The sequence below is a fragment of the Stenotrophomonas sp. pho genome, from assembly GCF_006228405.1.
GTDB classification, from domain to species: Bacteria; Pseudomonadota; Gammaproteobacteria; order Xanthomonadales; family Xanthomonadaceae; genus Stenotrophomonas; species Stenotrophomonas sepilia.
This window is the reverse complement of record NZ_CP029759.1, coordinates 3,336,393-3,450,538: the sequence shown is the minus strand read 5'-3', so window position 1 is coordinate 3,450,538 and position 114,146 is coordinate 3,336,393. Positions and strand designations below refer to the sequence as shown.

Here is a 114,146-nt window from a genome sequence, read left to right as displayed (position 1 = left end):
CCAACCGCGGCATGCCGATCTGGCGCGACAAGCTGTTCGCGCTGATGCACCGGAACGCCGCGCCGGCCACGGGCTTCTTCCGCATTCCCGGCAACCGCCTGGTCGAACTCGGGGCCCAGGTCGAGATCTGAGGTCTGGTAGTGCCGGCCGCTGGCCGGCATCCGCCGCACCACCGGTGTTCATGGGGTTGCCGGCCAGCGGCCGGCACTACCGTGCTTCCGGCCCCGGAATGCAACCATTTACCGCATAATCACGGTATGACCGACGACCGCATCATCGGCGCCGGCGCCACCCGCGAGGATGACGCCGCCGACGCCAGCATCCGCCCCAAGCGCCTGGCCGACTATCTCGGCCAGGCCCCGGTGCGCGAGCAGATGGAGATCTACATCGAAGCGGCCAAGGGGCGTGGCGACGCGCTCGACCACGTGCTGATCTTCGGGCCGCCCGGCCTGGGCAAGACCACGCTCAGCCACGTCATCGCCAACGAACTGGGCGTGGCCCTGCGGGTGACCTCCGGCCCGGTGATCGAGAAGGCCGGCGACCTCGCCGCACTGCTGACCAACCTGCAGCCGCACGACGTGCTGTTCGTGGACGAGATCCACCGCCTGTCGCCAGTGGTCGAGGAAGTGCTGTACCCGGCGATGGAAGACTTCCAGATCGACATCATGATCGGTGAGGGCCCCGCGGCCCGTTCGATCAAGATCGACCTGCCGCCGTTCACCCTGATCGGTGCCACCACCCGCGCCGGCCTGCTGACCGCGCCGCTGCGCGACCGCTTCGGCATCGTCCAGCGGCTGGAGTTCTACAGCGTCGAAGAGCTGACCCGGATCGTGCGCCGCTCGGCCACCATCCTCGGCATCGACTGCACCGCCGATGGCGCCGGCGAGATCGCGCGCCGCGCGCGCGGCACCCCGCGTATCGCCAACCGCCTGCTGCGCCGCGTGCGCGATTATGCGCAGGTGAAGGCGGGCGGCCACATCGACGAGGCCGTGGCACAGGCCGCGATGAAAATGCTCAAGGTTGATCCGGAGGGCTTCGACGAGCTCGACCGGCGCCTGCTCAAGACCCTGGTCGACTACTTCGACGGCGGCCCGGTCGGCATCGAATCGCTGGCCGCGGCGCTGTCCGAAGAGCGCGGCACGCTGGAAGACGTGGTCGAGCCGTACCTGATCCAGCAGGGCTTCCTGGTGCGCACCGCGCGCGGCCGCATGGCCACCCACAAGGCCTACCGGCACATGGGCCTGAAGCCGAAGAACCCGCCGCAGGACCTGTTCGCGGAGGTTCCCGATGTCGGTTGAGCCACTATTCAGTTGGCCGACACGCATTTACTGGGAAGATACCGACGCAGGCGGCGTGGTCTACCACGCCCGCTACGTCGCCTTCATGGAACGGGCACGGACCGAATGGATGCGTGCGCTCGGCTACGGCCAGGAGCGCATGCGCGCCGAGCACGGGATGGTCTTCGCAGTGCGTTCGATGCAGATGGATTTCATCAGGCCGGCACGGCTGGATGACACCCTGCAGGTGAGCGCCCGCTTGGTCCAGCTGAAGAAGGCCAGCATGGTCTTCGACCAGCAGATCCTGCGCGACGGCGAGCTGCTGCTGTCGGCCCAGGTCCGCATCGCCGCACTGGAAGCGGCCAGTTTCCGCCCGCGTGGCATGGACGAGGCCGTCCTTGCCATGCTGCAACCCCACCTCCACCCCGAATCCGAACACTGAGGAACAACGGATGATCGCAACGCTCCTGGCCCTGCAGGCCACGGTCACCGAGGCACTGCCGGCCGACGTCAGCAACGCCGCGACACAGACCCTTGCCCAGGCCACCACCGGCGGCGGCATCAACTACCTCGAGCTGATGGCCAAGGCCAGCCTGCCGGTGAAGATCATCGTGCTGCTGCTGCTGGTCGGCTCGTTCGTCAGCTGGGTGATCATTTTCCGCAAGGCCCGCGTGTTCAAGCAGGCCACCCGCGAAGCCGACGAGTTCGAGAACCGCTTCTGGTCCGGCGCCGACCTGGGCAAGCTGTACAGCGCCGCCACCGACCGCAGCCGCAGCGTGACCGGCCTGGAAGCCATCTTCGAAGCCGGTTTCCGCGAGTACACCCGCCTGCGCGACAAGCGCCGCCTGGATGGCCGTGCGCAGCTGGAAGGCGCGCAGCGTGCCATGCGCACCACCTACACCCGCGAAGTGGACCAGCTTGAGCGCAACCTGGAACTGCTGGCCAACATCGGTTCGACTGCCCCGTACGTGGGCCTGGTCGGTACCGTGTTCGGCATCATGGTGACCATGCACGACATGATCAGCAGCGGTGCGCAGGCCGGTATCGCCGCCGTCGCGCCAGGTATCTCCGAAGCCCTGTTCGCCACCGCCATCGGCCTGTTCGTGGCGATCCCGGCGGTGTGGGCCTACAACCGCTTCACCACCCGCGTGGAGCGCATGTCGGTGCGGTTCGAGACCTTCGCCGAAGAGTTCAGCTCCATCCTGCAGCGCCAGAGCGCTGGCGACGAGTAAGCGCCTGACCCGGGAGTCCAAGCCATGTCCGCTGCCATCGGTCGCCGCAAGCGCCGCAAGCTGAAATCGGAAATCAACGTCGTTCCCTACATCGACGTCATGCTGGTGCTGCTGATCATCTTCATGGTCACCGCGCCGCTGCTCACCCTGAGCTTCGACGTCGACCTGCCGCAATCCAACGCCAAGGCGCTGGAAAGCAAGCAGGACCCGGTGATCGTCTCGGTGCGCCAGGACGGCCAGCTCAGCCTGAAGCTGCCCGACGCCAAGGAGCCGACCGCCGTGTCGGCCGAGGAACTGGAAGGCCGCCTGGCCGGCATCGCCGCCCAGGACAAGGGCGTGCGCGTGATTGTCGCCGCCGACCGTACCGTGGCCTATGAAAAGGTCATCGCCGCGATGGATGTGATCAAGCGCGCCAAGGTAGACAAGGTAGGCCTGGCCACCGATGCACGCTGACGCCCTGCCACCTCCACAGCAGCGCGAGCCCGGCTGGGGCCTGCCCCTGGCGCTGGCGTTGCTGGTGCACCTGCTGGTCGCGCTGGTCTTCATCGTGGCCTGGTTCTGGTCGCCCGAGCGCAACACCGACGCCGCCGCCGGTGATCCGTCGGTGGAGGCCAGCCTGGCGCTGTCCGCGTCCGAGGCGTCCGCCGCCCGCCAGGCCCTGCGTCAGTCCGAAAAGCTGGAGGACCTGCCGCCGCCGGTGGCCGAGCCGATCCCGGTGCCGGAAGACACCGTTCCGCCGCCGCAGCCGATTCCCGAGCCGCGCCCACAGGACGCCCCCACGCCGCAGCAGCAACAGGCGCAGGAGCGCGTCGCGCAGCCGGATACCAAGGACCAGGAAGCAGTGAGCGCGCTGGCCATCTCGCAGGAGAAGGCGAAACAGGAACAGGAAGCCAAGCGCCGCCAGGAACAGATCGACCTGACCGAACGCAAGCGCCAGGAAGAAGCGGAACAGAAGCTGCGCCTGGCCAAGCAGCAGGAAGAAGACGCGAAGAAGAAGCTGGCCGATCAGGCGCGCCAGGCCGCGGACAAGGCCGAGGCCGAGAAGCAGAAGAAGATCGCCGAGATCCGTGCCCGCCGTGAACAGGCCGAAAAGGAAGCCAAGCTGGCCGAGCAGAAGCTGCGCCAGGTCGCCGCCGCGCGCAATGCCGCGGGCAGTGCCGCCGCCGGAGCCAGCGGTGCGTCCCAGCCGGCCGCCGGTGGCGGTGGCAACAGCGATGATCTTTCGGCCAAGTACGCCGCGGCGATCCAGGCCAAGGTGCTGTCGCAGTGGGTGCGCCCGGATACGGTGCCGCTGGGCCAGCGCTGCCAGATCACCATCACCCAGATTCCGGGTGGCACGGTGATGCAGGCCAAGGTCAGCCCGAACTGCCCCTACGACGAGGCCGGCAAGCGTTCGATCGAGGCCGCCGTGCTCAACGCGCAGCCCCTGCCGTACCGTGGCTTCGAGTCCGTGTTCGCACGCACGCTCAACTTCACCTTTACCGCCCAGGATCGCTGAGGCGGGCAGGGCAGGGGGGCTCGGGCCACTCCTGCCCACGGTTGTCGCGCTTGCCTCTGGTGTGCTCGGTTTCGACCGGGCAGGCTGTGGGCTGCTGTCGAACGCCGTCCTCCGGGGCGGCGTGACCAGGGCAGACGGTGCGATGTTAGCCACGACGTTAACGGTGCGTGAGAAGACGGGCTGGAACTGACCCGGAATTCACGTACCCTTGGTTCATGATTGCGAAGCGGTTCACTCCCGCTTTGTTATCCCTCGTTCCGGTTTCCCCTTATTGAGCGCTCCATGAAAAAGATGCCTCGCTGGCTTGCCGTGTTTGCGGCCCTGTTGCTGCCCTTTGCTGCCGTCGCGCAGCAGAAGGGGCTGGATATCGACATCATCGGCGGCAATGCCTCCGCGCTGCCGATCACCATCGTGCCGATGCCCTATCAGGGTTCGTCGGCCGCTCCGCAGACCGACGTCGCCGGCGTGGTCCGTGCCGACCTGGAGCGTTCGGGCCAGTTCCGCACGCTGCCGGAAGCGCAGATCGTCGAGAAGCCCGTGCGGGGAGGGGATATCCAGTTCGCGACCTGGCGCGCGCTGAAGCAGAACTACATCGTGGTCGGCCGCGTGCTTGATGCCGGTGCCGGTGCCTACCGCGTCGAGTACGAACTGTTCGACGTGCCCAAGGGCGAGCGCCTGCTGGGCCTGGCGATGACCGCCCGTGGCAATGCCATGCGCGACGTTGCCCACCAGATGGCCGACGCCATCTACGAAAAGATCACCGGCGTGCGCGGCGCCTTCTGGACCCGCATCGCCTACGTGACCGCCAGTGGCAAGGGCGACGCCATGCGCTACGCGCTGATGGTGGCCGATTCCGATGGCTTCAACCCGCAGACCATCGTGCGCTCGGCCGAGCCGCTGCTGTCGCCGTCGTGGAGTCCGGATGGCAGCAAGCTGGCCTACGTCAGCTTCGAGCGTGGCAATTCGGCCATCTACATCCAGAACATCGGTACCGGTGCGCGCGAGCTGGTCACCAGCTTCCGCGGCATCAACAGCGCCCCGGCGTTCTCGCCGGACGGCCGCAAGCTGGCCCTGACCCTGTCGCGCTCCGGTAACCCGGAAATCTACGTGATGGACCTGGGCAGCAAGCAGCTGACCCAGCTGACCAACCACTTCGCCATCGATACCGAGCCGACCTGGGCACCGGACGGCAGCGCGGTGTACTTCACCTCCGATCGCGGCGGCCGTCCGCAGGTCTACAAGGTCGGTGCCGGCGGCGGCAGCGCCGAGCGCGTGACCTTCCAGGGCAACTACAATGCCAAGCCGTCGGTGTCCTACGATGGCAAGAAGATCGCCGTCGCCCAGGGCTCGGGCAACAGCTACAAGATCGCGATGATGGACAGCTCGCTGGGCTCGCCGCGCTGGAGCACGCTGTCCCCGGGTTCGCTGGATGAATCGCCGAGCTTTGCGCCCAACGCAAGCATGGTGCTGTACGCCGCCCGCGAAGGTGGCCGTGGTGTGTTGTATGCCGTTTCGGCCGATGCGCGGGTTCGCCAGCGCCTGGTCCTGGCTGACGGTGATGTGCGCGAACCGGCATGGTCCCCATACCGTACCCAGCGCTAAAAGAGTGTTAATATTTTCGTTGTCTTGAACCCCTCATCGGCTTAGGAGCCACAAAGGTATCGCCATGAACAAGTCCACCCGCGTTCTGCTTGTTTCCCTGCTGTCTGTGGCCGTCCTGGCCGGTTGCTCGAAGAAGGTGAAGGAAGAGCCGGCAGCCCCGGTCGACACCGGCACCTCGACCACCACCCCGACCGGTCCGTCGACCTCCGGCCTGTACGGCCCGGGCGACCTGGACACCGACGCCTGCCTGCGCCAGCGCGTTGTCTACTTCGACCTGGACAAGGAAGACGTGAAGCCGGAATTCCAGGCCATCATGGCGTGCCACGCCAAGTACCTGCGTGACCGTCCGTCCTCGCGCATCACCCTGCAGGGCCACACCGACGAGCGCGGTTCGCGCGCGTACAACCAGGCCCTGGGCGAGCGTCGTGGCAACGGCGTCAGCTCGGCCCTGCAGGCCAACGGTGGTTCGGCTTCGCAGCTGACCGTCGTGTCCTACGGTGAAGAGCGTCCGGTCTGCACCGAGTCGAACGAGTCGTGCTGGTCGCAGAACCGTCGCGTCGAAATCGTCTACACCGCGCAGTAATCCATGCGCATTGGCATCAAACTGATGCTGGTCGTTGCGGCAGCCCTCGTGGCTGCCGCACCGGCGCACGCACAGCGACAGAGCCTGGCTGACCGTGTCGGCGCGCTCGAGCAGCAGATGTACAACAACAGTGCCAACCAGGACCTGTTGAACCAGATCAATCAGCTGCGGCAGCAGGTCACCAGCCTGCAGGCCTCGATCGAGCAGTTGCAGCATGACAACGCCCAGCTCAAGCAGTCCGCCCAGGACCAGTACCTGGATCTGGACAGCCGCCTGAACCGGTTGGAAGGGGGCAACGCCGCCCCGGCCCTGCCGCCCGTTCCGGCGAGCGCGCCGAAGGCCGCACCGGCCCCGGCAAAACCCGCAGCGGCGGCCACTTCCGAGCGGCCGCCTTCCGTCCATGGTGATGCTGGCAGCCTTGCCGCCACCGGCGACGAGCGCACCTCCTACAACGTTGCCTTCGATGCGTTGAAGGCCGGCAGGTACGACGATTCGGCGCAGCTGTTCCTGAGCTTCCTGGAGTTGTACCCGAACGGCGTCTACGCGCCGAACGCGCTGTACTGGCTGGGCGAGAGCTACTACGCCACCCGCAATTTCCCGATGGCCGAGGCCCAGTTCCGAGAGCTGCTCTCGCGCTATCCGACCCACGACAAGGCCGCGGGCGGCCTGCTCAAGATCGGCCTGTCGCAGTACGGCGAGGGAAAGGTCGACCAGGCCCAGCAGACGCTGGAGACCGTCGTGGCGCAGTACCCCGGCTCGGACGCCGCGCGCACCGCGCAGGACCGTCTGCAGTCCATCCGCCTGGGCAAGCAGATCCGCTGACCGGGCGTACAATACGCACCGTGGCGCTGGGCTGATGCCCGGCAGCCTCCTGTAGAGCCGAGCCCATGCTCGGCTGCTTTCGTTTCCGGCGCCGTGAATCGGCTGCCCGTCCCATGAAGAACTTTCCGCCATGACCGCCGTTACCCCGTCCAACGCCGTCGCCACCCCCAGCGACATCGTGCAGTCGCCGCTGCCGCGCCTGAAGATCACCGAGATCTTCACCTCGCTGCAGGGCGAAGCCGATACCGCCGGCTGGCCGACCGTGTTCGTGCGCCTGACCGGCTGCCCGCTGCGCTGCCAGTACTGCGACACCGCCTATGCCTTCCACGGCGGCACCTGGTGGGACATCGACGACATCGTGGCCGAGGTGCTGGCCCAGGGCGTCCGCCACGTCTGCGTGACCGGCGGCGAGCCGCTGGCGCAGAAGCGCTGCCTGGTGCTGCTGCAGAAGCTGTGCGATGCGGGCATGGATGTCTCGCTGGAAACCTCCGGCGCGCTGGATGTCAGTGCAGTGGACCCGCGCGTGTCGCGCGTGGTCGACATCAAGACGCCGGGCTCGGCCGAGGCCGTCCGCAATCGCCTGGAAAACCTGCCGCTGCTGACCGTCCGCGACCAGATCAAGTTCGTCATCTGCAACCGCGAGGACTACGACTGGGCCAAGGCCATGGTCGCCGAGCACGGCCTGGTGAAGCGTTGCACCGTGTTCTTCTCGCCGAGCAAGGGCGAGATCAGCGCGCGGCAGTTGGCCGACTGGATCGTCGAAGACCGGCTGCCGGTGCGCTTCCAGATGCAGTTGCATAAAATCCTGTGGAACGACGAGCCGGGCCGATGAGCCGGCGCAGCGTTCCCTGATGTAGCTCCGGCGCGGGACAGCGTGCTGGCTTTCCCCTCCCAACCGGAAGATTTTCCATGAAGAAGGCAGTCGTGCTTCTCTCCGGCGGCATGGATTCAGCCGCCGTCATCGCCATGGCCCAGGAACAGGGCTTTGCCGTGCATGCCCTGAGCGTGCGCTACGGCCAGCGCCATACCTCCGAACTGGATGCCGCCGCCCGCGTGGCCAAGGCCCAGGGCGTGGTCGCGCACAAGACCGTGGACGTGGACCTGCGCAGCATCGGTGGCTCGGCGCTGACCGATGACATCGACGTACCGGAGGCGGGCGGTGCCGGCATTCCGGTCACCTACGTGCCGGCGCGCAATACCATCATGCTGTCGCTGGCCCTGGGCTGGGCCGAAGTGCTCGGCGCCAACGACATCTTCTGCGGCGTCAACGCCGTCGACTACTCCGGCTACCCGGACTGCCGCCCCGAGTTCGTGGCCGCGTTCCAGGCGCTGGCCAACCTCGCCACCAAGTCGGGTGTGGAGGGCGCGGGCATCAAGGTGCACGCGCCGCTGCAGTTCCTCAGCAAGGGCCAGATCGTCAGCGAAGGCGTGCGCCTGGGCGTGGACTTCGGCCTGACGGTGTCCTGCTACAACGCCGACGCCAACGGCGCCGCCTGCGGTCATTGCGATGCCTGCCGCCTGCGCGCGCAGGGCTTTGCCGAGGCCGGCGTCGCCGACCCGACGCTGTACGCCTGACCGCTTCCGGTAGAGCCGGCCGCTGGCCGGCTTCACCGGTGGGGCAATCACTCCCTCGGTGGGTGCCAAGCGCTTGTCCGCACTCCCTGATCTACCGGGGCTGCAACCATCCCGATGCCTCGATGAAGGCCCGCACCGCAGCCGGATCGGCATAGTCCAACTCGATCATCCGCGCGACAGCAGTCCTCTCGTCGGTCTGCCGGCGCATGTACTCCTGCGCAATGCGGTAGCCGGCGTAGTAGCCCAGGTCACTCACCCCGAACGGATTGCGCGCGCTGTTGTACAGCCAATTGTCCAGGTTGTCCCCGTGCATCTCCGTGCGGAAGCGCGCGCGGATTTCCGCTTCGTGCGCTGGCCCATAGGTGTACAGCGGCAACGCCGGGCGGCGCCCGCTGATGCGCTCTGCCACGTATTCGGCCACGCCTTCGCGTACCGCGTACTGGGCCAGGCTGCCGGTGGTCTCGCGCTGCTGGGTGTGCACGTATTCGTGCAGGTTGTTCTGCGCGTTGTTCGCACCCGGCCGGCTGTCGTAGAAGATCCGCAGGCGGTCGCGCATCTTCGCCGGCAGCTCGCTCACGTCCACGCGCTCATCGCCCAGCGCCATCTCCGCGCCGATCAGTACCTTGTCATCCAGCGTGGTGCCACCGGTGCGCAGCACGCCCACCGCATAGGTGATGGTGGCCGGGCGCAGGGCAGGGTAGAGCGCACGGAAGGCGACAAGATCGCGCTCCAGCGTGGCACTGGCCTGCTGCGCGTTGGCGGTGAGCGGTCGTACTGAGGTCCAGAAGCGCGGCCAGGCCTGCATGGCCTCGGCGTATTCGCGGGCGGTGTAGTTGCGCACCTGCATCAGCGCATGCAGGCCGGGGCTGCCCGGATCGATGTAGCGTTGCTGGACCAGCGCCACCCGGCGTTCGGCATCAGGCTCGGCGCGCACCGCATCATAGGTGGCCCAGAAGCGGGCGATGTCGTCAGTGACGACCTGGGATGGGGTCGCCAGTGCCGTACAGGGCAGCAGCAGGGCGGCAACGAGGCAGAGGGGCAGGCGCATCCGTGGCTCCGGGCAGGACTCACAGCTTGGATGCGCGTGAGGCCCGGAAGGTTTAAGCGGGTTCGCCAGATCGGGTAGTGCCGGCCGCTGGCCGGCAACCTCGACACGCTGGGGTTTCACCCGGCCCGCCAAAGTAGGGTAGAATGCCCACCCCGCCGAAAGGCTGGGGCAGTGCAATGGGCCGTTAGCTCAGTCGGTAGAGCAGAAGACTTTTAATCTTTTGGTCGAAGGTTCGAATCCTTCACGGCCCACCAATTGCATCAACGACTTAGGCGCCCTTTTGGGCGCCTTTTTCTTTTGCTCCTGAAAACCCTACCGAACACTTCGGGAGAGATGCAGGTTTCACGACAGGCAAGCGATGATCGTATCTATCGCGCATGGCGGCGCTCTTGTGCCCCCGACGTCCCTCAGGTTTTGAGTAGCACGGCGATTTGGAGTTCAATCCCCGACAAGCCGGAGATTGGACATGAAGAAGCGCTTTTCCGAAGAACAGATCATCGGCTTCCCACGCGAGGCAGAGGCCGGCATGGCGGTGAAGGACCTGTGCCGTCGACATGGCTTCAGCGAGGCCTCGTACCAACTGTGGCGCAGCAAGTTCGGTGGCATGAGCGTGCCCGACGCCAAGCGGTTGAAGGACCTGGAAGCCGAGAACGTCCGGCTGAAGAAGTTGCTGGCCGAGCAGCTGTTCGAGAACGATCTGATCAAGGACGCGCTGCGAAAAAAGTAGCGGACCCGCCGGTGCGGCGTGCGCTGGTGCGGCGGTGGGTGCAGCGCGGGGCAAGCGAGCGCCGTGCCCTGGCGATCATCGGGATGAGTGCCAGCGCGCTGCGCTATGTCCGGCGCGAGGATCGCAACGTTGAATTGAGCGAGCGCATCCTGGCCTTGGCGTATCGGCACAAGCGCTACGGCGTCGGAATGATCTACCTGAAGCTGCCGCAGGAAGGACGCATCGTGAACTACAAGCGCATGGAATGGCTGTATCAGGCGCAGCAGCTGCAGGTCAGGCGGCGCAAGCGCAAAAAGGTGGCGGTCGGCGAGCGGCAGCCACTGCTGCGCCCGGCCCGGCCCAACCATGTGTGGTCGATGAACTTCGTGTTCGACCGTACGGCCGAAGGCCGGGTCATCAAGTGCTTGGTGATCGTCGATGACGCCACATACCAAGTCGTGGCAATCGAGGTGGAACGTGCGATTTCCGGGCACGGCGTCTCGCGTGTGCTGGACCAGCTGGCCTCGCTGCGCGGCTTGCCGCAGGTGATCGGTACCGACAACGGCAAGGAATTCTGCGGCAGGTGATAGTGAGCTGGGCCCACGCACGTGGCGTGAAGCTTCGCCTGATCCAGCCCTGCAAGCCGAACCAGAACGCCTATGTGAAATCGTTCAACGGTCGCCTGCACGACGAATGCCTCAACGAGCACTGGTTCCCAACGCTGCTACACGCCCGCACCGAGATCGAGCGATGGCGTCGAGAATACAACGAGGAACGCCCCAAGGACGCCATCGGCGGCATGATACCGGCCGCCTACGCCAAACATCTGGCCAACATCGATATCATCAACCCCGGACTCTAAACCCGACCACTACTCACGGCGGGGGGCGTCGCCCGGCGATCAAATTATTCACGCCAATTTCGGTACAGGCCCAGGACGAATACCCGCCTTACGCCGGAGGCGTCTTACTCATCCAACTGAACTTGAGCGGCGATCTGATGCGCGAGTACCAACTTCTTAAAGGTAAGCGCGTCAGTATGACTGGAACGCTTTACCATTCGCATACTGGGCGGCACCAGACGCCTGTATTGATCACTGCCACTGGTATTGCTGAGTCGGAATAAGGGCTGGTGGACCGGGCGCGTTCACTCAAGCAATTAAAAATCGATCTCAGATTTCCGGCTGAGCATGCTGGCTTTGCATCCTCAGCCGGACGTTTCGTTGGAGCGACTAACCGCCTGCCTCCAGCCCTAATGCGCTGACTGCGCCCCAGGGCATCGCGGAGACTCCCTTGCAGCTTCCGTCTTTCAGGCTTGCCTTAGCGACAATGACGTATCCATTGTCTCCGAAGAAGATAGCGGCACCGCTATCTCCAAATCCGCACGCCAGTGACGATCCTTCGATGCGTATCCAAGCGTCCGCGCATGGAAGGTTTCCGGTTGGACCGCATGCGAGCTCGGGGCTGTGCTTGATGCTCACGACAGTTCCGCAGGTGTATTGGCTGGTGACGCCTCTGAAGCACATGCTCTGGCCTTGAGTAGCGTTGGTCCACATGTACATGATGCGGCGCCTACTGTAATCCGAAGTTGAGGTGGAATACACCTCCCGGAGCGGTGTGTGTGACCCCACCGTATGCCACTGAACGTCGTGGCTCGCATCATTGATCTGGTCCACGAACGTCAGCGGCACGGTGTACTTCCCTGCGCCGGTTGCGTAGTTTCCATAGATCAGATTGTCGGGGCAATGCGCCGCAGTGGTGATACCCCTTCGTCCAGTGGCCTTATGAATAACCGGAAATCCTGAGGTGCAGTAGCTATTGTTGGATTGGAGGGGGGCGCCGCCAACAACATACTCCGCGTTGACTGACTTCGGCATGTTGGGGCGGACTTCAATCTTGAGACCGGTGACTCTTTCAAGCTTCTTGATTGTATCCTTCAACTCTTCTGCTTGGCGGCTGTCGCCGTTTATGTCAATCAGCACCCGTTCTTCGCCTGGGAACCCAGTCGTCCCCGTGATGCCTGGTATGGCGCTGTGAAGAAGAGGTCTGTGCTTAGCAAGGAGCGCGTAAAACTCGTCCTGGGTGTACTTGTGACCAACCTCGAACACCACGCGGGTCGTCCCGCTCTCGGTGTTGATCGTTCGATCCGCGACTGGATCTGGCCCCTTGAGCTGCACCAGGATGTGTTGATCTGGCGCGTCTTTGATCGACAGTTCCGTTAGACGATCTGCGAACTCGATACGCAACGCTTCAATATCCGACATCACCTCACCTTGAACCGCTAGGCGCGTGATTGCTTCGTCTATCGAGACCGTAGGGTGTTCACTCATGTAGCTGTGAATTTGAATCTGCATCTCCTTGCCTTCCTGCGTGTCAGCGTCAGGCACCTGCGCCAAAGCACAGGTGGATACAAGAAGTGCTGCGGAGCATCCTAGAACCTTCCGTTTCATGCGACATCTCCAGAGTCTGTAACAAATCATCGAGGCGTTGACATGCCTCGATGCGCGAGCCTGGCACTGTCTCCCCTCGGGCACTGAGACGTAACTCACAAGCTTCATTGGAATGATTGTGCACCCTGATGTCTGTACTGTGGGGGTGTTCGTATACGCGTCTTTAGATGTGCTGAAGCACTTCATAGATTAGGCGATCGGTCCCTTGCCTAAGAATTTCGTACACACCCAGCCGCTCCTGCTGCTCGCGAAACAAGTCAATCATTCGCTCCACTTCATTCCGGCTGTATGAGTTGTACTTCCTCATAGTGTCCAGCTGCATGAAGTCGTCGGCGTGCAGGTTGTCGATAGTGGCGACTTCGATGACGGCATCCTTGCCGCCGAAGATTATATCCACGGTCTTTCTTGCCATTGGCTGGCTACCAATGTGGATTTGATAGTTGCGAAGCATCCGCATGAAATGAAGAAGTGGACTTGCGCTGCTCGTAATCCTATAGGCGTGTCCTGCGTTCTTCATTGCTTCTTCTATGCCCACGAATTCGGTCAGCGCGGCCCGCACATGCATTGCTACGTGGAGGGCGGCTGGCACCCCGTCGCGAATTGGGATATCTGAGCCGCCCGAAACAAAGAGCATATAAAGGGCGGATGTCGCCCTCTCGTAGAGCTGAGGCACTTGTTGCAGTGCGCTTGGCGGTGGTCGCCAAAATATGTCGCCCTCAGTAATGTCCGGATAGTCGTTGAAATCCAATTGAGCCTTCATGCGTCCATTGCCTTGACGATTTGCATGGTGATATCGACCACTCCCGGTTCGTTCAATAGCGAGCGGCGAACGTGAAGCGTGTGAGCGTTTGTGTGCGAGTTGTAGCGGCTAACCCTTTTCACTACGTCCAATGGAATAAGGGCGGCGTATTCAACTTTCAAAGAGCTGTTGTAGACCACGGCTGCGAGGTGGTCGAATGGATCAGACGCCAAGTTCCGCAACGCGCTCAACTGTGTGCTGCGGTTGGTTGCGGTTAGTCGCCTGCCTTTGATCTGATACCGCGTCCCGTCCTGGCCAACTGCATCAAAACCGGCCTGGGAGCCCACGGCCAATTTTGCGTTGAGGGCACGCGCCACCAATGTTTCCGTGTAGTCCGCCACGGGATTGTTTGATGAGCGCACGACGCCTCTTTGTCGAAGCGCTTCCATGACCAGACAGTGGAGGTCCAGCAGCTGCCTATCCGTAAATTCATCCGTATCCATCGCGCACTCCGTGTCCACCACGCCCGCCCTGTTGGGATTGTCATCATATCCGCCTGAGCGTGGCTTCCACCCATTGACCCGCTAGACTGGGCTACTAACGAAAGGGGGTTCTATGGCTGGTATCGTGGGGGTGCTCGTTCTGCTGCTTGTGCTCGCAGTTTTGTTCAACATTGCGTCATCCAGAGAGAAAGTGATCCGTGAGCTGGGTGAGCAGTCGGCCCAGCAGGGCAGGGACATTGCAGCGCTGCGTCAGGTGATGGACGCGGTTGCGGATCGCGTGCTATTGAGCCGAGAGCAGCGACGGGTGAAGTGGTTTGATGAACTGCCGCCATTCGTCCTGGATGACTTCAAAGCCCTCAGCGCCGGTTCCGAGCGCGAGTTGATCATGGCTTGTGGTGGCGGTGACGACGCCGAGGTCATGGGTTTGCACTATCGGCACGAGCGGCTTGAGTTTTGCACCGATGGCGAAAAGGACGCGGTTGCCTACGGCGTTGCTCGCCCTTGGGCAACGATCGAGGATCGTCCGGTGAAGATCTATCTCAATCAGTACGCGCTCACATCAAAAATTGTCGGCTTGGATCAGGACGGTTTCGTCAAGCTCGCCCCCTATAAGGCACGGTTGCCCGAGTGAGAGGATTTGCTTCCGCATCGCCTTGAAAGGGCTCTTCCATGCAGCGGGCAGTAGCCGCGCCAGTCAACACCGATTTTGGGTTGCAACAGGCCCTGCATTGCAGGGCTTTTTGCTTTCTTACGCGGCCTGTTCAAACGTGTGTTCGTAGTAGGGGCGCTGCGTACCGTCCATCGCCATTTGCAGTTCATCCATATGTTTAGGGTCGGGAGTTGAGCCAGGTGTCCAACCATTCGCTCTTGAGGTTGATGACGCTGCGATCGTGGCCCACCTCAGCCACTTCCGGCATTGGGTCATCGGTCACGGCGGGGGCGTCGGGACGTCGCCAAGATTCTGGAATGGCAGGAGAGGGTCCGGGGCAACCGGCTGGCCAAGGCCGACCAGGATCCGTCATTCGGGGGATGGGGTAGGCTTTGTTGAGGCAACTGGAGGGGGAGGAAATCCGTTCCGCAAAATTCCTGCGCCCGTTGTGGCTCAAGGCTTACAAGCGCCCGCTTTAAAGATTGAAGTGGAACGAGTGGCGGCGTAACCCATTGAAAGTAATGAAATTACCCAGTTACTCTTAATCTTTTGGTCGAAGGTTCGAATCCTTCGCGGCCCACCATTGCATCCCATGACCCAGGTCATTCAGAAAGGCATCGCAATGCGGTGCCTTCTTTGTTGCCTGGTCCAGGGCCTCTACTTCGTCCGCATTCCCTTGGCTTTCGCGGCCGCCGCGTCGGCAGCTTCTTGTGCAGCCGTCGCTGCCGCATTCGCGGAACGCACGGCTTCCGCTTGAGCCGCGTCAAAGTCAGCCCGGCGCTGCGCGCTGATCCGGCGTTCCAGTTCTGAATATGCGACGTAGCTCTCCGGATGCTTCGCGACGCAGGCCTGCTGCAGCAGCGGGATCGCGTGGTCGGACAATCCCGGTTGGAGGTGGGCGAGCAGGCAGTCCGCATATGCTGCGGATGCTGGCGGAGTGCTGCTGGCCTGAGGTGATGCGGCGGCAAGGGCGGTGGCGGTCAATACACTCAACATGGGAACCTCCTTGTGGATATGAGCGTGGCGGTGACCAGTCCGTGAGCCATGGTGCGCGTTGCATGACCATCACCGACTCCATGGTGCTCCAGTTCCGGTCGATCGGCAAAGTGCCGCGAACGACAGTGCCTCCGGCGGTCTATGCTCAGCGCTTTCCCAATATGGACCGCCCCATGCGTCTGATCGTGCTGTCGCTGTTGTTGTCCGCTGTCTCCGCCGCGCCGCTGATGGCTGCAGAAACCGCGCCGCCCGCTGCCGCCTCGCCTTTGGTCATCGGCGAGACCTTCACCATCGAGTCGAAGGCGCTGGGCGAAACCCGCCGCATCAATGTCTACCGCCCGCAGCCGTGGGGCCTGGATCCGAAGGCGCCGCTGCCGGTGCTGTACATGGCCGATGGCGGCATCGGTGAGGACTTCCTGCATGTGGCCGGGCTGGTGCAGGTGCTGACCGGCAACGGCAGCATGCGTCCGTTCCTGCTGGTTGGCATCGAGAACACCGAGCGCCGCCGCGACATGACCGGCCCCAGCAACGACCCGCAGGACCGGAAGATCGCGCCGCGCATTGGTGGTTCGGCGGCCTACCGCGCGTTCCTGCGCGAAGAGCTGATGCCGCAGGTGCGCCAGCGCTACCCGACCACCGACGAGCGCGCGCTGATCGGTGAATCGCTGGCCGGCCTGTTCGTGGTCGAGACGCTGCTGCAGGAGCCAACGTTGTTCAACAGCTACATCGCGCTGGACCCCAGCCTGTGGTGGAACCGTGGCGCAATGCTGGCCGGCGCAGCCAAACAGCTGCCGGCGGTGACGCGTGCGCAGCCGCGCGTATTCCTGGCCAGCAGTGGGCAGCTGGAGCTGGCCGCATCCACTGCACGACTGGCCGAGTTGCTGCAGCAGGCTTCGCCGTCGCCGCTGGTGAAGTACCTGCCGTTGCCGGAAGAAACCCACGCTACGATCTATCATCCGGCCGCATTGCAGGCGCTGCGCACACTGTTCCCGGCGCCGTCGGCCTCGCCCTGACCGCACTGGCAGTGGATTGCGCACCATGCAAGGATGCGGCAGCGGTGCCATGCGGTGCGCCGCCCGCAACGGGAGCGTGTGGATGCAGCGTGTGCGTGGATGGAGTGTGGCGGCCTGCCTGGCCGTGAGTGGCTGTGCGATGTCGATGGCGCCACCGGCAACGCAGAATGAAGCGAAGGAAAGAGCGGCCACCGCTGCGCCGGGCGTGGTGCTGCCGGATACCGAAGCGCTGCGCGTGCACGAACCGGTGGGCCGCGATTACCCGATCTGGGTAGCGCTGCCGGCTGACTACGCTGCGCATCCGGAGAAACGCTACCCGGTGCTGTATGTGACCGACGCGCTGTACAGCTTCCCGCTGGTGCGCAGCGTGCGCAACATGGTGGGGCAGAAGGGCGTCAACATCGAGGATTTCATCCTGGTCGGGCTGCCGCCGCAGGAAGGCCTGACGTCCAAGCAGAGCCGCTCGCGCGATTACACGCCCAGCGATCCGGTGCGCACCGATCCGCGTGACTACAGCGACGACGTCAGCTACGGCGGCGCGGCACATTACCGCGATTTCCTCGCCGAGCGCGTACTGCCGCTGATCGATGCACGCTACCGCACCGATCCGTCGCGGCGTGCCTATGCCGGTCATTCCTATGGCGGACTGTTTGGCGCCTACGTGCTGACCACGCGCCCGGACATGTTCCACAGCTACATCCTGTCAAGCCCGTCGCTGTGGTTCGACAACCATCGGGTGCCGCGCATGCAGGCCGAGGCCAAGGCGCCCACGCAGCCGACCACGGTGGTGCTGTCGATCGGCAGCTTCGAAACGGTGAAGCCGGAACCGCGCTATTTCACCCGCAACGACATGCTGCGCCACAACGCCGAGTTCGCCGAGCAGCTGCGCGCCAGCGGGCATTCGTTGAAGGTGGAGAACATGGTGATCGACGACGAGGACCACTTCACCGTGTATCCGGACATGATCACCCGCGCGCTGCTGAAGGTGTTCCGGGTACCGGACCGTACAGCAGCGGTTGAAGGTGGGCGCCATCCACGCATGGCGTCGATCTACTGCAAGAACCCGGTAGATCCACGCCATGTGTGGATCAACGCCTCACGCTGCCTGCGCATCCGGCCCGATCAATACGCCCACATCGGCGTGCCGGAAGCACAGGCGGATGGCGTCGAGCAGCTCGCTCATGTTGTAGGGCTTGGGCAGGAAATGAATGCCGTCGCGCAGCTGCGGCAGCACCTGGTGCTGGTCCATGCCCGACGTCACCAGGATCGGCAGCTGGGGATACAGGCCGCGGACCCGGTTGGCAGCTTCAATGCCGCTGATCGGGCCCAGGTTGACGTCGGTGAACAGCAGGTCGAAACGCTCACCTGCGGCCAGCAGGCCCAATGCTGCTTCGGCAGAGCTCACGCCCACCACGTGGCAGGCCTGGCTTTCCAGCGCAAGACGGCTCAGCTCGCGGGTTTCCTCTGCGTCCTCGATCAGCAGGACGCGGGGTTCAACGTGGCGCTTGGACAGCAACATGGCGCTACAGCTCCGGAAAGCAGCAATGAAAAGGCGCGCAAGTATGCGCAAGCCGGGGGTGATCCCGGCGTGCACGGCAGGCTAAGTGAGCGTTACAGCAGGCGCGGGCGTCGCTGGCGTACCTGCCAGGCCAGCACCGCCACCGCCAGCAGCGCGGCGCCGATACGCAGGCTGGTGGCCTGCCAGCCCAGCGCGACGGCGTTGTCGAGGTTGAACACGTTCCACGCCATGTTCATCGATACATGCAGCACCAGGCCGCACCACAGGGTGTCGCCGTCCAGATGGTCAAGCCAAGCGAAGATGAAGCCGCCCAGTGCGATGACCGCGCCGACGAACAGGGCAGTGCCGCCGCCGTCGAAGCCGCCGAAGCCCAGCCAGTGCACCCAACCGAACAGCAGCGCCTGCGGCAGCGCAAGCAGGGACCATGGGCCACGCATGAGCTTCACCAGCAGCACGAAGCCGAGGCCACGGAACAGCACTTCCTCGGCCAGTGGGAACAGCACGGCGAGCATCGTCGCATCGAGTGCGGTCAGTGCGGTGTTGGGCGTGCCCAGCACCGCCAGGCCCAGCCAGCAGGGCAGGCTGGCCAGCAGCACCCAAAACGGGCCGCGCCAGCCGTTCCCGTGCAGCCCCAGGCTGGCCATCAGGCCCACCCCACGCGGGCGCAGCAGTGCGGCCAGGAGCAGCGCCAGCAGGACGGCCAGTGCGTTGTCCAGCAGGCTGCCGCCGTAGGGCATAGGCAAGGCGGGAATCGGCGCGCCTGCGGCCGCAGCGACATCGCGCAGATTCAGGCCAACGCCGACGCCGAGCAGCACCAGCAGCAGGCGCGCGGCGTTGGGCAGGCGGGACAGGACGGTCATGCACGCACTCCCTGCGGAACCAGCGTGGAGTGTGGAAGGCGGCCGGGACGCTGGCACGCGCCGGAAGTCTGTGTGCCATCGGTCATGTGTTGCCGCACAGTCATCGGTGGGCAGGTAGAGTCGTTGCCAGACCTTCAGGAGCCATGCCCATGCTGTGCCCCGTGTGCAAGACCCAGACCCTGCAGATGGCCGAGCGCCATGGCATCGAGATCGATTACTGCCCCGGCTGCCGTGGCGTGTGGCTGGACCGTGGCGAGCTGGACAAGATCATCGAACGCGCCGGCGCTGCGCTGCCGCCGCCGGCACCTGTGCAGGCGCAGCCGGCGACCACGCCGCCGCCGGTGATGCATCGTGATACCCGCCACTTGGGCCAGCGCTACGAGGACAACCGGGGCCACGGATACAAGAAAAAGAAAAAGGACAGCTTCCTGTCTGAGTTGTTCGATTTCTAGTTTGTAGCGTCGAGCCATGCTCGACTGGATGTTGCCGCCTATAGTCGAGCAAGCTCGACTCTACATGGAGCGCGTGATCACGTCCGCCGCAGGATGAACTCGCGGTCGCGCGTATCCCCGACGATGAAGTCGTACTCGCCGACCTTGCTGCAGCCATAGCGCGCGTAGAAGCGCTGCGCGCCGAAGTTCTCCTCCCAGACGCCCACCCACAGGGTGCGGCGGTGCGGTTGGTCCAGCCAGGCCATGAACGCGTCCATCAGGCGTGCACCATGGCCGCCGTTCTGGTGTGCGGCCAGGATGTAGAACCGCTTCAGTTCGATGTCGCCTTCGCGGGCCTCGGCATGCGGCAGGGTGTTGGCACCAGCAGCCAGGTAGCCGACCACGTTGTTGCCGTCCACCAGCAGCCAGATCGCGCTGCGCGGGTCGGACAGTTCGGCGCGCTGCGGTTCGCTGCTGTAGTGCGCCTGCAGGAAATCCTGCAGCTCCTGCGCCGGGTACGAGTCGCCCCAGGTTTCGTTGTAGGTGGCAATCGCGATGGCCGACAGGGCGTCGATATCGGCAAGGGTGGCGCGGCGGATCTGCAGCGACATGGCGGAGCCTGCATTGGAACGTGGCGCAGTGTAGCCGGCCCCGGCGGCTGCCGGGGCTGGCCAATGCTCACGAACCGCTGCTCAGAACCACATGCGCACGCCCGCCACCCAGCGCGTGTCGCGTGCGTGGTCGCCAGCATGATCGGCGGTGTCGCCAAACGTGCGCTCGTGGCTGATGCCGATGTACGGCGCGAAACGACGGCTGAACTCATAACGCAGGCGCAGCCCGGCTTCAACCTTGTTCAGTCCGCGACCGATGCCGTACTCCGGCTCATCCTTGGCTGCGACGGTGGCTTCCAGCAGCGGCTGCAGGATCAGGCGGTTGGTCAGCAGCACGTCGTACTCGACCTCGGCCTTGGCCAGCACCTGACCACCGGAACCCATGTACAGCGTCGCCGAGCTTTCGAACTTGTACGGCGCCAGGCCCTGGATGCCGATGGCCGCCCAGGTGCGCGAGTCGGCCGGCCGGAAGTCCTGGCGCACGCCGATCAGCACGTCCCACCACGGCGATACGCTGCGACCATACAGTGCTTCCAGTGACGACGATTCCGTGCTGCCGCGGCTGCGTTCGCCATCGGTGCGCAACCACAGGCGGTTGATGTTGCCACCGATCCAGCCGGTGGCCTCCCAGGCCTGGCCGGTGCTGTTTTTGCCGTCCCAGTGTTCGAGGCGATCGATCAGCAGCAGGCTGTTGATCTGTGGTGCATGCTCCATCGCACCATGCGCGATCGGAGGGAAGGCGGCAGCGCGGTCGGCATCGGTGGGAACCGGGATCGGCTCGCGCGGTTCGATCGGTGCGGGCGTGCCGTGACCCATGGCGGCGTGATCCATCGTGGAATGGTCCATCGCCGCTGGCTGCATCGCGCCATGGTCCATCTTCGAGTGGTCCATCGTGGAGTGGTCCATGCCGGCCTGACCCGCCGCACCCATGTTCATCTTCGAATGATCCATCTTCGAATGATCGACCGGTTCGGCCGGGGTCTTCGCGGTCTTCGGCGGCGGGTCCATCGTGCCCATGTCATGCCCGGCATGCGACTGCGCGAACACCGGCAATGCGGTGGCCAGGCCCAGGGCCAGCAGGCTGGGGGAAAGCAGTGAGCGGCTCATTCTTCGATCCTCACTTCGCGCATCATGCCCGCTTCCATGTGGTACAGCAGATGGCAGTGGTAGGCCCAGCGACCGAGCGCATCGGCACGCACGCGGTAACTGCGGCGGGTGCCGGGTGGCATGTCGATGGTGTGCTTGCGCAGCTGGAATTCGCCCTGCGCGTTCTCCAGATCACTCCACACGCCGTGCAGGTGGATCGGGTGCTGCATCATGGTGTCGTTGACCAATACGATGCGCATGCGCTCGCCGTAGTTCAGTCGCAGCGGCTCGGCGCTGGCGAAAGGAATGCCATCGAATGACCAGGAGAACTTCTCCATGTGGCCGGTCAGGTGCAGCTCGATCTCGCGGCTCGGCTCGCGGCCATCGGGGTCCTCGAACAGGCTGCGCATCGCGCCGTAGGTGAGTACCTGGCGACCGTTGTCGCGCAGGCCGATGCCGGGATCGTCCAGCTTCGGTTCGGTGGCCGAGCTCTGCATGTCCACCAGCGGGTTGTTGCGCTCACTGGCCGGGTGCTTCGGTGCCCTGCTGGCGGTATCGCCGTCGTGGCCCATGCTGGCGCCGCAGCCGCCTTCCATGCCCTTCATCGCGGCCATGTCATGGCCACCATGGCCACCACTACCCATGTCGTGCCCCATGTCGCTCATCGTCAGCAACGGGCGTGGGTCGGGCGCGGGAATCGGTGCCTGCAGGCCATGGCGGACTGCCAGCGTTCCGGCGGCAAAGCCGGTACGGCCCATGTCCTGGCAGAAGATGGTGAACGCGTCCTGCCCGGTCGGTTCCACCAGCACGTCGTAGGTTTCGGCCGGCGCGATGCGGAACTCGTCGATGCTGACCGGATGGATGTACTGGCCGTCGGCGGCGACCACGGTCATTTTCAGGCCGGGAATGCGCACGTCGAAGTAGGTCATCGAGGCGCCGTTGATGAAGCGCAGCAGCACTTTCTCGCCGCTGCGGAACAGCCCGGTCCAGTTGCCGGCCGGCGCGGTGCCATTCATCAGGTAGGTGTAGGTGTGCGCATTGATGTCGGAGATGTCGGTGGGCGTCATCCGCATCCGCCCCCACATGCCACGGTCGGACAACGCGGCCGACCAACCGTCGCGCTTCACGTCACGCAGGAAGTCGGGCAGGGTGCGCTTGTAGTAGTTGTCATGCTCGGCGAGCTTCTTCATGCGCCGGAACAGCGCGCCGGGGTCCATGTCGGTCCAGTCGGACAGCAGGATCACGTGCTCGCGGTCGTGGTGGTAGGGCGCCGGCTCGGCCGGGTCGATGATCAGCGCTCCGTACAGGCCGGCCTGCTCCTGGAACATCGAGTGGCTGTGGTACCAGTAGGTACCCGACTGCTTCAGTTCGAAGTGGTAGTGGTAGGTCTCACCGGGGCCGATGCCATTGAAGCTCAGTCCCGGCACACCGTCCATGTTCGCAGGCAGCAGGATGCCGTGCCAATGGATCGAGGTCGGGTGGCGTTCCAGGGTGTTGCGCACGAACAGGTCCACGGTCTGGCCTTCGCGCCAGCGCAGGATCGGTGCCGGCAGCGATCCATTGACGGTGATCGCAGGACGGGTGCGGCCAGTGAAGTTGGCCAGCGATTCGCCGATGGCCAGTTCGATGCGGGTGTCGCTGAGCACGGCGGGGGCGCCGGCCAGGCGTGGGGCGGCAGTGGCGGCGGCGAGCGCGCGCTGCGGCACGCCGACAGCGGCGATGCCGGCAACCACGCCACCGGCGGCCAGGCCCTGCACGAACAGGCGGCGCGACGGCATGGGCACAGCGCCCGGACCGGGGGGAATGCGGGTATTCATGGTGGTGACTCCAGACACGTAAAGACGCCGGCAGGTAGCCGGCTGCGGTGCGCAGGGCGCACGGTGCGTGTGGAATCAGCCGATGGGAGGGCGTGAGATCGGCGGCAGCGGCGGCGCCGGCCGGCCGGTGGCCGGCATCGGCTGCGGGGCCAGCGACAGCGCCGGTCCGGCCATGAACGGCAACGGCTGCACCACCAGCAGCGGGTGCTGGGCGCAGCTGCGCACGCAGTCCTTGATCTGGCAGTGGGCGTCGTGGGCCGGGGCGTTGGCCTGCGGGGCCGCGTCGGCCTGCATGCCCGCGTGGTGGTGGCAGTCGGCAGTGCCGCCATCAACAGCCGCGGCTGCGGCGTGAGCCATTCGCCCCATTTCTTCGTGACCACGGGCCAGGGCCGCGTTCAGCCCGTTGAGCAACAGGCTGAGCATGAGCACGACGCGGAGCAGGGTCGAGGCCAGGGACATGACGCTAATCTAGCCGCAAGCGGACGCGGATGCACTTCCGGCTGAATGGCCGGTTCAAGATTGGACCTGCACCAGCGTAGAGCCGAGCCCACGCTCGGCTGCTGTTCGCGCAGAGGCAGCCGAGCGTGGGCTCGGCTCTACAGGGGCGCCCGCGCGCCGTTGGGGCCATGCCCGGCGGCCGCGCAGCGCGGCAACGCGATACCGTCAGCCCTCTTCACGCACGATCTCGACCAGGCGCGGGCCGTAGCGGCTCAGTTTGGTGCCGCCGATGCCGCCGACCCGGGCCAGTTCATCCAGGCTGGTCGGGCGCTGCTCGGCGATGTTGCGCAGGGTGCTGTCGTGGAAGATCACGAACGCCGGTACGTTCTGTTCCCGGGCCAGTTCGGCGCGCAGGCCGCGCAGCGCGTTGAACAGGGCCAGGTCCTGCGGCAGCACCGACAGGCCGGTGCGCTGCGCGCTGCGCTCGCGTCCGCTGGTGCTGCTGGCCGGGTCGCGGCGCATGCTGATCTGGCGGCGGCCGGTCAACACGTCGCGGCTGGCATCGGTCAGGCGCAGGCCACCGTGACCCTCGCTGTCCACTTCCAGCAGGCTGGCCGCGACCAGCTGGCGGAACACGCTGCGCCAGGTGCGTGCATCGAGGTCGCGGCCGATGGCATAAGTGCTCAGCTTGTCGTGGCCCTGCTGCCTCACCTTCTCGTTCTCGCTGCCGCGCAGGATGTCGATCAGGTGGCCGACACCGAAGCGCTGGCCGCTTCGATAGACGCAGCTCAGCGCCTTCTGTGCCGGTATGGTCGCGTCCCACGAGGCCGGTGGCGTCAGGCAGTTGTCGCAGTTGCCGCAAGGCTGGGGTAGGTCTCGCCGAAGCCGGCCAGCAGCACCTGGCGGCGGCACTGCATCGATTCGCAGTAGCCCAGCAGATGGTCGAGCTTGGCCCGCTCCAGCTGCTTGCGCTCTTCGCCCGCCTCGGACTGCTCGATCATCTGCTTGAGCAGTACCACATCACCCAGGCCGTAGCACAGCCAGGCCTCGGCGGCTTCGCCATCGCGGCCTGCGCGTCCGGTTTCCTGGTAGTAGCCCTCCATCGACTTGGGCAGGTCGGTATGCGCGACGAAGCGCACGTCCGGCTTGTCGATGCCCATGCCGAAGGCGATGGTGGCACACATCACGATGCCGTCCTCGCGCAGGAAGCGGCGCTGGTTGCCGGCGCGCACTTCCGGCGGCAGGCCGGCGTGGTAAGGCAGAGCGTTGAAGCCCTGGCCGCAGAGGAATTCAGCGGTCTCCTCGACCTTGCGCCGCGACATGCAGTAGACGATGCCGGCCTCGCCACGGTGGCCGCGCAGGAAGTCGGTCAGCTGCTTGCGGGCGTTGTCCTTCTGCACCACGGTGTAGCGGATGTTGGGACGGTCGAAGGAACTGACAAAATGGCGCGCTTCCTGCAGATCGAGGCGCTCGGCGATCTCGCGCTGGGTCGGCGGATCGGCGGTGGCGGTCAGCGCGATCCGCGGGATCTGCGGCCAACGCTCGTGCAGCACGGTCAACTGGCGATATTCGGGGCGGAAGTCATGGCCCCACTGCGACACGCAGTGTGCTTCGTCGATGGCGAACAGGGCGATCTGGCTGCGCGACAGCAGCGACAGGAAACGCCCGGTCAGCAGCCGCTCAGGGGCGACATACAGCATGTCCAGTTCGCCGGCGAGCAGCTCGCGCTCGACGCGGCCGGCGGTCTCGGCATCCAGGGTTGAATTCAGGTACTCGGCGCGCACGCCGAGCTGGCGCAGGGCTTCGACCTGGTCCTGCATCAGTGCGATCAGCGGCGAGATGACGATGCCGCAACCGTCACGCAGCAGGGCCGGGACCTGATAGCACAGCGATTTGCCGCCGCCGGTGGGCATCAGCACCAGGGCGTCGTGACCGGCAGCCACATGCTCCACGATGTCCTGCTGCGGACCACGGAAATCGTCGTAACCAAAGACGCGTTGAAGCAGGTCGTGCGCGGGACGGGAAGCCATCGCGCTAGTTTACCTCCCGGAGGCGGCGGCAGGGCTGCGCCTTGGGAACGCGCCATTGCATGCGCGCTGCCGCTCCCACGCTTCGCTGCGCGAAACGCGGGCCCCACTTACCAGCTCCCAGACCCCCGCCGCTTCGCGTCTGCCCCCTGACTCAGGGGGCTCTCCCCCAGACTTGGCCCGGTGGCGGGTAGATCCACGCCATGCGTGGATGAAATCTGTCAGATATCGACAATCAAAATGGGGTCAGATCCGTTTTCCTGCGGAAAACGGATCTGACCCCAAGCAATGCCCTGGCAGATCACGGAAATCTGTCGAAGGCGGGGTGGGTCCGGTTGAGGGGGTGTGAGCGGCATGGATGCCGCGACCAAGCCCCCATGGACGGGTTTACGGCGCCCCCTCAACCGGACCCACCCCGCCAACCTTCAGGAAACTGGCTTTTGCTCTGGCTCTGGCTCTGGCTTGAAGGCTTCGGCGGGTGCAGGGCTGCAAGCCCTGCCGAACACCCCCAACCCTTACTGCAACAGCGAGCGCAGCATCCAGGCGTACTTCTCGTGGGTCTGCAGGCGCTGGGTCATCAGATCCTCGGTCGGGGCATCGTCACCCTTGGCCGCCACATCCAGCACTTCACGCGCCGTACGGCATACCGCTTCGTTGGCGACCACCAACTGGCGTACCATTTCACGCCAGTCCGCACTGTCGGTGAGGCCCGGTTCCTCGACGATCGAGGTCAGCGCAGCGAATTCCCGGTAGGAGCCCGGGGCATTGAAGCCCAGCGCGCGGATGCGCTCGGCCACGTCGTCCAGTGCCGCCCACTGCTCGGTGTACTGCGTCTCGAACATGGTGTGCAGCGAGTTGAACATCGACCCGGTCACGTTCCAGTGGAAGTTGTGCGTCTTCAGGTAGAGCGTGAACGCATCGGCCTGGAAGCGCGACAGACCGTCGGCGATCTTCTTGCGGTCGCCCTGGGTGATCCCGATATCGATGTTCGGCGCCGACGGTGCCGCCGCTGCAAGCTTCTGCTTGCCGGTCTTGGCCTTGGTCGTGCTTTTGGTCTTCACCATGAGGTTCCTCCTTATGGAATCGTTGGCCTTCACAATAAACCGGTCGTGATGACTGGTCGCTTTCAAAGTTTTGAACGAACCGATTGATGAACTCTATCGATAAAAATCCATCGCCCCGCCTGCGCCAACAGCGCGCCGCCATCGACGGCGCCATGAGCCGCGACCGGGGCCGTTTGCTGGGAATGCTCTCGCGTTGCCAGGCCAAGCCGCAGGATGCGGCACTGGCCGCTACTTTCGAGCAGGCCTTGCAGGCGTCGGTGCAGCGTCGGCAGGTACGGGCGCAACAGCAGCCGTCCATTACTCTGGACCCGCAGCTGCCGATTGCGCGTGAAGCCGACGCGATCATCAAACTGATCCGCGACCACCAGGTGGTGGTGATCGCCGGTGAAACCGGTTCGGGCAAGACCACCCAGCTGCCGAAACTGTGCCTGGCCGCAGGCCGTGGCCAGGCCGGCATGATCGGCTGCACCCAGCCGCGACGGATCGCCGCACGTGCGGTCGCCAGCCGCGTGGCGCAGGAACTGCAGAGCGAACTGGGCCAGCTGGTGGGCTACCAGGTACGCTTCAATGACAAGGTCAGCGACGACAGCCGCATCAAGTTCATGACCGACGGCATCCTGCTGGCGGAGATCGCCAGCGACCGCTGGTTGTCGAACTACGACACGATCATCGTCGACGAGGCACACGAACGCAGCCTCAACATCGACTTCCTGCTGGGCTACCTGAAGCAGCTGCTGCGCAAGCGCCCGGACCTGAAGCTGATCGTCACGTCGGCCACCATCGACACCGAACGCTTCGCCCAGCATTTCGACAATGCACCGGTGATCAGCGTCGAAGGCCGCACCTACCCGGTGGAAGTGCGCTACCGCGCGCTCGAAGGCGAGGGCGAAGACCAGGGCGAACGCACCGTCAACGATGCCATCGTGTCGGCTGTCGACGAGATCACCCGCCTGGACGCACGCGGCGACGTGCTGATCTTCCTGCCGGGCGAGCGCGAGATCCGCGATGCGCACCAGTCGCTGGAACGGCGCAAGTACCGCAATACCGAGGTGCTGCCGCTGTACGCGCGCCTGTCCAACCAGGACCAGGACCGGGTGTTCAACCCCGGGCCGAACCGGCGCATCGTGCTGGCCACCAACGTGGCCGAGACCTCGCTGACGGTGCCACGCATCCGCTACGTGGTCGATCCGGGCTTCGCCCGCGTCAAGCGCTACAGCCCGCGCAACAAGCTGGATCGCCTGCACATCGAGCCGATCTCGCAGGCCAGCGCCAACCAGCGCAAGGGTCGCTGCGGCCGTATCGCCGAAGGCATCTGCTACCGCCTGTACGCCGAGGCGGATTTCCAGGCGCGGCCGGAGTTCACCGATCCGGAAATCCGCCGTTCCAGCCTGGCCGGCGTGATCCTGCGCATGCTGCAGCTGGGCCTGGGCCGCATCGAGGAGTTCCCGTTCCTGGAGGCGCCGGACGAGCGTGCCGTTGCCGATGGCTGGCAGCAGCTGACCGAGCTGGGCGCGATCGATGCCGAGCGGCGCATGACCACCATCGGCAAGCAGATGGCGCGCCTGCCCGTGGACGTGAAGCTGGCGCGCATGCTGGTGGCCGCACAGGCTGCAGGCTGCCTGCGGCCGATGCTGGTGATTGCCTCGTTCCTGGGCATCCAGGACCCGCGCGAACGCCCGCCGGAAGCGCGCGGTGCCGCCGACAACGCGCATGCGCAGTTCGCCGATGGCCGCTCCGAGTTCGTCGGCGTGCTGCGCCTGTGGGATGCCTACCGGCAGGCCCACGAAGACCTGACCCAGTCCAAGCTGCGCGACTGGTGCGGACGTCATTTCCTCGGCTTCCTGCGCATGCGCGAGTGGCGCGAGCTGCATCGCCAGCTGCGGCTGCTGTGCGAGGAACTGGGCTGGAAGGAAGAGGCCAGCGAGGCATCGATGGCACCGCTGCTGGCCGGCAGCAGTGCGCCGGCACCGGCACGTGATGACGCGGCCTCAGTAAAGGCCACCCGCGGCCAGTTGCATCGTGCCGCGCGCCTGGCCCGCGAAGGCAAGGCCGAGGCCGCACCGGCACCGGTGGCCGTGCGCGCGCAGAAGGAACAGGCGCCCGCCGGCGGCGGCTTCAGCGAACGCGTGCGTGCCGCTGCCTACCAGACCCTGCACCGGGCGCTGGTGGCGGGCCTGCCGACGCAGATCGGCCACCGCACCGAGAAGGGCGATTTCCAGGCACCACGCCAGCGCCGCTTCCTGCCGTTCCCCGGTTCGGCGCTGGCCAAGCGGCCACCGCCGTGGCTGCTGGTAGCCAACCTGCTGGATACGCAGAAGGTATGGGGCATGACCCTGGCCGCGATCGAGCCGGACTGGGTGATCGCCGAACTGCCGCACCTGCTGCTGCGCAAGCACTTCGACCCGCACTGGTCGCGCGCGCAGGGCCAGGTGCTGGCGTCCGAGCAGATCAGCCTGTTCGGCCTGGTGCTGGCACCGAAGAAACCGGTCCATTACGGCCGCATCGCGCCGGGCGAGGCGCATGACATCTTCGTGCGCCAGGCGCTGGTGACCGGCGAGATCAATACCCGTGCCAGTTTCGTCGCCGACAACCAGAAGGTGCTGGAGGTCGCGCGCGAGGAAGAAGCCAAGCTGCGCCGCGCCGGCATCGTTGCCGACGAAGACTGGCAGGCACGCTGGTACCTGGACCGGGTGCCGCCGCAGATCCACTCGGCGGCGGGACTGGATAGCTGGTGGAAAGGGCTGGCGCCGGAGCAGCGCAAGGCGCTGCACTGGTCGTTGGCAGACCTGTTGCCCGGTGAGGGCAGCGAACAGGAACGCTATCCGAAGTACCTGGCGCTGGGCCAGGCGCGCTTGCCGCTGCACTACCGCTTCGAACCGGGGGCCGACGACGATGGCGTGACCCTGGACGTGCCGCTGCACCTGCTCAACGCATTGGATCCGGTGCAGCTGGGCTGGCTGGCGCCGGGCTTTGTCGCCGACAAGGCCTCGGCACTGATCCGCAGCCTGCCAAAGGCGATGCGCCGCAACTACGTGCCGGCGCCGGACTTCGGTCGCGCGTTCTACGAGGCCTTCCCGCAGCCCAGCGCTGATGCCATCACTGGCGAGCTGGCGCGTTTCCTGTCACGTGCGACCGGCGCGACGGTGACCGCACTGGATTTCGAGCCGGGTTCGATCGAGCCGCACCTGCACATGAACCTGCGGCTGCGCGACGAACAGGGCAAGGTGCTTGCCACCTCGCGTGATCTGGAAGCGCTGCGCGCGAAATTCGGTGGCCGTGCTGGCGATGCCTTCGCCGCGCGTGCCGGGCGCGAGATGGCGGCTGACGGCCTGCGCACGTTCCCGGCCGCGCCGATTCCGCTGCAGGTACCCGGTGAAGCCGGCGTGCCGGCCTATCCGGCGCTGCTGGACGAGGGCGACAGCGTGGCGCTGCGCATCTTCGCTGATCGCCAGCAGGCGCAGGACGCCCATCCGCTGGGCGTGCGCCGCCTGCTGGAGATCGCCCTGGCCGAGAAGGTGAAGCAGGCACGCAAGCAGTTGCCGGTCGGTGCCAAGACCGGCCTGTTGTATGCCGCGATCGAATCGCAGGAGCGGCTGCGTGGTGACCTGGTCGATGCGGCGATGAACGCGGTGCTGGCCGAGGGCCTGGAGGAAATCCGCGATGCGACGGCGTTCGAGCAGCGTCGCGAACACGCCGCCAAGGCCCTGTTTGGCGAGGCGATGTCGCGGCTGAAGCTGGCCGAGACCATTCTGGCGCTGGTGGCGGAGCTGAAGCCGATGCTGGAAGCGCCGTTGATGGGCTGGGCGCGCGGCAACCTGGACGACATGGAAGCGCAGCTGGCCGGGCTGATCCACCCCGGCTTCCTGCGCGACACGCCGGCCGACGCGCTGGCGCAGTACCCGCGCTATCTGAAGGCGATGATCCTGCGCACCGAACGTGCCAAGCGTGATCCGCCGCGTGACCAGGCGCGCATGCTGGAACTGCATCCGTTCCTGGAAGCGCTGGAGGCGGGCGAGCAGCAGGGCCTGCGTGATCGCCCGCAATGGCAGGCGCTGCGCTGGGATCTGGAAGAACTGCGGGTATCGCTGTTCGCGCAGGAGCTGGGTGCACGCACCGGTATCTCGGCGAAGAAGCTGGCGCAGCGCGTGGCTGCATTGCGCCAGGCCTGAGCGCGCCACGGTCGCCCGTCGGGCGACCGTGGCCGGCCGGGCAGGGAGCCGGCATGGCCGGAATGCCCGGGCGTTACTTGGTGCGGCGAACCTTCGGCTGCACGTTCACCCCGTCCACCTTCATATACCAGGCGCCCATCACCCCTGGGCGCATGCTGACGCCCGGGGCGTCCTTGCGGCCACCGGAATAGTGCGTGGCGTCTATCTGCTCCCACTCCTGGCCGTTCTGCAGCACGTAGCGGCGGCCCTGGCCGAATCCACGGAATTCGCCCTGCAGGTTGCTTTCGATCGGTTCGCTGCTGCCGAAGTCCAGGAAGCCGCGGTTCTTCTTGATCACTTCCTGGCGGCCTTCTTCGCGCGCTGCGGCGACGGCCTGGGTGGTGGCCGCCTCGACCTTGCCCTGCAGCCAGCGGTTGAGCGTGGCCAGTTCACCGGCACTGAGCTTGTCCAGGCCGGCGGCCTTGAACTCGGAGGGCGACATCTGCTGCTGCAGGTCGTCCTCCACCACGCGCTGGGCCAGCGCAGGCGCGGACAGGGACAGCAGCACGGCGGCACAGGCCAGCAGCCGTGGACGGACGCGCGGGGCAATCGAAGGCATGGCGGGTCTCTCCTGGGTGTGTGGGCGAGTGTAGCGGCATGTCTTCATGCCGGGTGATGGTGGGTGCAGTGATTGTCCCTGAACGGCGCCGGCGCTAGTGTAGGGGCCTCTGTCTTGCCTGCTCGATGCTGTGAACCGCGCTTCCGTCCCTGGCCTGGATGCCTTGTTGAACCGTCCCTCGGCAGCGGTGCTGCCTGCTCCGCTGCGCCAGGCCCTGCGTGAGCATTGGGAAGCGCCGGATTGCGAGCACCAGATGCGTGCCACCTGGTCGGTGCTGGGCGATACTCTCGATGCGCTGGCGATGCTCTCGGCCGATGAAGGCGCAGTGGTGGCCGCATTGCTGTTCGACCTGCCGGGCCTGCGCGCCAGCCTGGACCAGCTGCCGCTGGGCAACCACAAGGCGGCGGTGATCGGCCTGCTGGATGGCCAGGATGCGGCCGACCCGGTGTGGGCGCTGCACGCCGGCCGTGAGGCGGGGCGCAACAGCGAAGGCCTGCGCCGGCTGCTGCTGGCGATCATCCGCGACCTGCGCGTGGTGCCGATCCTGCTGGCACGGCAGCTGGCGCGGATGCGCGCGGCCGACAAGCTGGACGAGGAGCAGCGCCGCGCGCTGGCCCAGCTGACCCGCGACATCCACGCGCCCCTGGCCAATCGGCTGGGCATCTGGCAGCTGAAGTGGGAGCTGGAGGACCTGGCGTTCCGCCACCTGGAACCGGAAACCTACCGCCGCATCGCCCGCGAGGTGGATGAAACCCGCATCGCCCGCGAGCGTTACGTCGAGAACGTCAAGAAGGTGCTGTCGCGCGAGCTGGTCGCCCAGGGCATCAAGGCCGAAGTCAGCGGCCGCCCGAAGCACATCTACAGCATCTGGCGGAAGATGCAGAAGAAGCGGCTGGCCTTCGACCAGCTGTATGACATCCGTGCGGTGCGCGTGATGGTCGACGACGTCGCCGCCTGTTATGCCGCGTTGGGCGTGGTGCACGCGCTGTGGGCACCGGTACCCAGCGAGTTCGATGATTACATCGCCAGGCCCAAGGCCAATGACTATCGCTCGCTGCACACCGCCGTGGTCGGCCCGGAAGGGCGCACCATCGAAGTGCAGATCCGTACCCACGAGATGCACTCGCAGGCCGAGCTGGGCGTGGCCGCGCACTGGAAGTACAAGGAAGGTGGCAAGGGTGCGGAGAAGTCCTTCGACCGCAAGATCACCTGGATGCGCCAGTTGCTGGAACAGGCGCAGGACGGGCAGGGCAATGAACTGGCCGGGGCGCTTGATGCCGAGCTGACCGAGGACCGGGTCTATGCGCTGAGCCCGAAGGACGAGGTGCTGGACCTGCCGCAGGGCGCCACGCCGCTCGATTTCGCCTACCAGGTGCATACCATGGTCGGGCACCGCTGCCGCGGCGCAAAGGTCAACGGCCGCATCGTGCCGCTGACCTACCGCCTGCGCAGCGGCGACCGCGTCGAGATCCTGACCGGCAAGGAGGCCGATCCGCGCCGCGACTGGCTGATGCCGGCCAACGGCTTCCTGGCCAGCAACCGCTCGCGCGAAAAGGTGCGCAGCTGGTTCCACAAGCTGGACCGCGCGCGCAACGTGCAGGCCGGTCGCGAGCTGCTCGAGCGCGAGCTGAAGCGGCTGGGCCTGCAGCACGCGGACCTGGCCGTGGCGGCGAAGAAGTTCCATGCCGACAGCGTCGATGACCTGTACATCCAGGTGGCGCTGGGCGATACCGGCCCGAACCAGGTCAGCCGTGCGCTGCTGGAGGCGGAGCGTGCCGCCAGCCAGCCCGCGCCCGCACCGGCCCTGCCGCGGCCGACCGCGCGCCGCGGGAACCTGGGCAAGTCCAAGTTCACCGTGCAGGGCGTGGGCAACCTGCTGGTGCAGCTGGCACGCTGCTGCCAGCCGGTGGCCGGCGAGCCGATCATCGGCTACCTGACCCGTAGCCGGGGTGTCACCGTGCATCGTGCAGACTGCGCCGCGCTGGCCCGGCTGGCGGCCAGCAGCCCGCAGCGCATCCTGCCGGTGGAGTGGGGCCAGGCCGGGGGCGGCTACGAGGTGGACGTGGTGGTCGATGCGGTCGATCGCCGCTGGCTGCTGAAGGACATCACCAACCTGATCGCCCAGGAAGACGCCTACGTGCTCGACATCCACAGTGACAACGTGCGCAACAGTGGCCGTGCCCACCTTCGGCTGCGCCTGAAGGTCAGTGACTACGGGCAGTTGTCGACGCTGCTGGGCAAGCTCGATGCGCTGCCGGGCGTGAGCGAGGCGCGTCGCCTCGGCTGAGCTTCACGCTGCCCCGGCTACCCTGCACGCATGGAACGCGAGCCCCCGCATCGCCCGCATGGCGCTGAACATCCTGCGCTGGACCGCGTCCGTCGCGAGGGGCGTTGGTGGTGGCTGCAGGCGCGCCATGCGCGCCGGATCTGGCGCTGGGCGCTGCTCACAGCGCTGGCCGTGTTCGTGCTGCTGGTCCTGCTGCGCAAGCCGTTGGCAGACTGGTTCTGGGATGAGCCGCAGATCGAACAGCTGCTGGCCGAGGGGGATCGTGCATTGGCGGCTGGGCGCCTGAGCGATGCCGATGGCAGTGGTGCGCGCGAGCGCTACCAGGCGGCGCTGGCGCTGGACGGTGATCGCCCGCAGGCGCGCCAGGGCCTGGCCAATACCGGCGCGGCAGCGCTGCAACAGGCGCGCGATCGCCTGCAGGCGGATGACCTGGACGGCAGCGCGCAGGCTCTGGCACTGGCCCGTGAGCTGCAGGTGCCGCAGGGCGACGCCGATGCGGTTGCCCGCCAGTTGCAGGCGCGACGCAGCGCCGGAGCCGGTATTGGTGCGTTGTTGGCACAGGCGCGTAACGCGTTCGCGGCCGGACGCCTGGATGACGGCGACAGCAGTGCGTTACCCTTGTTCCAGCGCATCCTGGCCCTGCAGCCGGACAACCTGCCGGCGCTGGAAGGGCGCGAAGATGCGCTGAGCGACCTGCTGCTGCAGGCACGCACGCTGGCGGAGCGAGGGGAGTTGGCCGAGGCGGCCGCGCTCCTGCGTCGTGCCCGTCAGTTCGATGCTGGTCATGCCGATCTACCGGCGAGCGAGGAGGCCCTCGCGCGCGCCGCCGACCGGCGCCTGCGGCAGGCGCAGCGTGCGTTGCGACGGCAGCAGCTGGAAGCTGCGGCCAAGGGCTTCCAGGCGGTGCTGGTGGTGGCCGCCGATGATTCCAATGCCCAGCGCGGGCGTGAGCAGACCCTGCAGGCAGTGGTTGCACGCAGCCAGAAGTCCGCCGACGACTTCCAGTTCGATGCGGCGCAACGTGATGCGGCCCTGGCGGCGGAGCTGGGGGCTTCGCAGGCAGTCCGGCAACAACTGGCGCAGCGCCTGCAGCGCGCGCAGCAGGCGCAGCGGGCCCTGCAGCAGCCCGCGGTCAGCACGGCGCAGCGCGAACGCCAGCTGCGCGACCACCTGCGGAAGATCGAACGTGCCGAGCGCGCGGGGCAGTGGATCAGCCCACCCGGGCACAGCGCGTTCGACGCGTTGCGCGAAGCCCAGTCGCTGGCTCCCGCGATGCGCGGGTGAAGGCAGCCGCCGCACGCTTGCTGCCCGCCAGCCGACGCTGCTTCGACGACAATCTGCGGCAGAACCGCGTGCAGGCGGCAGGCGCCTGCCTGCAGGCCTGGCAGACCCTGTCACCGACCGCATCCGGACTGCCCTCGGCGCGGCTGCGGTTGGCCCAGCGCTGGCTGGCGATCGGCAGCGAGCGGCTCGGCAACGGTGACCTGGCCTTCGCCGCGCATGCCGCCGAACAGGCGCGGTTGCTGCAGCCGGATCTGGCCGAACTGCCGGCGTTTGAAGATCGCCTGCGCCGCGCCGGTGGACGGGCGGACTAGGCGAAGAACACCCGCTGCACGGTCGCACGGGCGGCTTCGAGTGAGAAATGTTCGGCGACGTTGGCCAGGCCAGCATCGGACAACTGCTGCCACAGCTGCGGGTCCTGGTACAGGCGGACCACCGCATCGGCGAAACCGGTAGCGTCATCGGCTACCAGTACGTCCTGGCCGGGATGCAGGTGCATGCCTTCCACGGCGCAGGTGGTACCGACTACCGGTTGGCCATGGGCCATGCTCAGGTTGATCTTGCCTTTTACGCCGGCACCGAACCGCAGCGGTGCGATGGCAATGCGCGCGCCGTCCATGTAGGGCGTGATGTCCTCGACGAAGCCGTGCATCTGCACGCCGGGGTGGCGTGCGGCCAGTGCCAGCAACGATTCCGGCGCCGCGGCGCCGATGCAGTGCAGGCGTACCTCCGGCAGCCGGGCGCGGATGTGGGCGAAGACCTCGCCGATGAACCACTCCATCCCGTCCAGGTTCGGCGGATGGCGGAAGCCACCGACAAACACCAGATCGTGTCGTTGCTCGTAGACGGCGCCGGCGCCGGCAACCTCGTGCAGGTTGGAAATCAGTTCCACCCGTACCCGCGGCGCATCGGCCTGCAGCTGCTCCCGTTCGGCCGCACTGACCAGCACGGTGATGTCGCACTGCTCCATCACTGCCAATTCACTGCTGCGGGTGCGTTCTGCTGCGCGCAGCAGCGCCGTATCACCGGCCACTTCGGCACCGCGGCGTTCGCGCAGGTAGTGCAGGTCGACCGTGTCGAACACGGTTCGTGCCTGCGGCGCATAGCGCTTGAGCAGGGGCAGGCACTCGTGGGCGACGTGGTGGCGCACCAGCATCGCCACGTCGAAACGCGACCCATGGCTGCGCAGCCAGCCGGCCACGCCGTCCAGGAAGGGGGCGTACCAGACTTCCACGCCCATCCGCTGCAGCGCCTCGGTCGCCGCGCCGGCATGCTCGCGCCGGGTCGGGACGAATACCACGTGGGCACCGCCCTGCAGCAGCAGGCGGATCAGATTGACCTGGCGCAGCGACCCGGAATCGCGATCGGGCTGCGGTACTTCCTCGTCCAGGATCAGCACCTGGCGCCGGCCGCGCAGCAGCAGCGCTGGCGACGGCACTGCGCCGACCGCCGGATGGCGGGCCAGCTCGGTGGCCCAGCGAGCGGCAAAGATGGCCTGGTTGCGCACCTGGTAGGCCTTAACCCCGCTGCCGGTGTCGGTGCCGTTGCTGGTGCCTTCGTCGTGGATCACCCGGCTGGCCGGCTGCACCAGCACGCGCAGGCCCTGTGCACGCACGCGGAAGGCCAGGTCGGTGTCCTCGTAGTACGCCGGCTTGTAGCGGGTATCGAAGCCGTCCAGCTGCTGCCAGAGGGTACGCGGCAGCATCAGCGCCGCACCGGAGCAGTAGTCGACGTCGCGCAGGCTGGCAAAGCGCGGGTCGTCAGCGGCCTCGAAGCGGCCATAGCTCCAGCCACTGCCATCGGCGAAGATCACTCCGCCCGATTCCTGAAGGCGGCCATCGGGATACAGCAGCTGGCTGCCGACCAGGCCGGCGTCGGGGACGCTGCCGAAGGTGTCCAGCAGGGCGTCGAGCCAGCCCGGCTGCGGCACCGTATCGTTGTTGAGCAGCACCACGTAGCGGCCGCGTGCGCGCGATACACCCTCGTTGCAGGCTTCGATGAAGCCGCCGTTGTGCGCACGCACCTCATAGCGCAACCCCGCCACCTGCGGCATCCACTGTGCGGTGGCGTCGCTGCTGCCGTCATCCACCACCAGGATCTCGCACGCGGCTGCGGGCGGGTGTGCCGCCAGGGCGCGGAGGCAGGCCAGGGTGTGGCCGACATGGTTGTAGACCGGGATGACGATGCTCACCTCCGGCGACTCGCTGAACGGCACCGTGAAGGGGGCGAAAGCCTGTGCTGGCGGCAGGAACAGGGGCGTGCGCGGCGCGGGAACGGCGCGCTGGGTGTGCACGCGGATGCGTTGCCAGGTGGCCCGCCACCCGCGGGTGCGCAGGCTTGCCAGGCTCCGGCGGGCCAGGCCCGACAGGCGGTTGATCAGGTATCGGATCTCGGCCAGGGACATCGCCATCCGGTTGCAACTCCAGCTTAAGCAGGGGAACCCGGGAGAATTCGCCAGCCGCAGTGGCTGGGGTAGACTCGCCAGACCCTACATTCTCGCATTCCCGTGCCCCGACGCTACGATTCCGACGACATCGACGATTTCGACGACGACCAGCAGGACAGCGGTCCGCTGTGGCGGCGCCGGCTGATCACCTGGAGCATGGCTGCGGTCGCATTGGGATTGGGTTTCCTCATTCCCTATACGCTGTACCTGAACCAGCAGGTGACCCAGCGTTTCGGCGAGCTGCGCTGGCAGATTCCGACGCGCGTGTATGCGCGCCCGCTGGTGCTCACCCCCGGCAAGGCGATGGATGCGTCCACGCTGAAGACCGAACTGGCCGCCTCCGCCTATCGTGATGACGGGCAGGGCAAGGAGCCGGCCACCTATGCGGTGAACGGCGGTCGCTTTGTGATCTCCAGTCGTGGCTACAACGACGTCGATGGCCGGGTGGCGCCGCGCCGGGTGGAGCTGTCGCTGGCCGATGGCGGCGTGGCCTCGCTGCGCGACGCCGACAGCCGCAAGGCACTGAAGGCCGCGCGGCTGGATCCGGCGCGCATCGCCACGCTGTACGGCCAGAAGCAGGAAGAACGCCGCCTGATCCGCATGGACGAGGCGCCGGACCTGCTGGTGACCGGCCTGCAGGCAGTGGAAGACAAGGACTTCAACCGCCATCACGGCATCGACCTGTCAGGCATCGCGCGCGCGGTGTGGGTGACGATCCGTTCCGGTGGCCAGAGCCGCCAGGGCGCTTCGACGCTCACCCAGCAGCTGGCCCGCAGCGGCCTGCTTGGCATCGGCAAGGAACAGACGCTCACCCGCAAGTTCAATGAGGTGCTGTACGCGCTGATCATGGAAGCGCGCTACGACAAGCGCACGATTTTCGAGGCGTATCTCAACCAGGTGTACCTGGGCCAGCGCGGCAGCCAGGCGATCCATGGCATGTCCTCCGGCGCCGAATTCTGGTTCGGGCGTGACCTGCAGTCGCTGGAGACCGAGCAGATCGCCCTGCTGATCGGCCTGGTCAAGGGGCCGTCCTTCTACGACCCGCGGCGCAACCCGGAACGCGCGCTGGATCGCCGCAACTTCGTGCTGGGCAAGCTGCACGACGCCACGCTGATCGACGATGCCGAGTACCAGCGCGCGCTGAAGGCTCCGCTGGGCGTGCCCAAGACACCGGGCCTGGTGGCTGCCAACCGCTTCCCCGCCTACGTCGACCTGGTCCGCCGGCAGCTTGCGCATGACTATCCGGAATCTGCGCTGCAGGGCGCGGGCCTGAGCGTGATGACCGGCATGTCGCCGTCCGCGCAGGCCTATGCCGAAGGCGCGGTGACCCGCACCATCAAGTCGCTGGAAAGCCAGCGTCGCCCTGAGCTGCAGGCCGGCATGGTGCTGACCGACGTGCACAACGGCGACGTGCTGGCGGTGATCGGCAGCCGTGAGGTGTCCGAGGTCGGCTTCAATCGTGCGATCGAGGCGCAGCGCCCGGTCGGTTCGCTGCTCAAGCCGTTCGTGTACCTGCTGGCCCTGGCGCAGCCTGACCGCTATTCGCTGGCCAGCTGGGTCGATGATTCGCCGGTGACGGTGCAGCTCGGCCGCGGCCGCAACTGGAGCCCCGGCAACGCCGACAACCGCAGCCACGGCACGGTGCGCCTGATCGATGCGCTGGCGCATTCGTACAACCAGGCGACGGTGCGCTTGGGCATGCAGGTCGGCCCCGAGCGCGTGACCCAGCTGATCCATGTGCTGGCCGGCATCAAGGCCGAGGCCAATCCGGCGGTGATCCTCGGCTCGACCGACCAGAGCCCGTATGCGATGGCGCAGCTGTACCAGTTCCTCGCGTCCGGTGGTGAGATCCAGCCGTTGCACGCCGTGCGTGGCGTGCTCGATCCGCAGGGCAAGCTGCTCAAGCGCTACGACAAGACCCCGGCACCGGCACAGGAAGGCGATTCGATTGCCGCCAACCTGATCAGTGTCGGCCTGCAGCAGGTCGTCGCCAGCGGTACCGCGCAGCGGCTCAATGCTGATGGCCTCGGCCGTCTGCAGCCAGCCGGCAAGACCGGCACCACCAACGATGGCCGTGACAGCTGGTATGCCGGCTACACCGGCGACCACCTGGCGGTGATCTGGATCGGCAACGATCAGAACCAGCAGGCCGGCCTGTATGGCGCCACTGGCGCGATGCGGGTCTGGTCGGGCATCTTCCAGCGCCTGCCGAGTGCGCCATTGCGGGTCAGCAACAAGGGCCTGGATTGGCAGCCGGTGGCTCCCACCGGTCTCAACAGCACCGATGAAGGCTGCCCCGGCGCGCGCCGTTTCCCGTTCGTGGTGGGCTATGCGCCTGCCTATGCGCCGTGCGCGCCGGCCGCGTCGCCCGAGGGGCAGGGCGAGGCTGAAGGCGAGGGCGGTGGCTGGCGCAGCTGGTTCGGCCTGGACCGCAAGCCGGAAGCACCCGCCGAACCTGCCGCCACCCCTTCTCCCCCGAGCCGATGATGCCGATGAACATGCGTACCCTGCTGCAGCCCCTGGCCCTGACCGGCCTAAGCCTGGCCCTGGCCGCCTGCGTGAGCAGCGCGCCGCCGGTAGTCAAACCGGTCGACACCACCACGCCGGCGCAGCGCCTGGCGGCCGTGGATGCTGCAGCGGGTCCGGACGACAAGGAACTGTCGGTGCAGCCGCTGCGTGATTCGCAGGTGGAAGACCTGAGGCTGGCCGCACAGGCGCAGCGCCAGGCCAACGACCTCGCCGGTGCCGCCAGCAGCCTGGATCACGCGCTGGAGATCGTGGCCGGTGACCCGGCGGTGCTGCAGGAGCGTGCCGAACTGGCGCTGCTGCAGGGGCAGTGGGCACAGGCGGAGACGTTCGCGCGCAAGGCCGTGGATCTGGGCTCGAAGACCGGGCCGCTGTGCCGCCGGCACTGGGCGACGATCGAGCAGTCGCGGCTGGCGCGGGGCGAGAAGGAGAATGCGGTGTCGGCGCATGCGCAGATTGAGGGCTGCACAGTGCCGGGGATCAAGCGTTACTGAGTTTTCAGCCAACGGCACAGCCCCTCGTGGCTGGCTGCTTGGCCGAGTAAAGCAAAAGCCGCGCTTGGCCGGGCGGGGTGGGTTCGCGGGGACGCCGTGAACCCGTCCCTGGGGGCTTAGCCGCGGCATCCATGCCGCGGACACCCCGCGAACCCACCCCGCCCGGCCTCTGACAGTTCCCGTGTGCGTCCAGCCACGGAAAAGAAAAAGAAAATCAAAAGCGGGTCGCGCCCTGCGCGCACTCGTTGTGGGGTCGGATCCGTTTTCCGCAGGAAAACGGCTCCGACCCCTTCTTGTTTCCGTTCGACCCACCGCTTCTGAATCAGTCGAGCAAGCGCGACGCCACGAAGCACGTCCATCCGTCACCGGGAAACTGTCGAAGGCGGGGCGGGAGGGGCAGGCAGGACCGTTGGCGCCATGGATGGCGCCATCGAGCCCCCATGGACGGGTTTACGGCGTGTCCTGCCTGCCCCTCCCGCCCCGCCAAACACGCAGCAACCCAGAGCCATGAACCACGCTGTTGCTGTTGCTTTTGCCTGCGCTCTGGCTTGAAACGGGTGCCGGGCAGCGCCCTGCCGGGTATCCTTTCCCTCTGATGTCCGACCTTGTCCATGCCAGCCGCGAAGCCCTCAGCGAAGGCGGCGCGCTCGCCTCGCATCTGGATGCCTTCGTCCCGCGTCCGGCACAGCTGCACCTGACCGCTGCCATTGCCGATGCGCTGCAGCAGCGGGACCTGCTGCTGGCCGAGGCCGGTACCGGCACCGGCAAGACCTTCGCCTATCTGGTGCCGGTGCTGCTGTCCGGGCTGCGCACCATCATCTCCACCGGTACCCGCGCGCTGCAGGACCAGCTCTACCACCGCGATCTGCCGCGCGTGCGCCAGGCGCTGGGCGTCGGCCTGCGCAGCGCGCTGCTGAAGGGGCGCGCGAACTACCTGTGCCGCTATCGACTGCAGCAGGCGCGGGGCGAGCCGCGGTTTTCCAGTCCCGAACAGGCCGCGCAGTTCCAGCGCATCCTGGCGTGGTCCGGCCGCTCGGAGTTCGGTGACATCGCCGAGCTGGAGGGCCTGGCCGATGACTCGCCGCTGCTGCCAATGGTCACCTCCACTGTCGACAATTGTCTGGGCACCGATTGCCCATTCTGGGACGACTGCTTCGTGGTGCGCGCACGGCAGCGTGCGCAGGCCGCCGACGTGGTGGTGGTCAACCACCACCTGCTGCTGGCCGATCTGGCACTGAAACAGGACGGCTTCGGCGAGTTGCTGCCGGGGGCGCAGGCCTTTGTCATCGACGAGGCACACCAGCTGCCCGAACTGGCAGCGCAGTTCTTCGGCGAAGGTTTCGGCATGCGCCCATGGCAGGAACTGGGTCGCGACTGCCTGGCTGAAGCGCGCGGCGTAGGGGGCGCACAATCGGCGCTGCAGGAGCCGGTCGACCAGTTGCAACAGGCGTTGCTGGCGTTGCGTTCGGCGATGGAGGGGCTGCCGCCGCGTGGTACGCAGTGGCGTGCGCTGGCCATGCCACAGGTCCGCGACGGCTTCGATACGGTGATGGCCGGCCTGGTGGCACTGGAGCAGGGCCTTCAGCCGCTGCGCGAATCGGCGGCGGGTCTGGACGCCTGCCATGCGCGGCGCGCGAGGCGGTGTCGCGGTTGCAGCGCTGGCTGGGCGATGATGAACCCACCCTGGATTTCGATACCGATCCGGCGGACCACGCCAGTGCCGCCGATGTGCTCTGGTACGAGCTCACGCCGCGGGGTTTCCGCTGCCAGCGCACGCCGATGGATGTGTCCGGCCCGCTGCGCGAGCATCGCGAGCGCAGCCGCGCGGCATGGATCTTCACCTCGGCCACGCTGACCGTGGGCAATGGATTCGACCACATCGCCACGCGCTTGGGCCTGGACGATCCGCATACCCTGGTCCAGCCGAGTCCGTTCAACTGGCCCGAGCAGGCGTTGTGCTACCTGCCGGAAGGCCTGCCTGATCCGGCCGCACGGGGCTTCGGAACCGCGCTGATCCAGACCCTTCGGCCGGTGCTGCAGGCATCGCAGGGCAGGGCATTCCTGTTGTTCGCCTCGCACCGTGCATTGCGCGAGGCCGCCGAGGCACTGCGCGACGGGCCATGGCCGTTGTTCGTGCAGGGTGAGGCACCGCGCGCGACGCTGCTGCAGCGCTTCCGTGAATCGGGCAATGGCGTGCTGCTGGGCTCGGCCAGTTTCCGCGAGGGCGTGGACGTGGTCGGCGAAGCGCTGAGCGTGGTGATGATCGACAAGCTGCCGTTCGCGGCACCGGACGATCCGGTGTACGAGGCACGCCTGGAGGCGATCCGCAGCCAGGGCGGCAATCCGTTCCGCGACGAACAGTTGCCGCAGGCGGTGATCGCACTGAAGCAGGGTGTCGGTCGCCTGATCCGCAGCGAAAGCGACCGTGGCGTGCTGGTCCTGTGCGATCCGCGCCTGCTCAACCGTGGCTATGGCCGGGTCTTCCTGGATTCACTGCCACCCTTCCGCCGCACCCGCAGCCTGGCCGATGTGCAGGCCTTCTTTACGCCACAATGGGGGCCCGTGGCTGATGATCCGGCTGATCCGGCTGACCCGGCCGCTGTCGCGCCGGGCCCGGAGCCGGCTCCCGGTGCCACGTTCCCCCTGTTCTGACCTGATCTGATGAAACTGCTCGCCTTTGAAACCGCCACCGAAGCCTGCTCCGTTGCACTGCATGTCGATGGGCAGGTGCTGGAACGCTTCGAGATCGCCCCGCGCCGGCATGCCGACCTGAGCCTGCCATGGGCCGAGGCGCTGCTCGCCGAAGCCGGCATCGGCCGTCGCCAGCTCGACGGCATCGCGCTCAGTCGCGGCCCGGGGGCGTTCACCGGTGTGCGCCTGGCGATCGCCATCGCCCAGGGCATCGCGTTGGCGTTGGACCGCCCGCTACTGCCGGTTTCGACGCTGCAGGTGCTGGCGCTGCGGGCACCGGTGGAAGAAACGCAGATCCTGTCGGCAATCGATGCCCGGATGGGTGAACTCTACGTCGCGCGCTTCGAACGCGTCGACGGCCTGCCGGTCGCGCGCGATGCCGAGCGCGTCTGCGCGCCCTCCGTGGTGACGTTGCCGGAAGGAATGTCGGCCTACGGTGTCGGTACCGGTTTCGGCGCGGGCGACGGCGCGCTGGTGGCACAGTTGGGCAGTGGCCTGCGCGGTTTTGATGCCGCGGCATTGCCGCGGGCGTCGGACGTGCTGGCACTGGCGGTGCCGGCGTTCGCGCGTGGCGAGGCGATCGCACCGGAGAAGGTCGAGCCGGCGTACCTGCGCGACAACGTGGCATTGACCCTGGTCGAGCAGCAGGCCGCGCGCGAGGCGAAGGCGAAGGCCAACGGCTGAGCCCCTCGTGGCGGGGTTGGTTGATCGCATAAACCAAAAGCCGCGCTTGGCCGGGCGGGGTGGGTTCGCGGGGGACGCCGTGAACCCCCAGTCCGGCCCAGCCGCTGGCGGCTGGGCGTTCGGGCGCTTGCGAAGCAATGCTTCGCAAGCGAAGCGCCCTCACCCATGGGGGCTTGGCCGCGGCATCCATGGTGCGGATACCCCCGCGAACCCAACCCGCCCGACCTCTGACAGTTTCCGTGTGCGTCCGCCACGGAAAATCAAAAGAAAATCAAAGTCAAAAGCGGATCGCTTCGCTCGCATCCACGCGTGGCGTGGATGTGTGTCGACCAAGGTCGACACCTACCCAAGCAATGGTGCGCCGTGATCTGTCAGAGGCGGGGCGGTGTCGGGCGGCGGGGTATCCGCGGCATGGATGCCGCGGCTAAGCCTACACGGACGTACTTGCGGCGTCCCCGCCGCCCGACACCGCCTCGCCACGCTTCAGTACACCAACCGCCGCTGTTGCTGTTGCTGTTGCCGTTGCTCTAGCCTTTCAGCGGGTCCCGGGCCGCAGGCCCGGGCAACAAACCCCTACCGGTCGTCGTGCAGGGTGCCACCCGGCAGGAACACCCAGGTACGGGTGACCTGCAGGATGTCGATCTCGTCCTCGGTCTTCGGCAGCGGCGGGAACGGCTGCGCCAGCTGCACCACCCGCAGCGCCGCCTCATCCAGCAACGGCGTCCCGCTTGAACGCAGGATCCGGCTGCTTTCCACGCTGCCATCGCGGCGCACGCCGACGCTGATCACCACCTGGCCGCCGAGCCGGCGCTGCCGGGCCTCGTCCGGGTAGTTCAGGTTGCCGACGCGCTCGGCGCGGTCGACCCAGGCGCGCAGGTAATTGGCGTAGGCATATTCGCGCGTGCTGGCCGACACGAACTTGCGGTTCGGGCGCTTGGCGTACTGCGCCGAGCGCAGATGCACCTCGGCCGCCAGCCGCGCCATCTCGGCATCACGCTGCTCGCGCGCGCTCAGCGGCGCATCCGGCTCAGGCTGTTCCGGCGTTGGACGGGACTGCGCCTGCGCCACGGTGTCCTCCCCATTGCGGCTGCTGACCACCCGTGCCTGCGGCGGCGGAACCGGCGCGGCCGATTGCTGTTGCTGGGGAACCGGGCTGAGTCCGGATTGCGCCTGCGGCACGATGCCGGCCTGGTTGTCGCGCGGACGCTGTGCGCGGTCGTGCTCGCCACCGCCTTCCTGGTTGGCGGCGGCCAGGAAATCAGCCTGCTTTGGCGTCAGTGCGGTGCGCGTCTGGCTGAAGATCACTTCCAGCGTCGGCACCAGCGGAGCATCGCCTTTCACGGCGAAGCCCACGCCCAGGATCAGCAGGGCGTGGACCAGCACCGACAGTGCGATGGTGGCCCCCAGCCGTTGCGCTTCGCGTGGCGGCGGGGGCAGAACGGCAGGTGCGGACGGCATCAGCGCAGGCCGGCCTCGAGCGCGTCGAACAGGGTGCCGGCAATGTTCAGGCCGTACTGCGCGTCGAGCTCGCGCACGCAGGTCGGGCTGGTCACGTTGACCTCGGTCAGGTAATCGCCGATCACGTCCAGGCCGACGAAGCGCATGCCACGACGCTTCATCTCCGGGCCGACCTGGCCGGCGATCCAGCGGTCACGCTCGCTCAACGGGCGCCCTTCGCCACGGCCCCCGGCCGCCAGGTTGCCGCGGAACTCGTCACCCTGGGGAATGCGCGCCAGGCAGTAATCGACCGGTTCGCCGTCGACCAGCAGGATGCGCTTGTCGCCGGCGCTGATGTCGGGAATGAACTTCTGGGCCAGCGCCAGCTTGCGGCCGCCGTCGGTCAGTGTCTCCAGGATCACGTTCAGGTTCGGATCGCCCTGGCCGCTGCGGAAAATCGAGCGGCCGCCCATGCCGTCCAGCGGCTTCAGCACGGCCTGGCCGTGTTCGAGGGCGAAGGCCTTCAGCGCCTTGGCATCGCGGCTGACCAGGGTCGGCGGGCAGCACTGCGGGAACAGCAGGGCAGCCAGCTTCTCGTTGTAGTCGCGCAGGCCCTGCGGGTTGTTGACCACGCAGGCACCGGCAGCGGCGGCCACGTCCAGCACCTGGGTGTCGTAGATGTACTCGGCGTCGACCGGCGGGTCCTTGCGCATCAGCACGATCTGGCCGGGTCCGAACTCGGTACGGCTGAACTCACCCAGCTCATACCAGCCGGCCGGGTCGTCGCGCACCTGCAGCGGCGCGGTCTGGGCCACCGCCACGCCACCTTCCAGGGCCAGTCCGCCCGGCCGCACGTAGTGCAGGGCATGGCCGCGGCGCTGGGCTTCCAGCAGCATGGCGAAGGTGGTGTCCTTGGCGATCTTGATGTGGGCGATGGGGTCCATCACCACGATGACGTTCAACGGCATGGTCGCACCTGTCAGGCAAGGCGTTGATGGTAGCGGCAACGCCGGTCGCGCGCCTCCCTGCCATACTGCAACGCAGCGTCCGCCCGGCGGTCGCGCACTCATTGCGAAACCCGTCACGTTCAGGAGGGGGCCATGCCCCGCGCCGTGGGGCGGCCTTGAAGCGGGCGCGGAAAGTGCGATATAGATACGCTTTCGCAGCGGCCCCCGCCAGAGATCGGGCCGTGCGCTTGGGGATAGGCAATGACTGAAAACACGACTGCGGGCGGGGAACTCGCAGGACTCCGGGTGATGGTCATCGATGATTCGAAGACCATCCGCAGGACTGCGGAAACGCTGCTCAAGCGCGAAGGCTGCGAGGTGGTCACCGCCACCGACGGCTTCGAAGCGCTTGCCAAGATCGCAGACCAGCAACCGCAGATCATCTTCGTCGACATCATGATGCCGCGCCTGGACGGGTACCAGACCTGCGCGCTGATCAAGGGCAACCAGCTGTTCAAAGCGACCCCGGTCATCATGCTGTCGTCCAAGGATGGCCTGTTCGACAAGGCGCGGGGACGCATCGTCGGCTCGGAGCAGTACCTGACGAAGCCTTTTACGCGTGAAGAACTGCTGGGTGCCATCCGCACATACGTCAACGCCTGACCAGGGGGGAAAGGCACAATGGCTCGTATCGTTCTGATCGAGGATTCACCGACCGACCGCGCGGTGTTCACCCAGTGGCTGCGCCGTGCCGGCCACGAAGTGCTGGAAGCGGACAACGCCGAGGATGGCCTGCAGCTGGTCCGCGACCAGGTGCCGCAGCTGGTGCTGATGGACGTGGTCCTGCCCGGCATGAGTGGCTTCCAGGCGACCCGTGCGATGGCCCGTGATGCGGCGATCAAGCACATCCCGGTGATCATCGTCAGCACCAAGGCGATGGAAACCGACAAGGCCTGGGGCCTGCGCCAGGGCGCCGCCGATTACATCGTCAAGCCGCCGCGCGAGGATGAACTGATCGCGCGGATCAACGAACTGGTGGCCTGATGCGCTCGCCCTTCGACATCCTTGAAGCCTATGAACGGCGCAGCCTGGCCCATGCGGTGCAGCTGCCCGGGAAGCAGTTTGCCCAGGACCTGTGGCGTGGCGTGGGTTTCCGCGTCGGCCAGCGCCGGCTGGTGTCCGATTTCCGCGAAGTGGTGGAAATCGTACCGATGCCGCCGGTGACCCCGGTGCCCTGTGCGCAGCCCTGGCTGCTGGGCGTGGGCAACCTGCGCGGCAACCTGTTCCCGGTGGTCGACCTGAAGTACTTCCTGGAAGGCACGCGCACCGTGCAGCAGGAAGGCCAGCGCGTGCTGATCATGCGCCAGGCCGGCGGCGACGTCGCACTGACCATCGATGAACTGTTCGGCCAGCGCAGCTTCGAGCTGGACCAGCAGATCGAAGCGGGCACGTTGGCCGATGGCCGCTACGGGCATTTCGTCGATCGTGCTTTCCATGCCGACGGCCATGACTGGGGCGTGTTCTCGCTCTCGCTGCTGTCGCGCACCCCTGAATTCCGGCAAGCCGCGGCCTGAGGCCGGGCATCGCCCCCTGCATTGAAGATCGAGGTTGAACGATGAGTACTGCTTCGGACGCCACCAAGACCGGCAAGCTGCGGCTGGGCGGCAGCAACCTCTGGCTGTTCCTGCTGCTGGCATCGATGATCCTGTTCGGCGTCAACACCGGCGTCGCCACCTGGCAGGGCAGCCGCCTTGCCGACGCCGGCTCCAAGGCCGCCGACCTGCAGGTGCTGTCGCAGCAGCTGGCCAACCAGGGACGTGACGCGGTCGGCGGCAACGCCCAGGCCTTCACCGCCTTCAAGGCCACCCGCAACGCGATCGAGCAGAACGTGTCGACCCTGCAGGGACGCTACGGCAAGGAGCCGGGCGTAGCCGGTGCCATCGCCACCCTCGGCGAGACCTGGGCGCCGCTGGGCAAGCAGGCCGGGCAGCTGGTGGCCAGCGAACCGGCCGTGCTGGCGCTGGCCGGCAACGCGAACAACTTCACCGGCGCAGTGCCGGGCCTGCAGGCCCAGCTGAACGAGCTGGTGCGTGCGATGTCCGCTTCCGGCGCGCCCTCGTCGCAGGTGTACAGCGCGCTGCAGCAGGTCGTGGTGGCCGGTTCGATGGCCCGCCGCGTGACCGAAATGCGTGCCGGTGGCAGCGCCGCGGCGACCTCCGGCGATGCGCTGGCACGTGACATCACCGTGTTCTCGCAGGTGCTCGACGGCCTGCGCAACGGCAACGAGGAACTGGGCATCACCGCCGTGCGCGGTGCCGCCGCCGTGGCCGCGCTGGAACAGTCGCAGCAGAAGTGGGAAGCGATGAAGCAGGACGCCGACGCGATCCTGGCCAGCTCGCGCCAGCTGTTTGCGGCGCAATCCGCTGCCACCGCGCTGGGCCAGGGTTCGGCCCACATGCTGGATGACAGCCGCAAGTTGTTCGACGCGTTCTCCTCGTTCGGCTCGGTATCCGACACCCGCCTGTTCCCGAACTTCTGGATCGGCGTGGTGTCCGGTGCGCTGTCGCTGATCGCGATCATCGGCTTCGTCTCCACCAACGTGCGCAGCCGCTCGCGCGAGCAGGAACTGCGCTACCAGACCCAGGTGGAATTCAACAGCCGCAACCAGCAGGCGATCATGCGGCTGCTGGACGAAATCTCCTCGCTCGGCGAGGGCGACCTGACGGTGAAGGCCTCGGTGACCGAGGACATGACCGGCGCGATCGCCGACGCGATCAACTACGCGGTGGACGAGCTGCGCCACCTGGTGACCACCATCAACGACACCTCGGCCAAGGTCGCGATGTCCACCCAGGAAACCCAGGCCACCGCCATGCAGCTGGCAGAGGCCGCGGGGCACCAGGCCAACCAGATCACCTCGGCTTCGGACCGCATCGGGGAGATCGCGGCGAGCATCGAGCAGGTGTCGCGCAACTCGGCCGAGTCGGCCGACGTGGCACAGCGCTCGGTGGTGATCGCTGCCGAAGGTGCCGGCGTGGTGCGCGAGACCATCCAGGGCATGGACCAGATCCGTGACCAGATCCAGGAAACCTCCAAGCGCATCAAGCGCCTGGGCGAGTCGTCGCAGGAAATCGGCTCGATCGTGGAACTGATCAACGACATTTCCGAGCAGACCAACATCCTGGCGTTGAACGCGGCGGTGCAGGCCGCGTCGGCCGGTGAAGCGGGCCGCGGTTTCGCGGTCGTGGCCGACGAAGTGCAGCGCCTGGCAGAACGCACCTCGGGTGCGACCCGACGCATCGAAAACCTGGTCCAGGCCATTCAGGCCGACACCAATGAAGCGGTCACCTCGATGGAGCAGACCACGGCCGAAGTGGTGTCTGGTGCACGCCTGGCCGAGGACGCCGGTACCGCGCTGACCGAGATCGAACGCGTGTCAAACGCGCTGAATACCCTCATCAAGAACATCTCCATCGCCGCCCAGCAGCAGTCGGCCGCCGCCTCGGACATCACACGCACCATGGGCGTGATCCGGCAGATCACCGGGCAAACCTCGCAGGGTGCCGGACAGACCGCCGAGTCGATCGGCCACCTCGCGCAGCTGGCGGCGGACCTGCGCCGTTCGGTCGCCGACTTCAAGCTGCCGGCGTGACACGGGCAGGGCGGCGAGCAAGGAACCAGTCGATGAAGCATTTCCATTCCCCACGCCAGAACTCGCGCGGCCACCGCGCGGCGGCGAACGGAGCGCGTCCATGAGCAGTCTGCGCGATGCGATGAGCCACGCAGCGCTGGGCTGGGTCAAGCCCGAGCTGGACGAGACCCTGCGCCAGGTGCGCAACGAGGTCGAGTACTACGCCGAAGACCCGACCGATGCCAGCCGCATGCGCATCTGCGCCGGCTACCTGCACCAGGTGCAGGGCACCCTGCGCATGGTCGAGCTGTATGCCCCGGCGATGGTGGCCGAAGAGCTGGAGCAGCTGGCCAACGCCATCGGCGCCGGCCGCGTGGCCGACCGTGATGAAGCCTGCGCAACCCTGATGCGTGGCAGCGTGCTGCTGCCCGACTATCTGGAACGCCTGCAGAACGGCCATCGCGACATTCCGATCGTGCTGATGCCGCTGCTCAACGAGATCCGTGCGTCGCGCGGCGAAGAAGGCGTCACTGACAGTGTGCTGCTGGCCTTTGCGCCGGACAGCGTCACCGCCACCGAGGCCGAGCTGGACCATGCCCGTGGCAGCCTGAGCGGGCGTAATCGCGAGCTGCTCGACACGGTCGGCAGCGCGGTGAAGGAAGAACTGCTGCGCATCAAGGATGCGCTTGACCTGCACCTGCGCACAGGTGGTGCGCCGGAACAGCTGCAGACCCAGGCCAACGAGCTCGGCGCCGTGGCCGATACGCTGGGCATGATGGGCCTGGGCGTGGCCCGCGGCGTGGTCGTGCAGCAGCGCGATGCGCTGCGCGGCGTGGTCGAAGGTCGCCAGCAGATCGACGAGAACCTGCTGCTGGATATTGCCGGTGCACTGCTGTACGTCGATGCCTCGCTGGACGACCAGGTTGCCCATCTGGGCGCCGGCGGCAGTGGCGAGGACGACCCGAGCGCGGTCGAGAACCGGCGAACGGTGGAGGTGCTGGCGCATGAAGCCATCGCCAACTTCGCCGCTGCCCGCGAGCATTTCGTCGCCTTCATCGAAACCAGCTGGAACCATGCCGAGCTGCAGGATGTGCCACGCCTGCTGGGCGATGTTTCCGGCGCGCTGCGCATGCTCGACCTGGGTACCGCCGCCGATTACCTGCGCGGCGTGCAGCAGTACATCGAGGCCGAACTGATCGGCCGCCAGCGCGTGCCCAGCGGCCGCCAACTGGACACCCTGGCCGATGCCATGGCCAGCCTGGAGTACTACCTGGAAGCCCTGCGCGACCGCCGCCCGGGCCGAGAGGACATCCTCGAAATCACCCGCAGCAGCCTCGAGGCACTGCGCTACTGGCCGCTGCCGGAGCACAATGCCGTTGCGCCGGACGCGCCGGCACTGCTGCCGGTCGAACGTGAGCCGGTTGCGTTGCAGGCCGAGCCCCTGCAGCCGGAGCGCATCGAGGTTCCGGTGCAGCCTGCGGCGCCCGCTGCCGGCGACGTGCCGGTGCCACTGCCGGACTTCACCTTCGATCCGCCGCCGGCCTCGCCGGCGCCGATGGTGTCCGACAACCGCCTGATGTTCGGCGCGCTGGGCACCGTGGCAGCCGTGGCCGCCAGCACGGCTGATACCGGTGCTTCGCCGTTGCCGACGCACGACGATGCGGACGCATCGCTGGTCTTCGCGGCGTCCAGCGCACCTGCGCCGGATGTCCCGCAGTGGGAGCTGGCGCCGTTCCATCCGGAGGCCGACGCCATCGTGCCTGCCGATGACGAGCGCAGCCCGACCTTCGCCAGTTTCGATCCGGTCAGCTTCGAGCTGGCCGAGGGTGATCACTCCGGTGCGCCGCAGTGGTCGCTGTCCGGGGCGCCGCAGATGCTTGAGGAAAGCGCAGCGCCTGTGATCGATGAGAGGACGGACGCGGTGGATTCCTCCGCGACCGCTTTCGATGCTGCACCGGTGTTCGACCCGGTGGCGGCCGAACAGGATGCGGCTGCCGTGGCCGACGACGTGGTGTTCCGCTTCGATGCCGACGCGCTGGACAACGCTGACGACGTGCTGTCGCTGCATGCGATGGAAACGCTGTCGCTGGACGATGACGCCGCGTTGCATCCGTCGCTGGAGATCGTCGATGCCGTCGTTCCGCCGCTGGCCGGGGTGGATGAGGCCCCGGATGACCTGCCGGTACCGTCGATCACGTCGCCGTTGATCGATGCGGCGGCTCCTGCGGCGGATACGTCCGCTCCGGCCGTGTCGGTGATCGATATCGACACCATCGCGCCGATCGATTTCAGCGAGGCCGACGCCCAGTTCTTCGCCGAGTTGAGTGCGGCCGCTGCCGGCTTCAATCCACAGGCGATGGCCGCTGCGGCAGCGCCGGAGGCGGTGGATTCGGCCGTTGCCGGGACCGACGCCGACACCAATGCGGGCTTCGACGCCGGTTTCGACGACGATGCCGAGAACATCGACGAGGACATCCGCGAGGTGTTCCTGGAAGAGTTCGACGATGAGCTGGCCAATCTCGGCACGCTGCTGCCGGCATGGCGCATGCAGCCGGACAACATGGACCGGCTGCGCCCGATCCGCCGCATCTTCCATACCCTCAAGGGCAGTGGCCGCCTGGTCGGCGCACGCACCCTGGGTGAGTTCGCGTGGAAGATCGAAGGCATGCTCAACCGCGTGCTGGATGGTAGCCGCGCCCCATCTCCCGCCGTGCTGGCGATGGTCGACAACGCGCATGCGGCGCTGCCGCAGCTGAACGCGGCGCTGCGCCATGGCCACCGCATCAGCGTCGACCTGCAGGCCATGCAGGCCATCGCCGATCGTGTCGGTGCAGGCGAGGAGACCTACTACGTACCCCTGCCTGGGGCCACTGCATCGGTTGCACCGGTGGCCGAAGTCGAGGGCGAAGACGAGATCATCCGCATTCTCGACGCCGAGGTTGCCGCTTCGGCGCTGGCCGATACCGCCGAGAAGGCCGAAGCCACCGGCACGCCGGCCAACATCGACAGCGTGCTGCGCGAGATTCTCGAGGCCGAGGTGGAAGTCCATCAGGCCACCCTGCAGGACTGGCTGCGTTCGGCGCAGCAGGCACCGCAGCCGGTCAGCGACGCACTCCTGCGCGCAGTGCACACCATGAACGGCGCCTTCGCGATGACCGAAGTGCCCGAGATCACGGCTGTAACCGGCGGTGCCGAGTCCTACATCAAGCGTGCACTGGCCGCCGAAGTGGTGCCGGGTGATGAGGGCGTGGCCGCGCTGGATGCGACCGCGCAGGCGATCACCGCCACCATGGAAGCGCTGCAGGCCGAACAGCCGCGTATCGCACCGCAACAGGTACTGGCACAGCGCCTGCAGGCGCTGGCCAGCGAGTTGCCGGAAGCGCGCTGGCCGATGGTGGGCCTGGAGGACGACGAAGCTGAGCTGGCGCTGGATGACGAACCGACGGCGGAATGGGATGCGGACGCCCCGGCAGCCGTCGCGCCTGAAACCGATGCGGTCCCGCTTTCGTCCGTCGCGGCGGAGCAGGAACCACAGGCAGTTGCCGATGTCGCCGAAACCCCGGTCGAGGATGCCGCGATCGAGGGCGAGGGCGGGCTGGAGGTCGGTGAGCTGACCGCCAGCGACGATCTTTCGCGCTACTTCGATGCCGGATGGCCGTCGGTACCGGGTGAGGGAGCGGCGTCGCTACCGGTGGTCGAATCGATCCAGGAGGCCGACGACGTTCCGGGCGTTGAGGTAGACGGTGTCCAGGCGCAGGCCGAATGCGCGCCGCTGTTGGCCGACGATGCCGGTTTGACCGTCGTGGACGATCTGTCGCCGTACCTGGATGCCAGTGCGCTGCCGGTCGACGACCGCGATGCCGAAGAGATTCCGGATGCTGTCGAAGCCGTCGCATCTGACCTGAATGCGTCCTCGTTCGATCACGTGCACGTCGCGGACGCTGAGGCATTCGAGACGCCTGCTGCACTGCCACTCGACAGCGAGCTGTCGAGCCTGCAGGATGAAATGGCTGCGCCGGGGTTTGCAGAACCGGTCTCGCTGGACGCCGCGCTCGAGGCCGGCCTGCACGTGATCGACGAAGAGCAGCCCCTGGCCGACGACGGGCAAAGGTCCGTGCTCGGCCTGCAGGCCAGCGAACTCGCGCCGGGCGAGGCGGAAGCCTTTGCCGAGGATGCGGACGTCGGCGGGGAGGCGGCGATCGGTGAAGGAGAGAGCGCCGATCAGCCGTCCCCGGCGACGGTGAATGAGGAGATCGCGGAGGCCGCGACGCCGGCCACCGCCGAACCGGTGCGGTTCTTCGAACTGGAAGACGCGCCGGGCCAGGTGGAAGTCCACGCCGAAGCTGCCGATGCCGATGCCGATGCCGTATCGGATGCCCCGGCCGTTGGCGCGCCTGACGCCGACGTGGTTGAAACCGTGGCACCCGACGTCCTTGACATCCCGGTGCCGGAAGACAGCGCCGATACGCTCGACTTCAGCGTCTACGATCGCGAGCTGGTCGACATCTTCGTCGAGGAAGGCAAGGACCTGCTCGACCACTGTGATGGCCTGATCAGCGAGCTGCGCGATGCGCCGCAGGACCGCGAGGTGCTGGCCGGCCTGCAGCGTGACCTGCATACCCTGAAGGGTGGCGCACGCATGGCCGGCATCAACGCCATCGGCGATCTTGGCCACAGCATCGAATCGTTGCTGGAAGCCGTCGCCGCTGGTCGCACCGAGATCGAACGCCGCGATGTGCAGTTGCTGGAGCGCGGATTTGATCGGCTGCACCAGCTGCTCACCCGCACCGGCGACCACCGCGTGGTGGAACCGGCGCAGGACCTGGTCGACGCGTTCGAAGTGCGTACCACCACCGATATCGCTGCGGCGGCTGCTGCAGCCGCAGCCGCAGCCAACGTGGCGAGCGTCGCAGAAGCCACTTCGGCACCGGTTGCCAGTCCGGCATCGGCACCGGCACTGCTTGATGCGCCACTGTCGGCACCGCTGCCGGCCGAAGGCGTGGTCGATGAAGATCCGCTGGCACGCCCGCAGCAGGAACAGGTGCGCGTGCGCGCGGATCTGCTCGACCGCCTGGTCAACCATGCCGGTGAAGTGGCGATCTACCGCTCGCGCCTCGAGCAGCAGCTCGGCGCGTTCCGTGGTGCGATGGGCGAGCTGGAGCGCACCAATGCGCGACTGCGCGACCAGCTGCGCCGGCTCGACCTGGAAACCGAAGCGCAGATCGTCGCCCGCTACCAGCGTGAGCAGGACCAGGCAGACCAGAAGTTCGATCCGCTGGAGCTGGACCGCTTCTCCACGCTGCAGCAGCTCAGCCGTGCGCTGAACGAATCGGCGGCCGACCTTGGCGGCCTGCAAGGGGTACTGGACGATCTGTCGCGCCAGTACGATTCGCTGCTGCAACAACAGTCGCGCGTCAGCTCCGAGCTGCAGGACGGCCTGATGCGCGCGCGCATGGTGCCGTTCGATGGCCTGGTGCCGCGCCTGCGCCGCGTGGTCCGCCAGTCCGGCATGGATACCGGCAAGCAGGTCCACCTGACCCTGGAAGGTACCCACGGGGAACTGGACCGCAATGTTCTCGATCGCATGGTCGCGCCGCTGGAACACATGCTGCGCAACTCCGTGGCGCATGGCCTGGAAGCGCCGGAACAGCGCCGCGCCGCCGGCAAGCCGGAGGAGGGCGAGATCGCCATCCGCCTGCACCGCGAAGGCTCGGAAATCGTGCTGGAAGTGGCCGACGACGGCGCCGGCCTGGACCGCGAGGCGATCCGCCGCCGCGCCATCGACCGTGGCCTGCTGGCTGCCGATGCCCAGCCGAACGAGCAGGAACTGGACAACCTGATCTTCGCCTCTGGTTTCACCACCGCTGACCAGGTCAGCCAGCTGGCCGGCCGTGGCGTGGGCATGGACGTGGTGCGCAACGAAGTGCGCCAGCTGGGCGGTTCGGTCGATATCCAGTCGGTGCGCGGCCAGGGCGTGCGCTTCACCCTGCGCCTGCCGCAGACGCTGGCCGTCACCCAGGCGGTGTTCGTGCAGATCGGCGAGACCACCTTCGCCGTGCCGGTGGCCTCGGTCAGCGGTATCGGCCGCCTGTCGCGCGAACGTTTCGAGGCCGCCGACAGCAGCTACCGCTACAGCGGCGAAGACTATCCGTTGTATGACCTCGGCAGCCTGGTCGGGCAGGCCCCGGCGCGTGCCGATGGCCAGGACCAGGTGCCGCTGTTGCTGGTCCGCGCCGGCGACCTGCGTGCAGCCGTGGCGATCGATCAGGTGCTGGGCAACCGCGAAATCGTGGTCAAGCCGGTGGGCCTGCAGATCGCATCGGTACCGGGCATCTACGGTGCCACCATCACCGGCGATGGCCGCGTGGTGGTGATCCTGGACGTCGCGCCGCTGGTGCGCCGCTTCCTGGCCAATCCGACGGCACCGGTGCTGGCCAATGCGCCGCGCGACGAACGCCAGGTGCCGCTGGTGATGGTGGTCGATGACTCGCTGACCATGCGCAAGGTGACCGGTCGCATCCTCGAACGCCACAACTTCGAAGTCAGTGTCGCCCGCGATGGCGTGGAAGCACTGGAGCGGTTGGAAGAGCGCGTGCCGGACCTGATGTTGCTGGACATCGAGATGCCGCGCATGGACGGCTACGAGCTGGCCACTGTGATGCGTGCCGATCCGCGCTACAGGGATGTGCCGATCGTGATGATCACCTCGCGCAGCGGCGACAAGCACCGCCAGCGTGCCTTCGAGATCGGTGTCCAGCGTTATCTGGGCAAGCCGTACCAGGAACTGGACCTGATGCGTAACGTGTACGACCTGCTGGGGATCGCCCGTGTCCGTGAGTGAAACCCATCCGGCCCCGGCCGTCGCCCTGCTGGCCCGCCCCGGTACGGCGCGTGAACGCCTGCGCGAGGCGCTGGCGCATGCCGATGTACAGCTGGTCCTGGAAGATGATCCGAACGGCCTGGAGCCGCAGGTCCTGCAGGCCGCGGCCCCGCAGTTCGTGGTGATCGCGCTGGAAGCTGCCATCGAGGACGCACTGGAACGGTTGGAATCCGTGCTCTCGGCACCGGGGCTGACCCTGGTGTTCGATGAGGCTGAGCTGGCCGCCCGCCGCGACGGCTGGGAGGCGCAACGCTGGGGGCGCCACCTGGCCGCCAAGCTGCACGGCCACCAGCAGGTGTTGCCGCCGGGCGCCGAAGAAGAGCCCAGCCTGCAGCTGGAGCCTGGCCATCCGGCGCCCGCGCCGGCGCCGCAGGAAGAAGCCCTGCGCCCGCACCTGGAACAGGCGCTGAGCTGGGCCGATGACGTTCCGGCCGACGGCCTGTATTCGCCACCGGCAGACCTGCACGAACCGATCGCGCTGGAGCAGGCCCTGGCGGCGCTGCAGCCGGTCGTGCCCGAGCCTCTGGATCCGCCTTCGGCGCCGCAGGCACTGGCCGAACCGGCGACGCCTGCGACACCGCCGGTCTCCTTCGATCACACCGCCTGGTCGCTGGTGGAAGAATCGATCGAAGCACCCGTATCGGCAGAAGCCGTGGCGCCGGTCGTCGCGCCGCAGCCCTCGTTCGATACCGATCATTTGAGCCTGGTCGATCTGGATGCCGTCGCCCCGGCCGGTGCGCGTGCCGCATCGCTGCTGGTGCTGGCCGGCATCGGTGGCCCGGATGCGTTGCGTCGCCTGCTCGGCGCACTGCCCGCGTCGTTGAGTGTGCCGGTCCTGGTGCACATGCGTCTGGATGGTGGCCGCTACGGCAACCTGGTCAAGCAGATGTCCCGCGTTTCGCCGTTGCCGGTGCAGCTGGCCGAGGCCGGCCAGCACGCGGTGCCGGGCGAGGTGCACGTGCTGGCCGATGATATCGGCGTGCGCGCGGCCAGCGATGGCCTGCATTTCCAGAGCGATGCCAACGGTATTTCGCTCGCTTCGCTGCCGGCCGAACACACCGCGCTGGTGCTGCTCAGCGGTGCCGACCTGGCCCACGTAGGCCCGGCGCTGGACCTGGCGGCCGCCGGTGCGTGGGTGGCCGGGCAGGTGGGCGAGGGCTGCTATGACCCGGCGGCGGCCACCGCCGTGGTGGCTGCCGGCATGGTGGCCGGTGAACCGCAGGAACTGGCGCAGGCGATTGCCGCGCGCTGGGGTGAGCAGGACGACAACGGAGACGCACCATGAGCTACGCCAGCAATGACGAAATCCGCGGCGTCCTGATCCAGGCCGGCAACGAGCGCGTGCTGCTGCCCAATGCCACCGTGGCCGAAATGATGTCGCGCGTGCCGGTGCAGCCGGTCTCCGATGCGCCGCGCTGGCTGGTCGGCGAGATCGGCTGGCACGGCTGGCAGGTGCCGCTGGTGTCGTTCGCACGCCTTTCGGGGCTCGGCGAAGAGACGGTGGCCGGCCACAACAAGGTGGTGGTGCTGAAGTCCCTCAGCGGCAACGTGCAGCGCCCGTACTACGCGCTGCTGACGCAGAACTTCCCGCAGCTGATCTCGGTGCCGCGCGACGGCCTGCTGGCCGACGCCTCCGAAGAAACCCTGCCGCAGACCGTGCACATGCGCGTGCTGCTGGGTGAGCAGAGTGCGCTGCTGCCGAACCTGGACGCGTTGGAAGCGGCGCTGGATTCGCTCGCCGCCTGATCCACCAGACCGGTAGTGCCGGCCGCTGGCCGGCAACCTCATGATCCCGTGGATGCCGGCCAGCGGCCGGCACTACCACGAACCTGTCTTATCCCAGGTCGCCCAACCGCGCCTGCAACGCCGCGATCGCGGCCAGTCCGGCCGTTTCCGTGCGCAGGATCCGCGGGCCCAGCTGCAGTCCCTGGAACCCGGCCGCTGCCAGCTGGTCGCGGTCGCGCGGGGACCAGCCTCCTTCCGGGCCGATCGCAAGCACGAGGCCCCCTGCCGGAGCGGCCGTCAGCGTCGACAGGCGATGTGCGCCCCGCGGGTCCAGGGTCAGCCGCAGCGTATCGGCCGGCAGTACCGCCGCAGCCTGCGCCAGCGACAGCGGCGAACCCACCTGCGGGATGCGCGCACGCCCGGACTGGCCGCAGGCCGACGTCACCACGTTGTTCCAGTGCGCCACGCGCTTCTCGGCCCGTGCTGGATCGAGCTTCACCTCGGTGCGCTCGGCGTTGACCGGAATGATCGCCGCCACGCCCAGTTCGGTGGCCTTCTGCAGGATCAGGTCCATCTTCTCGCCACGGGCGATGCCCTGCAGCAGGGTGATCGCCAGCGGTGATTCATTGTCGATGGCCTGCACAGCATCGATGCGGACCTGTACCTCGCGCTTGCCGGCCACGGTCAGTGTCGCGCTGTAGTCGTTGCCATCGCCGTTGAACAGCACGCACGTATCGCCCTCGCGCAGGCGCATCACCCGCACCAGGTGGTTGGCCGTCTCTTCCGGCAGGGTCACGGTCTGGCCGCTGTGCAGCGCCAGGTCGATGGGGCAGCGGGTCACGCGCATGCAATCGCCTCGTCGATGGCCGCCAGCGTGGTGTGTGCCAGCAGCTCCAGTTGTTCGTCATCCACGCAATAGGGTGGCATCCAGTACAGCACGTCGCCCAGCGGGCGCAGCACCACGCCGCGCTTGAGGGCGGCCTTGTAAGCGTGCAGGCCCAGCCGCAGGCCCGGATCGAAAGGCGTGCGCCTGTTGCCGTCGCGCGACAGCTCGAACGCCACCACCATGCCGGCCTGGCGCACGTCGGCCACGTGCGGATGGTCGGAAAATGGCGCCGCCAGCGTGCCCATCACCGACGCGATGCCCCGGTTGCGGGCGATCACATCGTCGTCGCGGAAGATGTCCAGCGTCGCCAGTGCTGCCGCGCAGGCCAGCGGATTGCCGGTGTAGCTGTGCGAATGCAGGAAGGCGCGCTCGCGCGAGTCGTCGAGGAAGGCGTCGTACAGCGCCTGCGTGGACAGCACGGCGGCCAGCGGCAGGAAGCCGCCGGTCAGGCCCTTGGAAAGGCACATCAGGTCCGGCATCACCCCTGCCTGCTCGCAGGCGAACAGGGTGCCGGTGCGGCCGAATCCGGTGGCGATCTCGTCGGCGATCATGAACGCGCCATGGGCATCGCACAGTTCGCGCACGCGCTGCAGATAGACCGGGTCATGCATGCGCATGCCGCCGGCACACTGCAGGCGCGGTTCCAGGATCACCGCGCAGATCTCGCCCGGATGCTGGTCGAACAGCGTGGCCAAGCCGTCGGCAGCCTGCCGTGCGCGATCTGCCGCGCTCTGGCCCGGTTCGGCCAGGTAGGCATCGGGCGATGGCGCGAACAGGCCTTCGGCCAGCAGCGGTGCATAGACGCGGCGATACAGCGGAATATCGCCCAGCGCCAGCGCACCCAGGGTCTCGCCGTGGTAGCCGTTTTCCAGCGCGATGAAGCGCGTGCGCCGTGGCTCGCCGCGGTTCTGGAAATACTGGAAGGCCATCTTCAGCGCCACTTCCACGCCGGCCGAGCCGTTGTCGGCGTAGAACACTTTGGCCAACGGCGCGCGGCCGGGCTGGCGTGGCGCCAGCGCCAGCAGGCGCTCGGCCAGGGTGATCGCCGGTTCGTGGCCGAAGCCCGCCAGCATCACCTGTTCCAGCTGCCCGGCCTGCGCCGCGATGGCGCCGCCGATGCGCGGCTCGGCATGGCCGAACAGGTTGGTCCACCAGCTGCTGACGGCGTCCAGGTAGCGGTGGCCGTCGTGGTCGATCAGCCATGCGCCTTCACCGCGGGCGATCGGCACCAGTGGCAGGGTGTCCGGATGCTCACGCATCTGCGTGCACGGGTGCCACAGCACCTGCAGGTCGCGTTGCCGCCAGTGCTGGGCCAGCGGGGAGGGGGTTGGGTCTGCTAGCATTTCGGGCTCATGAACATGTTGCTGCCTGCACATTCTATCGGCCCCGGCGCTGGCGCCGGCCGCCGCGGAGATTCCGCATGAACGATGACCGTGCCGGCCGTCGCTTGCCGATCATCCATCGGATCACCGATGAGGAGAACGGCCCCTTCCAGCGCCAGCATCTGGACCTGGAATTCTCCAACGGTGAACGTCGCCGGTTCGAGCGCCTGGTCAGCCGTGGCCACGGCGCGGTGGTGGTGGTGCCGATGCTCGACGATGAGACCGTGCTGCTGGTGCGTGAATACGCCGCCGGCATGCACCGCTACGAACTGGGCCTGGTCAAGGGCCGGATCGACGCCGGCGAAACCCCCGAGCAGGCCGCCGACCGCGAGCTGAAGGAAGAAGCCGGTTACGGTGCGCGCCGGGTCGACGTGCTGCGCGCAATGACCCTTGCCCCGACCTACATGAGCCACCAGTCGTGGCTGGTGGTGGCGCGCGACCTGTACCCGGAAAAGCTGGCCGGCGACGAGCCGGAAGAACTGGAAGTGGTGCCGTGGAAGCTGGCCGAACTGGACCAGCTGATGTTGCGCGAGGACTTCTCCGAGGGACGCTCGCTGGCGGCGCTGTTCATTGCCCGCCAGTGGCTGCAGGGAACGCGATGATCAAACTGACCACGGACCTGCGCGAGACCGCCATCGCCATCGCCCAGCAGGCCGGCCAAGCCATCATGCAGGTGTATGCCGATGGATTCGAGGTCCAGATCAAGGACGACAACAGCCCGGTCACCGCGGCCGACCTGGCGGCCAACCAGGTCATTGAGCTGGGCCTGCGGCAGCTGACACCGGACCTGCCGATCCTGTCCGAGGAATCGGCGCAGGTGGGCTGGGAGCAGCGCCGCCATTGGGGCGCTTACTGGCTGGTGGATCCGCTCGACGGTACCCGCGAGTTCGTCAAGCGCAACGGCGAATTCAGCGTCAACATCGCCTTGATCTACCAGGGCGCGCCGGCCTTTGGTGTGGTGCTGGCGCCGGTCACCGGCATCGTCTGGCATGCCATGCGCGGCGAGCTGGCCTATCGGCGGCAGGGCCTGCATGACACCGTGCTGCGCACCCGCACGCCGGCCACGGCTCCGCTGCGCGTTGCCGCCAGCCGCTCGCACCGCTCGCCGGAAACCGAGGCGCTGCTGGCGCGCATGGGCCGCATCGAGACCATCGCACAGGGCTCGTCACTGAAATTCTGCCGGATCGCCGAAGGCGGCCTGGATGTCTATCCGCGGCTGGGCCCGACCTCCGAATGGGATACCGCCGCCGGCCAGTGCGTGCTGCATGCCGCCGGCGGCGCGGTGCTGTCGGCGGCGACCGGCAAGCCGTTCCGCTACAACCGCCGCGAGACACTGTTGAACGGCGATTTCATTGCCCTTGGTGATACCAGCCTGCCATGGCGCGACTGGTTGTCCGACTGATCCTGGAGGCCCCATGAGCGCGCACGACACCCCCACCACCGGCAGCGCCGCAAGCAGCGAACTGGAGCGCCTGCTGGCGATCATGGCGCGGCTGCGTGACCCGCAGGGCGGCTGCCCGTGGGATCTGGAGCAGAACTTCGCGACCATCGCCCCCTACACCATCGAGGAAGCCTACGAAGTCGCCGATGCGATCGACCGGGGTGACCTGGACGATCTCTGCGACGAGCTCGGCGACCTGCTGCTGCAGGTGGTGTTCCACGCACGCATGGCCGAGGAGCAGGGCGCGTTTGCCTTCGCCGAGGTCGCCCGTGCGATCAGCGACAAGATGCAGCGCCGCCACCCGCACGTGTTCGCCGATGTCAGCGTGGACGATGCCGACGGGGTGACGCGCAACTGGGAGGCGATCAAGCGCGCCGAGCGTGCCGCCAAGGGCGAGCAGGACACCTCCGCACTGGCCGGTATCTCGCGCGGCCTGCCGGAATGGCAGCGGGCGGTGAAGCTGCAGTCGCGCGCGGCCAAGGTCGGATTCGACTGGCCGGGTCCGCTGCCGGTGCTGGACAAGGCCGCCGAGGAGCTGCAGGAGCTGCGCGAGGAGTTCGAACGTGGCGATGTCGCGGGCAACAAGGCGCGCCTGCAGGAAGAACTGGGCGACCTGCTGTTCGTCTGCGCGAACCTGGCGCGTCATGCCGATATCGATCTGGGCGCTGCACTGCGTGGTGCCAACCACAAGTTCGAGCGTCGCTTCCGCGCGATGGAAGCGCAGGCCGACGCACAGGGTGACGCGTTGGCCGAACTGGACCTGGATGCGCAGGAAGCACTGTGGCATCAGGCCAAGGCAGCAGAGAAGGCGTGAAAACGCTCGGCCTGTTCCTGCTGACCGCGCTGGCCGAGATCGTCGGCTGCTACCTGCCATGGTTGTGGCTGCGCAAGGGAGGCAGCGTCTGGCTGCTGCTGCCGGCGGCGGCCAGCCTGGCCGTGTTCGCCTGGCTGCTGACCCTGCACCCGACGGCCAGTGGACGGGTCTATGCCGCCTACGGTGGCGTCTACATCGGCACCGCGCTGTTCTGGCTGTGGCTGGTCGATGGCATTCGTCCCAGCCGCTGGGACCTGCTGGGCGCAGCGCTGTGCTTGGCCGGCATGGCGGTGATCATGTTCGGGCCGCGCACTTCATCAGTGTAGAGCCGAGCCATGCTCGGCTGCTCTTCCTTCCGGCCGCGCTGGCACGCGCAAGCCGAGCATGGCTCGGCTCTACAAGGGCAGCGCTGCCTTCCGGAAGGCGCATGATGTGGGCGACCCTGGTCCCCGGAGCCTGCTCATGTCCCGCTTCGCCAGCTTCCGCGAGTTCTATCCGTTCTATCTCAGCGAGCACCGCCACCCGGTATCGCGGCGGCTGCACTTCATCGGCAGTTGCGGGGTCCTGCTGCTGGTCGCCACTGCCTCGCTGCGCGGCCAGCCGCTGTTCCTGCTTGGCGCCCTGTTCTGCGGCTACGGGTTCGCCTGGGTCGGCCATTTTTTCTTCGAGAAGAACAGACCGGCGACGTTCCGCCATCCGCTGTACTCGTTCATGGGTGACTGGGTGATGTTCCTCGACATCCTGCGTGGGCGGGTGCGCCTGTAGCGGGCGGCTGCGGCGCCTTGCGGGCATTGCCTCGCCGGCAGAGGAAAGGGCGGGGCGGGTTGCACTTCCGCTTGCATGAACCGCTGCGCTGCGGCACGCCTGCGGGCGACCGATCTGGGATAATGGGGTTTCCTGTTTCCTCTGCTGCCGGACCCGGTCATGACCCAGAAGACGCTGCTCAACGATACCCACCGCGCCCTTGGCGCCAAGATGGTCGATTTCGGGGGTTGGGACATGCCCATCCACTACGGCTCGCAGCTGGACGAGCACCATCTGGTGCGCCGTGAGTCCGGCGTGTTCGACGTCAGCCACATGACGGTGGTCGACCTGCGCGGTGACCAGGTCAAGCCGTTCCTGCGCCGCCTGCTGGCCAACTCGGTCGACAAGCTGAAGGTGACCGGCAAGGCACTGTACTCGTGCATGCTGAATCCGCGCGGCGGCGTCATCGACGACCTGATCGTCTACTACCTGGGCGACGACTTCTTCCGCATGGTGGTCAATGCCTCTACCCGCGAGAAGGACCTGGCCTGGCTGCGCGAGCAGGCTGCGCCGTTCGGCGTCGCCGTCGAGCAGCGCCCGGACCTGGCCATCCTCGCCGTGCAGGGCCCGCAGGCGCGCGACATCGTGATCGGCCTGGCCCGCGAAGCCGACCGCGCAGCGTTGACCAAGCTGGGCCGCTTCGCCGCCCTGCAGGTGCAGTCCGATGACGGCGTCGAGCTGTTCGTCGCGCGCACCGGCTACACCGGTGAAGATGGTTTCGAGATCCTGCTTCCGCAGGACGCCGTGGTCGCCTTCTGGAACCGCCTGCTGGCGGCGGGCGTGAAGCCGGCCGGCCTTGGCGCGCGCGACACCCTGCGCCTGGAAGCTGGCATGAACCTGTACGGCCAGGACATGGACGAAGAGATCAGCCCGTACGAAGCGGCGCTGGCCTGGACCGTGTCGCTGGACGAAGGCCGCGACTTCATCGGCCGCGACGTGCTGGAGGCGCAGAAGAGCGCCGGCACCGCGCGCCAGATGATCGGTCTGGTGATGGACGAGAAGGGCGTGCTGCGCCACGGCCAGACGGTCACCACGGCCAGCGGCCAGGGCGAGATCCTGTCCGGCACCTTCTCGCCGACGCTGGCCAAGGGCATCGCCTTCGCCCGCGTGCCGGCCGGTGAACTCGGCGAGGTCACCGTCGACATCCGCGGCCGTCAGGTGCCGGTGCGGGTGGTCAAGTTCCCGTTCGTTCGGGAAGGCCAGGCGCAGCCCGGCGTGCTCACCGACGCCTGATCCGTACGTGCCGGTCGTCACTGACAGCAGTGGCGGCCGGTTGGTTACACTAGCCCCGTTTTTTCCACCCCTGCATATCTCTGGAGCAGTCCCATGAGCGAGATCCCCGGCGACCTCAAGTTCCTCAAGTCCCATGAGTGGGCCCGTGTCGAAGGCAATGGCCGCGTCACCGTCGGTATTTCCGACCACGCCCAGGGCCTGCTGGGTGACCTGGTCTACGTCGAACTGCCGGAAGTCGGCGCCGACGCCAAGGCTGGCGAGCAGATCGCCGTCGTCGAGTCGGTGAAGGCCGCCTCGGACGTCTACAGCCCGATCAGCGGCAAGGTCGTCGAGGTCAACTCGGCCCTGTCCGACAAGCCGGAAACCATCAACGAAGATGCCTACGGCGAAGGCTGGATGTTCGTGGTCGAACTGACCAACGCCGATGAGGTCAACGAGCTGCTGGACCCGGACGCGTACGCCGAAGCCCTGGAGAACGAAGACCACTGAGTCGTCGTTTCCGGATTCTGGAACGGCCACCTTCGGGTGGCCGTTTTTGTTTTGGCGACTGCACCGGACTCATGACGCGGGGTTCGCTGCGCACCCTCGGCGTGGCATCAGCCGACAGGCGAACGGTGCCGATGGGCGTGCGCAGTTTTGCGCAAATCCGCGTTTCAGCCCCGCGCCGACGCACTCGGATGTGAAAACTTTTCGCCCCCTGTTGCGGCGCTGTTGTGCTGGCGTTGGTGGCGGCGCCGGTGACCATCGACGTCGCACGCGCGATGCCGTTGCGAGTCTGTGTCTAGATGCGCGGAGTGCTTATTTCAAGTGCTTTTTGTTCAACGTATGCATCGATGCCGGTGCATGCAGCACGCTTGCGCGACGCTTCAACCGCCATGGCGGGCCGCGTAGAGCAGTGGCGCCGACGGCACTCGGAAAGGCGCGGATGTGAAAATTTTTCGCGGGGGTTGTTGACAGTAAAAAAAACCGTGATTAGGTTTCGCCTCAGCAGACCTTGCCTGCCCAACCGAGTGCGCAGAATCAATCGTCCGATGCGAAGCAGCCCCTTCAAGACCACCGCGACCCTGATGACGGTGGACACGGCCCCGCTTCCCCCGGAGAAATGCAAGGCACCTTCCGTTCCGATGTCCGCTCCGCCGATCGAGGCGGGCATCGCCGCATCCGTAACGGCGCGCTTGACGCGCCGGCGGCCCCCGCACGCAGCATCCGCGGGTTTGATCCAACTGGGCGTTTCAACTCCCTATCACTGACGAGGAGCCATCCCATGGCAACCAAGAAAGCTGCGAAGAAGAAGCCCGCCGCCAAGAAAGCGGTGAAGAAGGTCGCGAAGAAGGCCGCTGCCAAGAAGGCAGTGAAGAAGGTCGCGAAGAAGGCGACTGCCAAGAAGGCAGTGAAGAAGGCGGCGAAGAAGGTCGCCAAGAAGACCACTGCGAAGAAGGCAGTGAAGAAGGCGGCGAAGAAGGTCGCCAAGAAGTCCACTGCCAAGAAGGCCGTCAAGAAGACCGCGAAGAAGGCGGCCAAGAAGGCCACCAAGAAGACTGCCAAGAAGGCTACGGCCCGCAAGCCGGCCAAGAAGGTCGCAAAGAAGGCGACTGCCAAGAAGGCCGTCAAGAAGACCGCCAAGAAGGCAGTAAAGAAGACCGCGAAGAAGGCCACCAAGAAGGCTGCCCCGAAGAAGGCAGCGAAGAAGGTTGCCAAGCGCAAGCCGGCCGCCCGCAAGAAGAAGGCCGCTCCGGTCGCTCTGCCGGCAACCCCGGCGCCGCTGATCTAAGTACTTCCCGATAGCCGCATCCTGAAACCCCCTTCCCTGGCTGCCCAGCGGGGAGGGGGTTTTTTTATGGGCGGCTTCGGTCGCCTGGTTGGGCGATTGCCGGCGGGAATCGTTCCACCAGGAAGTCGAGGAAGCTGCGCAGGCGGGTGGAATGGTAACGATCGTGCGCATAGACCACATGCATCGGCCGACCGGCCTGGCCGTGCCCTGGGAGCAGCTGCACCAGTCGCCCAGCCTCGACATCGGCTGCCAGCAGCAGCGTCGACTGCAGGATGATGCCCAGGCCATGCAGCGCCGCCGAACGCAGCGCTTCGCCATTGTTGATCTGCAGCCGGCCGTCGGGCACGTGGTCGAGCTCGCCAGCGTCGTCCTGCAGCCACTGTGCAAGTGCACTCGGTTCGAACGACAGGCATTGATGGCCGGCAAGTGCATGCACGCTGTCTGGCGTGCCATGCCTGGCCAGATACGCCGGCGAGGCGCACATCATCAGGCGATAAGGGGCCAGGGCTCGCGCCACCAGCACGCTGCTGTCGGCCAGCGTGCCGATCCGCAGCGCCGCTTCGAAGCCCTCTTCGGCGAGGTCGACTACGCGATCGGTCAGCGTCGCTTCGACCCGGACATCCGGATGGCGCGCCATGTACTCGGCCAGTGCCGGTACCAGTGCATGCGTACCGAAGATCACCGGTGCACTGATGCGCAGCGTGCCCGCCGGTGCCAGGTGCTGGTGCTGCGCCTGCGCATCGGTTTCGTCCACCAGGCGCAGGATCTCCCGGCAGCGCGTGTAGTAGTCCTGGCCGAACGGCGTCGTGTGCTGGCGCCGGGTGGTTCGGCTCAACAGCTGCATGCCCAGCCGTGATTCCAATGCACGCAGATGCTTGCCGGCCATCGTCGCGGAGATGTCCATCGCCGCAGCTGCAGCACTGAGGCTGCCCTTGTCCACGATCAGCACGTAGACCTGCATGCTTTCCAGCAGGTTCATCTGACACCCCGGGTGTTGAATGCTGAAACCTGCGCGGAGTTTATCAATCAGGGGTGATCAAACAGCATGTCGTGCAAGGGCTGGATTGGCCGGCCATGCGGACAGGAGAACACCATGGACTTGAATCTTGCAGGCCGCACCGCTTTGGTGACGGGCGCGGCCAGCGGCATCGGTGCCGCCGTCGCCAGGCAGCTGGCGGCCCAGGGCGTGCGCATTGCCATCACGTCACGGCAGCGGGCACCGCTGCAGGCGCTTGCGGCGCGGATCGAAGCCGAAGGCGGCGCGGCACCGGTCATCGTGGCCGGCGATGTCACCGTGGCCGGTGACGTCCGGTACATCGCGCAGGCATCCCGGGAGGCATTGCAACGCGTCGACATCCTGGTCAACGCCGCAGGTGGCTCCCGGCCGACCACCGTCGATGCCGATGATGATGTCTGGGAGGAAGCGATCGCCCTGAACTTTTCCGCCGCGCGGCGGATGACCCAGGCGCTGTTGCCTGGCATGCAGGCGCAGGCATGGGGACGGGTGATCAATTTCAGTGGTTCGATGGAACCGCGTGCGGTGAACGCGGCCACTGCGGCGAAGGCGGCGCTGCATCTGTGGAGCAAGGGGCTGTCGTCGGAGGTGGCCGGGCAGGGCATTACGGTGAATGCGATTGCACCGGGGCGCATCAACAGCGCGCAGATCCTGGAACGCCTGCATCCCACCGAGGAATGCCGACGTGCGTTCATCGCCAGCAACATCCCGATCGGACGCTTCGGTGAACCCGAGGAAGTGGCGCCACTGGTGGCGTTCCTGTCCTCGCCGCTGGCCGGCTACATCACAGGCGCGGTGATTCCGGTGGACGGCGGCATGCACTACTTCGCGCACTAATGCTGCGGAGCTGTAGAGCCGAGCCCATGCTCGGCCACCTTGCGCCAGGATTCCGCTCAGCCGAGCACGGCTCGGCTCGGCCCTACACAACAACAAAAAGGGCGGCCCGCAGGCCGCCCTTCGCACACCCGATCGAGCCCGCCTTATCAGCGCGGCGACGCCACCGCACGATTGCCCGAGGCGCCCTTGCCCTTGCGCTTGTCCTGCTGGGCCGGGCTGGCGCCCTCGGCCATCAGGTTGTCGCTGCCGAAGTCGGTGTCCACGTCCAGCCAGCGCTGCGCCGGCAGGCCGAGCGCGGAGTCGAGCACGGTCGGCAGCAGGCCGCTGGGCAGGCTGCTTTCGCCATTCCACATGATGGCGATGCCCAGATCGCGTTCCGGCACCAGCGCGACCAGGCCGCGATAGCCCTGCACGGCACCGGCATGGAACACCACGTCGTGGCCGGCGTAGTCGAAGGTGCGCCAGCCCAGGGCGTAGCCGGCCGAGTGCAGGCGCTCGCGGCGCCAGCCAGAACGCATCTCGCCGGGGGTGCTGATCAGGCTCGAATGCAGGGTGGCCAGCAGCGGTGCCGGCAGCACGTCGGGGCGGTGGCCGGTGTGGGCGAGCAGCCACTGCGCCATGTCGCTGGCGCTGGCATTGACGCCGGCCGCCGGGGCGACCCGGTAGTAGGTCGGCTTCGGCGTCAGCGAGACCCAGCCGTTGCGGCCGCGCACATGCGGACGCGCCCAGCGCGAGCTGGCCTGGATGCCGGCCAGGCCGAGGCTGGCATCGTTCATGCCCAGCGGCTTGAAGATGCGGCGCTCGACCGACTGCTCGTAGAAGCTGCCGGAGGCCGCGTAGACGACATCGCCGATCAGGCTGAAGGCTACGTTCTGGTAGGCATAGCAGTCGCCCGGCAGGCACTTCAGGCTGGTGTTGGCCAGTTTCTGGGTCAGCGCGTAGTACTCGGCGTTGCCTTCGATGTCGCGGTCGTAGGCGTTGTAGGGCAGGCCGACGCGATGGCTGAGCACGTCGGCCACGGTCAGGCGATCAGTGGCTTCCGGCGAGTTCAGGCGGAAGCCCGGCACATAGTCGGTGACCTTGCTGTCCCAGCGCAGCGTGCCGTCGTTGACCAGCAGGCCGGCCATGGTGCCGGCGAAGGCCTTGGACAGCGAGGCCAGGCGGAACACGGTGTGGGCATCGACCGGCAGCGGGTTGTTGACGTCGGTAACGCCATAGCCGCGCGCGCTGAGGATGCGGCCGCCCTGCACGATCGCCACGGCCATGCCCGGCACGCGTTCGCCATAGGTGAGCTGCTGCGCCATCGATTCGATGTTGGCGACGTTGAAGCCGGGCGCCGGGGCCTGCACGCGCGGCACCAGGCCGGTGCGGTAGGCCGCCGGCTGGGTGTGGGCGACAGTGGGACCCGCAGCGGATTCGATGTTGGTCGGCATCGGCGGCAATGCCGGCGGTGTCTGCGCGGTGGTGGACAAGGCAACGGGCATCAGCATGCCCAGCAAACCGGTGGCCGCCGAACGGATCGGGCGACGCAGGCTGTTCTTTTTCATCGGTTGGACCCGTGCGCGACTGCTGATGGCGATTCTAGCGCCGCTTTTCCCTTGTGCACAAACAAAGCGAAGATGAATGCGCATCTCGTTGAAAAATTTGGAATTTGAGGCGCTGGAAGCATGTATCGGAACGTGTCATCCCGGGCTGATCAGCGGGGCTGATCCGCCCGCAGGAAGGCGCGTCGCGCTGGCGATGTTGCGGTGCATTGGCTAACGTACGCGTTTCATCGCCCCGGAGCCTGCCATGCCGCTGTCCAACCGCCGTCTTCAGGCGAGGGACACCGCGTGAGTGCGGTACGGGGGAAGGGGCCGCTGCAGGGCCTGACGGCGGCACTGCGCGAGTCGCCGGCGCTGTGGTGGTCGTTCCTGTACTTCTTCTGCCTGCTCAGCGGCTACTACGTGCTGCGCCCGGTGCGTGAGGCCATGGCCGCCTCGGCAGACCTGGAAACGGTGTTCCCGCCCGTGCTGATCGCCTGGTTCGCCAACCACGGCGTCGCGTTGAAGGACTTCGTGCTGCAGTTCCTGTTCTCCTGCGTGTTCGTGATCATGCTGGTGCTGCAGCCGGTGTACGGCTGGCTGGTCAGCCGCTTCCCACGACGGGTGTTCCTGCCGGCGGTGTATGGCTTCTTCATCGTGACCCTGCTGGGCTTCTACATGATGTTCGATAGCGGCGTGCCGGGCCGCGGCATGGCCTTCTTCTTCTGGATCACCGTCTTCAACCTGTTCGCGGTGGCGGTGTTCTGGAGCTTCATGGCCGATGTGTTCTCCAATGTGCAGGCCCGGGCCTTCTATGGATACATTGGCGCGGCGGGCACCGTCGGTGCCTTCCTCGGCCCGTTGATCACCAGTGCGCTGGTGCAGCGCGTGGGCATCGCCAACCTCATGCTGGTCTCGGCGGGATTCCTGGTCGTGTGCCTGTTGTGCATCTGGCGGCTGCGGCACTGGGCGGTGCTGCGCGAACGCGAGCAGCAGCTGGTGTCCGGCGAGCAGCCGATGGGCGGCAGCGTGCTGGACGGCCTGAAATTGATCGTGCGCGAGCCGCTGCTGCGCTGGCTGGCGGTGATGGTGGTGTTCGGGGTGGGCGTCGGCACGCTGCTGTACAACCAGCAGGCCAGCATCGTGCGCGCGGCCTTCACCGACCCGGCGGCCAGTACCGCGTTCTTCTCGCGCATCGACCTGGCGGTGAATGCGCTGGCGCTGTTGATGCAGCTGGGCCTGACCCGTTGGTTGCTGTCGCGCCACGGCATCGCGCCGGCACTGCTGATTCCCGGTTTCGCGATCCTGATCGGCTTTTCGGTGCTGGCGGCCTCGCCGATGCCGCTGATGGTCGCGGTGGTGCAGGTGATGACCCGGGCCAGCGAATTCGCACTGGCCAAGCCGGCGCGCGAGACAATCTACACGCGCGTGGACCGGCAGTGGCGCTACAAGGCCGGCGCAGCGATCGACACCGTGGTCTACCGCGGTGCGGACCTGAGCTTTGCCTGGGTGCACAAGGGCCTGTCATTGTTCGGCTCGCACGTAGTGTTCATCGGCGGCATGCTGGTGGCCGCGTGCATGACCGCAGCCGCGTTCGGTGTACTGCGCGAAGAAAAGAAACTGCCGCGCGACCGATGATTTCCCGGGCTCCGAGCCCCATCCCTGTCCAAGGAACCGCCCATGTACTGGATCGCACTCGCCCTGACCTTGCTGGTCGCACTGCTGCACGTCTATTTCCTGGCGCTGGAGATGTTCCTGTGGACCCGCCCGCTGGGTCTGAAGACGTTCCGCAACACGCCGGAGAAGGCGGCGACCACGCGCGTGCTGGCGGCCAACCAGGGCTTGTACAACGGCTTCCTGGCAGCAGGCATCGTGGTGGGGCTGGTGATCGGGCAGCCGGTGCTGGTGACGTTCTCGCTGGCCTGCGTGGTGGTGGCGGGGTGCTATGGGGCGTACAGCGTGAGCCGCCGGATCTTCATGATCCAGGCGGTGCCTGCGATCCTGGCGTTGGTGTTTCGCGCGGTAGCGTAGTTTCCAGCCAACGGCGCAGCCCCTCGTGGAGTGGTCGCGTAAAGCGGGTCATGTGTTGGGTGTGGCGGGTGGGCCGTGCAGGGGACGCTGCAAGTACGTCCATGTAAGCTCGATGGCGCCATCCATGGCGCCAACGCCCCTGCACGGCCCACCCGCCCCACCCCTGACAGTTTCCGTGGGCGGCCAGCCCACGGAGAAGAAAAAGAAGATCAACAGCAACAGCGGATCGCTGCGCTCGTGGGTTCTGCGCGCATGAAAAAAGCGGCCGGTGGGCCGCTTATGCTTTTGCTTTTGCTCTTGCTCTTCTTTTTTCTCTTGCGTGGGTGGACGCCACAGAGATCTGTCAGAGGTCGGAGGGGTGGGGCCGGGCGGGGTATCTGATCTGGCCCCCCGTCAGCGGACGCCAAGAAGCGATACTTTGATCGCACTTGGAGGTCCCTTATGTCCCGTATCACCCGTCGTAGCTATACCGATGAGTTCAAGCACCAAGCCGTGGAGTTGGCCGAGTCGCTCGGGCCTGCCGCAGCAGCCCGTCAGCTGGAGATGTCGGTCAAGACGCTGGCAAATTGGCTTGACGCGGTCCGTGCTGGCCGGTCTCTGACCTCTGAGGCTCGCAGGCCAACCACCGACCTGGAAAGCGAGATCAGCCGCCTTCGGGCCGAGAACGCCAATCTGAAGATGGAGCGGGAAATCCTAAAAAAAGCGGCGGCGTTCTTTGCCAGAGAGTCCAAGTGAGGTACGCCTTCGTCGCCAGTCAAAGGACTCACTACCCGACCAGGTTGTTGTGTCGGGTTCTTGGGGTTTCTGTCTCTGGATTCCATGATTACCTGCGTCGGCAATGTGCCCAAGCGTGCGATGCCGATTCGGCCCTGCGTACCGAGCTTCGGGCCATTCATGTGACCAGCAAGCGCAGTTATGGGCGACGTCGGCTGGTCAGGGCCTTACGAGCCAGGAATCATCCAGTCGGCCACAAGCGCGTGGCACGGTTAATGGCCGAGGAGCGAATCCAGGGCAAGACCAAAGGCCGATTCCGACCCAAGTCCTCCGGCGGCTCATCTCAGCTCGCCCCCAACCTGCTGGATCGGCAATTTGCCCCCGGAACCGGACCGACGGCGTGGGTCGGGGATATCACGTATGTCCCCACCCGCCAGGGATGGCTGCATCTGGCCGTGGTCATCAGCGTCCAGACCCGGCAGGTGCTGGGCTACAGCGTTTCCAAGCGTCTGACTGAAGAGCTGGTGGTGAAAGCATTTGCCAATGCCTGGGCTCTGCATCCACAACGACCCGGCCTGATCTTCCATTCAGATCGTGGTGGGCAGTACTGGGGGAACGAGTTTCGCCAGCTGCTGCAGTCCCATGACGTGGTCCAAAGCATGAGCCGGCCTGGCAATTGCTGGGACAACGCGGTGGCCGAGAGCTTCTTTGCGACGCTCAAGACAGAAGAGGCTGCCGAGCCTTACGCCAGTAGGGAACAAGCCAGCCAGTGCATCGCTGCTTACATCCACGGCTTCTACAATCCAGCCCGGCTACACTCGGCGCTGGGCTACCACTCGCCTAACAACTACGCCCGGCAGCTCCGGGCTGCCGCCTGAAACGGCTTCATGGCGTCCGTTTTCAGGGGGCCAGATCAATCCGCGCCATGGATGGCGCGGCTAAGCCTACACGGACGTACTTGCGGCGTCCCCGCCCGGCCCCACCCCTCCGGCCAGCCTATAAACCGCATTTCGCGACCCACCCACGAGGGGCTGCGCCGTTCGCGGGAACTTACTTCGCCGGCGACATCCACATGTCGATGACCGCGCTGAACACTTCCGTCCCCGCGCGGTCGCGCACGCTGACCGTCACCGGCAGCGCATAGCCCTCGGCCGCGACAACAATAGGCTGTGCCGGCAGCGCCACCGCCTGCAGCGTGCCACGCGCCTTGGCCAGGTACTGCACCTGCATCCCCTTCGGGATCCAGCGCATGCCCTTCGGCAGCGATGCATCGACCATCAACCCGGCGGTCAGTTCGGCCAGGTTGCACATCGCGATCGCGTGCACCGTGCCGATGTGGTTGCGTACTCTGCGGCGGTCGGCCAGCGTGCCTTCGCAGCGGCCGTGTTCCAGGCGGGTGATGCGTGGCGCGATGCTGGCGAAGTAGGGCGCCTTGAAACACACCGCACGTGAGAACAGCCAGGTGCCGGCAGGCCAGCGCTGCAGGCGGTTGTAGAGCGAGAGCAGGGGCGTGGACATGAGGAGGATTCCGGTCGGCGGATAAAGCGACGGCGGGCCAAGGCCCGCCGTCGAGGCAACGCGTGTCGCGGGCGATCAGGCCGCCTGCGAATGCGGGTCCTTGTGCTGGCGGTCGTAGTAGCTGGCCGCGCGCAGTTCGTGGGTGTCGAAGTCGTCCACGGTGATGGTATCCAGCGTCAGCGTACGCAGCTCTTCCAGCAGGCTGCGCTCGTCCTGGGTGATCACGCCTTCGGCCACGGCTTCGTCCAGCTGGCTCTTGAAGTCCAGCGCCTCGATGCCCTTGCTCTTCAGTGCCTTCAGGAACTTGCGCTCCACCGGCTCGGCCATGATCGCCTTGCTCAGGTAACTGTTGATGCGGCCACCCGGGTTGTTCTCGCACGGGGTCAGGAACACGCCATTGGCGAGACGGTCGCGGGCTTCATTCGGCGCCATCAGCAGGGCGGCGACGCGGCGGCTCAGGCGATCACCCGGAGCCTCGGCACGACGGCCCAACGGGAAGATGAGCGCCCACATCAGCCAGCCGATCGGACGGATCGGGAAGTTGCGCAGCGCGGCCGACAGCGACTCTTCGATCTTGTGCACGCTGTCATGGAAGGCCCAGGCCAGCAGCGGCTGGTCGGCCTGCGGTGCACCTTCGTCGTGGTAGCGCTTGAGCATGGCGCTGGTCATGTAGACATGGCTCAGCACGTCGCCCAGGCGGCCGGACAGCGATTCCTTGAACTTCAGCTTGCCGCCCAGGGTCATCATCGAGATGTCGGCCATCAGCGCCAGGTTGGCCGAGTAACGGTCCAGCTTGCGGAAGTAGCGGCGGGTGTAGGCGTCGCCCGGGGCGGCGCCGAAGCGCGCGCCGGTCAGGCCGAACCAGAACGAACGCACGGCATTGGAGATGCCGAAGCGGATGTGGCCGAACAGGCTGCGGTCGAACTCCTGCAGGCCGGCACGGGTATCCGGATCCTGCGCGGCCTTCATTTCCTTCAGCACCCACGGGTGGCAGAGGATCGCACCCTGGCCGAAGATCAGCAGGCTGCGGGTCATGATGTTGGCGCCTTCCACGGTGATCGCGATCGGCGCGGCCTGCCAGCTGCGGCCGGCGAAGTTGCGCGGCCCCAGGATGATGCCCTTGCCGCCGATCACGTCCATCATGTCCGAGATCACTTCACGGCTCATGGTGGTGCAGTGGTACTTGGCGATGGCCGACGGCACCGACGGCACATCGCCACGGTCAACCGCAGCGGCGGTGGCCTGCGACAGCGCACTGATCTTGTACGCCTTGCCGCCGATGCGGGCAAGCGCTTCTTCCACGCCCTCGAAGCGGCCGACCGACAGGCCGAACTGCTTGCGGATGCGCGCATAGGCGCCGGTCACGGCGGCACCGGCCTTGGCACCGCCGCTGGCGGTGGACGGCAGGGTGATCGAGCGGCCCACCGCCAGGCACTCGTTGAGCATGTTCCAGCCCTTGCCGGCCATGGCTGCGCCGCCGATCAGCTGGGTCAGCGGAATGAACACGTCCTTGCCGCGGATCGGACCGTTCTGGAACGTCGAGTTCAGCGGGAAGTGGCGACGGCCGATTTCGACGCCGGCGGTATCACGCGGCAGCAGGCCCAGGGTGATGCCGATGTCGCGGGTATCGCCGATCAGGCCATCCGGGTCGTACATGCGGAAGGCCAGGCCGATCAGCGAAGCGACCGGGGCCAGGGTAATGTAGCGCTTGTCGAAGGTCAGCTTGACCCCGAGCACCTGCTCGCCGTTCCACTCGCCCTTGCAGACGATGCCGTAGTCCGGGATCGAAGTGGCGTCGGAGCCGGCGAACGGACCGGTCAGGCCGAAGCAGGGCACTTCGCGGCCATCGGCCAGGCGCGGCAGGTACTGGTCCTTCTGTTCCTGGGTGCCGTAATGCACCAGCAGTTCACCCGGGCCCAGCGAGTTGGGCACGCCGACGGTGGAGCTGACCACCGAGGACACCGAGGCCAGCTTCTGGATCACCTTGTGGTGGGCCAGCGCGGAGAAGCCCAGGCCGCCGTACTCCTTCGGGATGATCATGCCGAAGAACTTGTTCTTCTTGATGAAGGCCCACAGCTCCGGCGGCAGGTCGGCGTGGACGTGGGTGATTTCCCAGTCGTTGACCATCGTGCACAGCTCTTCCACCGGGCCATCGAGGAAGGCCTGTTCTTCAGCAGTCAGCTGCGGCTTGGGGTAGTTGAGCAGGATGTTCCAGTCCGGATCACCGGTGAACAGTTCGCCCTCGAAACCAACCGAACCGGTTTCCAGCGCGATGCGCTCGGTCTGCGACAGCGGCGGCAGCACCTTGCGGAACACCTTCATCATCGGGCCGGTCAGCAGCGGCTTGCGGATGAACGGCAGCAGCAGCGGCACGGCGATCACCGCCAGCACCGCCGCAGCGACGATGGTGGCGGTCTGGTTGACGTAGGGAATGAACCAGCAGGCGGCCAGCAGGGCCACGCTGATCAGCGTCCAGGTAACCAGCCGCATGCGGTGGTAGGCGACGAAGGCGCCTGCCAGCAGCAAGGCGAGGAAGGGAAGAACGATGCTCATGAGCGTGCTCCGGTGACGTGCTCGTTTGTGGCGGACGAAGCCGCAGCGTCCGCTGCGGGCAACACGTCCAGATAGTCCAACACAGTAGCGGTAAAGGCGTCGTTGTCATCGCCGGCGACCATGTGGGTCGCTTGCGGCAGCTGTACATGGCGCGCATGCGGCGCCAGCGCCAGGAATTCGGCCACGGTCTGCGGCGTGACCAGGTCGCTGCGGCCGCCGCTGACCAGCAGCAGCGGGCACTTCACCTGGCGTGCGGCCTCGGCCAGTGCGTCCTGGTGCTGTTCGCTGTCGCGCGCCAGCTCGGCCACCAGGCGTGGGTCCCAATGCCAGCGCCAGCGCCCGTGGCCGTCCTCGCGCAGCAGCGCACGCAGCGACTGCTCGGATTTGCGCGGCCGGTGCGGCATGTAGGCCGAGATCACGTCGGCGGCCTGGGTCAGCGAGGCGAAGCCGTCGGGATGGGCGGTCATGAAGGCGAGGATGCGCTCGACACCCGCGGTATCCCAGCGCGGGGTGATGTCGACCAGCACCATGGCCGAGAAAAGGCCCGGCCAGCGCGATTCGGCCAGCAGGCCGAACAGGCCACCCATCGAAGCGGCAACCAGTACCGGCGGGCGCGGCTGTTCGCCGGCCAGCACGATCAGGTCGTCGGCGAACTGTTCGCCGTGATAGGGCAGATCGGTGCCATTCCAGTCGGAATCGCCATGGCCGCGGGCGTCGTAGGCCAGCGTCTGCAGGCCGGCCGCGTTCAGTGCGCGGGCAGTGGCGTTCCAGGCATGGCGGGTCTGGCCGAAGCCATGGGCGAACAGGACCCGGCCGCGCCGGCCATGCTCGCTGGCGGTCGCCGCCAGGCGGGCGCCATGGGCGGCGTCCAGGCGCAGGTCATGGAACGCAGCGGGAGTTGGGGACATAACCATACTTGCTAGTATGGAGAGCTTCGAGGGGAAGTCAATACTGCACGGTATGGTGCGTTGCAGAATGCGCGTGGAGGGACCCTTCCGAGGGGCCTGCGACGGTTTCGACCGCAACCGCGTACTGCAACGAACCCCGGCGTATGGTTAAATCACTCCATGAATCAACCTGACGCTTCCGCCGGCGAACCGCGCGCCGGCCGCAACAGCCGCCTGAGTGCCGAAGACTGGGCCCAGGCGGCCCTCGACCTGATTGCTGAACAAGGCGTAGGCGCCGTCGCGGTGGAGCCGCTGGCACGGCGGCTCGGCGTTACCAAGGGCAGTTTCTACTGGCATTTCCCTTCGCGCGACGCATTGCTGCAGGCGGCGCTGGAACGCTGGGAACTGTTCGAACAGGAACAGGTGTTCGGCAGCCTGGAAGACGTACCGGATCCGCGTGTGCGCCTGCGCCAGCTGTTCCAGATGGTGGCGCATGAAGTGCAGCCGCACATCATCTACAGCGAGCTGCTGAAGGCATTGGATCATCCGATGGTGCGGCCGGTGATCGACCGGGTCTCGCAGCGTCGCCTCGACTATCTGGTCGCCTCGTTCCGCCAGGCCGGCCTCAGCTCGACCGATGCGCGTCATCGCGCACGCCTTGCGTACGCCGCTTATGTCGGCTTCCTGCAGTTGTCGCTGCAGCTGCAGCAGCCCAAGCAGGCGCGCGAGGATTTCGAAGCGTACGTCGAGCATCTGATCGAGACGCTGATTCCGAACGGATGAGTGCCCGGAAATGATCTCGAAGGAAGGCCGCAGCGATGCTGCGGCCTTTTTTGTTGTGCGCTGGCCAGCGCCCGTCCATGGCGCACAAAGAACAACGGCCCCTTTCGGGGCCGTTGCTGCATCAGCTGATCAGGTTCCCGATCAGAACTTCTGCTTGTACTGCATGTACATGAAGCGACCGATGTCGTAGCCACCGTAGTAGGAGAACTGCGAGTTCGGTGCCGAGTACATCTGCGGGCCGTAGTGGTCGAACACGTTGCGCGCACCGACGGCGATGGTCGCATTCCACGGTGCGTTCCAGGAGACCTGGACGTCGTGGAACATGGTCGAGCCACGCTTGTTCATCGGCTGGTCACGCACCGGATCCGGCGAACCGAAGTCCGGCAGGCTGCACTCGTCGCTGTAGTAGCAACGCTCCTTGACGCTGGAGAAGTAGCGGGTGCCCCAGGTCACGCCCCAGTCGCCACGCTCCCAGCCCAGCACCAGGTTCGAACGCAGGCGGAAGTTGCTGCCGAAGCCGTTGAGGATCGACACCGGCACCTGCTGCGCGTTGGTGGTCTTCAGTACGTTCTTGGTGACGTAGCTGTTCTGCAGGTTGGCGCTGAAGGTACCCCAGCTGTCGGTCTCGAAGCGGTACGCCACGTCGAAATCGAAGCCTTCGGTTTCCTGGTAACCGGCATTACGCGGTGCGTAGGTCAGGTTGATCACGTTGTGACGGTTCGGATCACGGGTGAACGAGTTGCAGCGCTCGGCGATGCCAAGCACGTAGCAGTCGTTCAGCTGGTCATCCGGGCTGTCGGTGACGATGGTGTTGGTGATCTTGATGTTCCACCAGTCCAGGCTCATGTTCAGGCCCTGGGCGAAGGTCGGGCTCCACACCAGGCCAACGGTCTTGGACTTGGACTTTTCCGGAGTCAGGTTCGGGTTGGAGACGGCGTTGAACGGATCCGGCGTCTGCTCATCCGGACCGCTGGCCGGCACATAACCCTGGCGCAGCTGGCGGAAGGTGCTGGCGGTCGGACCGATGGCCGCGGCACAACGGGCGGCGACGCCCGGCTGATCAGTTGAGCCGAACGAGGTGTCGCACGGATCGGTGAAGTACGCGAAGGTCTGCGAGCTGCCACCGTACAGATTGTCGATGGTCGGCGCACGGAAGCCTTCGGCGTAGGTCGCACGTACCAGCAGCTGGTCGATCGGCTTCCACTTCAGGCCGAACTTGTTGTTGGTGGTGTCGCCGAAGGTGCTGTACTTCGAGTAACGGGTGGCGGCGTTGAAGCTCAGTTCCTTGGCACCCGGCAGGTCGGCCAGGATCGGAACATTCAACTCCAGATAGACTTCGTTGACGTCGTAACCACCACCGGTCGGGCCGGCGGCCAGATCGGTCGAGTAGCCGGTCTGCGACAGCGCGTCCGGATTGTACGAACCCTTGTCTTCGCGGTACTCGTAACCCAGCGCGAAGCCCAGGTCGCCGGCGGGCAGGGTGAACAGGCTGCCGGCGATGTTCGCGTAGTAGGTCTTGGTGGTGACTTCACCGGTGTTCTTGGTGGTCGGGAACAGGAACTGCTGCAGATCCGGGTTGCCGGTCAGGCCACCGTCACCGGTACGGCCGTACGGAATGGCCGGGTTCCACGGCAGGCAGCCGCCGGCGCCCGGGCCATAGATCGGATTGGAACCGTCAACCAGGCCAGCGGCCGTACCGCACTCGACGCGGCCGGTGGCCGGGTTGAAGAACGACGGACCGGTGGCGGCATTGACCGCCAGCACGTTGTAGTTGCCGGTCTGGCTCTGCTGGTTCTCCGAGTTCTGGTAGATGTAGCCGGCTTCCCAGTCGAAGTACTTGTCATTGAACTGGAAGCTGCCCTGCAGGGCGCCGGTGAAGCGGAAGGTGGTCAGCTTGTTGGTCGACAGGCGCGGCACTTCCCAGCCACGGCGCATGAAGCCCATATCCTTGCCGAAGGGGTTGTAGTAGCTGTCGGCATCCCACTTGGCACCCAGGCGCTCATACGACGCGGACTGCAACGGATAGCCTGCGACCTGGGCCTGCGACTCACGACGGGTATACAGCAGGTCGGAGACGAAGCGGATGTTGTCGGTCAGGTCGTACTGGACGTTGGCGAACACCGAGCGACGCTTGGTCGGCGTCAGCAGGTGCATCTGCGTGTTGGAGTTGCTGGTATCACCGGTGATGCCGGCGAAGTCCTGGTCGTGGTACTGGTTGACGTCGCGATAGTCGCCACCGCGGTTCAGCACCAGCCAGTCATCGGTATCCGGATCGATGATGGTGCCCCACTGGCTGACCGGGCTCCAGTTCTGGGCCGGGTGGAAGGTGGTGCGCGGGTAACGGCTGAACCAGCGGTCCTTGGCCCACACTTCCTTTTCTTCGGCGTACTCGGCGCCGATGGTGATCGAGCCACGGTCACCGGTGAAGCCGGCCACGAAGTCGTAGCTGGTCTTCTGGCCGTCGCCTTCGCCGTACTGGCCGACGTAGGCGTTGGCTTCCAGGCCCTGGAAGTTCTTGCGGGTGATGATGTTGATCACGCCGGCGATCGCGTCGGAGCCGTAGATCGACGACGCGCCGTCCTTCAGTACGTCGATGCGCTCGACGATGGCCGACGGAATCTGCGACACGTCCTGCAGGCCGCTGACGCTGGCGCCGAGGCGCTTGCCGTCGACCAGCACCAGGGTGCGCTCGGCACCGAGGTTGCGCAGGTCGATGTAGAAGCCACCGACGGCTTCGCCGGAGGACAGCGGCTCGGAACGGCTGATGGCCGGGCTGCCGGCGGCTGCGATGTTCTGCAGGACGTCGGCAACCGTCTTGAAGCCGCTCTTCTCGATCGAAGCACGGCTGATGCTCAGAACGGGCTGGGCGGTTTCGGTATCGACCTGACGGATGCGCGAACCGGTGACCTCGATGCGGTCGAGGTTGGTGGCTTCCTGGGCGTGGGCCGTCGCGGTGGTGGCACCGGCGACAAGCGCGATCACAACTGCGTCACGCAGCTGGCTGGACTTGAGTTTCATTGGCTCTCTCTCTCCAAGAAATCTTGGCTGGGGTTAATGCCCGGCGGGGGAGCGAAAAAGCGCTCCCAAATCGCGAGGCTGACCCGATAGTAACGGGCGTTCGCCAAGAATTAAAGCTGTGTTAATGAAGTCTGTGATTTTGGTAAAAACGCGATTTTTCCAGCCCAATCAATGGGTTGCTGGCATGGTCGTGCTGATCTGCCTCGTTTGTTAACGCAGGATGATGAAAAAAGTTTCGACTGATATGTATCCCAATATGTCGATACGCTCTGCGGTCGATACCGCTCATGCAAGTGCGAGCCAGGCACGCAGATGCAAAAAAGGCGCCTTTCGGCGCCTTCGGGAATATCGTTGCTGAACCTGATAGGGGGGATCAGAGATCCTGTTCGTAACGCACGTACGGCACGGTGCCGTCGTCGTTGCTTTCGTTGCGCGGGGAGAATGGATTCTTGCCGCGGCTGATCACGTTCTCGGCGCCGACGGTCAGCTGGCCGGACCACGGGGTACGCCAGGTCAGGCCGATGCCCAGGCCTTCCCACTTGCCGGGCTTGCCCGGCACGTCGACCACGCGGCCGATGATGCTGCCGGTGAAGTTGCCGTAACCGGCACCGATGCTCAGGCTCTTGCTGTCCCAGCGATCGACGATGGCCGGCGAAGCGTCGGCCAGCGGTACCAGGCGTGCCTTGGCGTAGGTACCGGCGATGGAGACGAAGCCTTCGCGGCCGATGTTCTTCTGCGCGAACACGGTCAGATCGTTCTGCTCGGCGCGCAGCGAGGGCGTCTTGTTCGGGCCCGCCAACCAGGCGGGCAGGGTTTCACGGCCGGTGCCGGCGGTGATGCCCAGGCGGCTGTTGCCGCGGTTCAGCGCGGCGGTACCACTGAAACGACGGCTGTTCAGATCATCCTCGTCGCCCAGGCTGGCCAGCATGCAATGGCTGGCCAGGCCGCTGATGCTGGTGCCGCTGCCGCTGCTGCTGTTGCAGAGCAGGCCCAGCGAATCGCCGGAGGACAGGCCAAAGGCCGCGTCCAGCGAATTGCGGCCGAAATGCCAGCGGGCGCCGGCTGCCTGTTCGCCGGTCGGCTCCAGGTACAGCAGCGCCTCGACCTTGCCGCTGCCCTTGTTCCATACCGGCAACACGGTGCGGGTGTCCTTGCTCTGCGCATGCACGCCCGTGATCGCGCCAAGGGCGATCAGCAGGGCCAGCGGTAGACGCAGGAAGGTACGCATCGGACCAGTTCAGACAGGGACGGACAACGGAAGTTCCCGTGGGGACGGGAACTCGATCCTAGGGTGTTTATGAATTCTTAACAAGCCTTGATCCTCCCCAGGTACAAGACTGCCGTTTACTGAAGTCGTTCAGGCGCCGCTACAGCCCCCTGGGCGCCGTGGAACAGTATGCCGAACTCCGTCAATGGAAAGTGATACTCACGCCCGCAGAATTCGCAACGCACCTCGACGGCGCCGGTGGCCTCGGCGGCCGCGCGGGCTTCGTCCTCGCCCAATGACTGCAGCATGCCAGCCACCCGCTCGCGCGAGCAGGAGCAGGCGAAGGACAGCGGCTTGTCGCCCAGCAGTTCCGGCCGCTCCTCGTGGAACAGGCGGTGCAGCAGCTGCTCGGCCGGGGTCGCCAGCAGTTCGGCCTTGCCCAGGGTTTCGAACAGGGCGCTGGCGCGGGCCCAGCCATCCTCGTCGCCTTCGTCGCCCGGCAGCTTCTGCAGCAGCAGGCCGGCGGCACCGTTGCGGTCGGCCGCCAGCAGCAGGCGGGTTGGCAGCTGCTCCGACTGGCGGAAGTAGTCCTCGAAGGCCTCGTCCAGTTCCGGCGCAGTCAGCGCGACCAGGCTCTGGTAGCGCTGCGGCTCGCGCGGGTCCAGGCCGGGGTTCTCGATGGTGATGGCGAGGATTGCGTCATCACCGAGGCGGGACAGGTCACGCGGTGCGTCGCCACCCTCGCTGAGCTGGGCGATACCGCGCAGGGTGCCGGCGGCGGTGCATTCGGCGAACAGGGTGCGCAGCGCGGTGCTGCTGCGCAGCTGCACCGACAGGCGCCCGTCGATCTTGGTGTGGCCGGTGAACAGCGCCGAGGCGACGCAGGCCTCGCCAAGCAGTTCGGCAGCGGCGTCCGGGTAGGCGGCATGGGACAGGATTTCCTGCCAGGTGGCCTGCAGGTGCACATGCACGCCACGCACGCCGGCGTCGGGGAGCAGGAAACGGATCAGGGAATCGGGGTTGGCGGTCATCGGCTCACATCGCGCGTAAACGGGGGCGGTTGCCGGATAATGCGCCGACAACCAGACAGAAGAAGGATGCACCAGTAATGGGGGCAGCGGGAGAGCAGCACAAGGTAGAGGCCGTGGTCGCCGCGCCGCGCCGGCGACGCTGGCGCTGGAAGCGGCTGCTGTGGCTGCCGGTGCTGCTGGCCGCCTTCAGCTGTCTGCAGGTGCTGGTGCTGCGGTTCATCGACCCGCCGGTGTCCATGGTGATGCTGTGGCGCTATGGCGAGGCGCTGGGCGAGGCCGACTGGTCCTATCGGCTGCATTACCAGTGGCGCGACCTCGACCAGATGGCACCGAGCCTGCCGATCTCGCTGGTGGCGGCCGAGGACCAGCGCTTCCCCGACCACAACGGCTTCGACCTGCAGGCCATCGAAAAGGCGCGCGACCACAACGCCAGGGGCGGGCGCCTGCGCGGCGCCAGCACGATCAGCCAGCAGGTGGCCAAGAACCTGTTCCTGTGGCAGGGCCGCAGCTGGATCCGCAAGGGCCTGGAAGTCTGGTACACGGTGCTGATCGAGGCGCTGTGGCCAAAGGAGCGGATCCTGGAGATGTACGCCAACATTGCCGAATTCGGTGATGGTGTGTATGGCGCGCAAGCGGCAGCGCAGAAATTCTGGGGCAAGGACGCGGCCCGGCTGAGTCCGGCCGAGAGCGCGCGCCTGGCCGCGGTGTTGCCGGCACCGCGTCGCTACAACGCGGCAAAGCCTGGGCCGTATGTGCAGCGGCGGGCCGCGTGGATCCAACGCCAGGCGCGCCAGCTGGGTGGTGCGTCCTATCTGTCGGAGGACTGAGCCCGGCGCTGCAATTGGCAGGCGACGGGCCGGGCGCCTGCCGGCAACGTACAATCCGGCCATGACCCGCGAACGGCTTACCTTCGTCATCGCCGCCTACAACGAGGCCCTGGCACTGCCGCTGCTGCATCCACGGCTGTGCGCGGTGCTCGACGGCATGCCCGACATCGACGGTCACATCCTCTATGTGGACGACGGCAGCCATGACCGCACCTGGGAAGTGATCGCCGGGCTGGCCCAGGCCGATGCACGCGTATCGGCGCTGAAGCTGTCGCGCAACTTCGGCAAGGAAGCGGCGCTGACCGCCGGCCTGGATCTGGTGCACGAGGGTGCGGCGATGATCCTCGATGCCGACGGCCAGGACCCGCCGGAGCTGGTGCCGGAGTTCGTCGCGCGCTGGCGCGAAGGTCATGACAACGTCTACGGCACGCGCATGGCCCGCGATGGCGAGGCCTGGATCAAGCGCGCCACGGCAGCGATGTTCTATCGGGTGATGGGCCGCCTCTCGCGGACACCGATTCCGGCCGATACCGGGGACTTCCGCCTGCTGTCACCGCGCGCGCTGAACGCCCTGCGCGGGATGCGCGAGCGCCACCGTTTCATGAAGGGGCTTTTCAGCTGGGTGGGATTCAAGCGGATCGCCGTGCCCTACCACCGCCACGCGCGCGTGGCCGGCACCAGCAAGTTCAGCCTGTGGCGGCTGTGGAATTTCGCCCTCGAAGGCATTACCGGGTTCTCGACCGTGCCGTTGCGGGCGGCGACCTACCTCGGGCTGGCAACCGCGGCCGTCGCTTTCCTGTTCGGCCTGTGGGTGATCGTGAAGGCGGCGCTGTATGGCGACCGGGTGGCGGGTTGGCCGACGATGATGGCGGTGATCCTGTTCCTGGGCGGCGTGCAGCTGATCGCGCTTGGCCTGATCGGCGAGTACCTGGGGCGGCTGTACGAGGAGTCCAAGCAGCGGCCGTTGTACCTGGTTGACGCCTGGCTAGCATCGTCCGTGGCAGACTCGGTCCCGCAACCCACCCTGGGAGGGCAGGCAGATGACCACGGTACGGCAACTGTTGGACGGCAAGTCTCCTGAAGTACATGCGGTCGCGCCGGATGCGGCGGTGATCGATGCGATCCGGTTGATGGCGGAAAAGGGCATCGGTGCGGTGCTGGTGATGGACGGCCCGCGGCTGGTGGGAATCCTGTCCGAGCGTGATTACGCGCGCAAGATCGTGTTGCGTGATCGCTCTTCGCGCGATACGGCGGTGGCAGAGATCATGACGTCGCAGGTGGTGACGGTGTCGCCGGGCGAGCAGGTGGAGCATTGCCTGCAGTTGGTGACCGATTATCGCATCCGCCATCTGCCGGTCGTGGAGGGCGCGCAGGTGCTGGGGGTGATCTCCATCGGCGACCTGGTGAAGTCGGTGATCGATGCGCAGCGGCGGGAGCTGGATCAACTGCAGCAGTACATCGTCGCCGGGTGAGGGTGTCGCTGGCGGGCCTGCGGCCCGCCGGCCCGCTTTTCGAAGCTGAAAGCCACAGCCAAAGCCAAAGCAGCGCCTTCCTGACACGTTGGGAGACGGAGGGTGCGGCTGGGCAGGACACGCCATAGACCCATCCATGGGGGCTCGATGGAAATCTGTCAGCGTAGGTGTCGAGAGCCGGCGTGGGCCGCCGTACGAGCCTGGATCTCGACGATCCGTAGCCAGGATCGCGACGATCGCCCTGTAGCTTGGCGCCCACGCCGGAATCTCCCTTGATCCGCCCGAACAGTTGCTGGAGCGACCACTCGAAGCGATAAGACTGGGCAAGCGGGGGAGCTCTCGACCCTACCAGACTATACGGAGTCAGGTGATGAACGGGATCGGGATTGATGTCAGCAAGCGTCAGCTGGATATCGGTACGACGGACGGACAAACTCTGCAGGTCAGCAACAACCGGTCCGGGTTTTCTGAACTGGATGTTTGGCTGAAGAAGCGTCCGACCAGCCAGATCGTGCTTGAAGCCACAGGTGGCTATGAGCAGCCGGTGCTGGATTTCCTGCACAAGGCCGGTCATCCGGTGGCCCGTGCCAATGCCTTGCGCGCCCGGAAACTGGCTCAGGGGTTGGGTCAGATTGCCAAAACCGACCGTTTGGATGCCCATGCGTTGGCGCAGATGGCCTCCCTGGTGAAGCTGCCTCCCTATCAGCCGCTGCAGTCTTGGCAGCAGAAGATGCGGGAGTTCGTTCGGGCACGTCGGCAGGCGATGGACGCCCTGACCATCGCGCGGCAGCAGCAGGAAATGGTGCTTGATCGTGAACTGCGCCGACTACTGCAAGGCAACATCACCCGCCTCCAAACGATGGTTGAGCGTCTGGGCAAGCAGATCGCCGAGCAGGTTGGTCAGCAGCCTCAACTGAAGACGCTGAAGTCGATGAAGGGCGTAGGGCCTGCGCTGCAGGCAGTTCTAGCCAGCTATCTGCCAGAGCTTGGCAGGATCACTGGCAAGCGCATCGCCAGCTTGGTCGGGGTAGCCCCGATGTCCCAAGACAGCGGCACGATGAGAGGAAAACGAAGCATCCATGGTGGAAGAGCCGAAATCCGGCAAGTGCTCTACATGGCGGCAATGTCGGCCATGCGGCATGAACCTCGGTTGCGCGATTTTTACCAGTCGCTACGAGCCCGTGGCAAGGAAGGCAAGGTGGCCATCGTGGCAGTGATGCGGAAGATGCTGGTGATTCTCAACGCCCGCGTGCGCGACGCTCAAGGCGGATCGATCCCCGCCTGAAGCCAGCCTGCGCGTGTCCCAAAAGGCTGCCGGCCAGCGGCCGGCACTACCGTGCCCGTCTCATGGAGGGGCCAGGCCCCTCCGTCAACACAGTTGCTACAGGGACGTACTTGCGGCGTGTCCTGCCTGCGTCACCCGTCCCCCTCAAGCCACCATCAATGCAGGCGCCGCGAACAACGCTGTAACCCTACTTCGCATACTGCCCGCCGCAGTCGGCGTCCTTGCCCGGCCCCAGCTCGATCGTCGCCAGCAAGGCCGCCGGCGGGGCGATGCTGCCCAGCGCCAGGGCCACCGCACCGCGGATGCCCAGCGCCTTGAAGTCCGGGCGGAACGACGGGTCCTTGAACGTGCCGGCAATGTGCAGCGGCGAGCGCAGTACCAGGATGCTCTTGTCCTTCGGGCGCGGCTTCAACAGCAGGTCCAGGGTTTCGTCGCGCAGGCTGACGGTGCCTTCGCCGATGAGGATCGTGTCGGTGGTGTCCACCGCCAGCGCCTGGCTGGTCATCAGGCCGTCGCGCACACCGAAGTCGGCGAAGGCGCAGCGCAGGGGAATCTGCTTGTCGCCGGTCACCAGGAATTTCAGCGATTCGGTGATATCCAGGCCGGCCAGCTCCATCACCAGGTTGCCGACATGGCCACGGCCCATCGCCAGGCCGACCTTGCCGCTGCTGCTGCCGAGCATCGCGGCGATCGAATTGCCGCGGCCACTCAGGTCCACCTCACCGCCGATGCCGCCCTTGGCCTGTTCGGCCAGCTTGGCATCGGGGAACAGCTGGCCCAGCTGAACGCCGCGCACGCTCGCCTTCAGCGCAGTGCTGATCTGCGGCTGGCGTGCGTCCATGCGGATGGTGCTGCGGATATCGCCGCCGGCGACGCCGAAGTTCAGTGGTGCCAGCCGCAGCACCCCGTCATCCAGCAGCAGATGGGCATCCATGTCGTCCAATGGCAATGACGGTGCGTTGATGCGGTGGGCCTTCCAGCGCACATCGGCATCCATCGCACGCAGCTTGCCGAGGTTGTAGGGCGTGTCCGGAAGCACGCGCGCGCGCGCGGCCACCCGTGCGGCCTCGGCCTTCTGCTCCGCATTGGCGGTTTCGCCGCCGCCGGTCTTCGGCGGCGCGCCGACGAAGCCGGCCAGGTCATCGAAGTCCAGGCGCTTGGATTCCAGCGTCGCGGTCAGCCGCGGACGGTCGCGGCCCACCTCGAACTGAAGACTGCCACCGAGGTCGCTGTCGCCCACCTTGCCGGTGAAACCGTCGTAACTCCAGACGTCGTGGTCGCGTTTCAGGCGACCGTTCAGCGCGTAGGGCGGGGACGGCGGAATGGCGATGCCGAGCAATGGGTAGAGATCGGCCAGGTCCTGGCCACTGAGTGCGAACTGCAGGTCGAACACGCGCAGCTGGAACGGATTGGTCAGCGTGCCGCTGGCCACCGCGTGGGTGGCGCCGGCGCGTCCGTCGAGGTGGATGCGGAACGGGTGGTCGCTGTTGGTCAGTTCCAGCGGTGATTCGGTTCCGCCCTGCAGGGTGAACGGGTTTCCCTGCCAGTGGCCCTTGCCCTGCACCAGCAGCGGCGGCGAGGCATCGGCCTGCTTCGGCTGGCCGCTGCGCACGCCCACGCGGATATCAGTACGGCCCGGTGCGTCGAGGAACTGCAGCCGGCCGTCGTCGATGCGCAGGCGCTTGAGCTGCGGGCTGGTGCCGCCAGCGCTGTCACCGAGGAAGTCCCAGTTGCCCGGTTCGCCCTTGCGAGGGGCGGTTTCCAGCAGCACGTCCGGTCGGGTCAGGCGCACTTCCGGCAGCTGCACGCTGCCGCGCAGCAGGGGCCACACGCGCACATCGATCTCGACGCGGTCGGCCGTGGCCATGTTCGGCTGCCTGGCCCAACCGGCATTGGCGAAGGTGATCGCATCGGCACGGATGGTGCTGGTCCGGCCGAGGTCGACATCCAGATGGCCGATGTGCAGTGCGCGGCCGGTACGGGCCTGCACGGCGTGCTCAACCGGGCCCTTGAACCAGTTCCAGTCCCACAGTGCGATCAGTACCAGGATCGCCGCGAGCAGGAAGATCAGCAGCGTCAGCCAGCGCCGGCCTCGCGGGCCGGGGCGGCGCAGGCGCCAGCGGTTCGTGCGCTTTGTGGCAGGGGAGGCGGCGGCATTCACGCTGCCATGGTTGCCCCCTCATCGTGGACGGGGCGCGAAGCGTCCATGTGCGCGGCGTGCACGCGCCACGCACGGGCCGGTGCTACAGCACCTGCATGGTGACCGCGACGAAGTGGCAGACGCTGCCACCGATGACGAACAGGTGCCAGATCGCATGCGAATAGGGAATCGATTCGCGGTGGTAGAAATAGGTGCCCAGCGTGTAGGACAGGCCGCCGGCCAGCAGCCAGCCCAGCGTCCAGCCGTCGATCGAGGCCAGCATCGGCTTGACCGCCACGATCACCAGCCAGCCCATGGCCACGTAGATGGCAGTGGACAGGCGCTTGAAGCGACCGGTGTAGAACAGCTTGAACACCACGCCGGCCAGGGCCAGGGTCCAGATCGCGGCGAACAGGCCCCAGCCCCACGGGCCGCGCAGGCCGATCAGGGTGAATGGGGTATAGGTGCCGGCGATCAGTACGTAGATCGCACAGTGGTCGAACACTTTGAGCCGGCCCTTGGCGACCGGGTGCTGGATGGCGTGGTACAGGGTGGACGCGGTGTACAGCAGCAGCAGCGCGATGCCGAACACGATGGCGCCGGCCAGCTGCCAGCCATCGCTGTAGATTGCGGCCAGGGTGATCAGCACCGCGCCGGCGCCCAGGGCGAGCACGGCACCGAGGCCATGGGTCAGGGCGCTGGCGATTTCTTCGCGGATCGAAGCAACGGAAGTCGTGGACATGGCGTAGGCATCGTTCGCGGGGAGGGGGACCCGCACCCCCCTATCATCGCCGCGATGGGCGGCACGTGCACGCCCGTCACCGTATGGTGGGTGAATCCCTGGGTTGCGCCGTTGGTCCCGTGATCCGTCAATCGCCGCCATGCGTGGATGAACCGCCCGCGACGGCTGGGGCCGGAGTCCTTTTCTGTGGAAAGGGCTCCGACCCCGTGGCATCAGCCTGCCGAAACGGTGTGCGCCGCTTCGCGTGTGGCCGAGAAACGCACATCCGGCGAGCGTTCCTGGGCCAGCTGCAGGTTGACCCGGGTCGGAGCGAGGTAGACCAGGTGGCCGGCCGCATCCAGCGCCAGGTTGAGCGCGTTCTTCTCGCGGAACTCTTCCAGCTTCTTCTCGTTGCTGCAGTGGACCCAGCGCGCAGTGGTCACGCTGACCGGCTCGAAGGTGGCTTCCACACCGTACTCGTCCTTCAGGCGGTAGGCGGCCACGTCGAACTGCAGCACGCCGACGGCACCCAGGATCAGGTCGTTGCTGGTCAGCGGGCGGAAGAACTGGGTCGCGCCTTCCTCGGACAGCTGGGCCAGGCCCTTCTGCAGCTGCTTGAGCTTGAGCGGATCACGCAGGCGTGCGCGGCGGAACAGTTCCGGGGCGAAGTTGGGAATGCCGGTGAAGGTCACCGCTTCGCCTTCGGTGAAGGTATCGCCGATGGAGATGGTGCCGTGGTTGTGGATGCCGATCACATCGCCGGGCCATGCTTCGGCTGCGATCTCGCGGTCGCTGGCCATGAAGGTCAGCGCGTTGGCCAGCTTCATTTCCTTGCCGGTGCGCACGTGGAAGGTCTTCATGCCGGCGCTGAAACGGCCCGAACAGACCCGCATGAATGCCACGCGGTCACGGTGCTGCGGGTCCATGTTGGCCTGGATCTTGAACACGAAGCCGGTCAGCTTGTTCTCTTCCGGTGCGATTTCGCGGCCGGTGGTGGTTCGCGCCTGCGGCGACGGCGCATGCTCGACGAAAAAGTCCAGCAGCGGCTGCACGCCGAAGTTGTTCACGCCCGAGCCGAAGAACACCGGGGTCTGCTTGCCGGCGCGGTAAGCGTCCAGATCGAACGGATGGCTGGCGCCCTGCACCAGTTCCAGTTCGTCGCGCAGGTCGGCCAGCATCTGTGCACCGATCTTCTCGGCCAGGCCGGGCGCATCGATGGACGGGAAGATGGTCGAGTCCTGGCGGGTGAAGTTGCGACCCGGTTCGTACAGGTGCACTTCGCCGGTCAGCAGGTGAACCACGCCCTTCAGGCGCTGGCCCATGCCGATCGGCCAGGTGACCGGCGCGCACTGGATGCCGAGCACGGTCTCCACTTCATCCAACAGCTCGATCGGGTCCTTGCCCTCGCGGTCGAGCTTGTTGATGAAGGTCATGATCGGGGTGTCGCGCAGGCGGCACACCTCCATCAGCTTGATGGTGCGCTCTTCCACGCCCTTGGCCACGTCGATCACCATCAGCGCCGAGTCCACTGCGGTCAGCACGCGGTAGGTGTCCTCGCCGAAGTCGGCGTGGCCAGGGGTGTCGAGCAGGTTGACGATCTTGCCTTCGTACGGGAACTGCATCACCGAGGAGGTGACGGAGATGCCGCGTTCCTTTTCCAGCGCCATCCAGTCGGAGGTGGCGTGGCGGGCGGCCTTGCGGCCCTTGACCGAACCGGCCATCTGGATCGCGCCTCCGAACAGCAGCAGCTTTTCGGTCAGCGTGGTCTTGCCGGCGTCAGGGTGGGAAATGATGGCGAAGGTGCGGCGACGCGACGCTTCGGTGGCGACTTCGGACATGGCAGTGGCGCCCGCCCGGGGCGCTTTTCAAAGAGATAAGCGCCCGATTATACCGGCCGGGGCCGGTCAGCGCCCGATACCGCCGTCGGCCTCGCCGTGGCGGGCGAACTGCAGCTGGCCCTGCCCGGCGAAGATGCGCACCGGCACCGAGCGCAGGCCCATGCCGCGGTTGACCTGCACCACGAAGTGCAGGTGCGGCGCAGTGCTGTAGCCGCTGTTGCCGGACAGGCCGATCGGTTGCCCGGCTCCCACCGCCTGGCCGCGGCGCACGCGCATGCCGCCGGCCTGGAGGTGGCCGTACAGGGCCATGCTGCCGTCGCTGTGCAGCACGCGGACGAAATTGGCACGGGCACCATCGCGCTCGCGGTCCTGGCCGTTGCCAGGGAAGCCATCCTGGATCTGCATCACCGTGCCCTCGCGCGCGGCCAGCACCAGGGTGCCCTCCGGCAGTGCGAAGTCGACCGCGTCGCGGTTCTCCTCGTCGTCATGGCTGAATCGCCCCTGCGGCGCCTGGTCCACACGCAGGCGGGCCGCATCGAACGGCAGGCGATAGCCGACATCTTCGGCCTGTGCGGCAGGGTTGCCCGGCACCGACTGCAGGCGCAGATCCAGCATGCGGCCATCGATCGGGGCGGGCAGGTGGCCGACCACCAGGCTGCTGTCGCCCTGGATCAGCGACTCGACCGGGAGGCCTTCGACCGGGTGTCCGGGGCGGCGCGCAGCTGGATCTGCAGCGGCCCTGCCAACCCGTTGTCGATCCGCGCCTGCCATTGCGTACCGACCGGCTGCAGGCGCAACCGGGCCATGGGGGCGGCGCCCTCGGCACTGCCTGCGCGGGTGGCAGGCGCGGAAGGGGGAGCCAGTCCCCAGCCCTGGCGCCAGTCGCCGGCGTGTGCGGTCGCGCTCGCCAGCAGAGGCAACAGCAGGCAGGACAGGGGCAGGCGCGGCATCGGCGTTTCCAGCGAGAGGACCGCCGGGACTGTACCCGATCCTGAACGGGGCGACCGGGACGGCCCTCGCAGACTGATTCTGGAAATATCTATCGCTTTATCCGCATGAAGGGATTGACAGTGCCGGAAAGGGCTGGCATCGTGGCTCCACCATCGAGACCGGCAGAGGGACAGGCCCTTTGAAGCCGGGGCAGCCCGCAGGCGCGCAAGCGTCTGCGTAGGTGCCAAATCCTGCGGGGACCGTGGCGTCCACCGAAAGATGGTTCGAACCATGCACCCCACGTGCATCTCGAACGCGGGCCCGCGAAGGCTCGATGGCCGATTCCCCAACCGGATCCCGCCATGAGCTTCGCTGCCAGTACCGCCATTCGCCCGAGCCCTTCGTCCCCGTCAGCGTGCCGGTCGCAGACCGCGTGCACGCCGAGCGCGGTGAGTTCGCCGCGGTGCTGTCGATGCGCCATGCAGGCCCCAGCCCGGTGCGCCTGCGCTATGAGTGGGTGGGCCCGGCCAACGCGCCGGTGGTGGTGCTGGCCGGTGGCATTTCCGCCCATCGCCACGTGGCGTCCAACGCACAGTTCAGCGAGAAGGGCTGGGCCGAAGCACTTGTGGGTACCGGCCGCGCGCTCGACCCGCAGCAGCTGCGCGTGCTGGCCTTCGATTTCATCGGTGCCGACGGTGCACTGGATGTGCCGATCGATACTGCCGACCAGGCCGATGCGCTGGCGCTGCTGCTGGACCATCTCGGCATCCGCACGCTGAAGGCCTTCGTCGGCTATTCGTATGGCGCGCTGGTCGGCCAGCAGTTCGCGATCCGTCACCGCGCCCGCGTGCGCCAACTGGTGCTGGCCAGCGGCGCGCACCGCCCGCATCCCTATGCCGCCGCGTGGCGCGCGCTGCAGCGCCGCGCGGTTGCGCTGGGCCAGCTGCAGTGCGGCGAAGACCACGGCCTGGCCCTGGCCCGGCAGTTCGCCATGCTCAGCTACCGCACCCCGGAAGAATTCGGCGAGCGCTTCGACGCTGCCCCGGAGGTCATCAATGGCCGCGTGCGCGTGGCCGCCGAAGACTACCTCGACGCCGCCGGCGCGCAGTACGTCGCGCGCACGCCGGTGACCGCCTACCTGCGCCTGTCCGAATCGATCGACCTGCACCGTGTCGACCCCGCCGCGATCCTGCCGCCGACCGTGGTGGTGGCCGTGGAGGGCGACCGCCTGGTGCCGCTGGCCGACCTGGTCGGCCTGGTCGAAGGGCTGGGCCCGCGCGGCAGCCTGCGCGTGCTGCGTTCGCCCTATGGCCACGACGCCTTCCTCAAAGAAACCGATCGCATCGACGCGATCCTCGCCACCGCCTTCCGCACCTCTGGAGAGTCCGCATGAGCCTGCACGCCAACGAGCCGTCCTGTAGTCGCACCACTGCCGCCGTCCGTGCGGGCATCGATCGGGACACCGCGCATGGCGCGGTCACGCCGCCGATCGTGCTGTCGTCGAACTTCAGCTTCGAAGGCTTCGGCAACAAGCGCCAGTACGACTACACGCGCAGTGGCAACCCGACCCGCGACCTGCTGGGTGAGGCGCTGGCGGAACTGGAAGGCGGCGTCGGTGGTGTGGTCACCGCCACCGGCATGGGCGCGATCAACCTGGTGCTGAACGCACTGCTGAAGCCGGGCGATACCCTGGTGGTGCCGCACGATGCGTACGGTGGCAGCTGGCGCCTGTTCAATGCGCTGGCCCGGAAGGGCCACTTTGAACTGGTCACCGCCGACCTGACCGATCCGCGCGCACTGGCACAGGCGTTGGCCACCCAGCCGAAGCTGGTGCTGGTGGAAACGCCGTCCAACCCGCTGCTGCGCATCACCGACCTGCGCTTCGTCATCGATGCCGCGCACAAGGCCGGCGCACTCGTGGTGGTCGACAACACGTTCCTGTCACCAGCGCTGCAGCAACCGCTGTCGTTCGGTGCGGACCTGGTGCTGCATTCCACCACGAAGTACATCAACGGCCACAGCGATGTGGTGGGCGGGGCAGTGGTCGCGCGTGATCCGGCAGTGCACGAGCAGCTGGTGTGGTGGGGCAACGCGCTGGGCCTGACGGGTTCACCGTTCGATGCCTTCCTGACCCTGCGTGGCCTGCGCACGCTGGATGCGCGCCTGCGCGTGCACCAGGAAAATACCGCCTCGATCGTTGCCCTGCTGGACCAGCATCCGGCCGTCGGCAGGGTGTACTACCCGGGCCTGGCCGAACATCCCGGCCATGCCATCGCGGCGCGCCAGCAGAGCGGTTTCGGCGCGATGCTGTCGTTCGAGCTTGCGCACTGCGCCGGTGAAGATCCGCACGCGGCAGTGCGCGCATTCGTGGATGGCCTGCGCTGCTTCACCCTGGCCGAATCGCTGGGCGGCGTCGAAAGCCTGATCGCGCATCCGGCGACCATGACCCATGCGGCGATGACCGCCGAAGCACGCGCAGCGGCCGGTATCAGCGAAGGGCTGCTGCGTCTGTCGGTCGGCATCGAGGCCGAGCGCGACCTGCTGGCCGATCTCGGTGCCGCGCTGCAGCGCGCCGAAGTCGTGATCGATGCGGCCGCACGCCGCAAACAGGTGGTGGATGCATGAGCGCACTCGCTGCTGAAATTCCGGCGCTGGGCGCGGGACGCCTGGCGCTGCTCGGTACTGGCACAGTCGGCTCGGCCTTCGTGCAGCGCTACCAGACGCTGCGGGCTCGCGGGCTGGAACTGCCGAGCGTGCAATGGCTGGCCAACTCGCGCACTGCGCTGGAGATCGATCGTGACCTGGCGTTGCCGCTGGAACTGGCGCGACGTGCGCCACGCGATGGCCAGAGTTCGCCGGCGTGGGCCAGCACCGAAGGGCTGGAGCGTGGCGATGTGGTGGTCGATGCCACCGCCAGCGAAGACGTGGCCGCACGTCACGTGCAGTGGCTGGCGCGCGGCGTGCATGTGGTGACAGCCAACAAGCTGGGCCGTGGTGCGCAGCTGTCACGCGCGCAGGCCATTGCAGACAGCTGTGCCGACAGTGGTGCGCGCTATGGTGACAGCGCCACCGTCGGTGCCGGGCTGCCGCTGCTGAGCAGCCTGCGCGCACTGGTGGCCGGTGGTGATCACATCCATGCCATCGAGGGCGTGCTGTCCGGTTCGCTGGCGTGGCTGTTCCATCGCTATGACGGCAAGTCGCCGTTCTCGGCGGCGGTGCGCGAGGCGCTGGCGGCCGGCTACACCGAGCCGGATCCGCGACTTGACCTGTCCGGCGAGGACGTGCGCCGCAAGCTGCTGATCCTGGCCCGCAGCAGCGGGCTGGCGCTGGATGCTTCGCAGGTGCAGGTGGACTCACTGGTACCTGAAACGCTGGCCGCGTTGCCGCTGGAGGTCGCAGTGGCTGCGCTGGAGCAGCTGGATGCGCCGCTGCAGGCGCGTTGGCAGCGGGCACGCGAAAACGGCCGCGTGTTGCGTTTCGTCGGCCGTGTTGACGGTGGGGGTGCGCAGGTGGGCCTGCGCGAGCTGCCGGCCGATCACCCGTTGGCGCAGGGTGCGGGGACCGACAATCGCGTCGCCATCCACAGTGATCGCTACCGTCGCCAGCCGCTGTTGATCCAGGGCCCGGGTGCGGGCGCGGAAGTCACCGCCGCCGCGTTGCTGGATGACGTGCTGCGCATCGTCGGCTGATCGCACAGTTCTTGTAGAGCCGAGCCCATGCTCGGCTGCTCCTGGCGAGATCCCCTCCTGCTGGATAAGCCGAGCATGGGCTCGGCTCTACACGAGCACGCTAGCTGATCAGCGGGATTTCAACGCCTTCAACAAGGCGCTGTTGAACTGCTTCGGGTCCTGCACCTGCGGCGAATGGCCCAGTTCGGCGAACTCGACCAGCGTCGCGCCGGAAATCGCTGCGGCCGCCGCCTTGCCGAGCGCTGGATAGTTGCCCAGCGTCGCCTTCACCGAAGCCGGCGCCAGGTCGCGGCCGATCGCGGTGCGGTCCTTCTGGCCGATGAACAGCGTGGTCGGCACCTGCAGGTTCTTCAGTTCGTAGACCACCGGCTGGTTGAACACCATGTCCGAGGCCAGCGCCTGGCTCCATGCGACGGCCTGCTTGCCGGGCCCTTCGTACATGCCTGACTGCATCCGCGCCCAGGGTTCGTAGGCCGGCTTCCATTTGCCGTCGTAGTACACATCCAGCTGGTAGCGGCGGATGCTGTCGTAGCTGATGTTCATTTCACCGGCATACCACGCGTCGACGCCGCGCCAGGGCACGCCCAGCGCCTTCCAGTCTTCCAGTCCGATCGGGTTGACCAGCGACAGGCTGCGCAGGTCCTGCGGGTACATCAGCGCGTAGCGCACGGCCAGCATGCCGCCCATCGAATGCCCGACCAGGTGCACCGGCACGTCGCCCAGTTGCAGCTGCTGCAGCAGGGCATGGGTATTGGCTGCCAGCTGTGCGAACGTGTACTGATAGCGCTCGGGCTTGCTGGATTTGCAGAAGCCGACCTGGTCCGGAGCGATCACCCGATAGCCGGCGGCAACCAGTGGCTTGATCGATTCCTTCCAGGTGGCGGCGCAGAAGTTCTTGCCGTGCAGCAGCACCACCACACCGATGGGCGCCTTCTTCGGCGCGATGTCCAGGTAGGCCATTTCCAGCGGCTGCCGCTGCGATTCCAGTGCGAAGGTCTTGACCGGATAGCCGTAGTCGAAGCCCTCAAGCCGCGGCCCGTAGGTGGGGGCGGCCAGGGCGGTCAGCGGAAGGCAGGCAAGCAGGGCGGCAGCGATCACGCGCATGGGGCAATCCGGGGTGGGGGAGCCCCGAGCCTAACCGGAACGCGGTGACGGTGTCGTCCGACCGGCCAGGGACAACGGGGTAGAGTCGACTGTCAGTCGACTGCTCTTCGATCAGACCGCGAAAATCCCGCGCTGCACGCGATAGTCGACCAGCGGTCGACTCTACCCAGGGTCATCAGCACTCGATGACGTTCACCGCCAGGCCACCGCGGCTGGTTTCCTTGTACTTGTCCTGCATGTCGCGGCCGGTATCGCGCATGGTCTTGATCACCTTGTCCAGCGACACCTTGTGCTTGCCGTCGCCACGCATCGCCATGCGCGAGGCATTGATCGCCTTCACCGCGCCCATCGCGTTGCGTTCGATGCAGGGAATCTGCACCAGGCCACCGATCGGGTCGCAGGTCAGGCCCAGGTTGTGTTCCATGCCGATTTCCGCGGCGTTCTCGATCTGGCTGGGGTTGCCGCCCAGTGCCGCGACCAGGCCACCGGCCGCCATCGAGCAGGCCACGCCAACCTCGCCCTGGCAGCCCACTTCGGCGCCGGAAATCGAGGCGTTTTCCTTGTAGAGGATGCCGATCGCCGCCGAGGTCAGCAGGAAGTCGAACACGCGCTGTTCGTTCGCGCCCGGGCAGAAGCGATCGAAGTAGTGCAGCACCGCCGGCAGCACACCGGCCGCACCGTTGGTCGGCGCAGTCACTACGCGGCCACCGGCAGCGTTCTCCTCGTTCACTGCCAGTGCGTACAGGTTGACCCAGTCCAGCGTGGTCAGCGGGTCGCGCATCGCCGCTTCCGGCTTCGACGACAGTTCGCGGTACAACGCCGGCGCACGACGGCCCACCTTCAGGCCACCCGGCAGCACGCCTTCCTCGCGGATGCCGCGCGCCACGCACGACTGCATCGCACTCCAGATCTCGCGCAGCCGCGCGCGGATCTCGTCTTCGCTGCGCCAGCACTTCTCGTTCTCGAACATCAGCTGGGCAATGCTCAGGCCGCTGCGCGCGGTCTGCGCCAGCAGCTCGTCGCCGCTCTTGAACGGGTAGGGCAGCGGGGTCTCGTCGGGCACGATGCGATCATCGGCCGCGTCGTCCTGGTTGACCACGAAGCCGCCGCCGACCGAATAATAGTCGCGGGTGGCGATCACTTCGTCGTCGGCGTTGTAGGCAGTGAAGCGCATGCCGTTGGTGTGGTAGGGCAGCTTCTGGCGCTTGTTCATGCCGAGGTCGCGCTTCTCGTCGAAGGCGATCTCGTGCTGGCCCATCAGCTGGATGCGCTTGCTGCTGCGGATGCGCTCCAGCGTGGCCGGAATGATGTCCGGATCGATCAGGTTCGGCCGCTGGCCTTCCAGGCCCAGCAGGATCGCCTTGTCGGTGCCGTGGCCGCGGCCGGTCAGTGCCAGCGAGCCATAGACATCGGCGCGGATGCGCGCGACCTCGTGCAGGCGGCCCGGGTCGAGCAGCCAGCGATGGATGAATCGCTCGGCGGCCTTCATCGGCCCGACGGTGTGCGAGGAACTCGGGCCAATGCCGATCTTGAAAACGTCGAACGTGCTGACAGCCATGGTTGCCGTACTGCGGGTACCGGAAGAGATCGCTATTCTAGCGGTTCACGCCGCACTTCCATGGCTGCGGCGCAGCATTTCCGCCACGGGAGCCCGGCCGGTGTTGACCCTTATCCAACGTGACGATTGCCACCTGTGCGACATGGCCCTGGCCGAGCTGGCCAGGGCACGGGCGCCGGAGTTCGAATCGGTGTTCCTGGACGACCAGCCGGCGCTGGAAGCGCGCTATGGCACGCGGGTGCCGGTGCTGCGTGACGAGCGCGGCGACCGCGAGCTGGACTGGCCGTTCGACGCGGCCACGGTTCAGGCGTGGTTGGCCGTCGATCGGTAGTGCCGGCCGCTGGCCGGCAACCCCTCTGTTCCCGGTGATGCCGGCCAGCGGCCGGCACTACCAGATGCGGTTTATTTCGCGTCGAACTTCACGATCGTGCTGATCGCGGTTTCGTCCGGGATGGTCTTGGTGTCGGCCCAGTCACCGCCGCCGACGCCAAAGTCCAGGCGCTTGACCGTGGCCTTGCCGGTCAGCACCGGCTGGGTGCCCGGCTTCCAGGTGAAGGTCAGCGTGACCGGCTTGCTGACACCACGAAGCTCCAGGGTGCCATCGGCGGCGAACTGGTCATTGCCCATGGCGCGGAAGCCCTTGGCGGTGTAGCGCGCGGTGGCGAACTTGCCGACGTTGAAGAAGTCGGCGCCCTGCAGGGTCGAGTCACGATCGCTGTTGCCGCTCTTGGCGCCTGCCAGCGGAATCACCACATCCAGCGAACCGGCAGCCGGGTTGGCCGGGTCGAAGCTGAGCTTGGTCGCGAAGCCAGGGAAGCTGCCGGTGAACACTTCGCCGTCGTACTTGGTGGCGAACACCAGGATCGAACCGGCGCCGGGAGCCTGCGCGTAATCGGCAGCGAGTGCCGGAGCGGTGGCCAGCATGCCGGCCAGGGCGGCGGCCACGGCGGCCGGAGTGGTCAGTTTCAGGTTCATCGGTCAGTCCTTCTGAGGGGAGGCGAGCCAGCCACGCGGCAACATGCGGGACAGCGTTGCATCGCGCTGGAACAGGTGGTGGTAGAAGGCAGCGCCGGCATGGGCCAGCACCACCGCGATCAACAGCCAGAAGCCGTATTCGTGGAGGGCATGGGACACCGCGACGACCTGCGGGTCGGGGCCGCTCAGCTTGGGCACGTCGACCAGGCCGAACCAACGGAACGGGCGCAGGCCACTGGCCGAATCGTACAGCCAGCCCGACAGCGGGATGGCGAACATCAGCACATACAGCAGCACGTGGGTGGCGCTGGCAATGCGCTCCTGCCAGCTGGGCACGCCCGGCACCGGCTTCGGTGCCCCGGCGTACAGGCGCCAGCCCAGGCGGAACAGCACCAGCGCCAGCACGGTGATGCCGATCGACTTGTGCGCGGTGTAGACCCAGAAGTACTTGGGCGTCTTGGGCAGTTCGTCCATGGTCAGGCCGACCACGCCCAGGGCGAGGATCAGCAGTGCGATCAACCAGTGCAGGATCTGGCTGACGCTCCCCCAGGCGGCGGGGGTGTTCTTGGCGGTCATGAGGGGTCCTCTAGCGGGCCGTCTTGGGGTCGGAGTGTGGAAGGGGAGCGGGAGTTCCCGGGGCGTCGCTGCGGTCGAGGGTGGCTTCCGCCTCGATCCTCAGCTGTACTGCATCACCGATGACGCCCGGCCAGGCGGTGATGCCGAACGCGCGCCGGCTCAGCGTGGTGCTGCCGGAAAAACCGGCGGTGCGTCGGAACGGGGGAAGCGGATAGCGCTTGATGGCGTTGAGGGTCACATCCAGCGTGATTTCCTGGCTGACCCCGCGCAGGGTCAGCGTGCCGATCACGTGGGCGCGCCTGGCATCGATCGGTTCGACTTTGGTGGAGACGAACCGCGCGGTCGGGAAGCGCTCGCCGTCGAGCAGGCTGCGGGCCAAGGTGGCCTGGTTCCACTTGGCATCACCAAGGTCCAGCCGCGACACCGGAATATCCACTTCCACGGTGGCGTCGCGCCAGTTGTCGGGATCGAACCGCACGCGCCCCTCGCTGCCCGATACCGTGCCCATGGCCTGCGAGTAGCCTGCGTGGTCGATCGAGAACAGCACCCGCGTGTGCACCGGATCGAGGCGATAGGTGTCAGCGGCCGCCCAGGCAGGGGCGGTGGCGAGCAGCATCGGCAGCAGGGCCAGGCAGGGACGCATCGATGGCGGGCTCCGGAAGGGGACGCTGCGATCATACGCACAGCCCCCTGCCAACGTTGCGTGCATGGGTGCAACAGTTCGTGGTGGTGCCGCCGCTGGAAACAGGCTGTTGCAGCCATGACCCCGGCCCTGTGTGACAATCGGCGCAGGACAGGGGGTTCAGGATGACGAGCGGCTGGCGCCTGTGGTGCCGTGGCATCGCAGGTATGGGACTGCTGCTGGTGGCGATGGCCACGGCGGCTGCGACCCTGGACATGGCAGAAACACCACGCCTGCGCCGCTTCGGTGCCGCCGAAGGCTTGCCGTCTCGCATGGTGGTGGCGCTGGCCGAGGATCGCCAGGGCCACGTCTGGGCCGCCACCGATGGTGGACTCGCCCGCTATGACGGCAACAGCCTGCGGGTCTGGGAGCACGACCCGGAACAGCCGGGCTCGTTGCCTGGCAACGAGATCGAGACCCTGCTGATCGACCCGCTGGACCGGGTCTGGGTGGGCATCAATGGCAAGGGCGTGGCACGCCTGGATGCCGACCGCGAGCGCTTCCAGACCTTCGATACGGTCAATTCCACCTGCCAGGGGCAGTTCTGGGCACTGGCCTATGTCGACGACGCCTTGTGGATCGGGACCAACAACCATGGCGTCTGCCGTTTCGGCGAAGACGGCAGCGTGCGCCTCTACACCCATGATCCCGCGCGCCCGGGTGGCCTGCCCAGCAACAGCATCTTCACCAGCCTGGTCGACGCGCGGGGCCGCCTGTGGGTCGGCACCGAAGCCGGTGTGGCGCGTTGGAACGGCAGCGGCTTCGAGCCGGTGGCCGCGCGGGAACTGGGGAGGCTGAGCGTGCTCCGGTTGAGCCGTGATGCAGACGGTTCGATCTGGGTAGGCAGCCAGAACGATGGCCTCTACCGCATCGATGGGCAGGACCGGGTCAGTCGCCCGCGATGGGCCGACAGTGCCCAGCTGCGGTCGGCCCTGGTCCTGGCCGATCGCCAGGGGGGCTACTGGGCGGGTACCTCCGATGGCCTGTTGCGAGGGGATGCGGCGGCGTTGCGCCGGCTGGAGGGGGACCGCGGCAGCGGCTTCCTGACCGCGCACAGCGGTGTGCTTGACCTGCTGCAGGACCACGAGGGCGGACTGTGGGTGGCGTTGCTGACCCAGGGCCTGGCCTATCTGCCACCGGACTGGCGGCGCTTCTCGATCTGGAACCAGCTCGACGGCAAGCCGCTGGACAGCCAGTACCTGTTGAGCGCGGCCAGCGACGGGAAGAACTACTACGTCGGCTCGGCGCGAGGGGTGTACCAGCTTGATGCGCAGGGCACCCTGCGCCTGCTGGCCAGCGACCGGCAGCTCGGCAACGGCGTGGTGTGGTCGGTGCTGCCGCGCCCGGATGGTCGCCTGTGGCTGGGACGCGGCGGCCGCATCAGCGTCTACGATCCGGCCACCGGCGCATTGCGTGATCTGCGGATCGATGGCAGTGCCGACCTGCGCCAGCGCATCGACCTGATGCGGCAGGCCCCTGATGGCACGGTGTGGGTGTCGGTGATGGGCCTGGACCTGCAGCAGCGCGATGCAGAGGGCCGGCTGCTGCACAGTCATCCGCTGGAACATTTCCGCGGGACGGCCGATGCGCCGATCGAGCAGATCCGCTTCGACGCCCACGGCCGGCCCTGGGTGATGGGCGACATGGGCATCTGGCGTGAGCAGGCCGGACGCTTCGAGGCAGTGCCCGGCGTTTCGCGCGGCCCGATCTACGATCTGGCATGGATCGATCCGCAGCAGTTGTGGCTGGCGCGCCAAGGCGCCTTCGAGCGCTACCAGTGGGATGGCATGAGCCTGCGCCTGATCCAGCGCATCGACGGCAGTGCGGGCGTGCCGCCGGTGACCATGGGGGGCTGGCGCTGGCCGACAATGGCCAGCTGTGGGCCACGACGCCGCGCGGCCTGCTGCGGTGGGACCCGAAGACGCGGCGCCTGCAACAGTTCAACGAACGCGATGGCCTGTCCGATGCCGAGTTCACCGGTCGGCCACCTGCGGTGAACGCCGATGGCCGCGTGTTGGCGGTTACCCAGACCGGCCTGGTCGCCTTTGATGTGAATGCCGACGACACCGTGCTGCCGCCTTCATCGCTGGTGATCGCCGAAGTGCGGGTGCGGCGCGACGACGCACGCGGCTGGCAACCGCTGCCGCTCACCGGCACCCTGCTGCTGGGACCGGACGACCGCGATCTGCAGATCGATGCGCGGCTGCTTTCCTATGCCAGCCCGCAGGGCAACCGGTATCGCTTCCGCGTGCAGGGTTACGACCAGGACTGGGTGGAGCAGGGGGCGATGGCCAGCGCACCCTGTCGCGGCTGCCGACCGGCCGCTATGTCATCGAGGTGCAGGCCGCGACTGCCCGGGGCGCGTGGACACCTTCGCAGCAGTTGCAGGTGAAGGTGCTGCCGCCGTGGTGGCGCAGCGGCATGGCGATATTCGGCTACATCCTGCTGGGGTCGTTGCTGCTGGTGGTTCTGGTCTGGTCGATCCGCGCGCGGCTGCGCCGCCGCCAGCAATGGCAGCTGACGGTGCACAAGCAGCAGTTGGCCGAGCAGGCCTCGCAGGCCAAGAGCCGTTTCCTGGCTACGCTGGGCCACGAAGTCCGCACGCCAATGACTGGCGTGCTGGGCATGAGCGAACTGCTGCTGGCGACTCCGCTGGATCCGGTGCAGCGCGGCTACGCCGGGTCCATCCAGCAGGCCGGCAGCCATCTGCTGCGGCTGGTCAACGATGCCCTGGACCTGGCCCGGATCGAAGCCGGGCGGCTGGAGCTGGACCTGCGCCCGTTCGATCTGGGGGAGCTGCTGGACCAGGTGCAGGGCCTGATGCAGCCGATCGCGCAGCAACGCCAGCTGGTGTTCCAGCGCGGCGAAGACCCGCCCGGGCCGATCAGTGTCAGTGGCGACGAGATGCGCGTGCGCCAGATCCTGCTGAATCTGCTCGGCAACGCGATCAAATTCACCGAGCGCGGCCACGTCGGCCTGGCCGTACGCCTGGAAGAAAAGGGCGGCCTGTGTTTCGAAGTGCATGACAGCGGCCCGGGCATCAATGCCGAGCAGCAGCAGCGCCTGTTCCATCGTTTCGAACAGGCCGACGGCCCGCGTACCGCGTCGCGCTACGGCGGCAGTGGTCTGGGGCTGGCGATCTGCCAGGAACTGGCGGTGGCGATGGGGGGCGCATCGAAGTGGACAGCCAGCCTGGCAAGGGCGCGCGGTTCCGCGTGCGCCTGCCCCTGCCCTGGACGCGCCAGGCCGCCAGCGAAGCGGGCGACGTGGCGGCCCTGCCGGAACTGCCGCCGCTGCGCATCCTGCTGGTCGAGGACGATGCCACGGTGGCCGAGGTCATCGCCGGCCTGCTGCGCGTGCGCGGGCATGAGGTGGTCCACGTGCTGCATGGCCTGGGCGCGCTGTCGGAGATCGCCACCGATGGTTTCGACGTCGGCCTGCTCGATCTCGATCTGCCCGCGCTGGACGGTACGGCCATCGCCCGCCAGCTGCGCACCATGGGCTATGAACTGCCGCTGGTGGCGGTGACCGCCCGTTCCGATGCCTATGCCGAAACCCAGGTGCTGGCCGCAGGCTTCGATGGCTTCCTGCGCAAGCCGGTGACCGGCGACCTGCTGGTGACGGCCATCGCCCAGGCGCGTGCGAAACGACAGGCGACTGCGTGACGACGCCGACGCCGGGCGTGAACGGCGCGACTTTCGGTTTACCATGCCGACGCCCGCAGCGCGGGAATCATCAGGACCAGCGTGAGGAGGCAATCGGTGGTGTATCTGCGGGCGGCGATGCTGCTGCTGGTCCTCCTGTGCTGCGCGTTGCCCGCTGCGGCACAGCCGGTGCCTCCGAGCCCGCGGCAGGTGACGGTGTTCGATGGCCTGCCGTCCAATACCGTCAACCGCATGGCCGAGGATCGCTACGGTTACCTGTGGATCGCCACCAACGATGGCCTGGCCCGCTATGACGGCCGCACCTACCGCGTGTGGCGTTCCGAGGATGGACTGCGTGACAACCGCATCTGGACGGTGCTGGTCGATGCCCGCAACCAGTTGTGGATAGGCACCGAGAACGCCGGCCTGGTGCGCATGTCGGCCGACCGCCGCCAGTTGCACTTCTACGACCGCAGCAGCCAGCCGTTGATGGGTACCAACACGGTCTGGAGCCTGGCCAGCACGCCTGATGGCTCGATCTGGTTCGGTACCCACGAAGGCGGCCTGTACCGCCTGGACAGCCAGGATCGCCTGCAGCGCTTCCTGCCCGAGCCGAACAATCCGCGCAGCCTGCCTTCGTCGTCGGTGCCCTACCTGGCCACGCTGGCCGATGGCAGCCTGTGGATCGGCACCAAGCATGGCGTGGCGCGCTGGACCGGGACCGACTTCGAGCGTGTCGGTACGGACATCATCCCCAGCCTTCTGATCAACGGACTGACCGCCGAACCGGATGGCAGCCTGTGGATCAGCACGATGGCCGGCGCCACCGTGCGCCGCCCGGATGGCCGCTTCGAAGCCCCCCCGTGGAAGCTGCCGCCGGGCGAGCAGGTGCTGGGCATGATGCTGCGCGACGAGCAGGGCGGGCACTGGCTGGATACACGCACCGGGCTGGGGCGTGCGGTCGATGGCCAGTACCAGACCGTGCCGCTGTACAGCGCGATCGCGCGCGGTCCGGTACGGCCGAACTGGACCGGTGCCTACGAGGACCGCGAAGGTGGCATCTGGTTGGCCAGCACCAATGCCGGGCTGTGGCACCTGCTGCCACGCTGGTGGCAGTTCTCGGTGCTGTCGCGCCTGGAGGACGACCCCAGCTCGCTGCGCAATGCGCTCGTGCTGGGTACCAGCCCCTCCAGCAACGGCGGCGTCTGGACGGTGGGCAGCCATGGCGCGCTGGACCGCTTCGATCCGAAGACCGGCAGGATCGAGCAGCATCGCACCTGGGTCAACGGCATGCACTGGTTGACCTCGGTGCGTGAGGACCGGCGTGGCCAGGTCTGGATTGGATCGACCGATGCGCTGGTGCGCTACGACCCGCAACGGCGCGAACTGCGTCGTTGGGGCCGTGATGCCGGTGCAGATGCGGCGATGGAAGGGGTGGTCGAAGCGATGATGACCTGCGACGGCGACAGCCTCTGGTTGATGCTGCCCGCAGGCGTGCAGCAGCGCGATCTCGACGGCCACGTGCGGCGCCAGCTGGACAATGGCCAGCGCGGCCTGCAGCAGGGCCAGCTCAACCTCGATGTGGAATGCGGTCCGCAGGACCACATCTGGCTGGCCAGCAGCCGTGGCCTGTTGCAGTGGCTGCCGGAAAGCGAGCGCTTCCAGCCGGTGCCGGGTGCGCCGGCAACGGCGATCCATGCGTTGCATGTGGGCCGTGACGGCCAGGTCTGGTTGTCCGAGGATGGTCGCCTGTCCCGTTACCGCTGGAGCCAGGGACGCCTGGAACGGCAGGCGGTGGTCGGTGCCGAACAGGGCTATCCGGCGATCTCCGCCTCCGGCCTGGTGGTGGATGCGCAGGGCGTGGCCTGGGCGACCAGCGCACGCGGCCTGGTACGTGTCAGTGCCGATGGGCAGAGCGTGCGCCTGTACGGCGTGCACGACGGCCTGCCAAGCCAGGAATTCCGCGAGCACACCTTGATCGCAGCGGCCGATGGCCATCTGGTGGCCGGAACGGCAGCGGGCGCGGTGGTGTTCGACCCGGAGCAGGTACGGCCTTCGGTCCGTCGCGCCCCGCTGGTGATCGAGCGGGTGGAAGTGCGCCGCAACGAGCAGGTGCTGGACATGACCCACGATGCGCCGTTGCAGATCGCCGATGGCGACCGCGACCTGCGCATCGTCGCGCGATTGCTGTCCTTCGCCGACTCGGCGTCCAATACGTACCGCTACCGCCTGGCCGGCTACGACCCCGATTGGGTCGAAGTCGGCCCGGCCGGCGAGCGCCTGTTCTCGCGCCTGGCGCCGGGCAGCTACCGGCTGGAAGTACAGGCCCGGTCGGCCGACCATGTGTGGTCGCGGGTGCAGAGCCTGGAATTCCGCGTGCAGCCGCCGTGGTGGCGCAGCCTGTCCGGCCTGCTGGTGCTGGCGTCGGTCGGGTTGCTGCTGACCAGCTGGTTTGCCTGGCTGTACCGACGCCGCCTGCAGCGGCGGCACGCCTACCAGCTGGCGCTGCACAAGCAGGAACTGGCCGAGCAGGCGTCGGCGGCCAAGACCCGCTTCCTGGCCAACCTTGGCCATGAGATCCGCACGCCGATGACCGGCGTGCTGGGCATGAGCGAGCTGCTGCTTGCCTCGCCACTGGACCCGCAGCAGCGTGGCTACACGCAGTCGATCCGGCATGCTGGCGAGCACCTGCTGCACCTGGTCAACGATGCGCTGGACCTGGCGCGGATCGAGTCCGGGCGCCTGGAACTGCAGTCGCAGTCGTTTGCGTTGAATGGCCTGTTGCAGGATCTGGCGGCGCTGATGGGCCCGCTGGCTGCACAGAAGGGCCTGCGCTTCGTCCTCGACAACCAGCTGCCTGCGGGCCTGCAGGCGACCGGTGATGCCATGCGCGTGCGGCAGATCCTGCTCAACCTGCTGTCGAACGCAGTGAAATTCACCAGCCGCGGCACTATCACCCTGCATGCACGTTGCGATGGCGAGCTGCGTGCGCTGCACTTCGAGGTGCGCGATACCGGCCCGGGCATCAGCCAGGAACAACAGCAGCGCCTGTTCCGCCGCTTCGAGCAGGCCGATGGTGCACGAACCGCCGCGCAGTACGGTGGCAGTGGCCTCGGTCTGGCGATCTGCCGCGAGCTGGCGCATGCGATGCAGGGGCGGATCCAGGTGGAGAGCCAGCTGGGTCGGGGCACCTGTTTCGGCGTGACCTTGCCGTTGCCGCTGGTGGTGAACAGCGATGCCGAGGCATCGGCCGAGGGGCATCGCGACGAAGCGGCGAACATGCCGCCGCTGCGGGTGCTGCTGGTCGAGGACGATGCCACCGTGGCCGACGTGGTGCGTGGCCTGTTGAGCGCACGCGGCCACGAGGTGGTGCATGCCGGCCATGCGCTGGCGGCGCTGCGCGAGATCAGTGCCGGCGATTTCGACGTCGGCCTGCTGGATCTGGACCTGCCGGGCCTGAGTGGTTTCGAGCTGGCCCAGCACCTGCGCAACCAGGGCTACATGCTGCCGCTGCTGGCAGTGACGGCGCGGACCGATCCGGACCTGCAGCAGCAGGTGGAAGCAGCCGGCATTGGCGGCTTCCTGCGCAAGCCGGTGACTGGTGAGCTGTTGGTGGAAGCGATCGCCAGGGCCACGGGTAGGTAGGTTCTGCAGGGCCTGTGGACCCACCCCGCCTTCGACAGAATTCTGCGAGCTGTTGAAATGGCGTGGGGTCAGATCCGTTTCCCGTAGGAAAACGGATCTGACCCCAGATCGATTTCGATATCTGACAGATGTGTCGACCAAGGTCGACACCTACCAAGAGCCGCCGGAATCCGTCAGAGGTGGGGCGGTGTCGCAGTGCGGGGTGTCAGCCGCATGGATGCGGCTGACAAGCCTACAGGGACGTACTTGCGGCGTCCCCGCACTGCGACACCGCCCCGCCAACCCACGGAATGCCGCTTTGGCTGTTGCTGTTGCCGGCCAGCGGCCGGCACTACCGCGGGTGCAGGGCCGCAGGCCCTGCCGAACCATCCTCACTCCGCGACGTGCTCGACCTGCCGCGGTTCGGGCTTGGTGTCAGGCAGCTGCCAGAAGATCATCGTCGAGGTCAGGGTGATCGCGCCCACGCACAGGAATGTGGCATGCAGCGCGGCGGTCGCGCTGTTGCTGTCCAGGTGATTGCCGAACGCGGCCAGCAGGCTGCCGGCCGCCGCAGCGCCGAAACCGGCGGCCAGCATCATCACCATCGACAGCAGGCTGTTGCCGGAACTGGCGAATTCGCGGTCAAGGTCGCGCAGCGTCACGGTGTTCATCACGGTGAACTGCAGTGAATTGACCGCGCCGAAGAACGCAAGCTGCACCAGGCGCCAGGCCAGGTGCTGGCCAGGTGTCATCAGGATGAAGCTGGCCATTGCCAGCCCCACCAGCACGGTGTTGGTCATCAGCACGCGGCGGTAGCCGTAACGTTCGACCAGCTTCACTGCCAGTTTCTTCGACACCATGCCAGCCGCCGCTACGGGCACCATCATCAGGCCGGCGTTCATCGGGCCGAGGCCGAGGCCGACCTGCAGCAGCAGCGGGATCAGCATCGGCATGGCACTGCTGCCGATGCGTGAGAACAGGTTGCCGAGGATGCCGATGCGGTAGCTGGGTACGCGGAACAGGGCCAGCGAGAACAAGGGTGCGGTGGAATTGGCGGCATGCAGCCAGTAGCCCACCAGCGCAGCCAGGCCCGCGACCGTCATCAGCATCACCAGCGCGTGTGGGGTGCCGAGTCCGGAGATGCCGTCCAAGGCCAGCGACAGCACCACCATCGCAAAGGCCAGCATGATGTAGCCGCGCAGGTCGAAACGGGTGCGATGGCTGGCGTAATGGTCGGGCATGATCTTCATCGCGGCGATGAAACCGATCACGCCGATCGGCAGGTTGATCAGGAACACCCAGTGCCATGAGGCGATCTCGACCAGCCAGCCGCCCAGCGTCGGGCCGATCAGCGGGCCGACCAGCGCGGGGATGGCGATGAAGCTCATCGCGCGCAGGAAATCCTCGCGCGGCACCGAGCGCATCACCGCCAGCCGACCGACCGGCAGCAGCATCGCACCGCCGATGCCCTGCAGCACGCGCGCGCCGACCAGCTGGTGCAGGTGCTGGGCCAACGCGCAGGCCAGCGAGCCGAGGGTGAACAGGATGATCGCCACCAGGAAGGTGCGCCGGGTGCCATAGCGGTCGGCGATCCAGCCCGAGGCGGGAATGAAGGTGGCGACCGCCAGCGCATAGCTGAACACCACCGACTGCATCTGCAGCGGGCTCTCGCCCAGGCTGGCCGCCATCGCTGGCAGCGCCGTGTTGACGATGGTCGAGTCCAGCATCTGCATGAAGATCGCCAGGGACACCAGCCACAGCAGGGGACGCTGGCGGTTGTAGGTCGATGGCGATGTGGACATGGGGTGTGGCCGGTGCAGCGTGGGGGCCGCCATGATCGCGCACTGCGGGTCACGGCGCGATCAACATCGCGCCGTGATGGCATGCGGAATGCTCAGCGTTGGCTGTGCGCGTGCACCGCGTCGACCAGGACCTGCACATGCGCCGGGTCCATGTCCGGCGACATGCCGTGGCCGAGGTTGAACACATGGCCTTCGCGCGAGCCGCCGTTGCCGGCGGCATAGGTGTCGAGCACGCGCGCTGCGGCCGTGGCGATCGCATCCGGCGAGGCGTACAGCGTGGTCGGGTCGAGGTTGCCCTGCAGCGCGACGCGACCACCGGTGCGGCGCATTGCTTCGTCCAGGTCCAGCGTCCAGTCCAGGCCAAGTGCATCGGCGCCGGTCTGCGACAGTGCTTCCAGGTGCAGGCCGGTGCCCTTGCCGAACAGGATCAGCGGCGTGCGCTCGCTGCCTTCGCCGCGATCCAGGCCCTGTGCAATCCGCTGCAGGTAACGCAGCGAGAACTCGCGGTACATCGCCGGGGACAGCACGCCACCCCAGGTGTCGAACACCTGCAGCGCCTGCGCACCGGCCGCGCGTTGCGCACCGAGGTAGGCGATCACCGCTTCGGTGGTGACCTCCAGCAGGCGGTGCAGCGCCTGCGGATGGTTCAGCGCCATCGCCTTGATGCGTGCGAAATCCTTGCTGCCGCCGCCTTCCACCATGTAGCAGGCCAGCGTCCAGGGGCTGCCGGAGAAGCCGATCAGCGGCACCTGGCCGTCCAGCTCGCGGCGGATCAGGCGTACCGCATCCATCACGTAGCCCAGGTCCTGCTCCATGTCCGGCACCGCCAGCTTGGCGATGGCCGCTTCATCACGCACCGGATGGCGGAACTTCGGGCCTTCGCCTTCGACGAAGTACAGCTCCAGGCCCATCGCATCGGGAATGGTGAGGATGTCCGAGAACAGGATGGCTGCGTCCAGGGGGAACCGGCGCAGCGGCTGCAGGGTGACTTCGCAGGCGATCTCCGGGGTCTTGGCCATGGCCAGGAAGCTACCGGCCTTGGCCCGGGTCGCGCGGTATTCCGGCAGGTAGCGGCCGGCCTGGCGCATCAGCCAGACGGGGGTGCAGTCCACCGGTTCGCGGCGCAGGGCGCGCAGCAGGCGATCGTTGCGGAGAGGGCTGGTCACGATGGGCATTCCTTGGACGGGAGGAGCAGCGGCGTCAGTCGCCGTGCGAAAGGATCTGGAAGCCGCGATGCAGTTCGGCATCGCGGGCCTTCTCGAAGGCGTGGCGGGCGTCGTCGGCCTGCAGGAACAGCTCGCGCCGCAGCTGCGAGCGGCTGCCGACGCGGCCGCTCTCGCGCAGCAGCTCCCAGCCGCCGAACAGGTCCGGCTGCAGGCTCAGGCGCAGGAAACGCGGTGCCTGCGCACCGGCGTCGGGATGTTGCAGGTAGACGTGCATGGCGCCGATTGTAGCGGGGCAGGGGTGACCCCTGCCGCAACGTGGTAGTGCCGGCCGCTGGCCGGCAACTTCATGCGTGGAGGAGCCGGCCAGCGGCCGGCTCTACCTGGCTGACAGCACCTTCAGTACCGCCGCCTCATCGACGTCCGGCACCACTTCGGCGCGGCCCATGCCGCGCCACAGCACCAGGCGCAGGCGGCCGGCCACGTTCTTCTTGTCCAGGCGCATGCGGCCGAGCAGGGCCTGCGGGTCCAGCCCGGCCGGGATCGCCACCGGCAGGCCGAGGCGTTCCAACAGTGCCTGCAGGCGAGCGCGGTCGGCATCGTCGGCCAGGCCGAGGTCGGTGGACAGCTTCGCCGCCAGCACCATGCCCACCGCCACCGCCTCGCCATGGTTCAGCGCATCGCGGCCTGGAGCCGAGTAGCCCTGCTCGGTTTCGATGGCATGGCCGAAGGTATGCCCGAGGTTGAGCAGGGCACGTTCGCCCTTCTCGAACGGATCGCGCTCGACGATGGCGGCCTTGTGCCGGCAGCTGCGCGCGATGGCTTCGGAAAGCACGTGGTCTTCACCGGCGACCAGCGCATCGGCATGCTGCTGCAGCCATTCGAAGAACACCGCGTCGCCCAGCGCACCGTACTTCACCACTTCGGCCAGGCCTGCACGCAGTTCGCGCGGCGGCAGGGTGGCCAGCACGCGGGTATCTGCGATGACCGCACGCGGCGGATGGAAGGCGCCGACCAGGTTCTTGCCGGCCGGGATGTCGACGGCGGTCTTGCCGCCCACCGACGAATCGACCATCGCCAGCAGGGTGGTCGGCAGCTGCACGCAGTCCACGCCGCGCATCCAGCAGGCGGCGGCAAATCCGGCAAGGTCACCGACCACGCCGCCGCCGAGGGCGAAGACACAGGCGTCGCGCGTGGCGCCGAGCGCCGCAAGCGCTTCGATCGCGCGGCCGAATTCGGCCAGCGTCTTGGAGGCCTCACCGGCGGCCAGCACGTGCTCGCCGATGATCAGGTCGGGGCGCGCGGCCAGCAGGGTCTGCTTCACCGGTGCCAGATAGCGCGGGGCGACTTCGCTGTCGCTGAGCAGCAGCACGTGGCGGCCGCGAACGTGCGCGGCCAGTGCAGCGCCATCGGCCTGGGCACCGGCGCCGATGGTGATGGTGTAGGGGCGGTCGCCGCCAACGGCGACCTGCAGCAGGGCGGGGGAAGTCATGCAGTCAGGTCCTGGCGCTGCCATTGCGTGGCCAGCTTGACCACCAGCTGGGCAGTCGCATCGGCAGCGGTGTACGGGTCGGTATCGAGGGTGAGGTCGGCCAGTTCGCGGTATAGCGGGTCGCGGTGTGCGGCCAGGTCGTGCAGCACCTGCTCGCGGTCCGGGCGTTGCAGCAGCGGCCGGCCCTTGTCGCGGGCCAGGCGTTCCAGCTGCGCGGTCACGCTGACCCGCAGGTAGACCACGAAGCCGCGGCGGGCGATCAGTGCACGGTTGTCGGGGTCCAGCACCGCGCCGCCGCCGGTGGAGACCAGCTGGCCGCGGCCTTCCAGCACACGGGCCAGGGCCTCGCGTTCATGGTTGCGGAAACCGGCTTCGCCGGCGTGCTCGAAGATGGTCGGGATGCTGGCACCGGCGGCATCGACGATGGCCTGGTCGACATCGACGAAGTCCAGCGTGAAGCGCTCGGCCAAGCGGCGGCCGATGCAGGTTTTGCCGGCGCCCATCGGGCCGATCAGGATCAGGTTCGGAGCAGGATTCATGCCCTCTGATGCTAACACCTCCGTGCCCTGGCCTTTACGTTCTTCACGTCAGGGTAGGCGTTCCAGCGGGGTCTCCCGCGCCAGCCGGAGTACAGGCCATGACGGTCGCCAAGGTCATCGAAATCACCGCCTCCTCGCCGAAGAGCGTGGAGGACGCCGTGCGCAGTGGGCTGAAGAAGGTCTCCGAGACGGTCAAGGGCATCCAGGGCGCCTGGGTGAACGAGACCAAGGTGGTCACCAATGGCAGCGGCGAGATCACCGAATGGCGGGTCAACCTGCGGGTGACCTTCCTGGTG

Annotated in this window: 91 protein-coding genes, 1 tRNA gene, 7 pseudogenes and 1 riboswitch (2 of these 100 cut by a window edge); of the genes and pseudogenes, 57 read left to right on the top strand and 42 right to left on the bottom strand. The window is 66.9% G+C overall.

Annotated elements, in window-relative coordinates; genetic code table 11:
* The 11 genes from DL544_RS16180 to queC form a co-directional block, all read left to right on the top strand.
* On the top strand, window positions 1-131 hold the final stretch of the coding sequence (locus tag DL544_RS16180; RefSeq protein WP_032954420.1) for a potassium transporter Kup. It extends 1,789 nt beyond the left edge of the window; only the last 131 of its 1,920 coding nucleotides appear in the window; its start codon lies beyond the left edge, outside the window; its stop codon occupies window positions 129-131.
* Window positions 132-257: 126 nt separating this feature from the next.
* Window positions 258-1,298 (top strand): Holliday junction branch migration DNA helicase RuvB, encoded by a 1,041-nt coding sequence (gene ruvB, locus DL544_RS16175; protein ID WP_005418515.1) that lies wholly within the window; start codon window positions 258-260, stop codon window positions 1,296-1,298.
* Window positions 1,288-1,719 carry a tol-pal system-associated acyl-CoA thioesterase gene (ybgC, locus tag DL544_RS16170; RefSeq protein WP_005418514.1) on the top strand — a complete coding sequence of 144 codons (432 nt, stop codon included), beginning with the start codon at window positions 1,288-1,290 and terminating at the stop codon, window positions 1,717-1,719. The genes ruvB and ybgC overlap by 11 nt, the downstream gene beginning before the upstream one ends.
* A 10-nt stretch (window positions 1,720-1,729) precedes the next feature.
* Window positions 1,730-2,509, top strand: coding sequence for a protein TolQ (gene tolQ, locus DL544_RS16165; protein WP_005410752.1), 780 nt, complete (start codon window positions 1,730-1,732; stop codon window positions 2,507-2,509).
* A 24-nt stretch (window positions 2,510-2,533) separates the two neighbouring features.
* Window positions 2,534-2,962 carry a protein TolR gene (tolR, locus tag DL544_RS16160; protein ID WP_065196677.1) on the top strand — a complete coding sequence of 143 codons (429 nt, stop codon included), beginning with the start codon at window positions 2,534-2,536 and terminating at the stop codon, window positions 2,960-2,962.
* Entirely contained in the window at window positions 2,952-4,007 is a 1,056-nt protein-coding gene (gene tolA / locus DL544_RS16155) for a cell envelope integrity protein TolA (protein WP_005418512.1), read from the top strand. The genes tolR and tolA overlap by 11 nt, the downstream gene beginning before the upstream one ends.
* Before the next feature lie 282 nt (window positions 4,008-4,289).
* On the top strand, window positions 4,290-5,609 hold the full coding sequence (gene tolB / locus DL544_RS16150; RefSeq protein ID WP_005418511.1) for a Tol-Pal system beta propeller repeat protein TolB: 1,320 nt from the start codon (window positions 4,290-4,292) through the stop codon (window positions 5,607-5,609).
* A gap of 64 nt (window positions 5,610-5,673) precedes the next feature.
* On the top strand, window positions 5,674-6,192 hold the full coding sequence (gene pal, locus DL544_RS16145) for a peptidoglycan-associated lipoprotein Pal (RefSeq protein WP_005418510.1): 519 nt from the start codon (window positions 5,674-5,676) through the stop codon (window positions 6,190-6,192).
* Window positions 6,193-6,195: 3 nt separating this feature from the next.
* On the top strand, window positions 6,196-7,014 hold the full coding sequence (gene ybgF, locus DL544_RS16140) for a tol-pal system protein YbgF (protein ID WP_005418509.1): 819 nt from the start codon (window positions 6,196-6,198) through the stop codon (window positions 7,012-7,014).
* A 130-nt stretch (window positions 7,015-7,144) separates the two neighbouring features.
* Window positions 7,145-7,846 carry a 7-carboxy-7-deazaguanine synthase QueE gene (gene queE, locus DL544_RS16135; protein ID WP_065178898.1) on the top strand — a complete coding sequence of 234 codons (702 nt, stop codon included), beginning with the start codon at window positions 7,145-7,147 and terminating at the stop codon, window positions 7,844-7,846.
* A 77-nt stretch (window positions 7,847-7,923) separates the two neighbouring features.
* A complete protein-coding gene (queC, locus tag DL544_RS16130) occupies window positions 7,924-8,589 on the top strand; it encodes a 7-cyano-7-deazaguanine synthase QueC (RefSeq protein WP_014038216.1) in 666 nt (221 codons plus the stop codon).
* Between the two features lie 91 nt (window positions 8,590-8,680).
* On the opposite strand, the gene DL544_RS16125 is transcribed toward queC, so the two are convergent.
* Window positions 8,681-9,637, bottom strand: a complete 957-nt coding sequence (locus DL544_RS16125) for a DUF2268 domain-containing putative Zn-dependent protease (RefSeq protein WP_139727531.1) — start codon at window positions 9,635-9,637, stop codon at window positions 8,681-8,683.
* 178 nt (window positions 9,638-9,815) lie between these two features.
* Between DL544_RS16125 and DL544_RS16120 the strand changes: the two genes are divergently transcribed.
* The 3 genes and pseudogenes from DL544_RS16120 to DL544_RS22555 all read left to right on the top strand — a co-directional run bounded on the left by DL544_RS16120 (window position 9,816) and on the right by DL544_RS22555 (window position 11,468).
* Window positions 9,816-9,891, top strand: a tRNA-Lys gene (locus tag DL544_RS16120).
* Between the two features lie 212 nt (window positions 9,892-10,103).
* Window positions 10,104-11,205: pseudogene (locus DL544_RS16115) on the top strand (IS3 family transposase).
* Window positions 11,094-11,468 (top strand): DUF4431 domain-containing protein, encoded by a 375-nt coding sequence (locus DL544_RS22555; protein WP_479692421.1) that lies wholly within the window; start codon window positions 11,094-11,096, stop codon window positions 11,466-11,468. Before DL544_RS16115 ends, DL544_RS22555 begins: the two are co-directional and overlap by 112 nt.
* A gap of 106 nt (window positions 11,469-11,574) precedes the next feature.
* On the opposite strand, the gene DL544_RS16105 is transcribed toward DL544_RS22555, so the two are convergent.
* The 3 genes from DL544_RS16105 to DL544_RS16095 form a co-directional block, all read right to left on the bottom strand.
* Complete coding sequence (locus DL544_RS16105; RefSeq protein ID WP_139727527.1) at window positions 11,575-12,792, bottom strand: chymotrypsin family serine protease; 1,218 nt, start codon at window positions 12,790-12,792, stop codon at window positions 11,575-11,577.
* A gap of 163 nt (window positions 12,793-12,955) precedes the next feature.
* Window positions 12,956-13,552 carry a hypothetical protein gene (locus DL544_RS16100; protein WP_065185405.1) on the bottom strand — a complete coding sequence of 199 codons (597 nt, stop codon included), beginning with the start codon at window positions 13,550-13,552 and terminating at the stop codon, window positions 12,956-12,958.
* Window positions 13,549-14,034, bottom strand: a complete 486-nt coding sequence (locus tag DL544_RS16095; protein WP_065185406.1) for a hypothetical protein — start codon at window positions 14,032-14,034, stop codon at window positions 13,549-13,551. Before DL544_RS16095 ends, DL544_RS16100 begins: the two co-directional genes overlap by 4 nt.
* 112 nt (window positions 14,035-14,146) lie before the next feature.
* On the opposite strand from DL544_RS16095, the gene DL544_RS16090 reads away from it, so the two are divergent.
* Window positions 14,147-14,665, top strand: a complete 519-nt coding sequence (locus DL544_RS16090) for a hypothetical protein (RefSeq protein ID WP_065185407.1) — start codon at window positions 14,147-14,149, stop codon at window positions 14,663-14,665.
* Window positions 14,666-15,340: 675 nt separating this feature from the next.
* On the opposite strand, the gene DL544_RS16085 is transcribed toward DL544_RS16090, so the two are convergent.
* On the bottom strand, window positions 15,341-15,679 hold the full coding sequence (locus DL544_RS16085) for a hypothetical protein (protein WP_065185408.1): 339 nt from the start codon (window positions 15,677-15,679) through the stop codon (window positions 15,341-15,343).
* A 173-nt stretch (window positions 15,680-15,852) separates the two neighbouring features.
* On the opposite strand from DL544_RS16085, the gene DL544_RS16080 reads away from it, so the two are divergent.
* Window positions 15,853-16,692, top strand: coding sequence for an alpha/beta hydrolase (locus DL544_RS16080; RefSeq protein WP_065185409.1), 840 nt, complete (start codon window positions 15,853-15,855; stop codon window positions 16,690-16,692).
* Between the two features lie 82 nt (window positions 16,693-16,774).
* Window positions 16,775-17,712 (top strand): annotated as a pseudogene (locus DL544_RS16075) (alpha/beta hydrolase).
* Window positions 17,713-17,788: 76 nt separating this feature from the next.
* Here the strand turns inward: DL544_RS16075 and DL544_RS16070 are convergent.
* Complete coding sequence (locus DL544_RS16070; protein ID WP_005418495.1) at window positions 17,789-18,211, bottom strand: response regulator; 423 nt, start codon at window positions 18,209-18,211, stop codon at window positions 17,789-17,791.
* A 92-nt stretch (window positions 18,212-18,303) separates the two neighbouring features.
* A complete protein-coding gene (locus DL544_RS16065) occupies window positions 18,304-19,071 on the bottom strand; it encodes a CPBP family intramembrane glutamic endopeptidase (protein ID WP_065185410.1) in 768 nt (255 codons plus the stop codon).
* A gap of 149 nt (window positions 19,072-19,220) precedes the next feature.
* On the opposite strand from DL544_RS16065, the gene DL544_RS16060 reads away from it, so the two are divergent.
* Complete coding sequence (locus DL544_RS16060) at window positions 19,221-19,523, top strand: TFIIB-type zinc ribbon-containing protein (RefSeq protein ID WP_053499357.1); 303 nt, start codon at window positions 19,221-19,223, stop codon at window positions 19,521-19,523.
* Window positions 19,524-19,600: 77 nt separating this feature from the next.
* Here DL544_RS16060 and DL544_RS16055 read toward each other — a convergent pair whose 3' ends face one another.
* The 6 genes and pseudogenes from DL544_RS16055 to DL544_RS16030 form a co-directional block, all read right to left on the bottom strand.
* A complete protein-coding gene (locus DL544_RS16055; RefSeq protein ID WP_065178171.1) occupies window positions 19,601-20,113 on the bottom strand; it encodes a GNAT family N-acetyltransferase in 513 nt (170 codons plus the stop codon).
* A gap of 81 nt (window positions 20,114-20,194) precedes the next feature.
* Window positions 20,195-21,220 (bottom strand): copper resistance protein B, encoded by a 1,026-nt coding sequence (locus tag DL544_RS16050; RefSeq protein WP_065185411.1) that lies wholly within the window; start codon window positions 21,218-21,220, stop codon window positions 20,195-20,197.
* Window positions 21,217-23,016: a copper resistance system multicopper oxidase gene (locus DL544_RS16045; protein WP_065185412.1), complete on the bottom strand. Its 1,800-nt coding sequence runs from the start codon at window positions 23,014-23,016 to the stop codon at window positions 21,217-21,219. The genes DL544_RS16050 and DL544_RS16045 overlap by 4 nt, the downstream gene beginning before the upstream one ends.
* A 75-nt stretch (window positions 23,017-23,091) precedes the next feature.
* Window positions 23,092-23,475, bottom strand: a complete 384-nt coding sequence (locus DL544_RS16040) for a CopL family metal-binding regulatory protein (RefSeq protein ID WP_065185413.1) — start codon at window positions 23,473-23,475, stop codon at window positions 23,092-23,094.
* Between the two features lie 204 nt (window positions 23,476-23,679).
* Window positions 23,680-25,484: pseudogene (gene recQ, locus DL544_RS16035) on the bottom strand (DNA helicase RecQ).
* 512 nt (window positions 25,485-25,996) lie between these two features.
* On the bottom strand, window positions 25,997-26,545 hold the full coding sequence (locus DL544_RS16030) for a Dps family protein (protein WP_065185414.1): 549 nt from the start codon (window positions 26,543-26,545) through the stop codon (window positions 25,997-25,999).
* An 86-nt stretch (window positions 26,546-26,631) separates the two neighbouring features.
* On the opposite strand from DL544_RS16030, the gene hrpA reads away from it, so the two are divergent.
* Window positions 26,632-30,714, top strand: coding sequence for an ATP-dependent RNA helicase HrpA (gene hrpA / locus DL544_RS16025; RefSeq protein WP_139727525.1), 4,083 nt, complete (start codon window positions 26,632-26,634; stop codon window positions 30,712-30,714).
* A gap of 73 nt (window positions 30,715-30,787) precedes the next feature.
* Here hrpA and DL544_RS16020 read toward each other — a convergent pair whose 3' ends face one another.
* A complete protein-coding gene (locus tag DL544_RS16020) occupies window positions 30,788-31,312 on the bottom strand; it encodes a hypothetical protein (RefSeq protein WP_065185416.1) in 525 nt (174 codons plus the stop codon).
* A 130-nt stretch (window positions 31,313-31,442) separates the two neighbouring features.
* Here DL544_RS16020 and DL544_RS16015 point away from each other — a divergent pair, with 130 nt between their 5' ends.
* Both DL544_RS16015 and DL544_RS16010 read left to right on the top strand, forming a co-directional pair.
* Complete coding sequence (locus DL544_RS16015) at window positions 31,443-33,599, top strand: RelA/SpoT family protein (RefSeq protein ID WP_065178177.1); 2,157 nt, start codon at window positions 31,443-31,445, stop codon at window positions 33,597-33,599.
* Window positions 33,600-33,629: 30 nt separating this feature from the next.
* Window positions 33,630-35,194: pseudogene (locus DL544_RS16010) on the top strand (hypothetical protein).
* On the opposite strand, the gene DL544_RS16005 reads toward DL544_RS16010, so the two are convergent.
* A complete protein-coding gene (locus DL544_RS16005) occupies window positions 35,191-37,290 on the bottom strand; it encodes a glycosyltransferase (protein ID WP_005418463.1) in 2,100 nt (699 codons plus the stop codon). The pseudogene DL544_RS16010 and the gene DL544_RS16005 overlap by 4 nt on opposite strands.
* 96 nt (window positions 37,291-37,386) lie before the next feature.
* Here DL544_RS16005 and mrcB point away from each other — a divergent pair, with 96 nt between their 5' ends.
* From mrcB to tsaB, 4 genes and pseudogenes are all read left to right on the top strand, one after another.
* Complete coding sequence (gene mrcB, locus DL544_RS16000; RefSeq protein ID WP_053500600.1) at window positions 37,387-39,813, top strand: penicillin-binding protein 1B; 2,427 nt, start codon at window positions 37,387-37,389, stop codon at window positions 39,811-39,813.
* The gene (locus DL544_RS15995; protein ID WP_050562713.1) at window positions 39,810-40,346 is read left to right on the top strand and encodes a hypothetical protein; all 537 of its coding nucleotides are present in this window, start codon (window positions 39,810-39,812) and stop codon (window positions 40,344-40,346) included. The genes mrcB and DL544_RS15995 overlap by 4 nt, the downstream gene beginning before the upstream one ends.
* A gap of 595 nt (window positions 40,347-40,941) precedes the next feature.
* A pseudogene (gene yoaA, locus DL544_RS15990) lies at window positions 40,942-42,998 on the top strand (DNA repair helicase YoaA).
* 9 nt (window positions 42,999-43,007) lie between these two features.
* Window positions 43,008-43,721 carry a tRNA (adenosine(37)-N6)-threonylcarbamoyltransferase complex dimerization subunit type 1 TsaB gene (gene tsaB, locus DL544_RS15985; protein WP_053501251.1) on the top strand — a complete coding sequence of 238 codons (714 nt, stop codon included), beginning with the start codon at window positions 43,008-43,010 and terminating at the stop codon, window positions 43,719-43,721.
* A gap of 573 nt (window positions 43,722-44,294) precedes the next feature.
* Here tsaB and DL544_RS15980 read toward each other — a convergent pair.
* Window positions 44,295-45,179 carry an energy transducer TonB family protein gene (locus tag DL544_RS15980; protein WP_065178182.1) on the bottom strand — a complete coding sequence of 295 codons (885 nt, stop codon included), beginning with the start codon at window positions 45,177-45,179 and terminating at the stop codon, window positions 44,295-44,297.
* A complete protein-coding gene (gshB, locus tag DL544_RS15975) occupies window positions 45,179-46,126 on the bottom strand; it encodes a glutathione synthase (protein WP_065196658.1) in 948 nt (315 codons plus the stop codon). Before gshB ends, DL544_RS15980 begins: the two co-directional genes overlap by 1 nt.
* A gap of 240 nt (window positions 46,127-46,366) precedes the next feature.
* Here gshB and pilG point away from each other — a divergent pair, with 240 nt between their 5' ends.
* From pilG to DL544_RS15940, 7 genes are all read left to right on the top strand, one after another.
* Window positions 46,367-46,768 (top strand): twitching motility response regulator PilG, encoded by a 402-nt coding sequence (gene pilG, locus DL544_RS15970; RefSeq protein WP_005418455.1) that lies wholly within the window; start codon window positions 46,367-46,369, stop codon window positions 46,766-46,768.
* A gap of 18 nt (window positions 46,769-46,786) precedes the next feature.
* Window positions 46,787-47,149, top strand: coding sequence for a response regulator (locus DL544_RS15965; RefSeq protein ID WP_005410717.1), 363 nt, complete (start codon window positions 46,787-46,789; stop codon window positions 47,147-47,149).
* Window positions 47,149-47,679, top strand: a complete 531-nt coding sequence (locus DL544_RS15960; protein WP_065178184.1) for a chemotaxis protein CheW — start codon at window positions 47,149-47,151, stop codon at window positions 47,677-47,679. The genes DL544_RS15965 and DL544_RS15960 overlap by 1 nt, the downstream gene beginning before the upstream one ends.
* Window positions 47,680-47,720: 41 nt before the next feature.
* Window positions 47,721-49,757, top strand: coding sequence for a methyl-accepting chemotaxis protein (locus tag DL544_RS15955; RefSeq protein ID WP_049415562.1), 2,037 nt, complete (start codon window positions 47,721-47,723; stop codon window positions 49,755-49,757).
* A 100-nt stretch (window positions 49,758-49,857) separates the two neighbouring features.
* Window positions 49,858-56,577 carry an Hpt domain-containing protein gene (locus DL544_RS15950; RefSeq protein WP_139727523.1) on the top strand — a complete coding sequence of 2,240 codons (6,720 nt, stop codon included), beginning with the start codon at window positions 49,858-49,860 and terminating at the stop codon, window positions 56,575-56,577.
* A complete protein-coding gene (locus DL544_RS15945; protein WP_095379270.1) occupies window positions 56,564-57,901 on the top strand; it encodes a chemotaxis protein CheB in 1,338 nt (445 codons plus the stop codon). Before DL544_RS15950 ends, DL544_RS15945 begins: the two co-directional genes overlap by 14 nt.
* Window positions 57,898-58,362, top strand: coding sequence for a chemotaxis protein CheW (locus DL544_RS15940; RefSeq protein WP_065178187.1), 465 nt, complete (start codon window positions 57,898-57,900; stop codon window positions 58,360-58,362). The genes DL544_RS15945 and DL544_RS15940 overlap by 4 nt, the downstream gene beginning before the upstream one ends.
* 88 nt (window positions 58,363-58,450) lie before the next feature.
* Here the strand turns inward: DL544_RS15940 and DL544_RS15935 are convergent, their stop codons facing one another.
* Window positions 58,451-59,188: a 16S rRNA (uracil(1498)-N(3))-methyltransferase gene (locus tag DL544_RS15935; RefSeq protein ID WP_065178188.1), complete on the bottom strand. Its 738-nt coding sequence runs from the start codon at window positions 59,186-59,188 to the stop codon at window positions 58,451-58,453.
* Complete coding sequence (gene bioA, locus DL544_RS15930; RefSeq protein ID WP_065185422.1) at window positions 59,179-60,570, bottom strand: adenosylmethionine--8-amino-7-oxononanoate transaminase; 1,392 nt, start codon at window positions 60,568-60,570, stop codon at window positions 59,179-59,181. The genes DL544_RS15935 and bioA overlap by 10 nt, the downstream gene beginning before the upstream one ends.
* Before the next feature lie 77 nt (window positions 60,571-60,647).
* Here bioA and nudE point away from each other — a divergent pair, with 77 nt between their 5' ends.
* From nudE to gcvH, 7 genes are all read left to right on the top strand, one after another.
* Entirely contained in the window at window positions 60,648-61,211 is a 564-nt protein-coding gene (nudE, locus tag DL544_RS15925; protein WP_005418435.1) for an ADP compounds hydrolase NudE, read from the top strand.
* The gene (gene cysQ, locus DL544_RS15920; protein WP_053499520.1) at window positions 61,208-62,011 is read left to right on the top strand and encodes a 3'(2'),5'-bisphosphate nucleotidase CysQ; all 804 of its coding nucleotides are present in this window, start codon (window positions 61,208-61,210) and stop codon (window positions 62,009-62,011) included. Before nudE ends, cysQ begins: the two co-directional genes overlap by 4 nt.
* A 13-nt stretch (window positions 62,012-62,024) precedes the next feature.
* Window positions 62,025-62,864 (top strand): nucleoside triphosphate pyrophosphohydrolase, encoded by an 840-nt coding sequence (gene mazG, locus DL544_RS15915; RefSeq protein WP_065185423.1) that lies wholly within the window; start codon window positions 62,025-62,027, stop codon window positions 62,862-62,864.
* Window positions 62,861-63,190: a YnfA family protein gene (locus DL544_RS15910; protein ID WP_053499515.1), complete on the top strand. Its 330-nt coding sequence runs from the start codon at window positions 62,861-62,863 to the stop codon at window positions 63,188-63,190. The genes mazG and DL544_RS15910 overlap by 4 nt, the downstream gene beginning before the upstream one ends.
* 136 nt (window positions 63,191-63,326) lie before the next feature.
* Window positions 63,327-63,629: an Mpo1-like protein gene (locus DL544_RS15905; RefSeq protein ID WP_065178192.1), complete on the top strand. Its 303-nt coding sequence runs from the start codon at window positions 63,327-63,329 to the stop codon at window positions 63,627-63,629.
* A 159-nt stretch (window positions 63,630-63,788) separates the two neighbouring features.
* A complete protein-coding gene (gcvT, locus tag DL544_RS15900) occupies window positions 63,789-64,901 on the top strand; it encodes a glycine cleavage system aminomethyltransferase GcvT (RefSeq protein WP_005418427.1) in 1,113 nt (370 codons plus the stop codon).
* Window positions 64,902-64,994: 93 nt separating this feature from the next.
* Complete coding sequence (gcvH, locus tag DL544_RS15895) at window positions 64,995-65,390, top strand: glycine cleavage system protein GcvH (protein ID WP_005418426.1); 396 nt, start codon at window positions 64,995-64,997, stop codon at window positions 65,388-65,390.
* A 292-nt stretch (window positions 65,391-65,682) separates the two neighbouring features.
* Here the strand turns inward: gcvH and DL544_RS15890 are convergent, their stop codons facing one another.
* Complete coding sequence (locus DL544_RS15890; protein WP_139727521.1) at window positions 65,683-66,054, bottom strand: hypothetical protein; 372 nt, start codon at window positions 66,052-66,054, stop codon at window positions 65,683-65,685.
* Between the two features lie 111 nt (window positions 66,055-66,165).
* Between DL544_RS15890 and DL544_RS15885 the strand changes: the two genes are divergently transcribed.
* On the top strand, window positions 66,166-66,672 hold the full coding sequence (locus DL544_RS15885; RefSeq protein ID WP_032954412.1) for a hypothetical protein: 507 nt from the start codon (window positions 66,166-66,168) through the stop codon (window positions 66,670-66,672).
* Between the two features lie 64 nt (window positions 66,673-66,736).
* Here DL544_RS15885 and DL544_RS15880 read toward each other — a convergent pair whose 3' ends face one another.
* Window positions 66,737-67,651: a LysR family transcriptional regulator gene (locus tag DL544_RS15880; RefSeq protein ID WP_005418424.1), complete on the bottom strand. Its 915-nt coding sequence runs from the start codon at window positions 67,649-67,651 to the stop codon at window positions 66,737-66,739.
* A gap of 114 nt (window positions 67,652-67,765) precedes the next feature.
* On the opposite strand from DL544_RS15880, the gene DL544_RS15875 reads away from it, so the two are divergent.
* The gene (locus DL544_RS15875) at window positions 67,766-68,524 is read left to right on the top strand and encodes an SDR family NAD(P)-dependent oxidoreductase (RefSeq protein WP_139727519.1); all 759 of its coding nucleotides are present in this window, start codon (window positions 67,766-67,768) and stop codon (window positions 68,522-68,524) included.
* 146 nt (window positions 68,525-68,670) lie between these two features.
* Here DL544_RS15875 and DL544_RS15870 read toward each other — a convergent pair whose 3' ends face one another.
* Window positions 68,671-70,071 (bottom strand): serine hydrolase domain-containing protein, encoded by a 1,401-nt coding sequence (locus DL544_RS15870; protein WP_065185425.1) that lies wholly within the window; start codon window positions 70,069-70,071, stop codon window positions 68,671-68,673.
* 285 nt (window positions 70,072-70,356) lie between these two features.
* On the opposite strand from DL544_RS15870, the gene DL544_RS15865 reads away from it, so the two are divergent.
* The 4 genes from DL544_RS15865 (at window position 70,357) to DL544_RS15850 (ending at window position 73,670) form a co-directional block, all read left to right on the top strand.
* Window positions 70,357-71,685: an NTP/NDP exchange transporter gene (locus DL544_RS15865; RefSeq protein ID WP_005418421.1), complete on the top strand. Its 1,329-nt coding sequence runs from the start codon at window positions 70,357-70,359 to the stop codon at window positions 71,683-71,685.
* A gap of 42 nt (window positions 71,686-71,727) precedes the next feature.
* Window positions 71,728-72,078, top strand: coding sequence for a DUF1304 domain-containing protein (locus tag DL544_RS15860; protein ID WP_005418419.1), 351 nt, complete (start codon window positions 71,728-71,730; stop codon window positions 72,076-72,078).
* Between the two features lie 441 nt (window positions 72,079-72,519).
* Complete coding sequence (locus tag DL544_RS15855; protein ID WP_032954795.1) at window positions 72,520-72,813, top strand: transposase; 294 nt, start codon at window positions 72,520-72,522, stop codon at window positions 72,811-72,813.
* Window positions 72,810-73,670 carry an IS3 family transposase gene (locus DL544_RS15850; RefSeq protein WP_065185370.1) on the top strand — a complete coding sequence of 287 codons (861 nt, stop codon included), beginning with the start codon at window positions 72,810-72,812 and terminating at the stop codon, window positions 73,668-73,670. The genes DL544_RS15855 and DL544_RS15850 overlap by 4 nt, the downstream gene beginning before the upstream one ends.
* A gap of 172 nt (window positions 73,671-73,842) precedes the next feature.
* Here DL544_RS15850 and DL544_RS15845 read toward each other — a convergent pair whose 3' ends face one another.
* From DL544_RS15845 to DL544_RS15835, 3 genes are all read right to left on the bottom strand, one after another.
* Window positions 73,843-74,310: a hotdog fold domain-containing protein gene (locus tag DL544_RS15845; protein WP_139727517.1), complete on the bottom strand. Its 468-nt coding sequence runs from the start codon at window positions 74,308-74,310 to the stop codon at window positions 73,843-73,845.
* Window positions 74,311-74,385: 75 nt separating this feature from the next.
* Window positions 74,386-76,863 carry an acyl-CoA dehydrogenase gene (locus tag DL544_RS15840; RefSeq protein WP_065185428.1) on the bottom strand — a complete coding sequence of 826 codons (2,478 nt, stop codon included), beginning with the start codon at window positions 76,861-76,863 and terminating at the stop codon, window positions 74,386-74,388.
* Entirely contained in the window at window positions 76,860-77,777 is a 918-nt protein-coding gene (locus DL544_RS15835) for an alpha/beta fold hydrolase (RefSeq protein WP_053501026.1), read from the bottom strand. Before DL544_RS15835 ends, DL544_RS15840 begins: the two co-directional genes overlap by 4 nt.
* 153 nt (window positions 77,778-77,930) lie before the next feature.
* Here DL544_RS15835 and DL544_RS15830 point away from each other — a divergent pair, with 153 nt between their 5' ends.
* Window positions 77,931-78,533 (top strand): TetR/AcrR family transcriptional regulator, encoded by a 603-nt coding sequence (locus DL544_RS15830; protein WP_005418411.1) that lies wholly within the window; start codon window positions 77,931-77,933, stop codon window positions 78,531-78,533.
* A gap of 141 nt (window positions 78,534-78,674) precedes the next feature.
* Here DL544_RS15830 and DL544_RS15825 read toward each other — a convergent pair whose 3' ends face one another.
* From DL544_RS15825 to hslO, 3 genes are all read right to left on the bottom strand, one after another.
* On the bottom strand, window positions 78,675-81,551 hold the full coding sequence (locus tag DL544_RS15825; protein WP_065185429.1) for a TonB-dependent receptor domain-containing protein: 2,877 nt from the start codon (window positions 81,549-81,551) through the stop codon (window positions 78,675-78,677).
* Window positions 81,552-81,924: 373 nt separating this feature from the next.
* Window positions 81,925-82,779: an XOO1806 family protein gene (locus DL544_RS15820; protein ID WP_139727515.1), complete on the bottom strand. Its 855-nt coding sequence runs from the start codon at window positions 82,777-82,779 to the stop codon at window positions 81,925-81,927.
* Window positions 82,780-82,895: 116 nt separating this feature from the next.
* On the bottom strand, window positions 82,896-83,789 hold the full coding sequence (hslO, locus tag DL544_RS15815; protein ID WP_049412229.1) for an Hsp33 family molecular chaperone HslO: 894 nt from the start codon (window positions 83,787-83,789) through the stop codon (window positions 82,896-82,898).
* Window positions 83,790-83,866: 77 nt separating this feature from the next.
* Here hslO and mtgA point away from each other — a divergent pair, with 77 nt between their 5' ends.
* From mtgA to DL544_RS15795, 4 genes are all read left to right on the top strand, one after another.
* Window positions 83,867-84,616: a monofunctional biosynthetic peptidoglycan transglycosylase gene (gene mtgA / locus DL544_RS15810; RefSeq protein ID WP_005418407.1), complete on the top strand. Its 750-nt coding sequence runs from the start codon at window positions 83,867-83,869 to the stop codon at window positions 84,614-84,616.
* 61 nt (window positions 84,617-84,677) lie between these two features.
* On the top strand, window positions 84,678-85,697 hold the full coding sequence (locus DL544_RS15805; protein ID WP_065178200.1) for a glycosyltransferase family 2 protein: 1,020 nt from the start codon (window positions 84,678-84,680) through the stop codon (window positions 85,695-85,697).
* Window positions 85,657-86,088, top strand: coding sequence for a CBS domain-containing protein (locus tag DL544_RS15800; protein WP_005418405.1), 432 nt, complete (start codon window positions 85,657-85,659; stop codon window positions 86,086-86,088). Before DL544_RS15805 ends, DL544_RS15800 begins: the two co-directional genes overlap by 41 nt.
* Window positions 86,089-86,458: 370 nt before the next feature.
* Window positions 86,459-87,373, top strand: a complete 915-nt coding sequence (locus DL544_RS15795; protein ID WP_065185430.1) for an IS110 family RNA-guided transposase — start codon at window positions 86,459-86,461, stop codon at window positions 87,371-87,373.
* Between the two features lie 187 nt (window positions 87,374-87,560).
* On the opposite strand, the gene DL544_RS15790 is transcribed toward DL544_RS15795, so the two are convergent.
* From DL544_RS15790 to DL544_RS15775, 4 genes and pseudogenes are all read right to left on the bottom strand, one after another.
* Window positions 87,561-89,534: an AsmA family protein gene (locus DL544_RS15790; RefSeq protein WP_065185431.1), complete on the bottom strand. Its 1,974-nt coding sequence runs from the start codon at window positions 89,532-89,534 to the stop codon at window positions 87,561-87,563.
* 82 nt (window positions 89,535-89,616) lie between these two features.
* Complete coding sequence (gene trhA / locus DL544_RS15785) at window positions 89,617-90,255, bottom strand: PAQR family membrane homeostasis protein TrhA (protein WP_005418403.1); 639 nt, start codon at window positions 90,253-90,255, stop codon at window positions 89,617-89,619.
* Window positions 90,256-90,467: 212 nt separating this feature from the next.
* The gene (locus DL544_RS15780; RefSeq protein ID WP_005418402.1) at window positions 90,468-92,072 is read right to left on the bottom strand and encodes a peptide chain release factor 3; all 1,605 of its coding nucleotides are present in this window, start codon (window positions 92,070-92,072) and stop codon (window positions 90,468-90,470) included.
* A 66-nt stretch (window positions 92,073-92,138) separates the two neighbouring features.
* Window positions 92,139-93,022 (bottom strand): annotated as a pseudogene (locus DL544_RS15775) (M23 family metallopeptidase).
* A 147-nt stretch (window positions 93,023-93,169) separates the two neighbouring features.
* A riboswitch (SAM riboswitch) is annotated at window positions 93,170-93,288 on the top strand.
* Between the two features lie 48 nt (window positions 93,289-93,336).
* On the opposite strand from DL544_RS15775, the gene metX reads away from it, so the two are divergent.
* From metX to DL544_RS15760, 3 genes are read left to right on the top strand one after another with little or no spacing between them, the layout of a single operon-like run.
* Window positions 93,337-94,395, top strand: coding sequence for a homoserine O-succinyltransferase MetX (metX, locus tag DL544_RS15770; protein ID WP_139727513.1), 1,059 nt, complete (start codon window positions 93,337-93,339; stop codon window positions 94,393-94,395).
* Window positions 94,392-95,627, top strand: coding sequence for an O-succinylhomoserine (thiol)-lyase (locus DL544_RS15765; RefSeq protein ID WP_065185433.1), 1,236 nt, complete (start codon window positions 94,392-94,394; stop codon window positions 95,625-95,627). The genes metX and DL544_RS15765 overlap by 4 nt, the downstream gene beginning before the upstream one ends.
* Window positions 95,624-96,691 (top strand): homoserine dehydrogenase family protein, encoded by a 1,068-nt coding sequence (locus DL544_RS15760; protein WP_065178203.1) that lies wholly within the window; start codon window positions 95,624-95,626, stop codon window positions 96,689-96,691. Before DL544_RS15765 ends, DL544_RS15760 begins: the two co-directional genes overlap by 4 nt.
* A 108-nt stretch (window positions 96,692-96,799) precedes the next feature.
* Here the strand turns inward: DL544_RS15760 and DL544_RS15755 are convergent, their stop codons facing one another.
* Both DL544_RS15755 and DL544_RS15750 read right to left on the bottom strand, forming a co-directional pair.
* Entirely contained in the window at window positions 96,800-97,795 is a 996-nt protein-coding gene (locus DL544_RS15755; protein ID WP_065185434.1) for an alpha/beta fold hydrolase, read from the bottom strand.
* A 175-nt stretch (window positions 97,796-97,970) separates the two neighbouring features.
* Entirely contained in the window at window positions 97,971-99,353 is a 1,383-nt protein-coding gene (locus DL544_RS15750; RefSeq protein ID WP_065178205.1) for an L-serine ammonia-lyase, read from the bottom strand.
* A gap of 100 nt (window positions 99,354-99,453) precedes the next feature.
* Here DL544_RS15750 and DL544_RS15745 point away from each other — a divergent pair, with 100 nt between their 5' ends.
* Window positions 99,454-99,684 (top strand): glutaredoxin family protein, encoded by a 231-nt coding sequence (locus tag DL544_RS15745; protein WP_032954410.1) that lies wholly within the window; start codon window positions 99,454-99,456, stop codon window positions 99,682-99,684.
* A 71-nt stretch (window positions 99,685-99,755) separates the two neighbouring features.
* Here the strand turns inward: DL544_RS15745 and DL544_RS15740 are convergent, their stop codons facing one another.
* Genes DL544_RS15740 through DL544_RS15730 form a run of 3 tightly spaced genes read right to left on the bottom strand, consistent with a single transcriptional unit; the run spans window position 99,756 to window position 101,547 of the window.
* Window positions 99,756-100,328, bottom strand: a complete 573-nt coding sequence (locus DL544_RS15740) for a YceI family protein (protein WP_005418389.1) — start codon at window positions 100,326-100,328, stop codon at window positions 99,756-99,758.
* A gap of 3 nt (window positions 100,329-100,331) precedes the next feature.
* Window positions 100,332-100,904, bottom strand: coding sequence for a cytochrome b (locus DL544_RS15735; protein ID WP_065185435.1), 573 nt, complete (start codon window positions 100,902-100,904; stop codon window positions 100,332-100,334).
* A gap of 10 nt (window positions 100,905-100,914) precedes the next feature.
* Window positions 100,915-101,547 (bottom strand): YceI family protein, encoded by a 633-nt coding sequence (locus tag DL544_RS15730; protein WP_053499626.1) that lies wholly within the window; start codon window positions 101,545-101,547, stop codon window positions 100,915-100,917.
* Window positions 101,548-101,711: 164 nt separating this feature from the next.
* Here DL544_RS15730 and DL544_RS15725 point away from each other — a divergent pair.
* A pseudogene (locus tag DL544_RS15725) lies at window positions 101,712-105,251 on the top strand (sensor histidine kinase).
* Window positions 105,252-105,347: 96 nt separating this feature from the next.
* Window positions 105,348-108,875 carry a hybrid sensor histidine kinase/response regulator gene (locus DL544_RS15720; RefSeq protein ID WP_065178207.1) on the top strand — a complete coding sequence of 1,176 codons (3,528 nt, stop codon included), beginning with the start codon at window positions 105,348-105,350 and terminating at the stop codon, window positions 108,873-108,875.
* 371 nt (window positions 108,876-109,246) lie between these two features.
* Here the strand turns inward: DL544_RS15720 and mdtD are convergent, their stop codons facing one another.
* The 5 genes from mdtD to DL544_RS15695 all read right to left on the bottom strand — a co-directional run bounded on the left by mdtD (window position 109,247) and on the right by DL544_RS15695 (window position 113,850).
* The gene (gene mdtD, locus DL544_RS15715) at window positions 109,247-110,656 is read right to left on the bottom strand and encodes a multidrug transporter subunit MdtD (protein ID WP_005418383.1); all 1,410 of its coding nucleotides are present in this window, start codon (window positions 110,654-110,656) and stop codon (window positions 109,247-109,249) included.
* Between the two features lie 92 nt (window positions 110,657-110,748).
* Window positions 110,749-111,831, bottom strand: a complete 1,083-nt coding sequence (hemE, locus tag DL544_RS15710; RefSeq protein WP_032954409.1) for a uroporphyrinogen decarboxylase — start codon at window positions 111,829-111,831, stop codon at window positions 110,749-110,751.
* 25 nt (window positions 111,832-111,856) lie between these two features.
* On the bottom strand, window positions 111,857-112,096 hold the full coding sequence (locus DL544_RS15705) for a WGR domain-containing protein (protein ID WP_053498927.1): 240 nt from the start codon (window positions 112,094-112,096) through the stop codon (window positions 111,857-111,859).
* Between the two features lie 102 nt (window positions 112,097-112,198).
* Window positions 112,199-113,311 carry a 3-dehydroquinate synthase gene (gene aroB, locus DL544_RS15700; RefSeq protein ID WP_005418377.1) on the bottom strand — a complete coding sequence of 371 codons (1,113 nt, stop codon included), beginning with the start codon at window positions 113,309-113,311 and terminating at the stop codon, window positions 112,199-112,201.
* Entirely contained in the window at window positions 113,308-113,850 is a 543-nt protein-coding gene (locus tag DL544_RS15695; RefSeq protein WP_005418375.1) for a shikimate kinase, read from the bottom strand. Before DL544_RS15695 ends, aroB begins: the two co-directional genes overlap by 4 nt.
* Window positions 113,851-113,948: 98 nt before the next feature.
* On the opposite strand from DL544_RS15695, the gene DL544_RS15690 reads away from it, so the two are divergent.
* Window positions 113,949-114,146: the 5' portion of a dodecin family protein gene (locus tag DL544_RS15690; protein ID WP_005410663.1), read on the top strand. The gene runs 6 nt beyond the window's last position; 198 of the gene's 204 nt are visible here — the first part of the coding sequence; it begins with the start codon at window positions 113,949-113,951; its stop codon lies beyond the right edge, outside the window.

What these genes read in the sequence shown, in the direction of transcription:
- metX (WP_139727513.1), top strand. Translation starts at nt 93,337, where the DNA reads ATGGCCGATTCCCCAACCGGATCCCGCCATGAGCTTCGCTGCCAGTAC.
- DL544_RS15795 (WP_065185430.1), top strand. Translation starts at nt 86,459, where the DNA reads ATGAACGGGATCGGGATTGATGTCAGCAAGCGTCAGCTGGATATCGGT.
- nudE (WP_005418435.1), top strand. Translation starts at nt 60,648, where the DNA reads ATGAACGATGACCGTGCCGGCCGTCGCTTGCCGATCATCCATCGGATC.
- gcvH (WP_005418426.1), top strand. Translation starts at nt 64,995, where the DNA reads ATGAGCGAGATCCCCGGCGACCTCAAGTTCCTCAAGTCCCATGAGTGG.
- DL544_RS15835 (WP_053501026.1), bottom strand. Translation starts at nt 77,777, where the DNA reads ATGGTTATGTCCCCAACTCCCGCTGCGTTCCATGACCTGCGCCTGGAC.
- DL544_RS15825 (WP_065185429.1), bottom strand. Translation starts at nt 81,551, where the DNA reads ATGAAACTCAAGTCCAGCCAGCTGCGTGACGCAGTTGTGATCGCGCTT.
- gshB (WP_065196658.1), bottom strand. Translation starts at nt 46,126, where the DNA reads ATGCCGTTGAACGTCATCGTGGTGATGGACCCCATCGCCCACATCAAG.
- DL544_RS15880 (WP_005418424.1), bottom strand. Translation starts at nt 67,651, where the DNA reads ATGAACCTGCTGGAAAGCATGCAGGTCTACGTGCTGATCGTGGACAAG.
- DL544_RS15875 (WP_139727519.1), top strand. Translation starts at nt 67,766, where the DNA reads ATGGACTTGAATCTTGCAGGCCGCACCGCTTTGGTGACGGGCGCGGCC.
- DL544_RS15870 (WP_065185425.1), bottom strand. Translation starts at nt 70,071, where the DNA reads ATGAAAAAGAACAGCCTGCGTCGCCCGATCCGTTCGGCGGCCACCGGT.
- DL544_RS15695 (WP_005418375.1), bottom strand. Translation starts at nt 113,850, where the DNA reads ATGAATCCTGCTCCGAACCTGATCCTGATCGGCCCGATGGGCGCCGGC.
- tolQ (WP_005410752.1), top strand. Translation starts at nt 1,730, where the DNA reads ATGATCGCAACGCTCCTGGCCCTGCAGGCCACGGTCACCGAGGCACTG.
- DL544_RS16085 (WP_065185408.1), bottom strand. Translation starts at nt 15,679, where the DNA reads ATGTTGAGTGTATTGACCGCCACCGCCCTTGCCGCCGCATCACCTCAG.
- DL544_RS16040 (WP_065185413.1), bottom strand. Translation starts at nt 23,475, where the DNA reads ATGTCCCTGGCCTCGACCCTGCTCCGCGTCGTGCTCATGCTCAGCCTG.
- DL544_RS15855 (WP_032954795.1), top strand. Translation starts at nt 72,520, where the DNA reads ATGTCCCGTATCACCCGTCGTAGCTATACCGATGAGTTCAAGCACCAA.
- DL544_RS15965 (WP_005410717.1), top strand. Translation starts at nt 46,787, where the DNA reads ATGGCTCGTATCGTTCTGATCGAGGATTCACCGACCGACCGCGCGGTG.
- DL544_RS16045 (WP_065185412.1), bottom strand. Translation starts at nt 23,016, where the DNA reads ATGAATACCCGCATTCCCCCCGGTCCGGGCGCTGTGCCCATGCCGTCG.
- DL544_RS16020 (WP_065185416.1), bottom strand. Translation starts at nt 31,312, where the DNA reads ATGCCTTCGATTGCCCCGCGCGTCCGTCCACGGCTGCTGGCCTGTGCC.
- hslO (WP_049412229.1), bottom strand. Translation starts at nt 83,789, where the DNA reads ATGACCGCCAACCCCGATTCCCTGATCCGTTTCCTGCTCCCCGACGCC.
- DL544_RS15955 (WP_049415562.1), top strand. Translation starts at nt 47,721, where the DNA reads ATGAGTACTGCTTCGGACGCCACCAAGACCGGCAAGCTGCGGCTGGGC.
- queC (WP_014038216.1), top strand. Translation starts at nt 7,924, where the DNA reads ATGAAGAAGGCAGTCGTGCTTCTCTCCGGCGGCATGGATTCAGCCGCC.
- queE (WP_065178898.1), top strand. Translation starts at nt 7,145, where the DNA reads ATGACCGCCGTTACCCCGTCCAACGCCGTCGCCACCCCCAGCGACATC.
- tsaB (WP_053501251.1), top strand. Translation starts at nt 43,008, where the DNA reads ATGAAACTGCTCGCCTTTGAAACCGCCACCGAAGCCTGCTCCGTTGCA.
- DL544_RS16100 (WP_065185405.1), bottom strand. Translation starts at nt 13,552, where the DNA reads ATGAAGGCTCAATTGGATTTCAACGACTATCCGGACATTACTGAGGGC.
- DL544_RS15780 (WP_005418402.1), bottom strand. Translation starts at nt 92,072, where the DNA reads ATGTCCGAAGTCGCCACCGAAGCGTCGCGTCGCCGCACCTTCGCCATC.
- tolA (WP_005418512.1), top strand. Translation starts at nt 2,952, where the DNA reads ATGCACGCTGACGCCCTGCCACCTCCACAGCAGCGCGAGCCCGGCTGG.
- DL544_RS16125 (WP_139727531.1), bottom strand. Translation starts at nt 9,637, where the DNA reads ATGCGCCTGCCCCTCTGCCTCGTTGCCGCCCTGCTGCTGCCCTGTACG.
- tolB (WP_005418511.1), top strand. Translation starts at nt 4,290, where the DNA reads ATGAAAAAGATGCCTCGCTGGCTTGCCGTGTTTGCGGCCCTGTTGCTG.
- DL544_RS22555 (WP_479692421.1), top strand. Translation starts at nt 11,094, where the DNA reads ATGGCGTCGAGAATACAACGAGGAACGCCCCAAGGACGCCATCGGCGG.
- mdtD (WP_005418383.1), bottom strand. Translation starts at nt 110,656, where the DNA reads ATGTCCACATCGCCATCGACCTACAACCGCCAGCGTCCCCTGCTGTGG.
- DL544_RS15805 (WP_065178200.1), top strand. Translation starts at nt 84,678, where the DNA reads ATGACCCGCGAACGGCTTACCTTCGTCATCGCCGCCTACAACGAGGCC.
- mazG (WP_065185423.1), top strand. Translation starts at nt 62,025, where the DNA reads ATGAGCGCGCACGACACCCCCACCACCGGCAGCGCCGCAAGCAGCGAA.
- DL544_RS15860 (WP_005418419.1), top strand. Translation starts at nt 71,728, where the DNA reads ATGTACTGGATCGCACTCGCCCTGACCTTGCTGGTCGCACTGCTGCAC.
- DL544_RS16070 (WP_005418495.1), bottom strand. Translation starts at nt 18,211, where the DNA reads ATGTTGCTGTCCAAGCGCCACGTTGAACCCCGCGTCCTGCTGATCGAG.
- DL544_RS15935 (WP_065178188.1), bottom strand. Translation starts at nt 59,188, where the DNA reads ATGCGCGTGACCCGCTGCCCCATCGACCTGGCGCTGCACAGCGGCCAG.
- tolR (WP_065196677.1), top strand. Translation starts at nt 2,534, where the DNA reads ATGTCCGCTGCCATCGGTCGCCGCAAGCGCCGCAAGCTGAAATCGGAA.
- trhA (WP_005418403.1), bottom strand. Translation starts at nt 90,255, where the DNA reads ATGTCCACGACTTCCGTTGCTTCGATCCGCGAAGAAATCGCCAGCGCC.
- DL544_RS16065 (WP_065185410.1), bottom strand. Translation starts at nt 19,071, where the DNA reads ATGACCGTCCTGTCCCGCCTGCCCAACGCCGCGCGCCTGCTGCTGGTG.
- DL544_RS16090 (WP_065185407.1), top strand. Translation starts at nt 14,147, where the DNA reads ATGGCTGGTATCGTGGGGGTGCTCGTTCTGCTGCTTGTGCTCGCAGTT.
- DL544_RS15940 (WP_065178187.1), top strand. Translation starts at nt 57,898, where the DNA reads ATGAGCTACGCCAGCAATGACGAAATCCGCGGCGTCCTGATCCAGGCC.
- DL544_RS15845 (WP_139727517.1), bottom strand. Translation starts at nt 74,310, where the DNA reads ATGTCCACGCCCCTGCTCTCGCTCTACAACCGCCTGCAGCGCTGGCCT.
- pal (WP_005418510.1), top strand. Translation starts at nt 5,674, where the DNA reads ATGAACAAGTCCACCCGCGTTCTGCTTGTTTCCCTGCTGTCTGTGGCC.
- DL544_RS15800 (WP_005418405.1), top strand. Translation starts at nt 85,657, where the DNA reads ATGACCACGGTACGGCAACTGTTGGACGGCAAGTCTCCTGAAGTACAT.
- DL544_RS15705 (WP_053498927.1), bottom strand. Translation starts at nt 112,096, where the DNA reads ATGCACGTCTACCTGCAACATCCCGACGCCGGTGCGCAGGCACCGCGT.
- bioA (WP_065185422.1), bottom strand. Translation starts at nt 60,570, where the DNA reads ATGCTAGCAGACCCAACCCCCTCCCCGCTGGCCCAGCACTGGCGGCAA.
- pilG (WP_005418455.1), top strand. Translation starts at nt 46,367, where the DNA reads ATGACTGAAAACACGACTGCGGGCGGGGAACTCGCAGGACTCCGGGTG.
- DL544_RS15760 (WP_065178203.1), top strand. Translation starts at nt 95,624, where the DNA reads ATGAGCGCACTCGCTGCTGAAATTCCGGCGCTGGGCGCGGGACGCCTG.
- DL544_RS15995 (WP_050562713.1), top strand. Translation starts at nt 39,810, where the DNA reads ATGATGCCGATGAACATGCGTACCCTGCTGCAGCCCCTGGCCCTGACC.
- aroB (WP_005418377.1), bottom strand. Translation starts at nt 113,311, where the DNA reads ATGACTTCCCCCGCCCTGCTGCAGGTCGCCGTTGGCGGCGACCGCCCC.
- DL544_RS16095 (WP_065185406.1), bottom strand. Translation starts at nt 14,034, where the DNA reads ATGGATACGGATGAATTTACGGATAGGCAGCTGCTGGACCTCCACTGT.
- DL544_RS15980 (WP_065178182.1), bottom strand. Translation starts at nt 45,179, where the DNA reads ATGCCGTCCGCACCTGCCGTTCTGCCCCCGCCGCCACGCGAAGCGCAA.
- DL544_RS15730 (WP_053499626.1), bottom strand. Translation starts at nt 101,547, where the DNA reads ATGCGTCCCTGCCTGGCCCTGCTGCCGATGCTGCTCGCCACCGCCCCT.
- ybgC (WP_005418514.1), top strand. Translation starts at nt 1,288, where the DNA reads ATGTCGGTTGAGCCACTATTCAGTTGGCCGACACGCATTTACTGGGAA.
- DL544_RS15765 (WP_065185433.1), top strand. Translation starts at nt 94,392, where the DNA reads ATGAGCCTGCACGCCAACGAGCCGTCCTGTAGTCGCACCACTGCCGCC.
- DL544_RS15905 (WP_065178192.1), top strand. Translation starts at nt 63,327, where the DNA reads ATGTCCCGCTTCGCCAGCTTCCGCGAGTTCTATCCGTTCTATCTCAGC.
- DL544_RS15960 (WP_065178184.1), top strand. Translation starts at nt 47,149, where the DNA reads ATGCGCTCGCCCTTCGACATCCTTGAAGCCTATGAACGGCGCAGCCTG.
- DL544_RS15840 (WP_065185428.1), bottom strand. Translation starts at nt 76,863, where the DNA reads ATGAGCATCGTTCTTCCCTTCCTCGCCTTGCTGCTGGCAGGCGCCTTC.
- ruvB (WP_005418515.1), top strand. Translation starts at nt 258, where the DNA reads ATGACCGACGACCGCATCATCGGCGCCGGCGCCACCCGCGAGGATGAC.
- gcvT (WP_005418427.1), top strand. Translation starts at nt 63,789, where the DNA reads ATGACCCAGAAGACGCTGCTCAACGATACCCACCGCGCCCTTGGCGCC.
- DL544_RS15885 (WP_032954412.1), top strand. Translation starts at nt 66,166, where the DNA reads ATGGCAACCAAGAAAGCTGCGAAGAAGAAGCCCGCCGCCAAGAAAGCG.
- hrpA (WP_139727525.1), top strand. Translation starts at nt 26,632, where the DNA reads ATGAACTCTATCGATAAAAATCCATCGCCCCGCCTGCGCCAACAGCGC.
- DL544_RS15890 (WP_139727521.1), bottom strand. Translation starts at nt 66,054, where the DNA reads ATGCCCGCCTCGATCGGCGGAGCGGACATCGGAACGGAAGGTGCCTTG.
- DL544_RS15755 (WP_065185434.1), bottom strand. Translation starts at nt 97,795, where the DNA reads ATGCGCGTGATCGCTGCCGCCCTGCTTGCCTGCCTTCCGCTGACCGCC.
- DL544_RS15740 (WP_005418389.1), bottom strand. Translation starts at nt 100,328, where the DNA reads ATGAACCTGAAACTGACCACTCCGGCCGCCGTGGCCGCCGCCCTGGCC.
- DL544_RS15830 (WP_005418411.1), top strand. Translation starts at nt 77,931, where the DNA reads ATGAATCAACCTGACGCTTCCGCCGGCGAACCGCGCGCCGGCCGCAAC.
- mtgA (WP_005418407.1), top strand. Translation starts at nt 83,867, where the DNA reads ATGGGGGCAGCGGGAGAGCAGCACAAGGTAGAGGCCGTGGTCGCCGCG.
- DL544_RS15735 (WP_065185435.1), bottom strand. Translation starts at nt 100,904, where the DNA reads ATGACCGCCAAGAACACCCCCGCCGCCTGGGGGAGCGTCAGCCAGATC.
- DL544_RS16055 (WP_065178171.1), bottom strand. Translation starts at nt 20,113, where the DNA reads ATGTCGCTGCAGATCCGCCGCGCCACCCTTGCCGATATCGACGCCCTG.
- DL544_RS15820 (WP_139727515.1), bottom strand. Translation starts at nt 82,779, where the DNA reads ATGCGTACCTTCCTGCGTCTACCGCTGGCCCTGCTGATCGCCCTTGGC.
- DL544_RS15750 (WP_065178205.1), bottom strand. Translation starts at nt 99,353, where the DNA reads ATGGCTGTCAGCACGTTCGACGTTTTCAAGATCGGCATTGGCCCGAGT.
- DL544_RS16030 (WP_065185414.1), bottom strand. Translation starts at nt 26,545, where the DNA reads ATGGTGAAGACCAAAAGCACGACCAAGGCCAAGACCGGCAAGCAGAAG.
- DL544_RS16080 (WP_065185409.1), top strand. Translation starts at nt 15,853, where the DNA reads ATGCGTCTGATCGTGCTGTCGCTGTTGTTGTCCGCTGTCTCCGCCGCG.
- DL544_RS16105 (WP_139727527.1), bottom strand. Translation starts at nt 12,792, where the DNA reads ATGAAACGGAAGGTTCTAGGATGCTCCGCAGCACTTCTTGTATCCACC.
- DL544_RS16060 (WP_053499357.1), top strand. Translation starts at nt 19,221, where the DNA reads ATGCTGTGCCCCGTGTGCAAGACCCAGACCCTGCAGATGGCCGAGCGC.
- DL544_RS16050 (WP_065185411.1), bottom strand. Translation starts at nt 21,220, where the DNA reads ATGAGCCGCTCACTGCTTTCCCCCAGCCTGCTGGCCCTGGGCCTGGCC.
- DL544_RS16005 (WP_005418463.1), bottom strand. Translation starts at nt 37,290, where the DNA reads ATGGCGATGTCCCTGGCCGAGATCCGATACCTGATCAACCGCCTGTCG.
- hemE (WP_032954409.1), bottom strand. Translation starts at nt 111,831, where the DNA reads ATGCCCATCGTGACCAGCCCTCTCCGCAACGATCGCCTGCTGCGCGCC.
- DL544_RS15950 (WP_139727523.1), top strand. Translation starts at nt 49,858, where the DNA reads ATGAGCAGTCTGCGCGATGCGATGAGCCACGCAGCGCTGGGCTGGGTC.
- cysQ (WP_053499520.1), top strand. Translation starts at nt 61,208, where the DNA reads ATGATCAAACTGACCACGGACCTGCGCGAGACCGCCATCGCCATCGCC.
- ybgF (WP_005418509.1), top strand. Translation starts at nt 6,196, where the DNA reads ATGCGCATTGGCATCAAACTGATGCTGGTCGTTGCGGCAGCCCTCGTG.